The sequence below is a fragment of the Dolichospermum sp. FACHB-1091 genome, assembly GCF_014697585.1.
Classification (GTDB): domain Bacteria; phylum Cyanobacteriota; class Cyanobacteriia; order Cyanobacteriales; family Nostocaceae; genus Dolichospermum.
Genome location: NZ_JACJSB010000019.1, coordinates 1 through 94233, shown reverse-complemented (window position 1 = coordinate 94233; position 94233 = coordinate 1). Strand labels below are relative to the sequence as shown.

The window sequence follows — 94233 nt, the reverse complement described above, 5'->3', positions numbered from 1 at the left end:
AGATAAATCAAGGATAAAAAATAAAGAAGTAGCCGGAAAGTTCTCCTTATTAGTAACACTAATTTTGAATGTTTACAGAAGTTGTGGTTTTATATCAATAAAAGATGGACAGTTATGGTTAGGAAAAAAATGGGAAAAAATGTTGTTAGTTGACGGTTTTGATGGTAATTAGAAAACATTTATTGCCAAAAATATCGAAGACAAAAAAATAAAAAAGACCTGAACTTATTGTATATCAAGCAATGAGAGTTTTTTTGCTGTCAAAATAACTAGGGAATACCTAATGATAAAATAAAATAATTGCTCAATAGATTATGAACGGAAAAAAGAGCGAATAATAGTAAAAGTTTCGCTCTTTCTTCTGCTAGAATTTAGAAAATGAAAACCCCCTGCTCCTAAAGCACCACGAGTCACACCTAATTGATTTTGTAATTTTAATTTCTGCCACAGTTGTGAACCCGTCATTTCCCCTTGAAGTAATTTTTGATAACTTTGTATCGTTTTTTGTACTTGTTCCGGTGTTTCGTTGACAAATTCAATGCGGAAGTGCTGTAAACCCAATTCTATCAAACGTTGTACATATTCCGCGCCGGTCTGTGCCATGCTATTATATACTGTATTTCTACATCCTGCGTCTGCTTTGAGAATGTGTTCACTACCCACCCTATCTCTGATTGTAACTGCTTGTGTTTCGCAAGGTCTACCGCAATTGGTGTAATCTGTTCCTGTAGATAGAAAGGCACAAAATACACAATGTTCCATGTGAAACATGGGAATATGTTGATGTATTGTGACTTCAAAGTTTGACGCTGGATAATTGGTAATTAAATGTTCAAGTTGGTTAATATTTAGGTCGTAAGATGCTGTTAATCTTTCTAAATTAAAGCGGTTTTTAAAGTAATCTGCGGTTAAGGGATTAGCAATATTTAGAGAGAAATCACCAATACATCTTTCTGTGGTAAAATATTCTAATTGATCATAATTTCTGATTAAATAACCATCAGCTTGACAAGCGTGAACTTGTTTTAAAATCCAGGTTTCTCCGGGTTTGGTTATGCGAGGTGGTGTAACGAAAATGCTGATTTCTGCTTGAGATTCTCGCACCATTTTTACCGCTGCTTTATAGTTGCGTGGATCTTCAAATTCACAATATATGGTTTTGATATTTGCTGTTAATACTGCTTTTAATTGTGCGATGTTTCTGACTAAAACAATCAAGGAAGGAGACGCGGAAACATCTGTAGATTTAGAAATAGTAGACTTAGGAATAATTAGATCTTGCCATTTTGCGTGATGATTTAATTCCCACAGTTTGGGTTTACTTCTCAATTCTTCTAATTTCCTGACTATTTCCCGACGCATTCGGTTTAATTCACTCACCGGTAACATGATTTTACCGTTGAGATGATCTATGAAATTATCTAAATGAAAAGGTGTATTTCCTAAGCGGCCAAATTGTTCTTTTAATCTTTCTTTAGAGAGAGGTTTGGTATGTGCTTCGACTATAAATATTTCTGATTCTACCTGAACAATATTACCCAATTCATCACCACATACAGCTATTAATTTTTCTCCAATTTCTCCATATACTTCTATATTAATCGGTCTGGTAAATTGGGGATTTTCTCCGGTATAACTTTGACGAATTTGTTTATCTAATTCTGGGTCGTTGGTTTTCCAAACTTTATCACCTATATGGATACTATGGAAATTTAAATCATTTCTCCCAAAGGTTAATATTGTATCTTGACCATTGGGGATAACTGCATATATTCTTCCCCCTTCTTCTTTCCTTTCTGGGTGTCCACAATCAAAAACAATCCCATCTCCCGGTTTAACGGGTGCTGCTAATTTGACTGTTATTTCTGCATTTCTAATCCGAGTCACTTCTCCTAAATAAACACCCCGTTTTTTACCAAATCTTCCATGTACTAACTCCTGATTATTGATTCCCTCAAACCAACCTGTATATAGTCCGCGAGAAAATGCCATTTCTAAATTATATTGGTCTTTTTCTCTGTGAGAAAATGTCTCTATGTTAGTTGTGATAATTTGATTTAAGGCTTGACGATAAACGCGAGTTACATTAGCAACATATTCTGGTGCTTTTAAACGTCCTTCAATTTTTAAAGAAGTAATTCCAGATTTGACTAATTCTGGTAAAACTTCCAAACCTGCTAAATCTTGAGGACTTAATAAATATTTGCGATTACCTAAATTCACAACTTCCCCATTAGTAATTAAATCATAAGGCATTCTGCAAGCTTGAGCGCATTCTCCTCGATTTGCGGAACGTCCTCCTAATGCTTCGCTGGTTAAACATTGTCCAGAATATGCGACGCACAAAGCACCGTGAACGAAAACCTCTAAGGGTAAAGCAGTATTTTTTGATAATATTTGTGCTTGAATTTTATTAATTTCTAAAATTGAACATTCCCGCGCTAAAACTACTAGTTGACAACCCAAAGATTTAGCGAATTGTACCCCCGCAGCGCTGGTTATAGTCATTTGCGTTGAAGCGTGAATGGGAAAGTCCGGGGAAAGATGACGAATTAGACGACAAATACCCACGTCCTGAACGATGACAGCATCCACACCAGCAGAAATGATAGTTTTGAGGTATTGCTGTGCTTCCGTTAGTTCCTGGGGAAAAATCAGGGTATTCAGAGTGATATAGCCTTTGACTCCCCGCAGGTGCAGAAATTCCATTAATTCCGGTAAATCTGCTGCTGTGAAATTTTCAGCCCGCATTCTGGCGTTAAATTTTTCTAAACCAAAATAAATCGCATCTGCACCATTTTCTACGGCTGCTTTCGCGCACTCCCAGTTACCCGCAGGTGCTAGGAGTTCGGGGAGTTTGAGGGTAGGGGTGGTGGTACTTGTCATTTTGGTTAAGTCAGGATTGTGTTTAGTTTGTCAATTGTATCTAAATTTTTCTGCTATGGAAACCCTGACGGGATCTTTTTCACACAGCGATCGCTAAAAAATAGACATATCCGGTAAAGATTGTAGAGCCGAGAATCCCTACCCAGGTCACGTCTCTACAAGGATTTTGATATCACGCATATTTAAATTCAGTCGTTGTCTCTTACTATTGCTAATTTTGCTAAACTAGAATAAACCTCACACTATTAGGAGGACATAATAACTTTTACTATCCATCCTAAACCTAAACCGATATTGGAAGTGCCAGTCAAAATCAGAAAAGCATGAAACTTACTAAAGGATTTTTCTAATTTATCCCCAACGATAGCCTTAACCGCAAGAGCAGGAACAGCCACACTCATAGCTATACCCCCAACCACAACCGCAAGAGTAAACACAGCCACACCCGCAGTTGCAGCTACAGCCATAGCTACAGCCCCAACTACAGTCGCAGTCACAGCCCCAACCACAGCCCAAGTCATATCCTGGTCCACAGCCGCAGCCGTAGTCATAGCCACAGCCACAGCCCAAGCCATAGCCACAGCACTAACGGCGGTTAGGCTATAGCCAATTATACAATAAGTCAATAATAATATAGTCAACGAAACCCAAGGAATTGTTCTAGCTGGTTTACGGTCAGGATAAACAACTTTTGACTTGTCAGTATTTCTAATTAACACTGCATTAACAATGTTTGTTCCTGCATTAACAATTTTTATTGTTACATTAACAATGTTTTTGTCTCTATTAATAAATTTTATTATTACATTAACAATGTTTTTTCCAAGACTAACAATATTTAATATTACATTACTAACTTTTTTCTTTTTATTAGGAATTTGATAATTATAATTTAGCATTTCTAGCCATAACTGCATTAATTTTGGTCGGTCTTTTGCTTCTAACGCCATTCCTTTAAGAATTGCTTGATTTAATTCCTTGCTGATACCAGAAATAATTTTTTGCGGTGGAATTAATCGCCCTGTACCAACTTTACGAGCTAAAGAATTTGTCGGGTATTGACCAGTTACTCCATAATAAAGACTAGCAGCTAAACAGTAAATATCTACTCGTGGATCTCTACTTCCTTTAGATATCTGTTCATAAGGTGCAAATTCCCTATTAGCATCTCTATCTGTCAATGTTCTACTTAAAAAAATTATTTCTTTAGCAATGCCAAAATCAATTAAAACTGCTTTACTATTATTTCGTATCATGATATTTCTAGGGTGAGCATCTCTATGCACTAAACCTGCTTCATGTACTTTTATCAAAGCTTCTCCAATTTGGAGAATATAATTTACAATCTCTGCTTCTGGTAATGCTCCCCTACGCTTAATTACCTGAGACAAATTTTCCCCTGGTATAAACTCCATAACTAGACAATGGGTATTACCTTCCTGAAATAGTTCAATTACCCCAACAATATGAGGATGAGGATCTTTAGATAACTCTGCTAATATTTGTCCTTCTGCAATAAATTTTTCTATATATTTTTCATAATCTGGATCATGTTGCAGATATTCATTAGGTGTTTTAATAACAACTGACCGATTTAAATTAACTTGTAATGCTCGGTAAGTAATTCCAAATCCTCCTTGTCCGAGAACTTGCTGAATTATATATTTACCATTTTGTAATTTTTGTCCTGTTACCCAAGTCATAAACACCTCTGATTTACAAATTAATACTAATTTTGAGTAGCAAATTACAGCAATTCTTATTTAAGTAAAATACAAAAAAGAATTAAACGCAGATAAACGCAGATAAACACAGATAACTTTGTATTTCATTAAATTAAAAAAGCTATTTATTGAAAACTGTTTATTTTTTGGTAGAAGTAGGATTGGGAGGTGGTGTTGTTTGACTGTTCCAACTAGCTATACCTTGAAGTAAAGCCCCAAAAGCTGCAATTGCAGTTATAACTAATGTTAAAATCTGCATTCTTTTATCCCAATTTACAGAAGGTTTGTTTTTCGTTCCGTTATTATTGTGACTTCCTGCATTAGTATTTTGACCTTTTGCATTGACATTTTGACCGTTTGCATTGGCATTTTGACCTTCTGCATTAGCATTGTAAGAATTGCTATTTAATAGTTTTAGCCATAATTCTATTAATTCTGGTCTGTTTTTGGCTTCTAATTCCATTCCTTTAAGAATTGCTAGATTTAATTCATTGCTGATACCAGAAATAAGCTCTTGCGGTGGTATTAAACGCTTATTGTCAATTTTACGTTTTAAAGCAGTTTCAGGAAATTGACCAGTTATAGCATAATAAAAAGTTGCAGCTAAGGAATAAATATCACTGGCTGCGGTTGGTTTAGTATTTCTAGTGCAAAGTTCAAGAGATGCAAAACTTTCGTCACTTTCTTTAACTCGTCGCGTCGTTAATTCATGATCAAAATCTAAAACTAAATCAAAATCAATTAATACAGCTTCAGATTTTCCCGCACGTAAAATAATATTTTCTGGCTGTACATCTCCATGAATTAGATTATGTTGATGTACAATTGTTAAAGCCGCGCCAATTTGTTGAATATAAATTAATGCTTGTTCTGGAGAAATTTTTCCTAGTTGATCTAAAGTTTTTCCTGGAATATATTCCATTACCAAACATGAATAACCTGCTTCTTTAAAAGGTTCGTAAAATTTGACAATATGTTCATGTTGACAAAGGGTAAGTTTTACCGCTTCTTTCATAAACATAGTTTCTAAGCGTTCCTTATCTGATTCACTAAGAGATGTAAGTGAATTAACATCTAAAGTTTTCAGCAGCAGAAGATCATCCTGTCTATTTTTAGCAATATAATTAACGCCAAAACGTCCTGTTTTTAGCTCTTTCTCAATGGTATATCTTCCATTTTGTAATTGATCACCTCGGACCCAAGCCATTTTTTCTAACTCCTAAAATACTTGGATCAATTTTCACATAAAAAACTTTTATAGTCACTACCTAATATCTGGACGGTTAGAAACCGCCTCTACACAAGCGAAACCCACCTGCGTGAATCTTGTTTGTGTAGTAGCGATTTATAATCGCCATAAGCTTCTCAAACACCCTCTAAGAGAAGAGGGAAGCAGAAAAACTTTTTTAGCTGGAATGGGGGTTTACTTATATATCAGGACTTACGCAAAATATCTCTCAAATCCTCATTTCTCCGTGACCTCTGTGCCTCTGTGGTTCGTTATTCCATGAATCTTGCGTAAGTCCTATATATTAACAACTTTTCAAAAAACCTCCTAGCCTGAAATAGACATTCCCTGCTAAACTAAAAAACAAATCCATAAATTTCTTCATAGAAAAATGTCTGAACAACAAACAATTAGCCCCTGGAAATATAAACCTTGGTGGTGTCAACCTTGGTCAATTATCATGACTACTATTACATTAATTAGTGGTAGTTGGTTAGTATTTAAAATTATTTGGTTAACAATTTTAGTTGCTATTCCGCTATTAATTTGGATGGGGTTTTTTCTATTAATTTGGCCGCAGATGATGGTTAAAAGTGGGCTTTTGAATAATATAGATAATGATGATAATCATGAAAGAAATTATTAATCAGAATACTCACCAAAAGCAAATTTCTATTATTATTCCCACTCTCAATGAAGCGGATAATATTCAAAGTACAATTAATAGCACAAAATCTAGCACAAATATAGAAATAATAATTGTTGACGGTGGTTCAAAAGATGAAACATTATTGATAGCTAAATCCTTGGGTGCTAAGATAATTGTCTCTCCCCCTGGACGCGCAAATCAAATGAATATGGGTGCTATGGTTGCTAGTGGGGAAATTTTGCTGTTTCTTCATGGTGATACCCGTTTACCAACTAATTTTGAGCAGATGATTCGGAAAACATTAGCAAAACCAGGAATTGTGGCTGGTGCATTTGCTTTACAAATAAATTCACCTCATTGGGGGTTGCGTTTTGTCGAGTTTGGTGTAAAATGGAGATGTAATCTTTTACAAATGCCCTATGGTGATCAAGCCATTTTTATGACTAAAAATGTATTTCAAAAAGTTGGTAATTTCCCAGAAATACCGATTATGGAAGACTTTGAAATGATCAGAAAATTAAAACATCTCGGCAAAATTCATCTCTTATCAACACCTGTAATTACTTCACCGCGCAGATGGTTAAAAAAAGGAATTTTGCAAACTACTATTCTGAATCAAATTATTATCATTGCTTATTTATTGGGGATTTCCCCACATCAAATTCGTAATTGGTACTCTTCTTCAAAATTGTAAATAATTTTCATGGTTATGACATTTTTATCAGAAATAGATTTGGCTTTAGTACAGGAATCTATCAAAGCATCTTCTCCCAGTTTCCTGGCATTTTTACAAAATACTTTACAATGGGTAAATGGCCTTGGTGCTTTAGGTGGAGTAGTATTTATTGCTATCTACATTATTGCTACTTTAGCTTTTTTACCAGCCGCAATTCTGACTTTAGGTGCTGGAGTAATTTTTGGTGTAATTTGGGGTTCTTTATATGTGTTTATCGGTGCTACTTTGGGTGCTGTAGCTGCATTTTTGGTAGGACGTTATTTAGCTAGAGGTTGGGTAAAACAAAAAATTTCTAGTTACAAAAAATTTGCCAATATTGATCAAGCTGTTAGCAAAGAAGGATTAAAAATTGTCTTTTTAATTCGACTTTCTCCTTTATTTCCTTTCAATTTATTAAACTACGCTTTGGGAGTTACTAGTGTTTCTTTAAAAGACTATTTTTTGGCTTCATTCGGGATGATTCCAGGGACAATTATGTATGTTTATCTGGGACATTTAGCAGGAGATTTAGCTTTAATTGGTAATAAGAGCCAACCTGATAATATGATTCTCCATTGGGTAATTCAAATTATTGGTCTAATAGCCACAATTGCGGTTACGGTTTATGTAACTAAGATAGCTAAAAAAGCTTTAAAAGAGGAGATATTAGAATGATTTTCCTAAGTGCTTAGTCAACTTAAGTATTAGTGCTTTGCTGCTAATGATTAATCTCTCAAACTCCGAAATATTCTAGATTTGTTAAATACAAAACTGACAAATTTTTGATCATGATATATCTTTTAAATAAAGATTAGATAATCAAAAAATACTTTATCCTTTATCCTTGATAATTTAGAGGTAAAATAAATGTCAATTCCCGAATCTCCAAGAGTAACAATTCGTCCCATGGATGAGTATAATCAAAAACTACTCAAAAATGTTCATCCCGATAATTGGGTTAATCCTCAACCTGCTGATTTTTATGATTTGGTAGTAATTGGTGGGGGAACTGCGGGTTTAGTTGTGGCTGCGGGTGCTGCGGGTTTAGATATAGGTCTAAAAGTCGCATTAATTGAAAAAAATCTCATGGGAGGAGATTGTTTAAATTTTGGTTGTATACCTTCTAAATGTTTAATTCGTTCTTCCCGTGTGGTTGGGGAAATGCGGAAAGCTAAGGATTTAGGTGTTAATATTTCCCAACAATTTGATATTGATTTTTCCACAGTTATGGAAAGAATGCGACGGATTCGGGCTAGTATTAGTCATCATGATTCCGTGGAAAGATTTAAAAGTTTAGGAATTGATGTTTTTTTAGGTGATGGTAAATTTACAAATAATAATACTATAGAAGTTGCCCATAAAATATTAAAATTTAAAAAAGCTGTAATTGCTACTGGTGCTAGGGCTATTAAACCGAAAATTCGCGGAATTGAAGCAGCTGGTTATTTAACTAATGAAACTGTTTTTTCTCTAACTCAAAAACCAGAAAAATTAGCAATAATTGGTGGTGGTCCTATTGGTTGTGAATTAGCCCAAACATTTCGCAGGTTGGGTTGTGAGGTAATATTATTTGATCGTGGTTCACAGATTTTAAACAAGGAAGATAGGGAAGCAGCGGAAATTTTACAAAAAGTTTTAATTGATGAAGGTATTCGTTTAGTATTAAATTGTCAATTAGAAGAAGTGGTGACAGTAACGGAGGGAAAAAGACTCTATTTTTCTGTGAATAGTGAACGAGACTCGGTGACAGTTGATGAAATATTAGTTGGTGCGGGACGGTGTCCCAATGTAGAAAATTTGAATTTGGCGGCAGTAGGTGTAGAATATGATCAGAATTTGGGTGTCAAAGTGAATGATTATTTGCAAACTACAAATCCCAAAATTTACGCCGCTGGTGATGTCTGCATGAATTGGAAATTTACTCACGCAGCTGATGCGGCGGCGCGAATTGTGATTAAAAATACTCTATTTTCCCCCTTTGGTTGGGGACGATCTAAACTCAGTAGTTTAATCATGCCCTGGGTGACATATACTAGCCCGGAAATTGCTCATGTGGGAATGTATGAAAATGACGCTCAAAAATTGGGGATAGAAATAGAAACTATCAAGATTCCCTTTAGAAGTATAGATCGAGCGATCGCAGATCAGGAAGAATCTGGTTTTTTAAAGATTTATCACCAGAAAGGATCAGATCAAATTCTCGGTGCAACCATTGTTGCTAATCATGCTGGTGAGATGATTTCGGAAATTACCACAGCTATTGTCAATAAAATTGGTTTAAGTAAACTTAGTAGTGTAATTCATCCCTACCCAACCCAAGCAGAAGCAATTAAAAAAGCCGCAGACGCTTATCGTCGCAGCTTACTAACACCAAAAACCAAGCAGTTATTGAGATTCTTAAAAAAGTTTTCTTAATGATCAAGAAAATCAGCAATTACAGAAAATCGCTGTAAAATAAATTAGCTAAATTGTTCAACTCGGAGTTATTTTTGCTGTGCTGAGTTCACCTTTACCCACTATTAATGCTCTCAAACAACCTACTAATGATGCTTGGGTAGAGCAAGCGATCGCTAATATTGATATTATTCTATTAGATCACTCCCACTGTGAACGCAAAGCCGCAGGAGTAGCATTAAATATGATGTTTCGTTATCCTTCTCATCATAAAATGATTAGGGAATTAACAGCGATCGCTTGTGAAGAATTAGAACACTTTGAACTGGTCAACCAATGGCTAGAACGCCGTCAGATTAAACTTGCAGCCCTATCCGCACCCCCCTACGGTGCCGGCTTAAAATCCCAAGTTCGCGGCCAAGAACCCCACAGATTTTTAGATTCTTTACTCGTCACCGGTTTGATAGAAGCCCGTAGTCATGAACGTTTAGGACTTCTAGCTGCTAATTGTCCAGAACCAGAATTAGCCCAATTTTACCGCAGTTTAATGGCCTCAGAAGCCCGACATTTTGGCACATATTGGGTTTTAGCTGATACCTATTTTGAGCGAAAAATTGTCATGGACAGATTAGATGAATTAGCAGAGGTGGAAAGTCAATTATTATCAACTTTACACCCAGAACCGAGAATACATAGTTAGTCAATTTTTACCGGAGTATGTATTAATAACCAAGATTGTAAATCGGCTAAACTATTAAAATCTAAAAGTGCTTCGCTCAATTCTTCCAAAACAGATAATGGTAAACCAGAAATAGATTTTATCTTTCTTTGAGATATTTTACCAAACCGCTTTGTTAATAGTCGAATCACCAAACCCATTGTCGCTTGTTGTATGCCTTGTTCTATGCCTTGTTCCAGACCTTGTTCTATTCCTTCTTCTATTCCCTCTTCCCTTCCTTCCTCTTTAATTTCTCGATAAACTCTAGTTTCTTTGAGCGTAATATCTAACATTGATTCTACCTCCCGACGACTCAGTTTTTCAAACTTGTACACCATGATGGTCGTGATCATTTCTATAATAACTTGACTGGATGGTGTTACAATCTCCTCATGGGTTCTGTTTAATAAATACCTAGCTATGGCTGGAGCTTGACTTTCTTCCAGGGTAGTTAGTAACATTATACCTAACCCTAATGGTAATTTCTGAATATCTCCCAATTCATCTAAATATACTCGATGTACTTGGGGACTATTAAGAAATCCACGATGGGGATAAATATCATTTTGTTCTGTCTTGCGAGATGGATAAATAACTACTACTTGCCAATCACAGAATCTTTGACGATGACGATAAAAATATAGTGAGGTTTCGGCACATATTCTTTCATACAATTCTTCATCTTTCTGAAATTGTACCTCACAGAAATATACTATTCCTTGTCCATCAATTTCAGGTGGTAAAAATACACCATCAATTGTAAATGTCGGTTCTTTAACAGCTACAGAATCAAAACGATAAGATTCAGCATTAATCGGCGGATCTGTCAATAGTTCAAACAACAAAGATGGGTTTTGTTGAAAGAGTTTATAAAAGATTGAGTCTCTTCGCATAAATCATAATTATGATATTTACTTGTTGAACTTGCTCAGACTTTGCATCTTTGCTCCTTTGTGCCTTGGTGCAAAACATATTTATTGTAAAATAGAGAAAAAGCCCGGAGGTAAAATTACGGTTTACGCACGTCCCCTAGCTCGATTAATTGAACAACTGCAACGGCTACCCGGAGTTGGTCCCAAAAGCGCCCAACGATTAGCTTTGCACATCTTAAAAAGACCAGAAGCAGAAGTAGAAGCTTTAGCTCAAGCACTTATTGACGCAAAAAAACAAGTGGGTTTGTGTCAAGTTTGTTTTCACCTGTCCGCAGACCCAGTATGTGAAATTTGTCGTCATCCTCAGCGAGATAATAGCACTATTTGTGTAGTCGCAGATTCTCGTGATTTGATTGCTTTAGAAAAAACCCGTGAATATAAAGGTAAATATCATGTTTTAGGTGGCGTAATTTCTCCCATGGACGGTATTGGTCCAGAACAGTTAACTATTCAAGCTTTAGTCAGACGGGTAAGCGAACAAAAACCTCAAGAGGTGATTTTAGCCATTAGTCCCAGTATCGAAGGGGAAACGACAACATTATACATAGCTCAATTACTCAAACCCTTTACTAAAGTAACTCGTATTGCCTTTGGTTTACCCGTAGGTGGTGATTTAGAATACGCTGATGAATTAACCCTGGCCAGAGCATTAGAAGGACGGAGAGAGTTAGATTAAAAGCTGCTATATTGCCTTTTTCTCTCTACACTTTTTCTCTCTACAATTTAGAGAATGTAGAGACGTTTTCTATAACATCTCTACAGAGTTTCTGCATAAGGTATAGTTAAATTTGGTCGAGGTCTAATCTTTAATTATGTTTAATTATTAGCAATTCTCCGTTTAATTTCCTCTACCAAATCTGCCAAATTTACTTCTATTTGTTCACCACTTTGTAGATCTTTTAATGATGATTTTTGCGCTGCTGCTTCCTCCCCACCAATAATTACACAAAATCTAATTCCTTGTTTATCTGCGGCTTGAAATTGTTTACCTAAAGGGCGTTTTTCAAAGTTAGTTACAACATTAATCCCCCCTTGACGTAATTGTTGTGATATTTGTAAATAAATAGGCATTAAATCCTCTTGCATATTCACTACCACTACCTGAGTTGGTGTCGCGGATAAAGTATTAAGAATACCCGCTTTTAACAAGCGACTAATTAACCGAGTTAAACCGATAGAAATACCCACACCAGGCATTTTTTCACCGATAAAAATTCCTACCAATTCTTCATATCTCCCACCAGAACAAATACTACCCAAAGCTTCATGGCCTAATAGAGTAGTTTCATAAACTGTGCCAGTATAGTAATTTAAACCACGGGCAATAGACAAGTCAATACAAAAACGTTTATCAGCAACTCCTAAATTTCTCACCCCATTAATTACAGTTGCTAATTCCGTTACCCCTAAATTAAATTGTGCTGCTTCGGGAATATTTTCGGCTAAATGTTTGAGTTTATCTAAAATATCATCAATACTGCCATCAATTTTAATAAACTCAATAATTTTCTCCGTTTGTTCTGAAGAAATACCTTCTTTTTCTAACTCTTGTTTAACTTTAACCTCGCCAATTTTTTCCAAATTATCAATAATACTAATACAGGTTTTAATTTGCTGTTCTGCAATTCCTACAGACTCAAAAAAACCTGTGAGGATTTTGCGGTTATTAATGCGAATAACAAAATCACCAATATTAATTTTTTCAAAGATTTCTGTAATAATTGCCGGCATTTGGGCATCATAAAGTAAACTGAGTTTACCACGGGCAACCACATCAATATCACATTGTCTAAACTGCCGAAAACGTCCATCTTTTGCCCGTTCTCCCCGGAATACCATATCCATTTGATAACGAGCAAAGGGAAAAGTCAATTCATTCAAATGACGCGCAATATAAGCAGCAAAAGGAACAGTTTGATCAAATTTTAAAGCTCTAGCTTCTGAACCAGTTTCTCCCGATTTATCCTTTTCTGCTTGGCGATTTGGTGGTAAAATTGGTTCGATACCATAAATAATATTATCACCTTGATTACCTTTAGCTTGCAACACTTCTAACCGTTCCACTGCTGGGGTTTCAATGGGTGTAAAACCATAACTTTCAAAAACCTTGCGAATAATATCTAGTAAATGTACTTCTAGTCGCTTTTCGCTGGGTAGAAATTCAGGAAAACCACTGGGAGTAGAGAAGTTGATTTTGTCATTTTTAGTCATGTTCTTACCTTACTAAATGGGAAATTAACCACAGTAAATATTAAGTAGGGTGTGTTACAGCTTGAGAATATTTGTTACCTTTAAAGATTAATGATTAGCCGTAACGCATTTTATATGTCGGTGCGTTATGCTGACGCTAACAAACCCTACTATTTAAGTTTACTTTATCTTTGTTTTACTACATTTTTGCTAAACAGGCTCATATCCTATATGGTTAATTTCCATCATTAAACCACCAAGGATCTTTATTAGAGTTAGTTTTCCTCAAAAATGCTTTTTTTCGTAAGAAGCGATTTAAACCCATTGTACCAATCCGTGAACCTCCCAAACCAGAAAATTTAAAAGCATTTCTATCTCCTTCATTAATTAATGAACTTAAACCAGCATCATTAATACTAATAGTACCAGCTTCTATTTGATTGGCAACTTCTATTGCTAATTCGTCTGATTCTGCAAATACAGCAGCACTAAGTCCATAAATAGAATCATTGGCTAAATTTATCGCTTCTTCAATATTAGCAAAAGACATCACAGGCATAATTGGTCCAAATGTTTCTTCAGTCATTATTTGCATGGAATGGTTAACTTGAGTGATAACTGTGGGACGACACCACCAACCCCCACCTAATTCTTCTACTTTACCACCACAGTGAATTACAGCCCCTTTTAAGATAGCATCTTGTAAATGATCATTAATAATGGCTGCTTGTTTTTCAGAAATAATTGGACCAATTTCACCACTGTCAATAGTTGGGTAGGCTAGTTTTAATTGATGGGCTTTAGTCACTAATTGATGATAAAATTCTTCAAATATAGATTCAGCAACATAAATTCTTTCAATGGCTGAACATGACTGTCCGGTATTAGTTACAGAAGCCCATAAAATTGCTGAGGTTGCTAAATCTAAATCCGCTGATTCTAAAATAATAGCTGGGTCTTTTCCTCCCAATTCTAAAAAAGCTGGAATAAAATTAATTGCGGCATTTTCAGCTACTAAACGCCCAGTTTCCACACTACCTGTAAAACAAATTAAATCTACATCTTCAATTAAAGCTGCTCCTGTTTGTGATCCTCCTTCCACAAAATTTAAAACCTCTCTTAATTGGGGTATATTGTTTACAGTAGTCATTAAAGGAGCGACAAAACGAGGAGTTATTTCACTAGGTTTAACTATAACAGCACAACCAGCTAATAAGGCAGGAATTGTATCAATGGTAGACAAAGATAGGGGAAAGTTCCAAGGACTAATTACGCCAACAAGAGGATAAGGAACAGCAGTTTGTTGTAAGGAAATAAAAGGAATAGATGTATTTTTCGCTGTACTTTGTAGTAACTGTGGAGCTAAATTACACCATTTATCAATATTAGCAATAAATGAATCTATTTCCATGATTGATGTTGATAATCTACCCGTATCACTAACTAAAGCTTCTGTTAATTGAGTCCGTTCTGATAATATAGCTTGTTTCCATTGTTTTAAAGCTGTAATTCTTTCCTCAACTGCTAATTTTTGCCAGATAATTTGTCCTCTTCGCAGTCTGTGACATTGCTGGGAAAGTAATTTTGGTGGTGGAGGAACAATGACATAATCAAATTTACCTGTGCGGGGGTTGCGAACTTCTATGGGTTTACTCATTTGTGATTAATTTAAATGTGAATTTAAAAATATTTAATTTGATTTCGCGCCAAGAGGCAAAGGAGCAAAGACGCAAAAAAGAAATACAATCAATATTGTAGATTTCCTAAAACGTTTTTACAGTATTTATTGTATTCTGAAAATAGTCCATTTATGGTTACTTGTATGTTGGCTGCTCAAAAACTGCGGGAATTACTCGCACGTCCTGAAATTATCGTTATTCCCGGTGTTTATGACTGTTTGAGTGCAAAATTGGTAGAAAAAGCGGGTTTTGATGTCGCTGCTACTAGCGGTTTCGGTATTGCTGCTTCTACCTTGGGTTTACCTGACTATGGTTTTCTCACTGCTACGGAAAATTTTTACAGTATCGGCCGGATAGGTAGGTCAATTAATATACCTTTAATTGCTGATTGTGATACGGGTTATGGTAATGCTTTAAATGTCATGCGAACCGTTAAAGATGCGGTTCAATTGGGTTTAGCAGGAATAATTTTAGAAGACCAAGAATGGCCGAAGAAATGCGGTCATTTTACAGGTAAACGAGTGATTTCTGCGACTGAACACGCGGGAAAAATCCGGGCTGCGGTAGAAGCGCGAGGTGATAGTAGTTTGGTGATTATAGCCCGAACTGATGCCCGCGGTCCTTTGGGTTTAGCAGAAGCTATTGATCGTGGTCAATTATATATTAATGCTGGTGCTGATGTGTTGTTTGTGGAAGCTCCCCAATCTGTGCTAGAGTTGCAAACTATAGCCGCTGCTTTTCCTGATGTACCATTAGTTGCAAATATTGTTGAAGGTGGTAAAACTCCGCCAATTTCTCCTCAAGAATTGCAAAATTTGGGGTTTAAAATTGTCTTTTTTCCCCTGACTGCACTTATGGCTGTCACTGAAGTCATGAATGTGTGTTTCCGTCATTTGAAAGCACAGGGAAATACTGATAATTTACCCGGTTTGATGAATTTCCAAGATTTTCAAGAACTCATGAATGTTCCTGAATATTTAGCAATAGAACAGGAATATCAGCCATGATTTAATATTAGTAACCTTGACTACTTTTAGTATTTTGTCAAGTGTTCTTAATAAACGGCAAAACATATTATAATATTGTTACATATTTGTTAAGAAAGGTTACACGACTCTTAACAAAAGGAAATATTGTTTATGGTTATTCCACGCGAGAATAATGCACCACATGAGGTTGTTATCATTGGTGGTGGGTTTGGTGGATTGTATGCGGCAAAGGCTCTGTCCAACACCAATGTAAATGTGACTCTGATTGATAAACGCAATTTTCACTTATTTCAGCCGCTTTTATATCAAGTTGCCACAGGTACATTATCACCTGCTGATATTTCTGCACCATTACGATCTGTATTCAGCAAAAGCAAGAATACAAAAGTGTTTTTGGGAGAAGTAAGTGATATTGACCCCAAAAAACAACAAGTTATTTTAGGCGATGAAATCATACCTTATGATACATTAATTGTAGCCACAGGTGCTAACCATTCTTATTTTGGTAAAGATCACTGGAAAGAATTTGCTCCTGGTTTGAAAACTGTGGAAGATGCGATAGAAATGCGGCGGCGGATATTTTCAGCATTTGAAGCAGCAGAAAAAGAAACTGATCCCAAACAACGCCAGGCTTTCTTGACTTTTGTGATTGTAGGCGGAGGTCCAACTGGTGTAGAATTAGCAGGTGCGATCTCCGAATTGGCATACAAAACTCTGAAAGAAGATTTCCGCAACATTGACACATCAGAAACAAGAATATTACTATTACAAGGAGGCGATCGCATTCTCCCACATATTGCCCCAGTATTATCCAAAGTAGCAGCAGAATCTTTGCAAAAGTTGGGCGTAATTATTCACACTAACACCAGAGTAACAAATATTGAAAATAATATTGTTACCTTTAAACAAGGCGATGAAATCACGGAAATTCCCTCAAAAACTATATTATGGGCTGCGGGTGTTCAAGGTTCAGCTATGGGGAAAGTTCTAGCACAAAAAACAGGTGTAGAGTGCGATTTCTCTGGCAGAGTAATTGTAGAACCAAACTTAACCATTAAGGATTATAAAAACATTTTCGTCATTGGAGATCTAGCGAATTTCTCCCATCAAACGGGTAAACCTTTACCAGGTGTTGCACCCGTAGCCAAACAACAAGGAGAGTATGTAGGTGGACTAATTCAACTACGGCTTCAAGGTCATACTTTGCCCGAATTTCATTACACTGACGTGGGTAGTTTGGCAATGATTGGGCAAAATTTAGCCGTGGTAGATTTAGGTTTTATTAAACTTACAGGTTTCCTAGCCTGGGTATTTTGGTTAATAATTCATATCTACTTCTTAATCGAGTTTGACACTAAAATAGTAGTCGTAATTCAATGGGCTTGGAATTATATTACTCGTAATCGTCGCTCTCGATTAATTACAGGTAAAGAAGCATTTTTGGAATCACAACCTGTTAACAATAACAGTCCTTACCAAGCTACAGAAAATAAGCAACCAGTCAAACTCTAGGATTTTTTAGTTATACCATTTCTTTGTGAGGATAGTCCGAATTTTTAATATTTTCTATCTCTGTGTCCTCTGCACCTGGAGCGGTTTGTTTATCTTACAGCAGTTTTCATCTATTTAAACCAGATTTTGATTACCTTCTTCCTTTGCGCCTTCCTTACTTTGCGCCTACCCTTCGGGATCTCTAAGAGAGATTGCGCGAAACAAAAACCGTGGTTTATTTACCTGAAATTTGCTGTAATCCAGTCCATCTTCATCTAGAATTGGTATTAGTAGCAAGACATTGAACCATATACAAAAACCCGCCATTCCTCTGAACAATCAATCTAATTACTGTGAGGGGGCGGGTTTAGGTAGGGTATAATTATAAAAATTGTGAAAATGCCATATTGACGATGGAATAAAGTTAGTTTGATGAATTTAACCTTTAATTTTGGATATGCTGATTCAGGTGTAAACATGGAAGTGGTGGATTATTCCCAAGTAGCTACATTTCGCAGCAAATTAGGAATTTCACCCTGTGATAAAGGAAACTCTAAAATTGTTTCTCGATAACCCAAATATCCTGATTCAGTAAAAGATAAAAGCATTCTTTCTAGTGCTACCCAAACTTCTGATTCGTATTCCCAATCATGATAACGTTTAGCACGACCAGCAATGGAACGTAAAGCCCAAAAGTAGGAATTTCTAACTACCGAACCGCCTTTTTTAAATTCTGGTACATCTTCCTTGTGAATAAATAAAATGTTATTTTCAATTCTGCATCTCATACATAAAATAGAATATAGATAAAGCCACGCCGTGATATTATCATAAACTAAAATGCACCTAATTTACATATTTGGGCGGGCAGGGATGCCCACCCCACAAGAATGTTATTTTTTATTCTGCTGTTTTTTCAGATAATTTTTAGCCCAAGCATAACGGTATCTCATAGATAAAATAGAATATAGATAAAGCCACGCCGTGATGTTATCATAAACTAAAATCCACTTAATTTACATATTTGGGCGGGCAGGGATGCCCACCCCACAAGAATGTTATTTTTTATCCTGCTGTTTTTTCAGATAATTTTTAGCCCAAGCATAACGGTTTGGGTCTTTTTTCAAAAGATAATTAACTAACTCCTGACGCTGTTTTTCATCTTTTGTCTTGTTTAAAATAGATTTAATTTCTGAATCCATATCTAAAGGTTTAGCACCACGTTTAATTGCTTCATTAAACCACTTATCACCTTCAAAATATTTACCTTGTTGATAACAAATAGCTCCCATTAATGTATAGGGATGATGACTATCTGCTTGATATTTCATTGCTTGAAGAGCGCAAATTTCTGCATCATCTAATTTATCACAATCTCTAAACGCTCCACCTCTAGTAGTTAATAAAGCAGACTTGAGTTTATTATCTTTAATGCTGTTGAGTGGTAAATTATCTGTTAACTCTAATGCTGATTTTGATCTATCAGCTTTACGTAAATGGCTACTAGCATTTACTAAATTCCATCTATTACCAGTGCGTTTAAATTCCTGTTGATAAAAATTAGCTTCAATAATATGGTATTTAGTCCAGATTTTACCATAAAAAAGATCATTTTCTTGTAACCAACCAACATCTTTAGGCTCTATTCTCTCATCTTTTTCTAACTTTTGTAAAATGAGATATAAAGGACTATTTGGTGATTGATCTTGATAATTTGAAACAGCATATTTTGACTTTAAAATAGAAAATAGTCGTTTTTGAACTAAACTGATAATATCTTCCCGTCCATTATTTTTTAACCATTCAATTTCCGAATCAGTTAATAATCCATTCTCTTCAATTTTAGATTTTAAATGATTAATGTATTTATCATTAGCTAATTTGATGGTTTCCAGCAATTTACGCTTTTTCAGGAAATTAACATCTTGTCCTCCTAAAGAATTACCTGAATCAATATTTTTTAGAACTTTATAAAGATGAGATTTTGGAGATATATCTTCATATTCTGTGGCTTGATACTTAATCTTCAAAGCTGCAAATTCTTTTGTTTTTTCCTTTTCTTCAGCAATAGTAATAGTTTCAATAAGTTCCTGTTCTTTTAACCAAGTAAGTTCGGTATCAATTAAATTTTCTTCTGCTTCTAATTTTTGCAGAATTGGATATAATGGACTTGATAAAGATCCACTTTTATATTTAGTCGCTTGATATTTTTCTTTTAATTGAATAAACTCATTTCGTCTTGTTGCTTCTTGTTGTTTAACAAATTCTAAGGTTTCTGAAAGTTCCTGTTCTATTAACCATTTATATTCTGACTCAGTTAAAAGTTCTGAGATATCTATTTTTTTGAGAATAGAATAAAGTGGACTATCAGAATGAAAATCTTGATATTTATTAGCATTATACTTAGATTTTAAACTAATAAATTTTTGATTTTCAATAGCAATTGAATTTACTTTTTTAAACCCATTTGAGATTAACCAATTAAATTCTTTTTCAGTGAGAAAATTACCTGAATCTACTTTACAAAGTATAAGATATAAAGGACTTACAGCCCAGGAAGTATGATCATTATTAACTTGATATTTTGACTTGAGTTTTGTAAATTCAACACCTAAATCTACCCTATGTTTAGATCTTTGCTGCTGTTGATTTCTAATTACTTGAACCGTTGCTAAAAGGTTTTCTTTTTGCAGCCAAATATCTTCCAAATCCAGAATTTCAATTCCTAAATCTGCTTTTCTGAGAATGAAATAAAGTGGACTATTAGGAGATAAATTTTGATAGCTATTCGCTTGATACTTATCTTTTAAAGCAGTAAAGTGTTTAACGCGATTTTGGTAGTCTTGGTCTGTATTAATGGTAGTCATAGGAAATATTGATGTAGTTAGACCTGATTAGTATGACTATACTAAGCAAAAGGGGTATTCCAAATCAACACCCCATCAGAATTTATTTACAATACTCTACATTGTCCATAATGACGTAAGAGATGATCACATAAAACTAAGGCCACCATAGCATCAACCATAGGTACAGCGCGAGGTAAAACACAAGGATCATGTCTACCTTTTCCTGCTAAAACTGTTTCTTCACCTTCTTTTGTGACGGTTTTTTGTTCTTTTCTAATAGTGGCTGTTGGTTTAAAAGCCACTCTGATAATGATATTTTCGCCATTAGAAATTCCCCCTTGAATCCCTCCAGAACGATTAGTTACTGTTCTAATTTCCCCATTTTCATCAATATAAAATTCGTCGTTATGTTCAAAACCTGTTAACAAAGTTCCGTCAAAACCTGAACCGATTTCAAAACCTTTACTAGCAGGAAGTGACATGACTGCTTTTGCTAAATCTGCTTCTAATTTATCAAAAACTGGTTCTCCTAAACCCTTGGGAACATTTCGCACCACACATTCAACCACACCACCAATAGAATTACCATCTCGACCGGTTTCTTCTATTAATGAAATCATGGTATTAGCAATTTCTCTATCTGGACAACGGACAATATTGCTTTCTACGTCTGCTAAAGTAACTGTACTCGTATCTATTACGCCTTGTAAATCTTTAATGCGCTTGACATAGGCGATAACTTCTACATTTGCAACTTGATGTAAAATCTTTTTAGCGATCGCACCAGCAGCCACTCTACCTATTGTCTCACGGGCTGACGACCTTCCGCCACCTTGCCAATTTCTCAAGCCATATTTAGCATCATAGGTAGCATCTGCATGGGAAGGGCGGTATTTTTGCGCCATTTCATCGTAGTCTTGGGAACGGGTATCTTTATTTCTGACTAAGATAGCTATGGGTGTTCCCAGCGTTTTCCCCTCAAACACCCCAGATAATATCTCACAGGTGTCTGCTTCTTTGCGGGGGGTGGTGATTTTACTTTGTCCTGGCCGTCTTCTATCGAGTTCAAATTGAATTTCCTCTGGGGAAATTTCCAGTTGTGGGGGACAACCATCAATTATAACGCCCACACCGCCGCCGTGAGATTCGCCAAAAGTCGTAATTCGGAAAAGATGACCAAAAGTGTTACCCATGATGTTGAGGAAATACAGACCGGAATCTGTATTTTACACGGAGTTGCACCAGAATATCTTTGTTAGTACATCACAATAATTCAATAAATTCATCTACACTTAAACCCGCTTGTCGAATAATTCCACGTAAAGTACCTCTATCTAGTTCTTTGTGATCTGGTACGGATATAGTGGTTCTTGGTTCTTCACGAACCAGTATAATGTGACTTCCTCTTTGTCTATCCACAACAAAGCCGATTTTTTCTAGTGCTTTCACACACTCTAAACCTGAGATAATAGGTAGTTTACTCACACCAGCACTACCTCAACCGTATCGTCTGGAATAGGTTCACCCCTATCTTGCAAAACTTCAATGTAGAGAGATATTGCTTCTTCTATATTAGCTAAAGCTTCCTCACGGGTTTTCCCCTGACTGATACAACCGGGTAAACTTGGTACTTCGACAACAAAATACCCATCTTCACCATGAGATAACAGCACTTTCCGTTGAGATTTCATTTTTACCATAGTTCAAGCTGTTTCTCCATGAAATAACAAACCTAGTAGAACCTAATATCTTTGGATTATCAACATGAAATCATAGTTAATATTTCTTTTTGCTGAAGTGCTTGTTTCTCAAACTCTGATAATGTTTCTATATATAATTCAACCGCTTCCTTGATATTTGCTTGAACTGCTGCTAATGAATCCCCTTCAGATTGACACCCAGGAAGTTCAGGACAATAAGCATAATACTCATGTTCATCTTTTTCAATGACAATACTAACTTTATAGGACATAAGTAACTTTTACTTGCTGATTAATGATTGACTGTTATATCATAGTTCATTATTTTGCATATCTAAAATCCTTTGTTCAGAACCATAATTTTGTTTATCTAGCTAATATCTAACTTGCTAAAAGCATCAAAGACTTTAAATAAAGATTGATTTCCACAGATAGAAAGTCACTAAACTGATCATGACTTTTGATAAAATAAAGCTCTTCTTGTCCTTCACAATATGAATAAGTTGGCGGGTTATCACCTTCTGAAAGTCTGAAAAAGCTGAACTGATATCCCTGGTGCATGAAAAATACAAAAGCATCCTCTGGTAAAGTCTGAGGAAAATCATTTTCTACTAAAAGTTGTTTAGCCCATTCTTGAATTTGTGACAAATGCTGATAAAAGCAATCTGAACCACGTAAAAACTTACCTGCCCCATGTCCCATTATCTTGAGAAAGTCTTTGTAAGTGCTGGGTAGATTAATACCTTGTTGTCGTTCAAGTTGAATTATTTCCAAATCTGAACATGACAAAGGATGATTCTCGTTAAAAATAAGCTTAAATTGTTCGGGTAAATTGCAAATTGACATTTCTACCGACTCCTTTATGCAATGTTTCCGTGATGTACATTTAGCTGAATGTTCGGGAAAGTTTGCCTAAATTGGTTCATGACATACTCACACGAATTACATGGCTCTCTTTCTGTAAATAATTCAATTTTACCCTTTACTTCTCTATTATTTGTATATTTTTCGGCTATCGCTTCTAATATTTTGTACTCCGAGTCTAAGTCTCTTCGGTGTCCACCAACATCAAAGGCTTGAAACATCGGTTGATTAGGTAAACCAACTGCTCCTTCTCGCAACAGCTTACCACTAAAAGCAAATAGCTCAGAAAACGTCTCATCTACCCATACTCTAGCAATAGCAACATTTCGGGCTGGTGCTGGCACGTTACAAATTTTGCGAATTTCTGCGACGCGCTCTAACCAATCCATCTTTTTTCAATTCTATACTATCGTGTATTAAAAAGGGGCATTCCAGATAAATACCCCATGAATAATTGTCTAAAATTCCAACTTTCTACAACACCTTACACAGTTTCTGCTGTTATTTCTGCTTCTGGTTCTATGTCTGGTAAACCATAGATAGAACGATAGAGTTTATCATACTCTTTAGCAGATTGATACCAACTGAAGTTTTGACTCATTCCCCGTTTTTGTAATTCCTTCCATTGGGGTTTGAAACGGAAGCCTTCCCAAGCGCGTATCATACAAGTAAATAGATCTAGAGGTTCATACCTGTCAAAGCAATAACCTGTACCTGCTTCATTGACTGGATCATAGTGGTTGACGGTATCAACTAATCCCCCTGTACGACGAACAATAGGAACACAACCGTAACGCAAAGCCATCATTTGACTGATACCGCAGGGTTCAAAGCGGCTAGGCATTAAGAAGGCATCAGTACCAGCGTAAATGCGACGAGAAAGGGCATCGTTATATAGTAGGTAAGTGGACATACGTCCGGGATAGCGAGATGCAAGTTGCCACATTTGGGTTTCATAATAGCGATCGCCTGTTCCCAATAAGACAAATTGAGCATCCGTATAAGCCATAAATCGGTCAAGGATTTGTAATACTAGATCCATGCCTTTTTGTTCTACCAACCTTGTCACCATACCGATTAAAAAGGCATTAGAATTAACTTCTAAACCCATTTCTTCTTGCAGGGCTATTTTATTAGCTTTACGTTGATCAAGGGTATCTATGGTAAAGTTTTGAGGAATGTATTTATCATTAGCGGGATCATAAATATCGGTATCTATACCGTTGATTATCCCTGATAATTTACCACTAATAAAAGATAATAACCCTTCTATTTCTTCACCATAGGCAGGGGTTTTTATCTGTTCAGCATAGGTAGGAGAAACTGTATTTACCTTATCAGCAAACTGGACTGCTGCGGCCATGGTATTATGTCCTTGCATATACCAGGGACACCAAGTAATTTTCTCTAAATACCACCGCCATGGTCCTTGATAAGCCAGGTTATGAATGGTGAAAACACTGGTTATATCTGGAGATTGATTTAACCATACGGGTAACATTCCTGTGTGCCAATCATGACAGTGGACAATTTCTGGTTTCCAGTAATTCCAGCAAAATTCCGCCGCACCATTGGCAAAGAAGGTAAATCTCCAATCTTCATCTTCCCCACCATAAATCCGCCGAGGTAGAAAAGCTGAATGTCCGAATAAATACAAAGGAATATCAGTTCCAGGGAGTACACTTTCGTAAACTGAAAAATCCTGAAACATGGCAGAGCCTTTCCAAACGGGTTCTTCAGGAACGACCATTTTATCAGGAACAAAGCCATAATAAGGCAAGAATACCCGTACATCATGACCCATTTGTCTCAAGAATTTAGGTAATGCACCTACAACATCCCCCATGCCACCAACTTTGGCAATGGGAGCAGCCTCTGCTGCTACAAATAAAATTCGCATATTTTTGTTAGTTATCAATTGTCCATTGTCAATTATCTTATGAGCCTCGTTGAATCTCGGTAAAGATTTGTTCCAAGATTTCTGTAGCCCCCTGTTGTCGCAAAATATCGGCTAATTCTGCTCCTAATTTTTCAGCATCAGCCGCCGCACCAGTGACTATATTCTGAACAATTTTTTGACCATCAACGCTGGCGACAAGTCCTTTTAATGTTAATTTATCACCAATTACTTCAGTATTTACACCAATAGGAACTTGACAGCCGCCTTCTAAAACTCGTAAAAATGATCTTTCTGCTAAACAGCGATCGCGTGTTTGCGGGTGTTCAATAGCTTTAAGTAAGGTAATTACTTCCGTATCATCGGCACGGCATTCTATCCCCAAAGCACCTTGTCCGACGGCATGGAGGGAGATTTCTGGGGAGAGAATTTGATGAATGCGATCGCTCATTTCCAGTCTTTCTAAACCGGCTACTGCTAAAATTAGAGCATCATATTCACCAGCATCCAGTTTCGCCATGCGTGTAATCAAATTACCCCGCACATCCTTAAATGTAAAATGGGGGAATTTATGGCGCAATTGTGCCAACCGTCGCAGGGAAGAAGTGCCAATTACCGCACCTGCGGGTAAAGTCTCAAGTTTTTCACCTTTATGCTTTTCGTGGAGTACCACCGCGTCTGCGGGGTTTTCCCGTTCTGTAATTGCGGCCAATGTCAAACCTGGTGGTAAATTGGTGGGGAGATCCTTGAGAGAATGGACAGCAAAATCAATCTCTTTATTGATCATGCCCAATTCCAGTTCTTTGGTAAATAGTCCTTTATCGCCAATTTTAGCCAATGCTACGTCGAGGATTTTGTCTCCTTGGGTAGACATGGTATGAACTTCAAAAGTAATGTCGGGAAAGCTTTTCTGGAGTTGGGCTTGTACCCAGTATGTTTGAACTAGAGCTAATTGGCTTTTACGTGAACCAATGCGAATAGTGCGCGGAGGACTAGAAACTGAGGTCATAAAACTATTTTGTCAAACCAGGCGATAAATTAACATTTATCTAGACTACCGCAGGGAGTGACTTACCGGATTAGATCACGCTAATTCTCAGGAAGATTTTATTTGCTAGTAGCTTTACATTTATTTACAATTTTTGAATATAGATCTCCGACTTCTCAAAGAAGTCGGGAATCTAGAAATTAGAATATCATCAAGTTAGCAATAATTCGGTTTTAGGAAATTCTATGCTTTTACTTCCAGAATTATCTGAACTATTACAAGCCGAAGATCCAGAAGAACGGCAAACTATCACTGGTGTTAATTGGAACAATAGTGAATTATTACCCAACTTAGATTTATCAAATTTGGCGGAATATGTAATAGCAGAAGATCCTTTAGATGCAGCCATAGCCTTTCGGGTAAAAATCAAAGAAATGGTAAATTAAATCATTCCTGGACCTCTACCTCTTTTATCAAAATCCTCTGTTAATAGACCTGTTTTATCCTCATTAACTTCTCGTAATTCCCGTATTCTTTCAGCTTTTTCTTGTTCGGCTATTTCCCTCGCGTCACCAGGAACTTGATAATACATTTCCGGTTCAACTGGATAATTATTCAACAAACCTTCTTGATCTATAGTATAACCATCCGTTGTCCGAATACTGTTAATATCAGTTTGATGATCAGTGTCCGCACTTGCAAGATCCTCCTCCGTCGGTATGTGTTTATAATTTTTTCCTTCTCTTTTGATTCGTGCGGCTGTTTCGGCGGGAATTATGCCTCTATCATAGGTATCTGCGGTAATGTTCTCATTCATAAAATTAGTCCTGTTTACTTTTCGAGTATTGCCAGAACTAGATTAGAATTTTCTAGCAGATAAATAGACTATCTGCGGGAATAATTACCAAAAATATTTTTATTAAAACTCTCTATCTAAAGAGACAAGAGACAAGAGATAAAATGTAGGTTAGTTATAGCCTATCCTACATCTTAGGAACTCAAGAAATCAAAAAAAATAAAATATTCATCCAAAAGATCGTTGTTTAAAAGCATTAAATTTCTGAGATAATTCTTGTCTGGTGTCAAATTTGAGGAGATAACGGAAAGCAAACCAGACAGAATAAAATAGCCCAATTAACTCAAAAATTGGTTGTAGCAATGGTATATCATTCACCGCGTCTAATAATGCAATTACTACCTTAACTGTCACGAAAGCTGATAAGATTAAAAGTAAATTAATTAACCCCCGTTTATTGTTATTAAAAATACTGCCTATGTAATCTGGCAGTTTTTCTAAAAATTCCATAATTTGTTTAAGAATTTCCTGCCATTGAGACAGAGATTTATCAGCAGCAGGTAGTTTTGGTACATTGTGATTTTCTCCACCTGACAAAGACAAAACATCTTGTGGGGAAGGAGAATTTACTGGTTGGGGTTGCTGTGATTGATTTTCCATCATATTTGTTATTTAGAAATTACAACATTTGTGAAAAGTGAATGAACATCATTAAAGTACCATATTTTAGATGCTAAATCATCAATTCTGAAAAAATAACATAAAAATAAGATCAGGACTTACGCAACTGGCACAAAATAACAGCGTGACTGGGTGAAGCCACGTAGTCATTGAAATCAAATCAAAGACATATGAACATCTGGACGTTTTAATTGCTGAATTAGATAATTAGACAGTAAATTATGCTTGATTTTATAAATAGTTTGACCTGTTTGATAGGCTAAATTTTTCAATCTCAGCCAAACCAATATAGCACAAGCAATATGATTTCTTTGAAGACGTGCTTTACGACATTGACATGATTCAATGCCAGTCAGAGGAGGGTAAATAAACTCGACGAAAAATTTCTAAATCAAGATCATCTAAACTAGCTGATGTTAAAGCACGTAAATCAAAAGGTAAGATGTTGCCATCATCTCGCATACCTGAAAGTGTCAGCAGAAGTTTATCATCTATGGTCAGGTTCGCACAAGTTCCATTATCATGAACTTCAATAAATAAAACTCCTGGTTTTTGATGGTTGGGTAAATCATTAGCAAATGCACAAATGGCTTCACAAAGTTTACCTCTATCGGATATTGAAGCCTTACGTTCCACTCGGTCTGATTCCATATCGTTGAGGAGAATTTCTAACTCCTGGTCATTCATTCATTTTCTCCTCATTCACAAATTGTCACTTTTTTATACTGCATTAATATGATAACCTCCTTTCTTCGCGCCTCTGGGTGAGAAAAAAATTACTCCATTGCTGGATATTGAGCCAACACCTGCCGTAAATATTCCCCAGTATAAGAACGGGAATTTTGCGCCACATCTTCGGGCGTTCCCGCAGCAATTATTTCTCCTCCTTTATCCCCTCCTTCTGGACCTAAATCTATTACCCAATCTGAACAACGAATCACATCTAAATTATGTTCAATGACTAAAATTGAATTTCCTTTATCTACTAGTCTTTGTAAAACGTCTAACAATTTGTGAACATCATAAAAGGATAATCCTGTGGTTGGTTCATCTATTAAATATAAGGTTTTTCCGGTCGCGCGTCGAGATAATTCTGTCGCTAATTTCACCCGCTGCGCTTCTCCACCAGATAAGGTTGTGGCTGGTTGTCCTAATTGGACATAACCTAAACCAACATCTACTAATGTTTGTAATCTCGTTACGGCTTTGGGAATGTTTTGACAAAAATCTAATGCTTCTTCAACGGTCATGTTCAAAACATCAGAAATTGATTTGTCTTTATATTTAACTTGCAGGGTTTCTCGGTTATATCTCGCACCTTTGCAAATTTCACATTGCACATAAACGTCAGGTAAAAAGTTCATTTCAATGACATTTACACCCTGTCCACTACAAGCTTCACAACGTCCACCTTTGACATTAAAGGAAAATTGTCCAGCTTTATAACCTCTGGTTTTCGCTTCTACAGTTTGGGAAAAAACATCACGAATAATATCGAAGACTCCGGTATAGGTTGCGGGGTTAGAACGGGGAGTTCTCCCTATGGGTGATTGGTCAATGACAATGGCTTTATCAACACAGTTTAAACCTTTGATTTCATCTATATCTTTCGGTGCGGGGGATTTTTTGAGTAAATGATGTTGTAATGCTGGATAAAGTAATTCATTAATTAATGTAGATTTTCCTGAACCAGAAACACCGGTAACAGAAACAAGTTTTCCCAAGGGAATTTCCACATCTACATTTTGTAAGTTATTGCGACGCGCATTTTTAATAGTTAAGGCTCGGCCATTTCCTTCTCTTCTTTTGGCGGGAGTATTTATGACTCTTTTTCCTGATAAATAAGCCCCGGTTAAGGATTTTTCTGCATTGAGTAAATTCTCTAAATTTCCTTGAGAAATAATATGTCCTCCATGAATTCCCGCCCCAGGACCAATATCAACTATATAATCAGCCGCGCGGATAGTTTCTTCGTCATGTTCGACAACTATTAAGGTATTTCCTAAGTCCCGTAATTTGGTTAAGGTTTTTAGTAATCTGGCGTTATCTCTTTGATGTAAACCGATACTTGGTTCGTCTAAAACGTATAAAACTCCTGTTAGTCCTGAACCAATTTGTGTCGCTAACCGAATCCGTTGAGCTTCTCCACCTGATAATGTCATGGCGGGACGATCTAAGGTGAGGTAATCTAAGCCAACATCTAATAAAAATTGTAATCTGGCTTTGATTTCTCTCAGAACTAAATCAGCTATTTGACTTTGACGATCGCTCAATTTTAATTTTTCTATTCTTTCTCGACATTCCCGAATGGAAACGGTAGTAAAATCTAAAATTCCATATTGTCCCAATTTCACAGCTAAGGCTTCGGGTTTTAATCTTTTCCCTCCACAAACTTCACAAGGTTGATCAATTAAATATTCTTCTAATTTCTGTTTAACTAACTCTGTCCCTCCCTCATATTGTCTTTGTAAAATGGGAATTACACCTTTAAAAATTTGCTTTTTCTCCGTTGGATTTTTCGGTTCTTCTTCTCCATACAAGACAATTTTTTGCTGTTGCGCTGTCAATTTCCCCCATTGGGTTTGTAACTCAAACCCATAATTTAACCCCACAGCATACAATAACTCTAAATAATAGGAATTTTCCTTTTCTGACCAAGGAGCGATCGCTGCATACATAGGCGAATTTTCATTAGGTACAACCAACTCCGGGGAAAATCTTCTTAAAGTTCCGATCCCATGACAATGGGGACAAGCGCCATAAGGTGAATTAAAAGAAAACAACCGTGGGGATAACTCTTCCATTACCGCACCATGTTCGGGACAAGCAAAGTTTTCTGAAAATACCATTTCCTTGGGTAATTCTTCTTCAGAAATACCTTGATTTTTTCCCTCAGTTGATATATACTTACTATCAGGTCGCTCCAGCGCTATCTTATCCGATGTATCTTTTAATACCTCTATTATAGCAATCCCGTGAGATTGCTTAAGGCAAGTGGCTAGAGAATCTACTAAACGCTCTTGAATACCGTCTTTTTTAACTAATCTGTCAATAACCAGTTCTATAGTATGTGTGCTATTTTTATCTAACTCTATCAAATCAGATAGCTCTCGCACCTCCCCATTTACCCGCAAACGAGCGAAACCTTGGGAAGCTAAACCAGAAATTAATTTGCGGTGAGTTCCTTTTTTTCCACGGACTACAGGGGCTAAAACTTGGAAGCGGGTGCGGTCGGGAAGTTCCATAATGCGATCGCACATCTGGTCTATGGTTTGAGGCGCAATAGAGTGATCACAAAGGGGACAATGAGGTTCACCCGCTCGACCATATAACAATCGCAAATAATCATAAATTTCCGTTACTGTTCCCACTGTGGAACGGGGATTATGGGAAGTTGATTTTTGGTCAATGGAAATTGCGGGACTTAAACCCTCAATTGCTTCTACATCAGGTTTATCCAATTGTCCCAAAAATTGGCGAGCATAGGCGCTTAGGGATTCCACATAACGACGTTGACCCTCCGCAAAGATGGTATCAAAGGCCAAGGAGGATTTACCCGAACCAGAAACCCCAGTAAAAACAATCAAACGATCACGGGGTAATTCCAAATCAATATTTTTCAGATTATGCTGCCTAGCACCCCGAATGCGGATAGTATTTTGGCTGTGATGAGGGACTGGAAGCAGATCATTTAAAAAAGCGGCTGGATTTTCTGACATATTGACAGGCTAGGGAAAGTTACACATTGAAACAATCCTTAATAATACTATCTTTACCTGGTTTATGGTAAAATCTGATTTTGATTTACCTCACAGACATTTAAATAGGACTTACCGAGGAAACTGACTATAGTTTCCCCGTCCTTTGAAGAATAACCATCACCTTCACAAATACAAAGGGAATTTGATGAAAATTAAAAACCTCGGTTTTGGATTATCAACACTATGAAGGTTAGCGCGAAAGAAGCAGGATACAGTAACACAAAAGTAACCGCCATGAACAAACCAACCTTAATTACCTGAACATAATATATATTACCCATGACTCCAGTATTAGATTTTATTAGGGTTTCTCCACCAACAAATCAAACACCAAAAGCCTTAATCGTCACTTTACATGGTTGGGGCGCAAATGCCCAAGATGTGGCATCTTTGATTCCTTATGTCAATTTACCAGATTACGAATTTTTACTACCAAATGCTCCCTATCCCTATCCTTATGCTGACACAGGTAGGGCGTGGTATGACTTGCGGACAGAAAATATGTATGATGGATTAGCAGAAAGCAAACAACTACTCATAGATTGGTTGCAATCTTTAGAGACTAATACAGGCATACCTTTATCACGCACAATTTTAGGTGGATTCTCTCAAGGTGGGGCGATGACTTTAGATGTAGGATTAAGCTTACCATTGGCTGGCTTAGTTGTGATGAGTGGATATCTACATCCTACCGTGGCAACGCTTAATCCAGGCAATTTTCCACCTACGTTAATTATGCACGGAACAAAGGATGAAGTAGTTCCCCTACAAGCGGCCATTAAGTCCAGAGACATGGCAAAATCTCTAGGGGTAGCAGTAGAGTACCATGAATTTGAAATGGGACATGAAATTAATTTACCAATGTTAGAAGCACTAAGAACCTTTGTTGTCAAGACAATTGGTTAACTCTAGTTACGAAAATTTTGCAAATTCTGAAAAAATCAGAAAAATTTTTACAAATTTAATGCTCGTTAATGAGTAAGATAGATCAGGTGGAAGCAACTCCACCCTAAGCTGAATGTAAGTGCTGCAAAAGGGAGGGGCAAGCATTATGAAAACTCTAAGCATTTCCAAAACAGAAATTTCTGCTATGACAGCGACAGAGGTACAAGATTTAGCTACACGTTTGGAATTAGATAATTATAGTAATGCTTTTGAGGGTTTAAATGATTGGCATCTACTGCGAGCAATTGCTTTCCAGCGTCCAGAATTGGTTGAAGCCTATATTCACCTCTTAGATTTAGAACCCTACGACGAAGGCTAAAAATTTGAGATTTTGGATTTGAGATTTTGGATTTGAGATTTTGGATTTGAGATTTTGGATTTTGGATTTTGGATTTTGGATTTTGGATTTTAGATTGGTAGAACGTTTTAAAATCTCCAGTAATTGAGATCTTATCCTAAAATGCCATTATTTTCAAGTCCTAAATCCAAACGAGTCCTCATTGCTGTAGGCGGTGGTATCGCCGCCTATAAAGTTTGTGAGTTGGTTTCTACTCTATTCAAATCTGGCGTAGAATTGCGTGTTATCCTGACCAAATCTGCCCAAGAATTTATCACTCCTTTAACTTTAGCTACTTTATCTCGCCATCAAGCTTATACAGATGATGATTTTTGGCAACCAATTTATACTCGTCCATTACATATCGAATTGGGTGAATGGGCTGATTTAATTGTTATCGCGCCTTTAACTGCTAATACTTTGGCTAAGTTAGCTTATGGAATGGCGGATAATTTATTAACAAATACTGTTCTCGCTTCTACTTGTCCTGTATTGTTAGCACCAGCGATGAATACAGATATGTGGGAACAGGTAGCAGTACAAAGAAATTGGCGGCAGCTATTGACAAATAACCGTTTTTATGGTATGGAAACTGGTTCTGGTTTATTGGCGTGCGATCGCATTGGTGCTGGTAGAATGGCAGAACCCGCAGAAATATTTATTTATATTCAATCTTTATTATACACCCAAGGCAAGAGAGATTTAGTGGGGAAAGAGGTTTTAATCAGTGCTGGGGGAACGCGAGAATATTTAGACCCGGTGCGATTTATTGGCAATCCCTCAACTGGTAAAATGGGTTTAGCATTGGCACAGGCTGCACTACACAGAGGTGCAAAAGTAATATTGGTACATTGTCCAGCAAGTTGGGAAGTGCCTTTAGGAGTAGAAGCAATTCCCGTAATTACCTCAGAAGAGATGCAGGGAGTTATGTTAAAGCATTTATCGAGTGCGGATATAATTATTATGTCAGCGGCGGTGGCGGATGTCAAGCCCAGAGATTATAGTAGCGAAAAATTGCCCAAGCGATCGCTCCCCGAAAATTTACCATTGATACCAGTACCAGATATTGTCGCGGAAATTGGCAACCGTAAACAACCCCATCAATACTTAATTGGTTTTGCAGCACAAACCGGGTATATTGTCAAGCCAGCGCGGGAAAAATTGCAAAAAAAGAAATTAGATGCAATTGTAGCGAACCCTATTGATCAAGTTGATAGTGGTTTTGGGAGTGATAATAATCAAGCGGTGTTTTTAGATAAAGAAGGGAGAGCGTTAGAAATTCCGGCTTGTTCTAAGTTGGAAATGGCGCATTATTTGTTTGATTTTGTTGTTTAATGGAATGAAATCACATTTTTATTTTTACTAGGACTTTTGAAAATGACAGTGCATTTACCTAATATTGGCTTCACTATCTGCATGAGAGCAATATCATTACTTAAAGAGTATCCTCAAAATATTGTTGGTAGTTTTTGGCTCATGTGTGGTTATGGATTTGATCATAAAAAAATTCCTGATTGGTGGATTGATAATGTTAGAGAAGATAATCAAGCACAAGGTATTATTGATGCTTTTAAAAAAGGTTATTTTAAGGGAGGAAATAATAACCCTTTATACTTAGGATTTTGTATTATTGTTATTGCAGATTCTTCCAATCCTGCTCATTTATCTTATATGATTCAACACCTTGGAATGTGGGAAGCTGAGGGAATTTATTTATTAGAAATAATGGCACGTCATAATATACCTGCTCATACAGAAGTTAGTTATCCTGAGCAGTTTTTATATGAGCGTTATGGAAAAGAAAATCCTACTTACAACTATCTTAGAGAAACTCTAGATCATTGGTCAGTTCAAGTTTGGGAAGACTATTGTGGTTATCTCATGTCTGAACATGGTCAAAGGATGTTTTCTGACTATTGTGAAAAAATAAATGCCGTTAAAGATGAAGTCAAAGCTACTGTAGAAAAAGGTGATAAACCCCTAGTTTTAACAGAAGGAGAAACTGACCCAATTTATATTAAAACGGCTTTAGAATTACTAGGAGAAAAGGAAATTTTAGCACAAGTTGATATTGAATGGGTAGGAATTTCTATAGGTAAAGGAAAAAGTATAAATACTGGTGATGGTGGTTTAAAAAATACCAGAGATGTTCTGATTTCCAACCCTAAATTCTTAACTAGAAAAGTATTACTACTTTATGATTGTGATACTGATAAATCTAATGAAGATCATGAATTATTGAAAATCAGAAAAATCCCTCAACAAAAAAATAGAAAAGTTACAAAGGGTATTGAAAATCTATTTCCTGATCATTTATTTACAGAAGAATTTTATGTACAAAAAACCAAATATGGAGATTATGGAGAAGAAAACCAAATTCAAGAATTTCAAAAAATGAAATTTTGTAAATATATTTGTGAACAAAGAAAACAGGCTGATGATTTTGTTGATTTTAAGATCATTATTGATTTTATCAAAGATTGTTTAGGAACAGTTAGTTATTGAAACTGTAATTACTCCCTTCCCGGTGAAAGATTACCTATGTTCTTTTCTTCTTCCTTCGTGTTCTTCGTGTCTTCGTGGTTCATTCAATCGGTCTTCATTGTCCATTATACTAGAGTAAATTTAACAACCCAAAAATAGGATAACCGATGAAAAAAATAGTTCTAAAATGGCAACGTCAAACTAGAAAATTAGGATTTTTAGCAGCTATGATGGCCGTGAGTATGGTCGCATTCCTCATGCTATCATTCCCCTTAAATGCTCAAATTCCTAAATCCACAGAATTACGGGGAGTATGGTTAACAAATATTGATAGTGATGTTTTATTTGAAAAAGAACGTCTAAAACAAAGTTTACGAACATTACACCAACTCAACTTTAACACCGTTTATCCCGCCGTCTGGAATTGGGGATATACACTATATCCTAGCAAAGTCGCAGCCAAAGTCATTGGTAAAGCAGTAGACCCTACCCCCGGACTCCAACAGCGGGATATGCTCAAAGAAATCATCACCCAGGGACATAAACAAAATTTAACAGTAATTCCCTGGTTTGAATTTGGCTTTATGGCGCCTGCTGATTCCCTTTTAGCTAAAAATCGTCCCGGTTGGTTGACAAATCGCAAAGATGGGACAAAAATAGTCAAAGAAGGAATACATAACCGAGTTTGGTTAAATCCCTTTCGTCCCGAAGTGCAAAAATTTATCCAAGATTTGATTGTAGAAATAGTCAAAAACTATGATATTGATGGGATTCAATTTGATGATCATTTCGGCTTACCATCAGAACTAGGATATGATAGCTACACCACAGCATTATACAAGAAAGAACATCAAGGTAAACTTCCTCCAGCAGACTTCAAAGATCCAGAATGGGTAAATTGGAGAGCGAACAAAATTACCGATTTTATGAAACGGGTATTTACAGCAATTAAAGCTAATAAAAAAGATTGTATAGTTTCCGTTGCACCAAATCCCCAGCGTTTTTCCTACGAATACTTCCTTGCAGATTGGCAAAAATGGGAAAGAATGGGAATAATTGAAGACCTAGTTTTACAAATTTATCGGAATGATTTAAACGTCTTTATCAGCGAATTAGAATATCCAGAAGTAAAACTAGCGCAAAGTCATATTCCCGTGAGTATTGGGATTTTAAGTGGGTTAAAAAATCGTTCAGTTTCCATGGAACAAATTAAAACTCAAATAGAGAAAGTGCGTGAGAGAAAATTTGCTGGTGTTTCCTTCTTCTTCTACGAAACTTTATGGAATATCAGCCAAGAAAACCCCCAACAACGTCAACAAACATGGCAAAAAATATTCCCCACACCTGCAAATTATCCCAACCTATTAGCAAATTGGAAACCTTAGAAAATTGGTCAAAAAAATTCGACATTGCTGAATTGAAATATGAAATTACTAAACTCAACCTTTACACCTTTAAAAGACGCATATTTCAATACAGTTCTCTGTGTTCTCTGTGCCTCTGTGGTTCGTTAAAAAAATTGAATTTATACCCATATATTTTCAATCAGCAACGGCAAAATTCCTAACTACCGATACCCAAACGTCCAGCCAAAGCGGGGGTCAAAGGTAAAAGAGTAGCAATCATTAGAAACAGAGCCAAAAGACATAAAGCGGCTCTAGCATCATCTGGTTCAGTAATTTCATTGAGACTGGGACGTTCTAAATCGCGTTGTAAAAACAAAATCAGAATTGCCCAATACATAGCCAGAGGATTACCCAGAGATACAATAGCGAGTAAAACTATGGTCGCAAAAGTGGTTCTACCTGCGGTTTTGCGACCATAAATGGCTTGTACAATCCTCCCCCCGTCCAATTGTCCAGCGGGCATTAAATTTAACGCAGTAATGACTAATCCTAGCCAACCAATAATCACTAAAGGATGAATATTGACTACAGGGGAATGTAAAGCCGAACCCAGGACAACCCGCGCTAAACTACCGACTAAAATTGAACCTTGGAAAAACTGATTTGGTAATTGGAATAAACTTCCGGGGTGGGAAAGTAGCAACCCTGCCACCAATAATAACAGAGAAGTAATGCCACCGAAAGCAGGTCCGGCCAAAGCAATATCAAATAAAGCATTCCGGTTAGGGACAAGGGACTCAAACCTAGTAATTGCCCCAAAAGAGCCAACTTGCACCGCTGGTAAAAAGAACGGCCAACTTAACCGTACTTGGTGACGACGTGCTAACAACCAATGTCCGACTTCATGAGATATTAAAATGACAAATAAGCCCAGAGCAATAGGTAAAGCTTCTGCAAAACGTTCGGGGTTACTGAGTAAATCAAAATTCTGTAATATACCTCCCACTTCTAGACTTGTAGCCATAGTTGCTATCAACAAAATCACCGCAAAGACTTTTTGTCCTAATTGAGTCCGTTGGGGGTCAGTGCGGCTAGGGAGAACAATCATTACTGGTTTACCGTCAGTATTTTCTACCAAAAACAGTCGATATTTATCATTTAACCGCTCTTGCAAACTCTTTGTTAAGCGGTTGTGAACAGCCTCTGGTTCTCCGCGCAAATTACCTTTAAAAACCACTCCTTCTTGGTAGGGAATAGTTTCCGTAGCGAAAAATGTATCAATGCCGAAAATACCGCGAATTAGGCTTAAATCAGCTTCAGGTATGGGAGTCGGTTCTGACTGTAATTCTACCACGGCTGGGCTATTTTTATCGGCTGCTGATGAACTTTGAGCAGCGAGACGCTCTGTGGCTCGTTGCTTGAGAATAGCATCTTGACCTGCTTGGCGTAACTTTCTGCCCAGGAAAATATACAATCCAGCGGAAACTATCACTGAGAACAAGATCCCGACAATGTTAACATAAATCCCAGCGGCAAATAATCCAAAGAACAAAAGCCAGGGAGTCATTAAAACGACAGATTGTAACCAGGCCAAGATTCCTAGTTTACCAAAGGGTCTGGCACGATAAAAGCCCCAGCCTAAAATGCCGGACGCTATCAGCACAATGGCTGCAATTATAGGAGTTTCCGATGAAGTCAACATCTCTAAACCTTTGCTATTGAGACCGAAGCTAGTACCGCAGTGCGGAATTAAAAATTAAAAATTAAAACTTAAATAAAGCAGATTACACAAGCTTTTGTCAAATTTTTAATGTTTGGTTGACGGCAGCCGTTGTGTACTAGAACAAGTCCGTTTTTCTATATATTCTACCATTTTTGAGGATAAAATCAATAAATAAGTTTATTTTTTTTCCAAGTCAACAGCGCTATTTTATGGTAAGACCACACGCGGTATAAAGTTTTAAATTATATTCTTTTGCCAAAACATTGACAAAATGCAATTTTTATCTTACAATATACAGCGTAGGCGAAAATTATTAAAATTCTGATGGTGTCTGAGGGGCAATAATTTCTCCAGAACCCAATTTTAAGATTATATCCTGATCGGTAATCAGTTCTTTGAGTTCTTTAACTTGTAAATTCATTTTTTCACAAGCTTGGCGTAATTCTTGAGCAAATGTATTAATATTATCCCCGTAACCGCACTGGTAAGCAGCGGTTTCTATACCCTGGTTGGCATTTGCTCTGGCACAATTTACTAGTTCTATGTCATGTAATGGCTGTGAAGATACCATAAATTATTATTCTTCTATTCCCTTTTTGGTATTATATTAGTCATTAAACATTTATTTATCTCTCTCTGGTCTGAAGTTTTTGGTAATAAATATAGCAATCCTTTACATCGTATGCTGTATTTTTTTTAACTAACCACAGAGGCGCAAAGATCGCAGAGATGGAGAAAGAAGGTAGTCCTTAGTTGACAATTTATTGAGGATTTATATTTAATTAAGTAACAACAAGATATATTAACAAGTTTAGTGATATTCTTTCTGAGAGTCTATATTAGATAAAAATAGGTGATAATATCGGCACAGGAATATGATAACAGTAAATATTGATAAATTTCGCAATTTACAATTAACATTACGCGATCGCTGGAAAACTAGCGAGTTATTTGATAATAGCGAAGCGGATATTTTAATTATTCCCTCTTTGAGTATAGATCAACGGGAATTACTCAAGATAGAAGGTTGTGAGCATTATGAGGAAAGATTACTTTTCTCATTAATACGGTTACGAAATCCCCGGACTAGGTTAATTTATGTGACATCAATGCCACTTCATCCCAGTATTATTGATTATTATCTCCAATTACTTCCTGGTATTCCTTTTTCTCACGCTCGTCATCGTTTATTACTACTTTCTACTTATGATGCTTCTTTGAAACCCCTAAGTCAAAAAATATTAGAACGTCCCCGATTATTAGAAAAAATTCACAATGCTTTGCGGTTAGATAAAGCTTTTATGGTATGTTATAATTCTACTTATTGGGAATCAGAATTATCTCTAAAATTGGGTGTACCTTTATATGCTGCTGCACCAGATTTGCAACTTTGGGGAACAAAAAGTGGGAGTAGACAAATTTTTAGAGAAAGTGGTGTTCCCCTTCCAGATGGTAGCGAACTAGTGAAAACTTGCCAAGATTTAGCCAATGCTGCTGCTGATTTGTGGGAACGTCAACCAAGATTACAAAGAATAGTAATTAAGTTGAATGAAGGGTTTTCAGGAGAAGGAAATGCACTTTTAGATTTAAGACCAATAATGAATTTTGCACCGGGAAAAGCTGATCATATTGAAAGAGTAGCAGCAATTAGCGATCGCTTCCTACATTTACGTTTTCAATCTTCACAAGAAACCTGGGCAAATTTTTCTCACCGCATTCCTGAATTAGGTGCAATAGCTGAAGCTTTTATAGAAGGAGAAATAAAACATTCTCCCAGTGTTCAAGGAAGAATTACACCTACTGGAGAAGTAGAAATTCTTTCTACCCATGACCAAATTTTAGGAGGACTAGACGGACAAATTTATATAGGTTGTCGCTTTCCTGCGGATGAAAATTATCGCTGCGAATTACAAGAATTAGGCTTAAAAGTTGGCAGAAAATTAGCAGAAAAAGGGGCTTTAGAAAGATTTGCAGTGGATTTTGTTGCTGTTGACAAAGGTAATGGTAAATGGGATATTCAAGCCATTGAAATTAACCTTCGTAAAGGGGGAACTACTCACCCGTTTATGACCTTAAAATTATTAACTAATGGTCGTTATGATTTATCCAATGGTTTATTTTATAGTCAGCAAGGAAGACCTAAGTATTATATTGCTACAGACAACTTGCAAAAAGATAATTATCGGGGATTATTACCGAATGACTTAATGGATATTATCGCCCATTATAGACTACATTTTGATAGTGGGACAGAAACGGGTACAGTATTTCATCTCATGGGTTGTCTTTCCCAATTTGGTAAATTAGGATTAACAAGTATTGGTGACTCACCCGAGGAAGCGGAAGATATTTATAATAAAGTTGTCGAAGCTCTTGATCAAGAAACTAAGCAGCCTCATAAAGAATAATTCTTGCCATTATCTGCTAATATCTGTCTATAAACAACCATTTTGGAAATTGATTGGACCCTAAACACCATCCTTGAGGGATTTATACTGGGAATGCAATTCCTTAAGAATATTTAAAAGCGCTGGTGGTAATATTCCTGAATTTGATCGACGCAACATGGTGCTAATAACTTTACACAAAATTGATCACTAGTATCATCACAGAGGAAACGGTAAGTGCGTATCTTTTTAAACCTAAATGATTGATATATACGCGCTTATTACCATTTTTCATTGTCTCATCAATTATTTATATTGGTACAAGAATAAATACTTACTAGAGAAAAACCACTTTTACTACCCAACAAATATTGTATCTATTATTGCCAATAAATTAAAGAATTACCAGTATTTATCCATCAATAATGTAGGTAATAAATCAAGTATTTAGCGAAGTCACCAAAGTATTTTTTAAACTTAAGCCTTGTATGGATTTGGTTTGTGAAGATGACATCTTCCGGTCATGAAACTATTCACCGATTAAATTACATTTAAACATAAATCAAGCTGATGTTTTTTTAAATACTCTAAGAATCGTAAATTCTGAGAAAGAATATTAGATAGTCACTCTTAAAGACAACTATTGATCAATATTAACTTTCCGTAAGAAAATATAGAGATATTTTAAAAAACGTTACATAGCTAAAATCCTGAATTGAAAACGGTTTCACAGCCCAAACCTCAGCTTAAATTTTGTCAGTCCGTTAAGATTTACGCTAAAACCCTGATCCCCAACCTTAAACATTCATGTTAGTCTATTCGAGTTACAAAATGCAAAGTGGAAGCGGAACGGGTTCGAGTTTGCAGGGCGTGTCACCATTACAAGTGAAAAACCCAACTAAAAAAACTTAAGTTCTCAAGTCGCTTTAAAAATCGGACGCATGAATCAAAGACATTTGTGGAATACTGTCGTAGCCCAAACAATATTGACCCTAGCCGTTTTGGGTCTACCCCTAGTTGGTCGGACTCAAGCCAGTGAGAGAAATTCTCCAACTATTGCCAAATCATCTGCCAGTGATGCGGTTAAAGTTGGAGAATACCAATTACCGACAGAACAACCCCTTTCAGATACTGTGATTGCCAAAATTCAGCCTCACAGTATTTTCGGTTTACAAGCAGCAACTCTTTATGTTCGGGATACTCCCGTTCTCACCTTTCTCGGTTCTATCCGAGTTACTAACAAGAAAACAAAAATCGGAGTCATTGGCAATGATCAGAGTTTAAATTCTGATCCTGGAGTTGCTGCTGACTCAGGTAAATTGGCCAGTTTTAACAATACTGGCAATACAATCAATATCAATAAACAAGTTAGCTCCATTGACAATGACCCGGTTCAGAAAGCTAGTGTCATAGCAGCTAGAATTAATGAGCTAGTTGAAAACAATGTAGACGCAAGCAAGATTACCGTCGGTTGGAAAATAGCGGATAATCCCGCAAGTAATAACAAAGCTTACAAGAATGGCCGCTCTGTTCGTAGACCGTCTGGGGATTCCTATGGATCGCTCCGTGATCGCTACACCATCACAATTGACGGTCAAGAACTGGTAGAAGTCAATAAAACTACGCGACTATCAGCCAATACTAATGGCAACAAAAAAACCCCAGGCACTAATCTGGCTCAAGATGCTTTAGAGGCAACTAATAGACTGCGGAGACTGATTGGCAATGCAGATCCGATCAAGGAAATCGCCAATCTACCCGCTGGTAAATCAGTTTCTACACTAAAGTTACCACAAAAAATTGCTTTTGGCGGGGTAAATATTAATTTTCGCGGCATAGCTTCTTGGTATGGTTATGACGGCTCTGGCAATAAAACAGCCAGTGGGGAAAGATATAATCCCGAAGGTTTAACTGCTGCTCATCGCAGTTTACCTATGGGGACAAAAATCCGTGTTACTAATACCAGAAATGGGCGTTCTGTCGTCGTGCGAATCAATGACAGAGGTCCTTACATCCGTGGTCGAATTATTGATCTTTCTGCCGGTGCTGCCCGTATATTAGGTATGATCGGCAGTGGTCTTGCTCCAGTCAGTCTGGAAATTTTGGGAAGATAATCCCCTTTCTCGTTCCTTATCTCTTTTCGCTCTTCACTATTAAATTCCCCTGGTTCATCTATCTTATTTATCCCCCAATTATCAATTGTGCCACGCGGCGCTATCAGATATACACTAACGGGGGAAAGGATTGAAAGGAACTGGGGGTTTTTTGTGCGGTTGCTGACAACAGTTACAGCTTTAAGGTGTTATTTGAATGGCCGTCGGAGGTGTTACCATTTCGGGACGACCCAGGATAAGAAAGTTGATGATCAAGCTGTTTGGTATCCGACTGCGGTGGGTTTAGTGCCAACTATGGGTAGTTTACATCAAGGGCATCTCAGCTTGATTCATCGAGCTAGGAGGGAAAATTTGACGGTAATTGTCAGTATTTTTGTTAATCCGCTGCAATTTGGACCAAATGAGGACTATCAACGCTATCCCCGGACTTTAGCACAGGACCAAGAATTTTGTGAACAAGCTGGTGTAGATGCGATTTTTGCCCCAAATCCTGAAGAAATTGGTGTCTCTGCTGAAAATATCACAGCAACTCAGGTGACACAAGTTATCCCCCCATCTGCTATGATGTCTAGTTTGTGTGGTAATTTTCGGCCGGGTCATTTTGCGGGTGTAGCCACAATTGTGACTAAACTCTTCAACTTGGTACAACCTGACCGAGCTTACTTTGGACAAAAGGATGGTCAACAACTGGCAATTATTAAGCGGTTAGTAACTGATTTGAATTTGCCCGTTGAGATTGTTACTTGTCCCACGGTGCGGGAATTGTCCGGCTTGGCTTTAAGTTCTCGGAATCAATATTTGACTACCACGGAAAAAGAGCAAGCAACAGTGTTATTTAAAGCTTTAGAACAAGCTAAAGCGGCGTTTCAAGCTGGCGTTAGTCACAGTAGTGAGTTAATAGCATTGGTACGGCAAGAAATCGCAAAAGTTAGGGCTATCAGCTTGGAATATATTGAATTAGTTGAACCAAATACGTTGATGTTTTTAGAAAAAGTTGAGAATGAAGGAATGTTGGCGATCGCGGCTCGTCTTGGTTCTACCAGGTTAATTGACAACACGATTCTACGGGATGTCAAGGACCAAATCCGCCAACCGATTATCGCTATTGATGGTCCTGCGGGCGCTGGTAAATCTACAGTCGCTCGTCAGGTGGCACAGGAATTAGGTTTGGTTTATTTAGATACGGGTGCTATGTACCGATCAATCACTTGGCTAGTGCTGGAACAAGCTATTGATATTGATGATGATTGTGCTGTGGCTGAATTGGCGATGCGGTGTAAAATTGAACTTACTCCTGGTCAAAGTCTGCAATCTCCCGTAAAAGTCCAGATTAACGATATAGATGTCACTGAAAAAATTCGTACAACTGAGGTGACATCCAAAGTATCGGCGATCGCTGCCCAAAGTGCTGTTAGACAAGCATTAGTCCAACAACAACAGATTTGGGGACAACGGGGGGGGTTAGTAGCGGAAGGTAGAGACATTGGGACTCATGTGTTTCCAGATGCAGAAGTTAAAATCTTTTTAACTGCTTCCGTGGGTGAACGGGCCCGTCGTCGTTATCAAGACTTTGAAAAACAAAATCAACCCCAAGTTAGTTTAGAACAGTTAGAACGGGACATTGCTGAAAGGGACTTAAAAGACAGCACTCGTCAGGTTTCCCCCTTACAAAAAGCACCCGATGCTATTGAAGTCCAAACCGACGGTTTAACTGCTTCTGAAGTAGCGGCGCAAATCATTAGTCATTATAAGCGGATCTCTTATTAATTACAATCATGGTGGGTAACTTACTCACCATTGCAAATTTAATAAAACCCCAGGATGGATATTAATTGAATTACTAACATTCTGTGTCTTTCCCCGTTCGTATTCCACCAATCAGACTGTCAATGATAACACAGCGTTGTGGACTAGTAGCTGCATCACTTGTAGTTGCGTGGTAAGCAACCATGATTTCCAAGTATGTATCAGCGGTACTATTATCAGATTTATTCGCTAAAGTACCCAGATAATCAAAAGTAATTGTACCTGTACCTGTTGCGGTTGTAATTAGGCTGTTAGTTTTTGTATTATAGTCTGTCAGAGACTTAAGATTCGTATACAAAAAAACTGATTCTAATCCTAAACCATCACCTAAATGTGTCCAACCTGAACTAGGTAAAGTAGTACCCTGATAAATTATATATTCAGGAAATCTGTTATTAGGATTATCATTGTTAACGCGAAAACTCGCACTATACCTACTGTTTTTGCTTTTCGCTTGTACCTGCGTTTATCTGAGGATAGATACAATTGCATCATTAGCCCTATTCAATCGTTCTCTACCGTAAAAACTTAACCAGCTTGGTAGGGCGATCGCTGCTAACATACCAATAATAGATACCACTATAATCATTTCTATCAAGGTAAAACCAGCATTCTGATCATCTGGTAATGACTGGACAACTAACTTTTTAAGTTTATGATTAATAGCCACTTTTTGCTCCTTGAACTATCGCACTAGCTGTGGGAAAATAACTTTTTTTATCATTTTCATATTCTGGATTGCTTTCTCTACGAGCTAGGGCATTACCCCGAATAAATACCTTTGCTGTTGTATTGGCTTTATCTACACAAGCATAAAACCCTGTCATATCATTACTTGGCGTTATTTTTGACCATGTAATTGGAGGTGTTATGGTATTATCTGGACAGGTGGCCGCTGGTGGAGAATCTGTGGTTTGATCTACATAGTCAATTAACACATCAGCCGTATTACCACTACTATAATTTCCAGATTTCTCCCAATTGTTCATGGCCTCTTCTACAGTGTTGTATTTAACTATATTAAAGGGAGCAAAACCTGGATCATTTTTTTTAATTTGCCATTTACTAATCCGAGCAGCCTTAGACCAAATAGTGCTGCTAGAATTGTCTAGATAATAGACAACCAATGAAGAATTATCTTCTCCCGCACTATTATTATCTGAAATTTCTCGCTTCCAAAAAACTAATATAGGAGTTTTAGTATCATCATCTGGGTAACGCAGTTGAGGTTTTATTGCGTTAATACCATCAGCATCATAAATATAAATAGCTTGTTGTAAATCACGAGAAATATAATCCAGTGCTATTTGGATTTCTTGCTCAGAAGTTATCTTAATTTCCTCATCACTATCTGTGGTTATCATAGTAATCATAAACTGTAGTAATAGTGTGATGATTATAGATGACATCGCTAAAGCTATTAACAATTCAACGAGAGTAAACCCAGCAGATTTATCAAGAGATTTTGAGGCTTTGAATTGATTTTTGAATATAAATTTAAGTATCTTGATCATCATTGTATTGTCCTTTTTTAAATGCACTCAAGGCAGATTTTCATATCTTTCTGATTTAGATTAAATTGTTGCACAGTGGGGATTTTACCCCTTTTTTTATGTGAAAATTAATGGTGAATTTGACTGAATTAACCCAAGCTATAAACCAATTTATTGACAAGGTTGATTATTGAACGCAACCCAAGCGGGAACATAAACTGCCAAAAGTTGTACTACCGCTAATCTCAACTGTTTTTATCAAAATTGGCTCTTGTTTATTAACTACAATACCACCTGTACTAGACGGTAGAATAGTTTGATCAAAATCCAAGTCTTCTCTATATATTCTAATCGCTAGACGATAGCCATCACTTGTTTTAGTACCTGCGGGCTTTATTTGAGCCGCTTGAATGTAAAATTCATCAAATGGGGTATCTTTATCTGGTTGACAAGTTGAAATTGGATTACAAGCCGTGATGGTGCTATCTTTCTTAAAGAAATACAAATCTGTATCTGTTTTTTTAGGAACCGGCATTTCTGTTTCTAGATTTATAGGAGCATTTTGAATTACTGTAATTACTTTAGTGGGCGCTGAAATTGAATTATTGCTGACACTATTAATAAATGTCTCAGCAGCTTGAACGGCTTTTTCCATACCTTTCGACTGCACCCGAACAGCCTTAGACATGACCAGGACCGGTGATATAGCAGCCAAGAGAATAGCAATGAAAACTACCCCTACTAGTACCTCAATAATTGTGAAACCAGAATCACTAGCAGATAAAATTTTTGGCTGTAGTTTGGTTTTTATCATTATTTTATCACCTCTTTGTAAGTTTTATGTAGGTTTTATTATTGACAGATATCAGGTCGTTGTTTTTGATCTCTTATGGCAAAGTTATTAGGATTAGAAGTCTCATTAGCACATAACAAAGTTTGTACCCATGTATCACCTCTGCTAACTTCCCGTAAATATTCATCCGGTGGTTCAGGTGGTGTGACTGCGAGTTTACTGGCAAATAAGTCGGGTGACTGAAATAACAATCCTACATCGTAACTCCACTGTCTTGTCGGGGGATTATTAAGTGTCTGAGGTGGATTTGTCTCTGTAGCATAGGCACTCTTTTTTACCTGCATAAAAGCCCCATTTAGCTTGATTTTCCTACTAGTCCAATTCTCTATAACGCGAACCAAGTTATTTAGACCACCATTATCTACTGTAGGTTTAGCAGGATTGTCACCAGCAGCAATAATCAGATTAAAAGTAGTATCATTATTAGCTGTTTGTTGGCTACCTATTGTATAACCCAATTCCTTGAAGTTGAAGTCTCCAGAAAGCAAAGTAACAGCATCAGCTAAAATATTCCCAGGTCGCCATTCGTCACCTGTGGTACACTTAGGAAATCTGGAGTCATCAGAACGACAGGCAAAGTTATTATTAAAAGTGCTGCGAGTATAGAAGTTACTCCAATCATCTGCAAGTGTTTGTGTAAATTCCTCTTGAGTGTGTAGATTAAAATCACCTTTAATATACGCTGGTAAGTTGGTAGCTAAAGTTAACCCCTTTTCCTCTTCCTTGTAAGTATTTGTTCGCCACAGTTTCCCGCCATTAATGAGTATAATTGCACTGGGACGGCGTGTCGTGTCATCTACATAATCTACAGGACTTTCAAGTTTTCCAGCGTCGGTATTACCCGCACTGATATCTGGTAAAGCATCATCACGAGTCGCGTAAATAATACCGCTATTGGGTAATAAATATTCTGAACCACCAATGGTTTTTGTCCGTAGTAGATTCAAGTCTAAAACTGTAGCGCGAACTTTTTTATTTTCTCTCTGGTCAGAAAAGAAGGTTTCAAAAATTGCACCATGGGGAATAACGGGATTATTACTGACAGGACTAAGACTACCATCTAGAATTTGTAGAGCGCAAATCTGAGCATCAATAGCAGACTGCTCTGATATAGTTCTATTTGCTGCTGCTTTGTTTAATGCTCTAGCTAGTAATCCATCATCTATCAAAGGTCTATTATTATACTTTAACTGAGATAGATATGTCAAAGCTGTTGCATAATCACTAACTGTTTTAGTGGGTGCAGGATAAACTATACCATTGTTAGATTTACCTTGAGAACCTTTTTCAATATTAGGGGAAGCATCTGGTAGACTGTTCATATTTCTGTAGCTCTTATTATCAGTAGGATCATAATAACTACTCACACAGGCTATGGGTTTGGGCGTTTGGGCATTATAGCCAGTAGACTTGTAGTGATAAACTGCTGTAGCCCGCATTTTTAGATAAGGTGTTGTTGTATCCGTAGGACTTATTGTTTCTGCATTATCAGGCCATATTGTTTTTACCTTACTATCAATATTACTGGGAGTAATACTACTAGGAGTATCATCTTTACTCAAATAAACTCCTGCCCCCGTAACAACTCGTAAACCACCCACGGGTCCTGTGGTACTTGTTGGTACTTTGGCTGCTGCTAATTCCCAGTCTCCATCTCTTTGTGTAGAACCAATATCTGCTAAATTCCGTACTAAAGAGGGTCGTGTGCGAGTTTGCGTAGTATCACTTGGTAAATCCCATTTAATGCCACTAATATCTTGGGTATCCTCAATATATGAACCAATAAACTGATTTTTACTTGTATCCCACCTCAGTTCGGGTAAATTGTTACTAACTAGAACTCTATCACCCAATAGTCCTTCTTTTCCGCTATTTTTCTTCAATTCTTTTGGGTCGCTGGCCTTGGGTTCTAAGGATGTTCCGCTAATGTTGAGTGATAGATTAGTATAATTAACACCTGTTTTACCGTCTGTTGGGTCTGTAGGATAAACCCAGCTATCAATGGGACGCAGGGTATCAGCATAACCTTGTAATGATGAGTTAGGATATGTTTCTGTAGCACCGAAAGCAACTTCTGTATAAGGTACACGACGAGTCCGTCTTTTAAAGTAAATTTCTAATTGTTGACGACGGTATTTAGTGGTCTCTGTATCATTAAAGGTTATTCCTAATGCTGTTTGTTTGAGTGCAAGTCCGTTTTTAACTTCTGTTGGATCATTAGCACCTGTAGAATCAGCAGCAATTTGAGCATCAATTAATTTATTAATCCGCCGTACATAAGCTAGGTTATTATAGGCTGTATCTCTGGGACTATCTGTAACTGATTTTGTTAAAGTATCAGTAGTAACATCATTTATTTTACCGTTGTATAAATCAACAGTCGCTCCCCCCGTATCACTTTCGTCAGTAAACTTACCCAGTGCTAAATTACCACCAACAATAATTTTGGCATTTTTAAGTTTATAGAAACAAGACGCTTGACTACTAACTTGATATAATTTAATGTCACTAACACTTCCAGCAGCCAGTAAATTACTATTTGTAAAAACCCCACCATTCAATTTTGTAGAAGAATTTAATTCTAGATCATCGTCATAAACAACAGCATTGTTATTTGTTGGTGTTTGTACTCTGTCCTGTTGATACTCTACAGCCCCACCCAGACTACCAGCAATCTTACCATTATATACTTCATAGTTAGTAGTGTTGGGAGGATTAGTAATTCTGGCTATAGCGGTATAAACAAAAAAGGCTTTCTTGATTTCATTATCTTGTCTCACCCAACCAGTATTACCTACTAAACTGGTATCGGTACTTCCACAATTAGCATTTAATGTTCCTTTAACTACTGGTACATTTCTGGCTTCTAAAGCATTTCTGGCTCTGCTATACTGATCATTTACTACGGGTGGAGTTTTAAAATAAATACCGTAGAGGGTATAGCTATCAAATTTCCCGTTGCTGTCAGTATCTACAGGAAACCTCCAAGCTGTTTGTATTTGTAGTGATGGTTGTCCCTGTAAAGATAGTGTTAGTTTAGTTTCATCACCAAATGTATATTTATCTATGTTATTGTTATTAACAAGAGCATTATACAGATCATCGTCTGTTGGTGTAGTTTTTGGCAGAGTTTTATCCTGCAATAATTTACTAATTTTTGCTTTACCTCTATCAATTGCTGGAGTAGCAGCAGTCATAACCGACTCATTGACACGGACGTTATTAGCATTTTCCCGTCGGTTAAAAGAACGTAACATAATAGATGTAGTCAATAGTACTACTACTAATGATACCATGACGACTGTTGGTAAGACGAAACCCGCGTTAGTAATCTTCTGTTTTTTCTGAGTGCGGAGAATACTTCTTAATAACCAGTTTAAGCCTCGTTTTATTTGTTTTTTTGCCAAAAACCCTCGCATAGATATTCTGGAAATGCCAGTAATTTTTTTGAATGGCTGATGTTTTTGAGACATAGATGCTTCCCCATTAAATAATTTTGTGGTATTTTTTATGATGATTTAAGACAAGTATGGAGATATAAATTATGGATATATAAATATGGATATATAAGTATGGATATATTTTATATTATGTTTATTTAGCTAGTCAACTTACGCGGATGCACGTAGTAACTTTTTTTACTTTTGGTCGAGAATTTTAATTCATCTCGCCAGCAAGACAGCATTTTTACACTAGCATTTTCTCGACAAAAAATATCATTTCTTAACAGAAAGTCGCAAAATCCGTAATTTGAAGAAATATTACTCTATAATCCAATACATCTCAATTAATAATCTTTTATGCTCTCTTTTCTGTGTCCTCTGCGTATCCAAGGGTTCGTTGTAAAAAAGAGTGTCAAGCTTAACTGAACCATTTCTGTGATTGAGTCAAGATCAATTTTGAGGTACACTGATGAAAACCCGTCACCAGAGTAGAGTACATTTTTCCCTTTACAGCGGATTCAATACAAGATTAATAATGTTACAACAGGAAGAAATTCGTATTCCTATTGCTATTAGTTTAGGGGCAATAGCTGGGGCTTTAAGTCGCTATTATTTAACTTTATGGTTTACAAACCGCTTTGGTTTCGCCTTTCCCTATGGAACTTTTTTCATTAATGTTAGTGGTTGTTTAGGAATGGGTTTTTTCGCAACTTTAGCAATGGAAAAAACAGCGCTTATTTCCCCAGAAATTAAGTTGATTGTTGCTACGGGATTTTTAGGTGCATATACTACTTTTTCTACTTTCGGTTTAGATACAGTTGGCTTATTACAACGTGGTAATTGGTTGTCCGCTACCAGTTATTTGTTGGGTAGTATAATGTTGGGAATTATCAGTGTTCAATTAGGGATGATTATTGCCAGAATTTTTAATTAAAATTTCCAATTTTGAAATTTGAAAATTAATAAACCCACCTTGTCACCCCTCTGTTACCTGGGCGCTAATTACTAAATAAGCCTCCTTCGCAGCGGCTTGTTCAGCGGCTTTAATAGAACGTCCTTTACCTTGTCCTAACATTTTTTCATGTAGCCAAACTTCAGCAAAGAAGCGCTCGTGAGTGCGGTGGGGTTGACTGATTTCTAAAACTCGATATTCTGGAAGAACTTTAAATTGTGCTTGAGTCCATTCTTGTAAAGCTGCTTTATAATTAAGTCTAGCAGGATCAAGACGGATTTCTGTGGTTAGCTGTTGGAAATGGGAATCTAACCAAGGACGAATCAGGTTAAGATTTTGAGTGCTAAGGTAAAGCGCTCCTAGAACTGCTTCAAAAGAATCTGCTAATCGTGATTCTTGGCCGATATGATCAGCAGTAGCACTACCAGCCACCAATAAATATAATTCTAAACCATATTCTCTTGCTAATTGGGCGAGAACGCGATCGCTCACCAAAACCGAACGAATAGCGGCAAAATCACCAACGGAGCAATCAGGGTAATGTTCCCATAATACCACAGCTGCCACGAGACGTACCACCGCATCGCCCACAAATTCTAGTTGTTCATAATTGGCGGTATCGGAGACGGTAGGATGAGTTAGTGCCAAGTCCAATAATTGCCACTTTACTGGTGCATTTAGTGACAAACCAAACTTTTGAACTAAACTTTCAAGCTGCCGTTGTCGTCGGGGATAAACGCTGGACATTAGGTAAGTGTGGAAAAAAGGGCTAATAACTCTTAACTTAGCATTAAATCTATCTACAATTGATATATTCTGCTTCCCATGTCACACTTGTCAATACACCCGACCTGAATCCTTACGAAGCAGCTACTTATCCTTGCATTTTTAATGCTTCAAAATAGCAGCAAAATACTAATTTCGTTTCTGCTATGGATTTGCTGCATATATAAAAAGTATTTCTAATCAAATTTGACTGACAATAATAAAATGATTGAATTAATTAACCGAAAGCAAGAAAGTGCGATCGCTTACTTCCGGACAATAAAGTAATTAACAGCACTTTGGTACTGAAGGGGTGGCAATTTACTATTGTGGCTGTAACTTGAATTGTTTTATTCGGATTAGTTTCACAGATGGTAATAGCAATGAAGCAGATCGCTTATGTCCTGAATTATAATCGGATGTGCAACATTGGTTAAATCGAGAATTACCCAGTAATAGCATGATCATGGAACTTACACGATGAACACCAAAACCAAAATTGACTGTCCTGTTTGCGGGTATCAAGGAGTTGAGGGTCATACCTGTCCTAATTGTGATACGGATATTTCTCTAATTCGCTCCTTGGAAGAATTACCCCCGCGTCCAAAATCTTGGATAAAGGAAATAGCCATCTTAATGCTCGTCATAGGCGTTACTATTGGTGCAGGAGGCAGTTTTTTTGCACTGCAAACAGCTTTTTACACTGCGACTATCCCTAATCCTACTCCTAAAGTTGCTAGTAGTCCCAACCCTAGTCCACAAATTACTCCTGTTCTCAAGAAGCCCCCAATATTAACCACTTATACGGTGAAATCAGGTGATACTCTCAGTAGTATTGCTGGAAAGTTTTGTCGTAAATCTACCGATTGGCAATTAATAGTTGCAGTTAACCCGGAATTACAAAAGCGGGAAAATCAGTTAGATATAGGTCAGGTCTTGAAAATTCCTAGTAGCTGCAAAGGGAAAAAACACCATGAGCATAATTGACAGATTAAGCCAAGTTATTCAGAAGACTAAAAACTTCGTCCAGAACCAGCAATGTGGGATTAATCTTTTGCTATATAAATTATTTTTTGTTTCTGAAAATATGGTAATCATGTCTAACTTGTGAAAATCTGCCATGGTTCAGATACCAGAATGGCTAAATAATTCTGGTATCTAGTTTTTTGACAGCCCATTTTTTAGTTTCTAATACCCGTTAGATAATTCGTTGTTTATCAGCTTCATTAATTACAGGACTTACGCAAAAGATCTCTCAAACCCTCTCTTCTTCGTTCTCTTCGTTCCTTCGTGGTTCATTATTCCGTGACTTGTGCGTAAGTCCTAAATTAGACTCATATTTTCTCGAATATAACTTAAAGTTTCAGATCCTTGACTACTTTAAGAATTTAGGGAGCTTTTCATTCTCGTCCCCCAACTAAGATAGTGTATCATTGTCTTTTTGCTGATAATGTACCATGGCTACAATTAACGACAACTACCTAAAACTCAAAGCTGGTTATCTGTTTCCTGAAATTGCGCGACGGGTCAATGCCTTTGCACAGGCTAACCCAGATGCTAAAATCATTCGGTTAGGGATTGGTGATGTCACTGAACCCCTACCAGAAGCCTGTCGCACAGCCATGATTAAAGCTGTAGAAGATATGGGCGATCGCTCATCTTTTAAAGGATATGGACCAGAACAAGGTTATAATTGGCTCAGGGAGAAAATCGCCACCCACGACTTTCAAGCCAGAGGGGCAGCCATAGAAGCGGATGAAATCTTTATTTCCGACGGTTCTAAATGCGATTCTGGCAACATTTTAGATATTTTTGGCAAAAATAACGTTATCGCCGTTACTGACCCAGTATACCCCGTTTACGTAGATACTAACGTCATGGCAGGTAATACGGGAGATGCGAACGAAAAAGGCGAATATGGTGGTTTAGTTTATTTACCCGTTACTGCTGAAAATAATTTTACGGCGGAAATTCCTAGCCAAAAAGTTGATTTAATTTATCTTTGCTTTCCTAATAATCCCACAGGTGCAACTGCTACGAAAGAACATTTGCAAGCATGGGTAAATTATGCCAAAGCTAACGGTTCAATTATCTTTTTTGATGCTGCTTATGAAGCATTTATTAAAGATCCTAGTTTACCTCATTCTATTTTTGAAATAGAAGGCGCTAGAGATTGTGCAATTGAATTTCGTTCTTTCTCTAAAAATGCCGGGTTTACTGGGACTCGTTGCGCTTTAACTGTTGTTCCCAAAACCCTCACCGCTAAAGCTGCTGATGGTTCTAATGTTGAACTTTGGAAACTTTGGAATCGTCGTCAGTCTACTAAATTTAATGGCGTTTCTTATATTATTCAAAGAGGTGCAGAAGCGGTTTATTCAGAAGCAGGACAAGCACAAATTAAAGCTTTAGTAAACTTCTATTTAGACAATGCTAAAATCATTCGTCAAGAACTCACAAACGCAGGTTTAAGTGTTTATGGTGGAGTCAATGCACCTTATGTATGGGTGAAAACTCCCCATGGTTTATCTAGTTGGGAATTTTTTGATAAGTTATTAGAAACTGTGAATGTGGTGGGAACTCCCGGTTCTGGTTTCGGCGCTGCGGGTGAGGGTTATTTCCGTATTTCGGCCTTTAATAGTCGGGAAAATGTCGAAGAAGCTATGAAGCGAATTACCGCTAAGTTTACGGTGTAATTCAAGTTTAATTATTTGTGGTGGGTAATTCCCACCCTAATTTTGTTAAACTTAATCAATCAATAATAATAATAAATGCTATGAGTGTAGCTATTCCTGTTTTCAAAGCCGTAAGTCAGATACAATTAACACCTGGTAGTACAGTTAATATTCCAGATGTTAGCTGGGAAGAATTTGAAGCGATTTTACAAGAACTGGGAGAAAAAAGAGCTTCACGAATTGCCTATAATCAAGGTAATTTAGAAATTATGATCCCTTTACCTGAGCATGAAATTTCCAAAGATCTAATTTCTGATATTGTTAAAATATTGTTGAAAGCTAAAGGGATTAAATATCAACCTTTTGGTTCAACAACTTTCAAAAAACAAGGTACAGCAGGAATTGAACCAGATGCTTGTTTTTATATTCAAAATTATCAACTGATTGGTTTGCGGAGGTTACAACCTGATCATCTACCACCAGATTTAGCTATAGAAATTGATGTGACATCAAAAACAACTCTTGATGCTTATGAAGCGATTGGAGTTCCAGAATTATGGATATATGATAGTGGTAAATTGGCTATTTATTTGTTGAAAAATGGTAAATATATCAAATCTGATCAAAGTCCCTATTTTGAAGATATAGCTATTACTCAGATTATCCCTAATGTGATCAAAAGGAGTTGGGAAGTAGGCAGTTTTCAGGCTTTAGAAGAATTTGCAGTAAAAATATAATCCATATCAATGTTATGCATTGGTATTGTAATGACTCTATTCTCAATAGACAATGGATTTTACCTGGGTAAAACGCAAAGATTGTAAAGTTTTATTGCAGGATTCAACACTTGTGGTATAATTCCAATATGTAATATTTCTCAAGGAAGAAAATTCACATGAAGTTACTACAAGTTCAAGTACCAGATTTCCGCGTTTTGAAAGATGTTGATATTAAGTTTGATAGAAGGTTTGTCCCTAATATCTTTCCTTTAGGAAGTCTCAATGGAGGTGGTAAAAGTACACTTTTACAATTAGTTTTTGTGTTATTACATTGCTGCACAAATCCAGAAAGAAAAATTTTTATAAAGAATTTACTACATGGCTTTACACTTAATGATGACTCTATTGATAGAGTATTAGCTATCATCAAGATTTGGGATGGTGAAAAAGAAGTTGAAATTAAATTTCTAGTTTGTCATAATACTTATATTGAAAATATCTTAAAACAAGATCATGAATACAAAAACAATGAAGACTGGAAATTATCTAATTTTGAAAAACTAGAAAATATCACTAAGAATATTTATAAAACAGAACAAGATATTGAACAACTAGAAAAAGCAATTAATAAATTAGAAATTCATGAAAAGCTAGAAAATGATGATATTAAGCACAGACGATTCCAACAAGTAATGCGTGAATTATTCTATAATAATATAATATCCTCTAGAATAAGAAGATTGCCAGTTGCAGATTTTAAAGAAGAAGTTGAAGAAATGCTTGATTCATATCAACTAAATCTTGATGAACTTTCGCAGGAAAAAGAAAAAATAGATATTGTATTGCAAAAAATATCCACATACTTGCATGAAAAAAACATTATATATATATGTAATTATTCTTCAGGAATTAATACTGAAGAAAATGAATTTGTATTATGCCAAATTGGTGATAATTTAGATATCAATAAAGCAGAAGCCTGGTTAGATGAAATATCAAATAAAGTATTCTTAGCTGCTCCTATTAGTCAAGTTTTTCTATTTACTCATCACGAATACAGAAGACGATTCTTTGAACAAACTGGTGATAAAAATTATGATTCAGAATTAAAAATGTCTAAATTGAAACTACCAGGATTTTTTACTTATGATTTTGCTCAACCGATGATTACAGTATTCACAAATGCTATAAATGAAGATTACAGAGATGCTATAAAAACTGAAGGTGAGTATGGTAAGCGATATAAAGCATTATTAGATGATTTGAATTCATTCTTGGTTTATAAAAAAGTAAATATTTCTACAGATTTATCCACAATCATCTTCCAGTTAGACACAAATGATGAAAATATTAAACTTTATCCTGAAGATTTAAGTCATGGTGAATTAAAAAGATTGAGCATTTACTTATGGCTAAAATATAATAAAATAGAAGATGCTATTGTTCTCATGGATGAAATTGAAATAGGATTTCATCCAGATTGGCAATATGAAATAATTAGAGATTTAGAAGAATGGTCTCCTAATAATCAATATATTCTAGCAACTCACTCTTATCAATTATGTGAAGCAGTTACACCTGCTCATATTAGGGAATTAGAACCAAAACTCATGAAATCAGATAATAATATTACATTATGAATACTTATCAAGAACTACTCATAAAACATTGTAAAGCAATTCTGACAAGTCCAAAAATTAACAAAAGTAAAATCGTGGTACTGTGTGAAGGTCAAGGCAGTATCTTAGATAATCCTATCTTTGATAGGAAAACAGTAGCGAATTATGGAAAAATGGAACAGTGGCACGATGCCTATTTTTATAAAAGGTGTTTTCCCAGGGTAAGAACTGGATATATACCAGAATTTTTTAATTGTAAAGGTAGATCAGATGTTATACAAACTTATTTTAAACTTTTAGAATTACATGAAGAAGACAGTCAAAAATCAGAAGATACTAGAGAGTCACGTTTAAATCCTAATAAGCTTTTTGCTATTCTTGATATAGATATACAGTCCCAAGATATTAAAAAATACGATTCATCTAATACCTATGATTTCTCAAACACCGAAGAAATTTTCTCAAATCTTTATCACCAAGGTCAAGTTAATGAAGAAAATGCTAGAAATCATCGTATTTGGGTAACAGGATTAATTCACAAAGAAGCATATTTTATCATACCTGAACTGCAAGAAGTTTTTGATAATTACATCAATGTTCCCATCTATAATGGTCAACAAGTTATTCTTGAAGATATTTATATGACTATGACAAATGCTATTATTAATAGTAATGATTTAAAAGATAATTTTTCAACCGTTTCCAATCGCATTAATCATTGTTCAGGATTAGATTGTACAGATTTAGAAAAGTTACGCGATTCCTGGAAAGAACAGTTTGAAAATTCTCCAGATGAAACACACAAAAATGAGTTAATTTATGCCTTATTAATGCTTAAAAAAGTTAAGGATAACAAAACTCAAGAGCATTATTGGGAAGATATTAAACCACCAAGTGATTGGACTAATACAGAGGAGGTATTTAGGGATGAATTATTGAGGCAAATAGCTAAATTTTACTCAGAACAGAGTAATTATACTAAATATCATATTCCTGCTTTCATGCAAGTTTTAAAACATTTTTCTACTTTGAATTGATTTTTTCCTATTCTCTCCTTTCCCCCGCAGTTCTAATCAATTCCCCTATCAAAGCCACAATAGCAGTCGTAGAAATTAACATCACACTTAAAGCATTAATATCCGGTTTAACTCCCGTTCTAATGCGGCTAAAAATTTCCATTGGTAAGGTATTAGTCCCACTTCCCGCAGTAAAACTAGCGATTAAAAAATCATCTAAACTCAACACAAAAGCCAATAAACACCCAGAAATAATTGCCGGCATTAATTGCGGTAATAAAACTAAAATAAAGGCTTGTATTGGTGTCGCACCTAAATCTAATGCTGCTTCTTCTAAATGAGGGTTGATATTATTCATGCGCGAAGAAACCACCAAACCCACATAAGATAGACAAAATACAATATGGGCAGCGATAATAGTCCAGATACTCAAAGGAATAGCAAAGGCTGATAAACATACTAACGTAGAAACAGCGATCGCAATATCAGGAATTAATAAAGGTAAATAAGCAATTCCCTGATATAATCTCTTGCCAGGAAAGTCATAACGTGCTAACCCCACAGCCATTAATGTTCCCAAAATTGCGGAAACTCCCACAGCACAAAAACCCACCAATAAACTATTATATAAACCCGATAAAATCCGTTCGTCACTAAATAATTTACCGTACCATTCTAAGGTAAATCCTTGCCATTTAGCGCTGTAAGGTGACTGATTAAAGCTATAAAAAGCCAGTACCAGAAGAGGTAAGTACATAAACACAAATACCACCAGCGCAAACACTACTAGCCATGAAACACGGGGTTTTTTAATTTGTTTGTATATATTCATGTCACCTAATATACCCAATATTTGCCTATCATATTATATGACAATATGGTTCTCTGAGAAAAAAATAGAAAATTAAGACAATTAATCATCTTTTTTCCTGGTCTTAAATTAGTCTAGCCAATGTATGGCATTATACTATTTTTCCCTTCTATTGCCAGCGCCAAATCCCAAAAACAACTATTGTACCATGTGTATTATGTCTAATTTATTCCTCAAGTATCAGACATTTACATTACCTCAGATAGACAAAAAATATCAAATATAAAACATAAGATCTAATAGTAATTATAAATAAGGATGGTTTGGTATTTTTGGCTATTTCTCTGTTAGTTATTTCATCTATTCATCAACTAACTAGAAGTAGAAAACTAATATTTTAGGAGATTGATCATGAAAATTGCTCAGGTTTCTCCATTGTGGGAAAGAGTACCACCACCAGCTTATGGTGGTATAGAGTTGGTAGTAAGTTTATTAACTGATGAATTAGTTCGTCGGGGACATGAAGTGACTTTATTTGCATCAGGAGATTCTTTAAGTTTAGCTAAGTTAGTATCAGTTCATCCCCGCGCTTTAAGGTTAGATCCTACTATTAAAGAGCCTGGTATTTATGAAATGTTACTGTTAGGTTTAGTTTATGAACAAGCAGAAAATTTTGATATCATTCACTCTCATGTAGGACTAGGATCACTAGTTTACGCCAATTTAGTCAAAACTCCTACAGTTCACACTTTACATGGAATTTTTACTCCAGATAACGAGAAAATTTTTAAATATAGCAAAAAACAGCCTTATGTTAGTATTTCTAATTCTCAGCAAGAACCCAGATTAGGCTTAAACTATGTAGACACTGTTTATAATGGTATTGATGTTAGTAGTTATGAATTTTATCCTCAACCAACAGAACCACCTTATTTAGCTTTTTTGGGAAGAATGTCTCCCGAAAAAGGACCCCATTTAGCAATTGAAATTGCTCAAAAAACTGGTTGGAAGTTAAAAATAGCAGGTAAGGTAGATGTGGTAGATTTGGAATATTTTACGCAAAAAATTAAACCACATATTGATGGTAAGCAAATTGAATATTTAGGTGAAGCTAATCATATCCAAAAAAATGCCCTCATGGGTGGTGCTTATGCGACTTTGTTTCCTATTACTTGGCGAGAACCTTTTGGTTTAGTTATGGTAGAATCAATGGCATCAGGAACACCTGTAATTGCTATGCGACTGGGTTCAACACGGGAAGTTATTGTGAACGGGAAAACCGGTTTCCTTTGTAAGAATGTGCAAGAATGTATTAATTCTCTTGACAGGGTAGCTGATTTAAATCGTTACGCTTGTCGTCAATATGTGGAAGAAAATTTTAGTGTTCAAAAAATGACTGATGGTTATGAAGTGGTTTATCAAAAACTAATTGCAGAAAAATTAGCGCAACAAAATGGTTATTTACGTAATAGTAATACTCTAGTTAAGTAGGTTGGGGTGAAAAATTGTCGTTATGACAAGGGAACAGGGGACAGGGAACAGGGAACAGGGAAACTTTACTTTTCGTTACTTACGTCGGTTTTTTTTCCGTTCACCTACTTAGTTAATAATCAATTAGATACAGCAGTTACCGGTATTATGAAGTACAGATATTAATAATAAAACTCTTGTGGTGCGGGCATCTTGCCTGCACAAAGTGTACTTCACTCAAGCTAAACTTGCTGTATTAATGATAACAATCTTGTTTTGCGGGTATACTATGGCTAACGCCACGCTACGCGAACGACCAAGCTCAGTACAAGTCTTGCCCGCTAAAAGTGTACTTCACCCTGATGGTAATATGCTGTATTTGTTTTTCATCATCCTTGTAGAGACGTTCCATGAAACGCCTCTGCTTCTTCATTTAAACACCTTTTTGATGTTTAACTTCAACCACTGTATGTACATTTCCACGGGGGGTAAAATCGGTTTTTACAGTCACTTCCACAGGATCACAAGCTGCAACAAAATCATCTAAAATTTGATTGGCTGTTTCTTCATGGGAGATATAGCGATCGCGGTAACTGTTAATATAAAGTTTGAGTGCTTTCAACTCTACCACCCGTTGATCTGGAATGTAACTAATATAAATGGTCGCAAAGTCAGGATAACCGGAAAACGGACATTTACAAGTAAATTCTGGTAAGGTAATATTAATATCATAGCGCCGTCCGATGCGGGGATTCGGAAAGGTAATTAGTTTCCCTTCCGCAATTTCCCGTTCACCATATTTCATTTCTTGAATGACTGGGGGTAGGGTTTCAGGTGCAAAGTTACTCATTGTGTTAGTAAAAAGAAATGTAGAGATTCACAATTATTAACTTAACAGTTTTTAACATTTCTCCCCAGATTGATAGCTTAATTACTCAATTTGCTTTTCCCAGTCTGGACAATTCTGATCATCCCAACCATGGGGGTGCATAGCACAAACTAACAAGTTACCACCATAAACCTGTCCGTGATAATGGCTACAACCAATACAAGCCGCATTTTTTTCTATTGTAGCTTCTACTGCATAAGGAAAGCCGGGATCTACATCTTCACTGATGTCTTCTAGTTCCCAGTAAATTTCCAGAATTGGTTCGGCTAAGTCTTGTAAAAATTGTTCGCGCAACCTAACGAAGTTATCAACATCTGCTACATAAGTGCTTTCTACTTCTTCAGTAATTTCCTCTGCGAACTCAAAAAAAGCATCTACCATGTCATTCATTCCTAGGAAGAACTTCTCTACTTCATCAGCCACGGTTTCGATCATGTCTATTAAGTCTTTTTGCCACTGTTCCATAAACTTAAAGCCCTTACTGGCTAAAAACATGAAGCTTAACGCCATCAGGCTGGAATTGCTAGAGTACACGGTAAGTAATTACACTTAAAACCACTTCGGATATTCTGTGATTTTTTAGAATTGACTGTGGAGGTAAAAAATCGTTTTTTACGGTTCTCTTTGCAGCCTTTTTAACTCTTCCTGTAGTTCTCGCACTTGATCCCGCAGCTGATTTACATTATCGCCATGATCTTTATTTTCTTTTTTCGCCTCTTTCCCAGTTGCTTCTTCGTCATCCTCTAGGATATCTATGCGACGCGGTTCGGAAGGAGGTGTCTTTTGATACGCTTCTCCAGGTACTGAGTCATGTTGAGCTTGCTTCATCATATCCTCGACGAAGCGGCGAGCTTCTTCTGTGTTCATCTCGCCTTTAGCCACCATTTCATCTGCTAATTTTTGGACTTGCGATCGCAGTTCGGCTAATTTCCCCCCAGCCTTTTCACTGGCGTAGGAGGCTAACCCAACACCAAGATAAAAAGCTTTTTGTACAATATCTCCAAAACCAGGCATTGCTACTGAAAGCTCCTACAAGTAAGGCGACCCGGAGACTACGCCTACCACAAGCATCCCTTATTGCTGCTACCTTCCGGTCCTGACAAGGTTTGGGCGTTGAAGTTGCATAGATCCAGGTCTTTGACCATCATAACACGAAAATTCAGAATTTGTATATTATTCCAAAACAATTTCCCATTGAAATAGTTGATAATTGACACAATCGTTCTGTATCAAGGGGTCAGCGGTTACTATTGCCTGTGCTTCATCCATTGACTCAGCCTCAAATAACATCATACCACCACCTTTTTGCGCCCAATAACCTGTTTTGGCTTTGTGTCCCTTAGCAATTAATTGTTGTACGTAGGCTTTGTGGGCGGGTACATATTTGTCAAAGGTCGCCTTATCAACCTTACCAGTTTCAATTTTGACAAACCAAGGCATATATTTGGATCGGATTTTCAATTAGTAATTTTTCGTTGATCACAAAGTATCATTATTTATGATCATATTCCCGCCAATTTATATACTTTTATAATTTTGATAATTTATGTATTTTTTTGTAAAAATCGTTGTCATATCACATAGTCATACTGTACAATCAACTAAGTAAGGTCTCATTTTCAGTTAATCTCTGCTTTCAACTACGAAACTGATCAAACTAAAGTTACCAGGATACCGTTATGCCTAGTAAATTAAATCTCAACACTGGTGAAATCCTCAAACAAGGTGCAAATGGCGCAAAAGTTCAACAACTACAGGAAATCTTAAAAGCACTCAATTTCGATCCGGGGACAATAGATGGTGATTTTGGCAACAATACTGTCAAGGCTGTCAAACAGTTTCAGAGTCGAAATGGGCTTGAAGCAGATGGAATAGTCGGAAAAAATACCCAAAATCTTTTAAATAACGCTTTTGACCAATTAACAACAAATCCAGTACCATCCCCAACTCCTCAAACAAACGGTTTTGGTGGTGTCACCGGAAAACTACCACTTTCAGCAATTCCGCTGATCAAAAAATTTGAAGGTTGTTATTTAAAGGCTTATCCAGATCCCCGAACTGGTAATTTACCTATCACCATTGGTTGGGGTTCTACAAAAAAAAGAGATGGTAGTAACTGGAAATTAGGTGAAAGCATCACTCAACAAGAAGCAGATGATTTATTGATGCTTCAGCTAGAGAATAGCTATCTCCCACCTCTACAAAAAATTCCTGTTTGGAATGAGTTAAATGCTAACCAACAGGGTGCTTTATTAAGCTTTGGTTATAACTTGGGTGCTAATTTTTATGGTAATTCCCGTTTCCAAAGTATGACTAGAGTTTTGAGAGATAAAAAATGGGATGAAATTGAAGAAACTTTTCTAAAATACAGAAATCCTGGTAGCAATGTGGAAGTAGGATTAAGACGGAGAAGACAAGCAGAAGCTGACCTATTTTTAACTCCAGTTTAAGCCTACATTGCTATATTAAATTCAAGCCCTGTAGAGACGTTCCACGGAATGTCTCTACATTCAAAAAAATACCAATTACTTACTATGAGGACGTTGAATAATTGTTTCTACTACTCGTCGTTTTGCTTGTGGATCAATTCCTACTAAACGCACATATTCACCGCTATATTCAGATAAGCAAGATTCTAAATTAGAAATAGCGTCGGAATGTGCATCAATATTAAAAAAAGAACCGCAACTTTGCCAAGAACCTGTACGGAAACGTCTTTCATCAATGTGTTCAATGCCAATTTTATAACCTTGAGCTAAAATTTGTCGAACTTGTTCTTGAGTTTCTAAACTTAAATGATTGGCTTGATTATTGATAGGTTTACTAACTGGAACTTCGACAACGGGAGCAGCAACTTGATAACCTTTACCTCGATTTAAACGATTATATTCATCAACTAAATGGGAGTTTTCCACTCTTTTTTGTTCACTAACCATGAATTTACCCGACTCAATTAAATGAGAGAGAGTAAAATCTGGCTTTTTAAATGCTGGTGGTCCCTCCAAACTATTGACAACTCGCAAAGAGACATTTTCAAAACCGATTTGATGGATAAAATTACGAATTTGCTCATCATAAATTCGGGAACGCAAAGCACTAAAAAAGTCAATAGATTGTTGGGGAAAAGTATCAACTAATTGTGCAATTTCTTCTTGTGAAAGTCCATCTTCGGTAAAAATTCCCCCCACAATTCCTATTCTATCATCTCGGTTAGGTTCCCAATAAAATTTATCCATTCTCCCATCACGAATTAATGGTGCGTAGAGGGTAGAAAAATCATTTCCTGTGACAATAATCGGGACACGACATAAAGGATTTGAGTCATAACTTCCCGGTAATTGTACATCTGTGGGATTATCAGCAATATTCATCAATGTAGCATTTACTAATTGAGTATTTACTGTATACTGAGTTCCTTCGTCAAAACGTCCAGCACCCGCATCTAAATCATTAATCATCAGTACGCACATTTTCCCCCGGACTTTGATTAATTCTGCTGTTTCTCGATATCGTAACCGAATTAACCGCGCAGGATCTCCAGCGTCTGGACTTTCTAATTCTCCTCCAGATATTAAAGTTACCCCGATACCCATTTTTTCAAAAACTAACTCACATTGAAAGGATTTTCCTTCTCCTTTGCGGCCATGAATACCTAAAATTAGAGGAACTCGAATACCAGGAAGGTTTAAGAAGTTTTTGGTGATATGAACTGCAAGTTTATCAAGAAAACTAGGAGCAATATAGTAACTCATGGGACTTAGCGAGTGACGATTTATTAATTTATCATATATTTTTTTGGTAACGATAGTCAATTTTTAAATATGTTCCTCCGAGTCCTTCTACAATTATTCTTGTATTAGCAGCCATCATTTTTTGATAGGTTTCTCCGTCACTTCCCGGTTCACCTAGTCCATGAATATAAAGTGGTCTTTGAAAAACCTTGACTTTGGCTGCTATGGCTATAGATTTAAGTAAATTAGAGTTAATTGTTGTATCTGCGAAAATTGTTGGTACATTAGCTTTTTGAATATCCATAGCGAAATTTTCGACTTCTGTATATGTCAGCTTTTCGATATTTTTGATCTTAGCTAAATTTACTGAATATGGAATATTATAAGCCTTGACGTAATAAATCATTGCTGCATTGGAAGTGATTAACTTGCGATTTTTAGCAGGAATAGTATCTAGTCTTTTTTTAATCCAATTATCAATTTGATTCATTTCTTGGATGACTTTTTTAGTATTTTTACTATAGATATTTTTATTAGTTGGTGATAATTTAACTAAATTATTATTAATAATCTCTACCATTTTTATGGTATTATTAGGATTATGCCAAATATGGGGTTCTATAATTTGTTTAATTTTGATTGGATTTTTGACAGCACTTTCAGCAACAGCAATTTTTGTATAAGAGTTTGTATTTGTAGTAGATTTAATGATTTTCATTAAACCTGGTTCAAAATTATAACCATGATATAAAACTAAATCAGCACTTTCAATAACTCGACTATCTTCCGGTATGGGTTTATAGGTTAAGGGGTTCATACCGGGAGGAATTAAACATATCAGGTTAATTGTATTTCCCGCAACTTGTTTTGTTAAATCACAAATTACGCTATTAGTTGCTACTACTATGGGTAAGTTACTGTTAATAATAGTCGAATTTCTTTGATTATATATTGTACTAATATTTCTATTTCCACAGCCAAATAATCCTAAGATTAAACCGAAAATGGTGGTTTTTAATAAATGGGTAAATATTTTTTTTCCTAACATGATTTATTGTCGCTTATAAATATCTGCAAAGTTCCAGAATTTAAACTTACTTTTTCAGAGTTTGATTATCATATCAATTAATAAAGACACAGCAAATCTGTATCTTTATTAATTAGTCTAACTTAATTAAGCCCCAATCATAGGCAATTTACCTTGTAACTTATCTAAATTAGTCTGAACGCAATTAGCGCAACTACAACCAGTTTTTTCTATCACAGAATGTGTAATCTTATTTATTTGCGGTATTTTTAAATCAAGATTCGCTTGAGTAGATAATAACGCAATTGTATTTGCAGCGGGTGTAGCTTTCAAGGAAGCCTGTGCTGGGTTGACTAGTAATAGCAGAGATGCTAAAAATGCGGGAAAAGCAAGTAAAATCAGTTTGACTATTTTCATAATTGCTCGTGAAGTACAAAGTTTTTTAGTTTTAGGGAACAGGGAGGTTACAGGTTACAGGGAACAGGTTACAGGTTACAGGGAACAGGGAGGTTACAGGTTACAGGTTACAGGGAATAAATTGGTATGTAGTTCATTAGACTGGGAAACGATATAAACTTGTCAATTATTAACGTAAGTTGATAGTTAGGGAAAATGTCATAATCAGGATATCCAAGATTAAAGGATGAAAACAGAAAATTACCAATTACCAATTACCAATTACCCATTACCCATTACCCATTACCCATTACCCATTACCAATTACCTATTACCTATTACCTATTACCTATTACCAGCCTCAACTAGATAACTAGTAACTTGAGTTATCAGCGGATTTTCTTACCAGTTAATATTTCTCTTACTTCTAACATGGCCGAATAGGTGGGGAGAATGTGTAAAGTTTCATTTGCTGGTGTATGCTCCAGAGCAGTAGCGATCGCTTTGTGCAAATCTGACTCTACAATCAGGTTAATATTACTCTCCACAGATTCTTGACTATAAAGCAAACGTAAGGCCATATCATACACACGATCGCCACTCACAATCAAGGTTCCTCCTCTTGCTACCAACTTTTCCGTATCCACATCCCAAATCCATGATACATCAGTACCATCGGGGGTTCTGTCATTCAAGACCAATAAAGTAGTTTTATCGGTACTTTGAGTAACGACGCGAATAGTTTCGTTTGTACCTACGGGATTTTTAGATAATAGAATCCGTACTCGTTTACCGTCAATAAATAAATCTTCAGCGCGACCAAAAGCGGCTTGAAAATCGTTAATTGTATCTCTGATAATAACATCATCAATTCCTAATTCTTTTGCTGCTGTAACTGCGGCCAAAGTATTATATTTATTGTACAAACCGATAAGAATTTGTGGCCATTTGCGACTTACTAATGCGGGTTGACCTTTAGTAAAACCACAACTAGGACAAGTAAAATCTCCCAAGTGGGATAAATAAACCCCTTGATAGTCTAAAGCATGGCCGCATCTAGGACAATAGATAGAATCAACAGCGTGAGGAATAGCTTCTAAATAATTTTCTGGTTCATTTAAACCAAAAAATAAGATTCTTTGTGGTAACTGTTGACCCAAATATGATAAAGTTGGATCATCAGCATTGGGAATAACTACGGTTGTTTCTGGTAAGGTCGAAATTACCTTTGTCCACCGCTTACTAATACTATCTACTTCTCCATATCTATCTAATTGGTCGCGGAACAGATTTAAACAGAGAATAATTCGAGGTTGTAGCGGTTTCAAAACCTTGGGAACTATATTTTCATCAACTTCTAAAATTGCATAATCTATATTTAACTTTCCCAACAGATTAGCATTGTCTATTAAAGCAGTTGCTAAACCGTTTTCCAGATTCGCGCCTGTAGAATTATGGGCGATACGAAATCCCTTTCGTTGTAAAATGGTGCATAATAGTAAAGCCGTAGTAGTTTTTCCATTTGTTCCCGCAATAATAATTACTCCGTGTTTAACTTGCTGACTCAATAACTGCAAAATTCGGGGTTCTATACGTCGCGCAATAGCGCCTGGTAAAACACTAGCAGCACCAAGACGCAGTGACCTGACCAAAAATGTCACGCTTTTGGCTATTGATACCGCAAAACCCAAGGTAAGTCTACTGATAAATTTTATTTTTTTACCCACAGTCATGATTTATGAATAAGGTGATCATTGTCAAAAGCATTTGAAACTGTAAATTTAACTAACTATAACGATTTTGAATGAGTATGTGTATCCGTAGACATAACATCTTTATTTTCTCTTCCTCCATGATTTCTGGGTCTGGTGTGGTTCATTAAAAAAAATCAAATAGGATTATTATAGAGAAGATAACATCAAAAGGAGACAAGGAGACGGGAAACAGGGAAGCAAGAAAAGATGATTTTTTCAATGACAACTGACAACTGACCACTGACAACTGACAACTAACCAATGACAAATACAAGGTTTCTGTGAATGAATATCATAAAGTGGCTTTTTTTACAAACTCAAATAATTACTAACTGGAGACGGTTAGTATCTAAATGCTTATTACTACTTCCTTTGCTATTCATAATTAGTATACAGCCCGCAATGGCAGGTATTAAAGATGATCGTTATGATGGTAATATTTTTGTAATTTATGCTGGTAATGGTTCTTTAGTTCCTGCCAAAGAAACACTAGCACAGACGTTAGCAGAACACAAACCAGCCATAGTCACATTTTACATTGATGATAGTAGCGACTGCAAGAAATACGCCCAAGTTGTTTCCGAGGTACAAGCATTCTATGGACGCGCAGCGGAGATTATTCCTATCAGCGTTGATACCATTTTAGCTGACAAGACCTATCAACCGACAGAACCAGGATATTATTATTCAGGGGGTGTTCCTCAAGTTGTAGTTTTTGACCAGTCGGGTAAAGTAGTCTTGAACAAAAAAGGTCAAGTACCTTTTGAAGAAATAGACGACAAATTTAGAGAAATATTTGATTTATTACCCCGCACTGAGTCAGTCGAGTTAAAACCACGTTCTGCTAAACAGTTTAGTAGTCAGTTAGAAGATCAATAATAGTTCTTAATGTATCGCCATTCTCGACTAGAATTACCGTAACCTGGTATTAAGATCATTTGTAAGGCGATTAAGGCAGGTTAGGACATTATGGCTTATTCTTGGTTTAAAGCATTTCATATTATTGGCTTTGTGGTTTGGTTCGCGGGGTTATTTTACCTAGTACGGTTATTTATCTACCACGTTGAAGCCAACCAAGAACCAGAACCAGCAAGAACGATACTGAAAAACCAGTATCAAATCATGGAAAAGCGTCTTTATGATATTATAACTACCCCTGGGATGTTAGTAACAGTAGCGATGGCTATTGGTATCTTATCTACAAACATGGATATTTTACAAGAACCCTGGCTACATTTCAAATTAGCGTTTGTAGCTGTTTTAATTGGCTATCATCATTATTGTGGTAGACTCATGAAGCAGTTAGCAGCGAATGAATGTAAATGGAGTGGTCAAAGTTTACGCGCTTTGAATGAAGCACCAACGCTTTTACTAGTTGTAATTGTCATGTTGGCTATATTCAAGAACAACTTACCCACCGACATGACAGCCTGGTTAATTTTCGGTTTAGTGGTGTTCATGGCGGTGAGTATTCAACTTTACGCAAAAATCCGCAGACGCAATAAAGAGAAGCTGACAGCAGAATTAAATCAAATTCCCCAAGGGTAATACTATATTGATTTGCGCCTGGGTGGGAAACAAAAAACGATTTACCTGGAAATAGCTGTAACTACTTACTGTAATCGAACAGTTCCAGCTTGACAATCCCGTAACCATAGTTTAACACCTTGAGCGATCGCACCATAACTACTATTTCTGGGTGGTGCGATAGGAGGTTTAACTGGATACTCACTGGTTTGAGAAAACATCATCACCACACTCCAACCAGTGTTAGTTTTTGTCAAAAATAGCCTGTGAAATTCTTGTAATTCTACAGGTTTTTTATTGAGATATTTTCTCTCTAAGGTTGTAAAGAAAACCTGTTCTACTCCTTCTGTGTTATAGTTATTCCCATGATCAATACCAGGATTTAATGGTAAAGATTCAAACTCTGGTTTCCCCGCAGCCAATATATAGGAAAAAGTATCAACACTCCTTTTCAGACGACGCGCACGTTGGGTAACACGGTTAGCATAGCCAGGTAGATCTAACATTAATTGAGTTGTTAAAGTTTCTAAACTTTTTTGAGAACAGGAGTTAGTAACTTGGGGACTTACAGATTTAGGAGTGATACTTTTCGCAATTAGAGGATAATAAAATCCAGGAGCAATAAATAACCATAAATTACAGGCTATTAAATATAAGCACCAAAAACCAGGAGAGAAATTTACTTCATTCTTCCTTGTTCTTTTTTCCTCTTCAATTTCTAAACTCCAGTCAAGGTTTAGCATTGCTCGTTTTTGTCATCATATAAATTGTAAATAATAGCATTTCCCATCCTCACAGGTACAGGAATTAGGAAGGAAACGCAGATAAACACAGATAAACGCAGATGATTTTGTACCTCCACAACTTATTGAATAATTCCCACTCCCAAGAAAAGCCCAAAAAATACTATCAAAGGGGTTGACAATTGATTTTAAATTTGTTATCATGACCTTGATAAGGAAGAACTATCTTAATAATCGCGGGTTTCTTTATAGGTACAGGAATTAGGAAGGAAACGCAGATAAACGCAGATAAACGCAGATGATTTTGTACCTCCACAATTTAGCGAATAATTCCCACTCCCAATAAAAGCCCAAAAAATACTATCAAAGGGGTTGACAATTGATTTTGAATTTGTTATCATGACCTTGATAAGGAAGAACTATCTTAATAATCGCGGGTTTCTTTATAGCTACAGGAATTAGGAAGGAAACGCAGATAAACACAGATAAACGCAGATGATTTTGTACCTCCACAACTTAGCGAATAATTCCCACTCCCAAGAAAAGCCCAAAAAATACTATCAAAGGGGTTGACAATTGATTTTAAATTTGTTATCATGATTTTGATAAGGAAGAACTATCTTAATAACCAAAGTTTTTTTAGTCAAGAGGTCTTTGGTTTTTGGTGGGAAAAGTATTTAACTCCTCAACAACCAGATTCCAGGCTAACTCAGGTTCAGCAGCCGCAGTAATAGGACGACCGATAACGAGATAATCTGCACCCGCTGTGATAGCTTGGGAAGGAGTGAGCGATCGCTTTTGATCGCCTTTATCAGACCAAGTAGGCCGCACCCCTGGACAAACGAGCAAAAAGTCATTTTTACAAGTTTCTCTTAATTGTTGCACCTCCTGGGGAGAACAAACCGCCCCATTCAACCCTGACTTTTCAGCTAAAAGTGCCATTTCCAGAGCAAATTCTGGTAATTCCAGGGGAATTTTCAAATCAAACGCCAATTGTCGTGGGGAAATACTGGTTAACAACGTAATAGCGATTAATTGCGGAGGTTTTGTTCCGGCTTTTTCCGCTCCAATTTCCACAGCTTCCGCAGCCGCTTTGAGAGCATCACTACCACAAGTTGCGTGAATTGTCAATAAATCCACCCCATAACCAGCAGCAGCGCGACAAGCACCAGCGACAGTGTTGGGGATATCGTGAAATTTCAAGTCGAGGAAAATACGTTTTTCTTGAGATTTGAGGATATCGAGAATTTTCGGACCTGTGCTGGTAAACAACTCCAAACCAACTTTCCAGAAAGTGACTTGAGGAAGTTTATTAATGAGAGCGATCGCGCTTTCTAAATCTGGTACATCTAAAGGTACAATAATTTTTTCAGCATTCATAATTCTGGTTATTACTTGAATACCTTGTCCATTTTCTGTAGGTTGGGTTAAGCGACAGCGCAACCCAACGCTCATGTTGGGTTATGGCTTCGCCACACTTCGTGAACATGCTTCAACCCAACCTACAAATCAAGGCTTTTTCAATATAGACAAGGTATTGTTACTTATTACATAATATCTAATTCGTTATACTCCGATATTGATGTTTATGATCGCTACTTTTCACTAGGTTAGAAAAATAGTTGTGTATTCATATGATTAAATTTACTCAAGCAAATATTAGCGACAGCGCAACCCAACGCTCATGTTGGGTTATGGCTTCGCCACACTTCGTGAACATGCTTCAACCCAACCTACAAATCAAGGCTTTTTTCAATATAGACAAGGTATTGTTACTTATTACATAATATCTAATTCATTATACTCCGATATTGATGTTTATGATCGCTACTTTTCACTAGGTTAGAAAAATGGTTGTGTATTCATACGATTAAATTTACTCAAGCAAATATTAGCGACAGCGCAACCCAACGCTCATGTTGGGTTATGGCTTCGCCACACTTCGTGAACATGCTTCAACCCAACCTACAAATCAAGGCTTTTTTCAATATAGACAAGGTATTGTTACTTATTACATAATATCCAATTCATTATACTCCGATATTGATGTTTATGATCGCTACTTTTCACTAGGTTAGAAAAATGGTTGTGTATTCATACGATTAAATTTACTCAAGCGAAGATTGAAGTCTTTAATCAAATATGAATACTATAGCAATCCTAAATTAGTTATCAAAGAAGTCGGTGATCTGCTATATATAATTCAATACAGCATAAATTTAACTTTGAACCTCGGTTTTTTCTTAATTTATAAGTTAAAGTTATTGACATTACAAAAATAGTTTAAATATTAATATCATCGAAAAATTAACAGAACTTCATATTTATATTTTCTTAATATTTTATTGAGAATAATTTCTATTTATCAACGATCTTGCAATAGTTTCAGCGATTTGGTAAAATTTCAAAATCTAGGCGTAGTATGTCAATTTTTTAAAATTGCAGGAAGTAGAATCTGGAAATCCTTTATTTACAGGTATTTGAGAAATAGGGAAAGTGAGGACGGGGAAAATATTCAGGAGTGATAAAGAATTTTTGGGACAAATTTAGAAATAGCTTGATGTAGTTTTGTAAAGCAAAGTCAAAGGGGGGTTGACAAAATAGACAGTTTATGATATGGCGATTAGCAAAAATATTTGCTAATATATCGTATCTATTTGAGGTCAAACAATGAAAGCTTTTGAAGTCATGGGAAAATTTGATGAAAAAGGTCAATTATTATTAGATAAACCTTTAGAAATTCATGCACTTAAACAAGTCAGAGTCATTATCCTTGTACCAGATGAAACTGAATCTGATTCTGATGATACCTCTGTTATGGAAATTAAAGCAAGTTTAAAAACAGCATTACAAGAAGCGAAAGCAGGAAAAAGAATACCTTTAGAAAAAATGTGGGAAGGAATTGATGCAGAATGATTCTTTTTTAATTAATATTGATTTAACTCCTGAATATCAATTGTGGTATATTTTAAATAAAATAAATGAAGTATTTAACACTAAAACAAAAGCAAGATTTAGTAGAAATAGCTGACAGTTATCCTAATTTACAATGTGTTCAATGTGCTTTAGCTATAAAAAACTATTTACAACTGGCAAGAATCCCAGGTAAACTAATTAAAATTAATACACAAGCAGATTTAGATTATCGTAATTGTTTTCTTTATGATGATAGTATTGGAGGTGATGCTATTTCAGAAACAGGATACCATGAAGGAATTATAGTTATAATAGATGGGATGGAAATTGTTTTTGACAATCATCATCCTCAAGGAATAGCAAAAGTAGAATGGTTAGGTAATTTTCAATTTTTTGGTAAAATTCATTTAGGACAAGAATTAATAGTTACTGAAGAAAACTTTTAAGAAATATTCAGGAGAATTGAGGAGAAGATTATGCTAGATGTAACTACCACTAATGGTAATAAAAATAGTCAAGAATATCTCTATGACTTATTAACCAGAATTAAACAACGCCCAGGAATGTATTTAGGAAAAGTATCTATAACTCGGTTAAAAATGTTATTAATGGGGTATAGTATGTCCAGAGGTGAGTTAGGTTTACAACTAACACAACAGGAAAAACAATTTGCTCAATTTCAGAAATGGATACAAGGGAAATATCAAATTAATTCTGCTGAAGGTTGGGAAAGTATTATTTTGTCTCAAGTAGAGGATGAAAAATTAGCTTTTGATTTATTTTTTCAGTTATGGGAACAGTTTAAGAATCAAGTTACAAGTATTGATCATGTTGTCAAAATTTGATATCAATGTTGGGTTTCGTTTCCTCAACCCAACCTACTTGTTAACAATTAAAGATTTTGTTCATCTTCTTCAGTTAAATCATCATTAGCATCTTGAGATGGTGTCACTCCTTTAAGAGTAAAAGTAAAAGTATTACCTTGTGCAATTACTTTATTTACCTCTTCATAGAAAGGATAATCACCAATACCGCTAATATCAACCCAGCCACGAGAGCGAGTTAAAGCGACAAATAATTGATTTCGTAATTTTGTATCGCTTTCGTTTTTAGCAATGTTATCTAACCCCACTAGATAAACCATATCTGCTTCATTTCCCTTAGTTCGATCAATTCGGGAAATAGTTACACCACCATCATACCAGAATAAATCAGGATTATTATTAGGCCATTTAGGATTAGTATCATTTAATTCTAATGAGCTAGGAATATAAATATCAATTCCATGCTCCATTAAGAAATTAGCAACTTGTCTTTCTAAGTTATTACCATCATAAGAAGGGGGAGTGGTATAACCTAATACAATCACTAAAATGTTTTTATGAGGCTTTAATTTATCATTGTATAAATTAGATTCAATTTTTTCTAATAATGCCAGAAGTTCATCTTTTCGAGAATTGTATGTTTCAAACTTAATAACTGGATGATTAGAAAGACTAGGAACAGGATTAGGTGAATTTTCTGGAGGTCTGGTAATGGTTATTGGAGTATTTAGTTTTCTGAAATCCCCTTCTAACACTTCAAAACCAATAGATTGTAAGTTCTTTTTTGTCATCAATTCAATTTTCGATCTGGGAATTCCTTCTTTTGATAAGAAACCAGTACCAAGAGCAAAAGCAGCAGTTAAAATAGCTCCGGGAGTACGGTAGCAACGTTCCATATCATGAGCTTTACGAATACCCCCTGGATAAATACCACCTCCACTACCACCTAAAATGCTACTAAGCTTCTTACCAAATACTTCTTCTGCTCCTGGTGCAACTGCTCCTGTAGAATGTATAGTTTGCGCTTCATCATAAGCCCAAATCAAACGTTTTTGCTCAGGTTTATCCTCACTAACAGATTTTAATGATTGATATGCTAACCAATAAATTGACTGTTTTTTGTCACCATCCTCTGCTGTAAATTTAAGATCATCTTCAGTCATTAAATCCTGACCTTCATCAAGAACTAAAGCATCAAAAATAGGTTTAAATTTTGGCTTTTGCTGCAAAAAGTTTCGACAACCATAGGCTAATGCATCATTAGGAACTTTTTCTCCTGTATCACCTGGATTTAACCTTGTTACCCTTTCGATTCTACAAATTTCACCATATAAACCATCTCTATCTCTTGCACCCCAAGCATGAAGAACTCTTAAATTGGAATTAGGTAAATTCTGATATTTAATTTCTCCATTGGTAAAATGACTTATCCATAACTTAAATAACGCTTCAATTTGGTCATATAAACTACGAGTAAAGAAAACAAAAGCTACTTTCCATTCAGGATGTTTCAGGTGCATAATTACTGCTTTTTGAGTAAAAAGAACAGTTTTTCCTGAGCCGGCAATTCCTCTTACTCGTTGGGGACCGGGCGGAACAGATTTACCGATCCATTCCTGTTTAATATCCCATTCATACATAAGTTTTTGAGCATCTGCTAATATATTGTAACAACTTTGATTATCAGCAGATTCGATCTTCTCTAAAAACTTACGCAGAATAGATGTTCCACTTATGACACTTAGAAGAGATTTGTATTGACTATCATTTAATGATTCGCCTGTAATCGCCGCCTGAGCTTTTTCTATACGGTTTCTCAAGCCAACTTCACCCAGTTGATTATTAAATATAAATGGTGTACCCTCTTCTGTTCCCGTCCATCCTTTTTCTTCCCATTGTTTTGTACTAATATTGGGAAAAGCAATTAAAGTACGTCCAATTATTTTTTGTTGAATATCTGATTCTGGACTTTTAATAGGTTCTTGATCACAATATTTACGCAATACTTGAACATATTGAGAAATATTTGCCAGAGAATAATTTTGTTGTAGAGTATTATCTAGAAACTGGATATAGTTATCATTAACTGATGTGATTTGTTCAATATTTACAGGACAAACTTCTATGACAATAATGCCCCACTGTTGATCAACAATAAGTATATCTGGTTCTTTGCGGCGATCGCCAACTTGCAGAAAAAGAGGATAACGCCAATACCCTATACTGGACTGACGACTAGGAGAAAATGCTGCTCTGACTGCATCCCAAACTTTTTGATAACCAGCATCATTATTTGGTGCAATAGCTTCTGTAGTAATGAAACGCGGTAAATTTCCTCTAGCTTTTGTAGTCATTGTATTTGTTGTTTATGTGTAGATTAATTATTTATACTATATTTTTAAGTCTTGTAGATACGGATTTATACGGTTGTTTTATTACAAAATATTAAGAAAAAAACCGGAAAAGATCGGAAAAAATTGAATAATATTCATCTATAATGGTTACAACCTTTACAATGTATAGCTTGTATGAATGTAAACGAAGTTGTAACATTTGTTGATAAGATAGTCTTTGAAAAAACTGGCAAGCATTTAGACGACGTTCAAGCTGCTGTAGTTCAGGGAACATGGGAAAGACGAACCTATGATGATATTGCACAAGAATGTAATGTTACTAAAAATCATGTCGGAGATATAGGTGCTGAATTATGGCAACTTTTATCTCAAGCATTAAATGAAGATATTAAAAAAACTAATTTCCGTTCTACATTAGAAAGGGGATATATTAAATCATTTGAAAATTCTAATATTTATAATATAAATGGTAATAACAATTATTTTTATTATCCACAAACCTTAAATCATTCTCATCAAAAAACTCAAGAAACTAATATAAATACTCAATCTAAATTATCTCATCACGATTTAACTCTAGCACCCCAAATCATCAAGTTTCATAACAGAGAAAAAGAACTACAAACCCTTACCCATTGGATATTAAACCAAACTACTAATTTAATCTCCATCTTAGGATTATCCGGTATTGGTAAAACCACCCTCGTTAAAAGATTTATAGACTTACATCAACAAAAGTTTGAAGTTATTATTTGGAGAAGTTTAAAATTTCCCAAATCCCTAAATTTACTAATTAACGACTTATTAAATACTTGTCAACAAGAACCCAAAGCAACTATAAATGATAAATTAAAACAATTATTTGATATTCTCACAAATAAAAAATGCTTAATTATTCTTGATGATGTACAAAATATCTTTACTCCTCATCAATTTGCGGGAAAATATCAACCAGAATATCAAGACTATCAAACCTTATTCAAAATGATTACAGAAACCCAACATCAAAGTCATGTAATCTTAATCAGTCAAGAACAATGTCCAGAAATGGAATCTTTAGATGAAGAATTATATCCTATCAAATCTTTAGAACTATCAGGACTAGAAAATATAGATATTCTCAAAAATACCGGATTAAAAGATGAAGATACTTGGTTAAATTTAATGATATTATATACAGGTCATCCATTGTTTCTAAAAACTATTACCATCTCAATTAAAAAGATTTTTAATGGTAAAGTTAGTGAATTTTTAGCAGAAAATGAATTAGTAATTACTCAAGAAATGCAATCTTTATTTAGCCAAATATTTAACAAAATATCACCCATTGAACAACAGATTATTTTAGCATTGAGTAAATGTAATCAACCTGTATCTAGAGAATATCTAAAAATTACCTTAGAATTATCTTCTACTAATTTTATTAATGGGTTAGAATCTCTACAAAAAAGGTATTTAATTCAGAAAATTACAGGGGATAACATATTGTTTGATTTATCTCCTATTTTCAGGGAATATGTCAGAAATTTTTGTCAAGATTACAGGACTTAAGCAAAATATTCCTCAAACCCTCATTTCTCTGTGTTCTCTGTGCCTCTGTGGTTCGTTATTCAGTGAATCGTGGGTAAGTCCTAGATTAGTCAAAATTAATTTATAGCTGTTTAGATAATGTTTGGGGAATAAATCTGCAAATATCTTGATTGAAAAATTGTAATTTAAACCTACATCATACCAGCTTTTAAAATCTGATTTGCAGTTAAATTTAATTCAGGAAAAGTTTGAGAAATAACCTGTTCATCATCTCTAAATTTACTGATTTGATATTCTCCATCTACCAAATTACAAACAGAAATAGTAGGTTGTTTAGGATTACCAATAAAATTACGTCCTCCTAAAGCTGCATAATCTATAATCCAATATTCAGCAATACCCATTTCCTCATAATCAGCATACTTTAAATGGTAATCATCACGCCAATTAGTGGAAACAATTTCGATGATTAAAGCTATGGAAGCACCATGACTAATAACTGATTGTTTTTTCCATAATTGTTCATTAGCTAAATTGGCACGATTTAAAACCAACAAATCGGGAAAATAACCAGAATCTTTACCTTCTGGTCTAACTATAACTTGATTAGGTATCACATAAGATAATCCCATTCGTTTAATTTCAAAGGGAATTTCCACACCTAAAAACCCTTTAACTTCTTCATGATCTCCCACTGGTTGCGCCATTTTAACAATTTTTCCATGATGTAATTCATAACGTATATCGGAATTGTCAGGAAGCGAGTTAACAAATTCCTCAAAGGTAACAATTTTAGTTAAGGTTTGAATCATGACTTTGAACAATTATTAATGATGAAAACATTATAACAGCCGTCAGCAGTCAGTTTTTTTATTTTAAGCTGATAGCTGATAGCTGATAGCTACTTTACTAACCGTATAAAATTCTTCTTACCCACCTGTAACACCTTATTATATAAATCATCAGGCTGAGAAAAACTTACATCCGCATCAGTAATCTTATCACCATCTATTCTCACTCCACCTTCCTGAATTTTCCGTTTACCTTCGGCGGTACTTTTACATAAACCAGTAGCACCCAAAATAAAGGCTAATTTCGCAGGGAATTGAGGAATAACAGCCACAGAATACTCCGGTAATGTTCCCTCCCTTCCACCACTTTTAGCAGCCTCTCTAGCCTCATTAGCTGCCGCTTCACCGTGATATTGACGCACCACTTCCCAGGCTAAATACTCCTGGCGATCGCGTGGGTTTTGTGGCAAACTATCTAAAGGTAGATCTGTCAGCAATTCAAAATACTGTGAGAGTAAATTATCTGGTACACCTTGGAGTTTTTGATACTTTTGTGAAGGATGTTCACCCAAACCAACATAATTACCTAAAGACTTCGACATTTTTTGTACACCATCAGTCCCAATCAAAATTGGTAATAACAGTCCAAACTGCGGTTTTAAACCAAAATGACGTTGTAGATCTCGACCGACAGCGATGTTAAATTTTTGATCAGTTCCCCCTAATTCTACATCAGCTTCCACAGCCACAGAATCATAACCTTGCATCAGTGGATACAGGAACTCATGGAGAAAAATAGGATTCTCTTGTTTATAACGTTCTGCAAAACCTTCCTTAGCTAACATTTGTCCTACAGTCATGGTAGAAAGTAGCTCTAAAGTTTTTCCTAAATCCATCTGGGAAAGCCATTGAGAGTTATAACGTACCTCCAACCGACCAGGGGTATCAAAATCTAAAATAGGACGTACCTGGTCAAGGTAAGTTTGAGCATTTCGTGTCACATCAGCCTCCGTTAGCTGACGACGCACCTCAGATTTACCAGTAGGATCACCAATTCGCGCCGTAAAATCCCCAATAATCAGTACCGCCGTATGACCAGCATCTTGAAAAGCCCGCAATTTCCGCACAGGTATACTATGACCAAGATGAATATCTGCCCCCGTAGGGTCAATACCTAGTTTAATTCTTAAAGGACGGTCAGAATTAAGTAACCGTTTTTCCAGACTTTCCGTGTCATGATCATCGTTATGGGGTTGAGGAAAAATTTCTGCCACACCACGATGCAACCAAGAGAAATTTTGCGTCATACTAAGAAATTCGCCATTAAATATACTTTCGACTGTAAAAGTTAGGGTTGTCATCCCTGCTCTGTTTTGCCAGATTACTATAATTACAAAAAATTAACCGTCTTTTGCCATTTAATGAATTACATTTAAATTTACCAGTGAGGAAGTGAGATAGCCGTGTCATCCAGGACTTTTGATAACAAACAACCACAACAGCAGGATTCATCTGAATTTGAGTTTTTTAAAGGAGTCGGTCAGATAACTGGGGGTACTCTCCTATTTATAACACTCCTGTCAAGCTCCATTATAGCGGGGACACTAGTTGGTTTAGCCATTAGTTTCCGTAATTTACCAGATGTTAGACAAATTAAAAACTTTTTTCCTTCAGAAACAACTTACATATACGATATAAAAGGTAAACTTTTAACCAGTATCCACGGAGAAGCTAACCGAGAAGTAGTACCATTGGATAGAATTTCCCCCAACCTCAAACGCGCAGTTTTGGCCAGTGAAGATGGTCACTTTTACGATCATCATGGGATTAATCCTAGTGGAGTTGGCCGTGCTGTGGTAGTCAACATGGTAGCAGGTGGTGTCAAAGAAGGTGGTTCTACCATCACCATGCAATTGGTGAAAAACCTGTTTTTGTCGCAAAAACGGGCTTTTACGCGGAAATTAGCCGAGGCTGTACTAGCAATTCGTTTAGAGCAAATTCTCAGTAAAGACGAGATTCTGGAAATGTACCTCAATCAAGTTTATTGGGGTCATAACAACTACGGTGTGCAAACAGCAGCCCGCAGTTATTTTAACAAATCAGCAGAATATTTAACTTTAGGTGAATCAGCCATGATGGCTGGTTTAATCCAAGCACCAGAAGAGTTTAGCCCTTTTGCCAGCATGAAAATGGCCAAACAGAAACAAAAAGAAGTTTTGGGGCGGATGATAGAGTTAAATTGGATTACCCAAAAAGAAAAGGATGATGCCTTAAAAGAAGAAATTAAACTTGGTAAAATCAGGTCTTTTCAAGGTAGCGCCCTACCTTATATTACCGATACAGTAGCCCAAGAGTTGCGGAAAAAATTTGGCCGGGAAGCCCTGCTCAAAGGAGGAATGCGCGTACAAACTACTGTTGATGCTAAATTCCAAGCCATGGCCGAAGAAACCATTAAAGAATGGCACCAAAAGCTTCAGTCCCAAGGGTTATCTAAGAATCAAATGGCCTTGGTGGCAATTGATCCTCGGACGCATTTTGTTAAAGCTCTAGTTGGTGGTGTAGATTATAAAACCAGTGAATTTAATCGAGCTACCCAAGCGCAACGTCAACCAGGTTCTTCATTTAAGCCTTTTGTTTACTATGCTGCCTTTGCTACTGGTAAATATGCACCGGATACCACAGTCATAGATGCTCCAGTCAGCTACCAAGATGGTAACGGTCGGTACTATCCAAAAAACTATGATGGTAGTTTTGCCGGAGCAATGTCAATTCGCGCAGCCTTAGCTACTTCTCGGAACATCCCAGTGATTAAACTTGGTAAAGCGGTGGGAATGAATAAAGTCATTGAAACCTGCCGGACTTTGGGTATTATGAGTCCAATGGAACCCGTTACCTCTCTGCCTTTAGGTGCTATTGGTGTCACTCCTCTAGAAATTGCTAGTGCTTATGCTACCTTTGCTAATTATGGCTGGCAATCACCACCTACCGTAATTGTCCGCATTACAGATAGTGCTGGTAATGTCATTCTCGATAATACACCTAAACCTAAACAAGTTCTCGATTCTTGGGCATCAGCGGCAACTATTGATATTATGACTTCGGTAATTACTGAAGGTACGGGTAAAAATGCCGCCATAAATAGACCAGCGGCGGGGAAAACCGGAACTACATCCTCAGAAAAGGATATTTGGTTTGTGGGTACTGTGCCACAACTAACTACTGCGGTTTGGGTAGGTAGGGACGACAACAGACAACTAGCACGTGGGGCAACTGGTGGGGTAATGGTAGCCCCTATTTGGCGCGATTTTATGGTAAAAGCACTTAAAGATGTGCCTGTAGAGAAGTTTAAGTCTCCCTCTCAGTTCCCACGTCCTAAGTCAAATTAATAGGTTAGTTATCAGGTGACAGTTGACAGTTGACAGTTGACAGGTGACAGTGGTGATGGGAAATTATTGTTACCTATTACCTATTACCCATTACCTATTACCTATTACCTATTACCCATTACCCATTACCTATTACCCATTACCCATTACCTATTACCCATTACCTAAATGGTCATTTTGTTTTTTCCAAATCCGCTTTCATCCTTTCTAATGTGACATTCATTTGCTCAAACATTTGTTGTGGAGTTACACCAAACTGACCTAATTGAGTTTTTAGTTGCTGTATAGTCATTTGGGCCATGAAATCCTCTGATAGCTCGAAACGCTTCATAAAGACGCGATATCTGTCCATCATAGATTCCATTTGCTCAATAAACAATTTCTTACCCTCGCGGTCAAATTTACCGTAGCTGTTGCCAAGTTGAATTAGTGCTTGATAGTCTTCAAACAACTGCTTGGCCTCTTGCTGCACTATTTCCGAGTCGAAGAATCCCATTTTCCTTTAATTTATATGATTACTCTTAGTCCAGTAGCTTGAAATTTTGCCTCTACATCTCATTTTAGTGTAGAAAACTGATATATAAAAACTACGTCGGTTAAAGTAGGGTTTTTTACCCAAATTTCACTACTTGTTTTCTGAGCTTTTTAGACAACTTGACAAATTATCCCACAAATTATGTTAGGATGGAACAATGTTAAACACGGGAAAAAACCGCATTATTGCTGCTACTTTAGCTTTTTCTGGTACAATTACGATTCCAGGTTTACATAAATTCTACTTGGGACAGCCAATTTGGGGAATAGTGTATGTTATATTATCTTGGACACCTATTCCCAGAGTAGCCAGTGCTATTGAGTTTATTTGGTATTTAACTCAAGATCAGTCCACTTTTGATCGTTATTTTAATGTCGGTATAAGCCGAGCCAAGGTATCACCACTGGGGAATAATCAAGTAGAATCAGTAGCTAATGCTTTGAGGGAATTAGACGCGCTTCGTCAAGAAGGATTAATTTCTGAGTATGAGTTTGAGCAGAAACGCCGTCGGATGTTAGATCACATTTAGGTAGTAGCGTATCCTTTAGGGAAGCCGTAAGCTCTATAAGCCCTAATTAGGGCTTGCTAAATAAAGCTAAAACCGTTTATTGACTGTTGATTGTTCCCTACCCTCACAGACAAATTTTCCAGCAAACCCTAATTGATAATTGACAATTATCAATTATATTTTCTAACGGTAATTTGTAAATTGTAAGGCAACGGGGAAATCTTCTTGTTTAAGACGTTGAATAACAAGTTGTAAATCATCTTTTGATTTGGCTGTCACACGCACAGCGTCACCTTGAATTGATGCTTGAACTTTCTTAATTTCCTCTCGAATCAACTTGGAAATTTGTTTGGCAATTTCTTGGTTGATACCTTTTTTCAGAGTAATTTCTTGCCTAACACGGTTGCCGCTGGCAGATTCGATTTTACCAAATTCAAAGATTTTTTGGGAAAGATTACGCTTGGCGGCTTTTTCCCGCAGAATGGTATGGACAGATTCTAAAGTAAAGTCACTGTCAGTACCAATAGTAATTTTTTCTTCGCTTAATTCGACTGTGGTTTGAGTGTCTTTAAGATCATAACGGCTTTTAACATCTCTGATGACTTGATCAATAGTATTAACTAATTCTTGTCTATCAAAGTCACTGACAATATCAAAGGAAAAAGTAGAAGCCATAAATAAAATTGGTAATTGGTAATGGGGAAGAGGGAACAGGGAACTCTTAACAGGGAACAGGGAACTCTTAACAGGGAACTCTTAACAGGGAACAGGGAAGATTAAAAATAAATATTTTCCTTATTCCCTTTTACCTAATTATTTAATTTGCATGAGACTGAGGTAAAACAGAGTTCCAGAACTAAAAGAAGCAACACCAAACATGAGTGATCTCAACAAAGGTATATTGGCAATATAGAAAATAGAGTATAGCAAACGAGCAATGATAAACATTATCGCTGCATTCCCCCCTTGGGGAGAATTCACTCCAGTAACATAAGCCATTAAAGCTGCCGCTGCAAAAACCATAAATCCTTCAAAAGAGTTTTCATGGGCCCATGTTGCCCGTTGGGCATAGGGAGGTAGCTTGTCAAACATGGCGCGTGGAGCAGAAAGATCATATCCTATCTGCACTCTAGCAAAAGCTACTAATAAATAGGGTACATAAATGAGAATAGCCGCGACGACAATAGAGGATAAAAAAATAGCAGGTACTGGTAATAGAGATAGAGACATTAAATTAATTTACAGGGTAATTGGTTTGACATTGATCATTTATTGTCAATGGATAAAGGGTAATTTAGTCAACTCATTACCCTTTATCCAATGATAATTTCCCATCCCTATCATTAGCTTTGCGGAGATTGGGGTTCACGCTAGTCAAAGTAGAAAAGCGTTACCACTTTTCGCTGTTCTTCTGCATCGCTACAAGTTTGTAGGAGGGTGCGACTATCGTGAAATGCAAAGCAGATTAGTTGTTGACAACGAGAGACGATTTCCTTGTTACACAAGTAACTCGCCTCAGCTAGAGACAGGTTATCATTGCTGGGGTTTTCTACCAGGTGCATTACTTCTTCTAATTGCTGGCGTGATTCTTGGGGTTGGCGCTCCAAGCTTTGGGGTAGAATTACCGTGAGTAAGTTGGGATCAGCCCGTGTTGCGCCCCGTATGGCCGCAGAGTTTGTGCCTGTAGCACCAGAAGTAATGATCCGGTTCCCCGATAGAATTAGGGCATAAGTCATCATTTCAATGAGGTGCTGATGGGTAATTGGCACATGACGAGAACCTAACAAAGCAATCCGCTTAGAACCTGTTTGCTGGATGGTTGCTAGTTCTTGGGCTAATGTATCGAGGTTGATAGTTTCTATTGACTGACTCAAAGATGAAAATCATGAGATTAAACAACCCAGATATTCTACCAAACAGCGTGTAGATGGCAAACTAACTAGAGTTACATATTGCTACAATTTATTTTTTAGACTCATTTGCTCCGTCCGGAACTACTTTTGGAAACACCCATACCTCTTAATCCTCTCCAGCCGATGACGATGTAACCAATTGACAACAATAAACTATTAATACCAGTTCGTAATTCTTTCCAGGCATCTGCCTGGGTTTTTTGCAACTGTTGTTCTTTTTGACTGTTAATTTGGTCTATTCTCTGGTTTGCTAGTTGTTGAGGGTCTGTTTGCTGGGCAATAAAATTATCCAGAGCTTGGGGATTTGCTTTATACTTTTTGAGTAAATCCTTCTGCGCCGTGGGTAATTGGTTATTATTAATTGCCTGAGTATACTTCTGCTCATCTTTAACCAGTTCATTTAGCTGGGTCTTGAGTTGCTCTTTTAATGCAGCACGTTGTTTCTCTACAGACGCTTTTACCTGATCATTACTAAGTTGATTTTGTATTTGTGCTAATTGACCTTTAACTTGGTTTTCTAACTGTTCTGCTTCTTGGTTAATTCGTGTTAACCCCTGTTCCTTGATTTGATTGACGTTAACCAGGTACAAGGGAAAAATCAACAAAAACATCAGTCCCAACAAACTAGAAAGTATAAAAATTGGCAACTTTAGACTAAGAGACGAGAAGTCACCACTTTCACGAGTTCTATCAACATAGAATGCAGTTAGAATTGCTCCCAGACCAAGCAATGGTAAAAAACCCTGCTCTACAAGACTCCTACACAGGTTAATTTGCCAGAGTTTATCTGTAATTTCCAAAGGAAATAATAAAAATAGAAACCCTGTAACAAAAGACAATATACAGATTACACCTATTAACTTCAGAGAGAAAGACGTATGAGAGGATATACTAGCGGACATATTGGTTGATAGTGTAAATACATTAAATTATTTAGCATATTTTCTATGTCACTTTTACTATGTTGTTCGAGAGAATCCGCAAAAGTTGCATTTTTTTTTGACGTTGCTGAATTGGGGCAGGTTACTGAGCTTGTGGAAGTTTAAATCTTCTCTGCCATTGTTGTACCTTTTGTAGTAAACCTGCATCCAACGAATGATCAAACTGGGGATACACTGGTAAGCGCGGTACTAATTCCCAGCCGCCAGGCTCTAAAATATTCCTAAGTTCCTGTTCTTGTAAATGAGGATAATCAGGATTAACTTCATCCTTGGGACTTATTCCCCCTAAATCCCTGGCCCCTGCGGCTAGACAAGCAAGTAACCAATTTTCATCTTTAACTAAATTAGGGGGAATCTGAATTGTAATGTCTGCTGGTAAAATTTCCCGCGCTTTGGCGATGACTTCTGGTAATTTATGGGGGTTAAATGGTGGTGCGTCCAAAGTTTGGACTGTTCCGGGGCTGTGGGGTTGAAGAATCACCTCTTGAATGTGATGGTAAAGTTTATGAGACTCAGAAATAGCCGCTAAGGTTTCCCACCAGTCTGACTCAGTTTCTCCTATTCCTAAAAGTAAACCGGTTGTAAAGGGGATTTTTAGCTCTCCTGCCCATTGTAACTGTTGCGATCGCACTTCTGGCAATTTACTCGGTGCATGACGATGAACTGTATTTAATAGTTTTGGTGTCAACTGTTCCAGCATTAACCCCATGGAGACATTAACACTTTTGAGTTTTTGCATTTCAGTCCAACTCAATGGACCGACATTGGTATGGGGTAAAAATCCCATTTCTAGTGCTAATAAACACAAATCATAAATACGCTCAAACCAAGGTTCACGCCTTGCTGAATCAGGATGTACCTCGCCACTGAGGATGAGTATTTCACAGACGTTTTCATTTTTTAGTTGTGACAAAATTTCTTGAGCTACCTCTAGAGTCAACCAAGGACTTTTAGCCGGTTCGCTGCGGAAATTACAGTATGTACAACGGTTAAAACATTCATAAGTGGGAACAATAGTATAAGCAGGGCTGTAAGTAACAATATTCTGACTAGATAGAGACATATTAGGAGTTGCGGCTAAAACACAGCTAATTTACAGACTTTGGCGGGCAAGATGCCCACCCCACAAGATTTAGACCCCTGATTAGCAAAAAGATTAATCCCTGAAAGGCTGACTATATATAGTTTATAGCCCTAAAGATCACTTGGCTGAAAAAAATTTTAACAAATATTACGAAAACCCCTTTACAAAAAGTCATCTGTGATAGGATAGGTAAAAATTATTTTTTTTAACATACATCCTTCCCCTTTTTCTTCCTGGAAGTGATTTTATCGCTTTATGGACACATAGCGAGCGATAGCTTTATTTTTCGTAGGTATTGCTTTTCACCATAACTAGCAACTTGGGTTAGTAGGTTTCTTTCCTTCTGGGTCTTTACCCCATCTTTATTAATTAGAAATTAAGGCTACTTTCTTGTTCTATTTGCTTCCTCTATCTACTGACTTATTTTTTTATCTCCCCCCTCTTTTTCCGAGTACACTTTATCAAGTTAGATGAAGAATTGCTTTCCAGGCTGAGAAAGTTGTCAGAATTAGAAAAAACCAGCCTGTATATAATTTTCCTGGCTGCATTTTTTATCCTATTTTACCGCTTATCAGGACAAGAAGACATCCTAGTAGGTTGTCCAGTTGCAGGTCGGTCAGGTAAAAAGGAACTTTAAAGTATTGTTGGCTACTTTACATACCCGATAGTATTACGTGCAAATCTAGGGGAAAATCCCACCTTCAGAGATTTTATTGCTCAAATACGTCGCACAGTTTCTGAGGGTAAGAAGCATGAAGATTATCCCTTTCCCCTATTAGTAAAACAGCTTATTCATGAAAGAGATTCTAGTCGTCCTCCTCTGTTTCAAGTTTCTTTAACTTGGCAAGAGCATCGCTGGTATGATAATAGCCAAAAGTCATCTTTAGTGATGTCGCCCTTCTTAATAGAAGGACATCAACGAGGAGCAGCATTTGATAGAGATTTGGCGATTATTAAAACTGGTAGTGAGTTTAATTTTTGCTGGCAATACAACACTGATCTGTTTAATATTTCCACTGTAGAACGAATAGCAGGAAATTATCAAACCTTGCTAGAAAGTATTTTAATTAATCCACAGCAACCTATTTCCCAATTACCATTGTTAACAGAAATTGAGCAATATCAATTATTATTTGATTGGAATAATACTAAAAAAGAATATCCATTAGATAAATGTATCCATCAATTATTTGAAGAACAGGTAATCAAAACACCCGACGCTATAGCGGTAGAGTTGGAAGGGGAAAAATTAACTTATCAGGAATTAAATCAACGGGCAAATCAACTAGCAAATTATCTGCAAAAACTGGGTGTAAATCCAGAGGTTTTAGTAGGAATTTGTGTAGAGCGATCGCTGTTAATGGTAGTAGGATTATTAGGGATTCTCAAAGCTGGTGGTGCGTATGTTGCTTTAGATCCAGCTTATCCAGCCGAGCGTTTAGCTTATATCTTAGATGATTCTCAGGCAAAAGTGGTACTAACTCAACAGCAGTTAGTGAACTTGAACTCCATACCGAATACTGACTTACAAGTAATTTGTTTAGATACAGATTGGGAATTAATCAGCACTCAAAGCGATAAAAACCCACAAACTCAAGTTAAAGCCAATAATTTAGCCTATGTAATTTATACCTCTGGCTCCACAGGAAAGCCGAAAGGAGTAATGATTGAACATCGGTCTTTAGTGAACTTTACCCAAACCGTAAGAGATAAATATGGGATGAACAATAGAGACAGAGTTCTTCAAGCAGCATCTATTAGTTTTGACGCAGCCGCAGAAGAAATGTATCCCTGTCTAGTCTCTGGTGCAACCTTAGTGCTACGAACTGCCGAAATGTTGGATTCTATAGCCACATTTATCCAGAAGTGCTGGGAATGGAAATTAACAGTATTAATGGTGGGAACAAATGCTGCAAATTCTGTCAGATCAAAAAAACAACAGAATTATTTTTTGCTACGTTTAATTTTGTAAATTTCCATAATACCAAAACTCTGGACAAGCATACTAGCTTAAAGGTACAAAGAAAAATGATTTATGACAAGTTTAACTTTCCTTTAAATTATGCTATTTCCATGGAATCATTATCAGGAAATGTCAGCATTTATGTAGAATACGATCAGACATATTTTAGTTACAAAGATATTCAATTAATGCTGCAAAATCATGTTGAAATCTTAAAAGATAGAGTTTATGGATAAAAATTGCTGGAAACCTATCAAACTTTTGTATGTAGTTGGGCTTTAGCCCTTTTGACGAGTTAATTAAGAGGATTTAAACATGAAAACCCTGATTATTGACAACTACGATTCTTATACTTTTAACCTTTACCAATTGATTGCAGAAGTCAATGGAGAGTATCCCACTGTGATTTGTAACGATCAAGTTATATGGGATGAACTCAAACAGTGGGAATTTGATAACATCGTGATTTCACCAGGTCCTGGTCGTCCAGAGAAATCAAAAGATTTTGGGATCTGTCGTCAAATGATTCAAAACGCCCAAGTACCACTTCTAGGGGTCTGCTTGGGACATCAGGGGATAGGGTTTGGCTATGGAGGAAAAGTTATTCACGCCCCTGAAGTTCGACATGGTCGGCTCAGTGAGGTTTATCATACTGCTACTGATTTGTTTGGGGGAATACCTTCTCCTTTTTCTGTGGTGCGCTATCATTCTTTGCTGGTTGCAGATGACCTACCGGACTGTTTAGAAAAAATAGCGTGGACAGAGGACAACCTGATCATGGGAATGCGCCATCGCTCTTTACCAATGTGGGGTGTACAGTTTCATCCAGAGTCAATTTGTACTGAGTATGGACATACTTTGTTTGAGAATTTTAAAGAGATTACCCAAAAACTTGCCCAAGAACGAGATAAAAGCCCGAAAAAACATTATTGGACAGGAAATAACGGGAATGGAACTTTACCCACAAATTCTACTAAGAAAAAACAGCAACAGGAATTTGAACTTTGTACGCGCAAATTGAATTTGTGTCCCGATACAGAACAGATGTTTGTACATTTGTTTAGTAAATCAGCCAGTGCATTTTGGTTAGATAGCAGTCGGGTTGAACCTGGTCTTTCTCGCTTTTCCTTCATGGGAGATAACAGTGGTGAAAACAGTCTCCTAATTCATTATCGGACGCAAGGGCAGGAACTGACAATTACACATTCCGATACTGTCAGTTTCAAAACAGAGGGGATTTTTGATTATCTTCAGCGGGAAATTGAACGGCGACATTGCCCATCTGATGATTTACCTTTTAATTTCAATTGTGGGTTTGTCGGTTATTTTGGATATGAATTAAAGGCAGAATGTGGAGGGAAATTGAATCACTCTTCTACCTTACCTGATGCCATATTTTTGTTAGCAGATCGGATGATTGCAATTGATCACCAAGAGCAAACTATCTATCTACTTTGTCTAATTCAGCCGGGACAAACAGCCTCCGCAGAAAACTGGTTTGCAGCGATAAAACACCAAATTAATCATCTTCCCCCGCTGTCGTCTGTTGTTCCTAAGAAGAAAGAAACACCTATTATTTTTCGATTAAGCAGATCCGAAAATACTTATCTTGATGATATTAAAAAATGTTTGCAAGAAATTCATGAAGGAGAAACTTATCAAGTTTGTTTAACAAACCAGATTCACACAGACACAACCGCAGATCCTCTGGAATTCTATCGTTCATTACGTCGGATCAATCCTGCTCCTTATGCGGCATTTTTGCGCTTTGGTGATGTGGGAATTGCCTGTTCGTCTCCAGAGCGATTTCTGCAAATTGATCGCCAAGGTTGGGTGGAAACAAAACCCATCAAGGGAACTCTACCACGAGGAAAAACACCTGAAGAAGATTTTATTCTACGCGATCGCTTGCAAAATAGCGAAAAAGATCGAGCGGAGAATCTGATGATTGTGGATTTACTTAGAAATGATCTGGGACGGGTTTGTGCTGTGGGTACTGTTCATGTTCCCAAATTAATGGCTGTGGAAACCTACGCTACAGTACATCAATTGGTGACAACAATTCGTGGTCAATTACGCGCTAATATGAGTGCCGTAGACTGCATTCGTAACGCCTTTCCTGGGGGTTCTATGACGGGCGCACCTAAGATTAGAACCCTGGAAATTATTGATAAATTAGAGCAAGAAGCGCGGGGAGTTTACTCTGGGTCTATTGGCTTTTTAGGATTAAATGGTTCAGCCGATTTGAATATTGTTATTCGTACTGCTGTGATCACGGCCGAACAAACTTCCATTGGTGTTGGTGGTGGTATTGTAGCACTTTCTGATCCCCAGATGGAGTTTGAAGAAATCATGCTGAAATCTAAAGCATTGATTCATGCAATGATGATTACAAATCGTGGAGTTGTTGATCCCGATCAATACTCTATCCAGGGAATAAAAACAACAACTTCTGATGGCTATGAAAAAGTAGGTGTATAAGTAATGAATAAACAACTAATTTTTGCAACTCTTGGACCTGTTGGAACTTGCCATGAACTAGCGACTCAATATAAGATTGAGTTTCAAGAAGTGGCTAATGCCAAAATAGAGTTGATGAAAAAAAAGCAATTTTACAGCCATTTCAGGAGGTCTATATCGCAGGTTCTAATGTTCCTCATGGTTCTACAATTCTTTCTCAAGAAACCGTGATAGGAGTGGAAATAAAGTACCGAATAGGATCATCTCAAATAGATAAAAATACAGGTTTTCCTTGTAATTTCGGCATTTGTTAATGGTTTAAAATAGCCGTTTTAGAAATTCCCGCACACGAAAAATTACCCACTTATGCAAGTACCAAAAACGAAATTGGTATTATTATTAATGAGCAAATCATGATGAAAGTAGGTGAAGAAGAAAAACTTTTAGAATATGGTAGCATTTACCATGCTCCCCCAGGTATTTCCCATAGTGGGTATAACACTTCAGAGCAAAGGATTTCTTTAGTTAAGGTTTCACTATAGATACCCAACTTCTAAGAAAATTGATGCTGATAAATGAGAAGATTGGTAAGAAAATTTGGGAATCTGAAAATGAGTGGATTGGAAGGTTTTAGAGCAGAAAAAGTATTGATGGAGTCACAAGGCGTTTGGTGATTGATTTTGCCAATCAACTGAGTATTCCTGTAAAAGAAGTACCTCTACCTTTGGGAGAATTAATGGTGGCAGATGAAGTATTTGTTAGCGGAACTTATCACGAAATCTGTCCTGTTTCTGCGGTAGGTGGACAGGTTCTGGGTAGCCAATTTCCCAGACCTGTTACCCAAATGCGGCAAGAGCGTTCTGTGGAAACCTATTCTCATCAACAGGGAATTTCTACCATAGAAGTTTGTTTACCAACCCATGACTTTCCTAGCTTTTCTAACACCCACCATTTTTATCAAAAGAGTGGCTTTCTAGATTTTGGACTGCAAATGCTCAAGAGAATTTAAACTTTGCCATAATTTATCTTCTCAATAAAATATCAACGCAGTTGTAGGGTGCGTTAGGGAACGCACCAAAATGGTAGCAGTGAATATCAATTAAATTAGTAAGGAGAAGTATGAGTAATTTGTCCCTGGAGGTGATCTTACAAAGAGAAATGCCAGGAGCATCTCCTATCATTTCTTGATTTTTTAGCTCATTGGAATGGAGCATTGGTAGGAGAAGATTTACTATTTGATTATCCTTTTGTTGACCAAGGAATTACAGCAGATACTCCTCTATTTGCCGGAGTCTACGACTTGTCTCGTGAAGGGACTAGAACTGCGATCGCCGCCGCACAGAAAATCGTTAATGGTGCTTCTTTATCCTATGCTTTGTGTAGACCTCCTAACCAACCAGGACCAGCATGGTTGGTTAGGAGGATATTGCTTTTAAAATAATGCAGTTGCGGCTGTAGTTACACTTCTAGAATCTGGGATAAGTCCGGTAGGATTGATTGACATTGACTTTCATTTTGGTAATGGTTCTGCAGCTTTATTAGCATCACGACCAGATGTTTGGTTCGGTTCTATTCACAGTTCCACAATCCTTAGTTATCCTTACAAAGAAGTTCAACCAGCTAATGATAGTCAAACTTTCATTCCTTTTGAATGTGATGGTAAAGTTTATGTGACTCAGAAATAGCTACTAAGGTTTCCCGCCAGTCTGACTCAGTTTCTCCTATTCCTAATAGCAAACCCGTTGTAAAGGGGATTTTTAGCTCTCCTGCCCATTTTAACTGTTGCGATCGCACTTCCGGCAATTTACTGGGCGCCTGACGATTAACTGTATTTAATAGTGGCGTTGCTGAATTGGGGTATGATATTTATTTATTAGGGTTCACGCCTTGCTGAATCAGGATGTACCCCGCCACTGAGGATGAGTATTTCACAGACGTTTTCATTTTTTAGTTGTGACAAAATTTCTTGAGCTGCCTCTAGAGTCAACCAAGGACTTTTAGCCGGTTCGCTGCGGAAATTACAGTATGTACAAAGGTTAAAGCATTCATAAGTGGGAACAAACAATAGTATAAGCAGGGCTGTAAGTAAAAATATTCTGACTAGATAGAGACATATATAGTAGGAGTTGCAGCTAAAACACAGCTAATTTATAGACTTTGGCGGGCAAGATGCCCACCCCACAAGGTTTAGACCCCTATTATGCAGTTTAGGTGGTCAGGAAAAAGTAAAAAGTTCAAACCCCTGATTAGCAAAAAGATTAATCCCCGAAAGGCTGACTATATATAGTTTATAGCTCTAAAGATCACTTGGCTGAAAAAAATATTAAAAAATATTACGAAAACCCCTTTACAAATCGAAACATAAAGGTTAATATAAATTCATAAGGTAGAAACACCTACCAAAACATACATAACTCAAACGCCATTATAAACACATGACCACAACACTACAGCAGCGCCAAAGCGCTAACGTATGGGATCGCTTTTGCGAGTGGATTACCAGCACAGATAACCGCCTATACATCGGTTGGTTCGGAGTATTAATGATCCCTACTCTCTTGAGTGCGATCGCTTGCTTTACTATCGCTTTCATTGCAGCACCTCCCGTTGACATTGACGGTATCCGTGAGCCAGTTGCAGGTTCTTTACTATACGGAAATAACATTATTTCCGGTGCAGTAGTTCCTTCCTCTAACGCTATCGGTTTACACTTCTACCCAATTTGGGAAGCAGCTTCTTTAGATGAGTGGTTGTATAACGGTGGTCCTTACCAGTTAGTAGTATTCCACTTCTTGATCGGCGTATTCTGCTACCTCGGTCGTGAATGGGAACTTTCTTACCGCTTGGGAATGCGTCCTTGGATTTGCCTAGCTTT

At 36.6% G+C, this 94233-nt stretch carries 90 protein-coding genes, 1 other RNA gene and 3 pseudogenes; 44 read left to right on the top strand and 50 right to left on the bottom strand.

The window, feature by feature from the left end; genetic code table 11:
• Positions 1–312 precede the first annotated feature (312 nt).
• The 3 genes from H6G25_RS13695 to H6G25_RS13685 form a co-directional block, all read right to left on the bottom strand.
• Entirely contained in the window at positions 313–2886 is a 2574-nt protein-coding gene (locus H6G25_RS13695) for a U32 family peptidase (protein ID WP_242034962.1), read from the bottom strand.
• A gap of 245 nt (positions 2887–3131) precedes the next feature.
• Positions 3132–4589 carry a serine/threonine-protein kinase gene (locus H6G25_RS13690; RefSeq protein ID WP_190392943.1) on the bottom strand — a complete coding sequence of 486 codons (1458 nt, stop codon included), beginning with the start codon at positions 4587–4589 and terminating at the stop codon, positions 3132–3134.
• A gap of 160 nt (positions 4590–4749) precedes the next feature.
• On the bottom strand, positions 4750–5817 hold the full coding sequence (locus H6G25_RS13685; protein WP_190392942.1) for a serine/threonine-protein kinase: 1068 nt from the start codon (positions 5815–5817) through the stop codon (positions 4750–4752).
• Positions 5818–6229: 412 nt separating this feature from the next.
• Here H6G25_RS13685 and H6G25_RS13680 point away from each other — a divergent pair, with 412 nt between their 5' ends.
• The 5 genes from H6G25_RS13680 to miaE all read left to right on the top strand — a co-directional run bounded on the left by H6G25_RS13680 (position 6230) and on the right by miaE (position 10296).
• Positions 6230–6484 carry a DUF6737 family protein gene (locus H6G25_RS13680; RefSeq protein WP_190392941.1) on the top strand — a complete coding sequence of 85 codons (255 nt, stop codon included), beginning with the start codon at positions 6230–6232 and terminating at the stop codon, positions 6482–6484.
• Positions 6468–7181: a TIGR04283 family arsenosugar biosynthesis glycosyltransferase gene (locus tag H6G25_RS13675; RefSeq protein ID WP_190392940.1), complete on the top strand. Its 714-nt coding sequence runs from the start codon at positions 6468–6470 to the stop codon at positions 7179–7181. The genes H6G25_RS13680 and H6G25_RS13675 overlap by 17 nt, the downstream gene beginning before the upstream one ends.
• Positions 7182–7190: 9 nt before the next feature.
• Entirely contained in the window at positions 7191–7877 is a 687-nt protein-coding gene (locus H6G25_RS13670; protein WP_190392939.1) for a TVP38/TMEM64 family protein, read from the top strand.
• A 192-nt stretch (positions 7878–8069) separates the two neighbouring features.
• Positions 8070–9617, top strand: coding sequence for a mercuric reductase (locus tag H6G25_RS13665; RefSeq protein WP_190392938.1), 1548 nt, complete (start codon positions 8070–8072; stop codon positions 9615–9617).
• A 79-nt stretch (positions 9618–9696) separates the two neighbouring features.
• The gene (gene miaE / locus H6G25_RS13660; RefSeq protein WP_190392937.1) at positions 9697–10296 is read left to right on the top strand and encodes a tRNA isopentenyl-2-thiomethyl-A-37 hydroxylase MiaE; all 600 of its coding nucleotides are present in this window, start codon (positions 9697–9699) and stop codon (positions 10294–10296) included.
• Here the strand turns inward: miaE and H6G25_RS13655 are convergent.
• Positions 10293–11207, bottom strand: coding sequence for an Rpn family recombination-promoting nuclease/putative transposase (locus tag H6G25_RS13655; RefSeq protein WP_190392936.1), 915 nt, complete (start codon positions 11205–11207; stop codon positions 10293–10295). The two genes, miaE and H6G25_RS13655, sit on opposite strands and share 4 nt — an antisense overlap.
• 115 nt (positions 11208–11322) lie before the next feature.
• Between H6G25_RS13655 and recR the strand changes: the two genes are divergently transcribed.
• Positions 11323–11922: a recombination mediator RecR gene (gene recR / locus H6G25_RS13650; protein ID WP_190392953.1), complete on the top strand. Its 600-nt coding sequence runs from the start codon at positions 11323–11325 to the stop codon at positions 11920–11922.
• 140 nt (positions 11923–12062) lie between these two features.
• On the opposite strand, the gene hisS is transcribed toward recR, so the two are convergent.
• Both hisS and H6G25_RS13640 read right to left on the bottom strand, forming a co-directional pair.
• Positions 12063–13457: a histidine--tRNA ligase gene (gene hisS, locus H6G25_RS13645; protein ID WP_190392935.1), complete on the bottom strand. Its 1395-nt coding sequence runs from the start codon at positions 13455–13457 to the stop codon at positions 12063–12065.
• Positions 13458–13671: 214 nt separating this feature from the next.
• Positions 13672–15093, bottom strand: a complete 1422-nt coding sequence (locus tag H6G25_RS13640; RefSeq protein WP_190392934.1) for an aldehyde dehydrogenase family protein — start codon at positions 15091–15093, stop codon at positions 13672–13674.
• 165 nt (positions 15094–15258) lie between these two features.
• Between H6G25_RS13640 and H6G25_RS13635 the strand changes: the two genes are divergently transcribed.
• Complete coding sequence (locus tag H6G25_RS13635; protein ID WP_190392952.1) at positions 15259–16122, top strand: oxaloacetate decarboxylase; 864 nt, start codon at positions 15259–15261, stop codon at positions 16120–16122.
• A 132-nt stretch (positions 16123–16254) separates the two neighbouring features.
• Positions 16255–17616 (top strand): NAD(P)/FAD-dependent oxidoreductase, encoded by a 1362-nt coding sequence (locus tag H6G25_RS13630; RefSeq protein ID WP_190392933.1) that lies wholly within the window; start codon positions 16255–16257, stop codon positions 17614–17616.
• 470 nt (positions 17617–18086) lie between these two features.
• On the opposite strand, the gene H6G25_RS13625 is transcribed toward H6G25_RS13630, so the two are convergent.
• From H6G25_RS13625 to hemC, 10 genes are all read right to left on the bottom strand, one after another.
• Entirely contained in the window at positions 18087–18383 is a 297-nt protein-coding gene (locus H6G25_RS13625) for a hypothetical protein (RefSeq protein ID WP_190392932.1), read from the bottom strand.
• A gap of 270 nt (positions 18384–18653) precedes the next feature.
• The gene (locus H6G25_RS13620) at positions 18654–20462 is read right to left on the bottom strand and encodes a hypothetical protein (RefSeq protein ID WP_190392931.1); all 1809 of its coding nucleotides are present in this window, start codon (positions 20460–20462) and stop codon (positions 18654–18656) included.
• Between the two features lie 86 nt (positions 20463–20548).
• Positions 20549–21637, bottom strand: coding sequence for a chorismate synthase (gene aroC, locus H6G25_RS13615; protein WP_190392930.1), 1089 nt, complete (start codon positions 21635–21637; stop codon positions 20549–20551).
• Positions 21638–21707: 70 nt separating this feature from the next.
• Positions 21708–21929: a type II toxin-antitoxin system HicA family toxin gene (locus H6G25_RS13610; protein WP_137908591.1), complete on the bottom strand. Its 222-nt coding sequence runs from the start codon at positions 21927–21929 to the stop codon at positions 21708–21710.
• Entirely contained in the window at positions 21926–22135 is a 210-nt protein-coding gene (locus H6G25_RS13605) for a type II toxin-antitoxin system HicB family antitoxin (protein WP_242034961.1), read from the bottom strand. Before H6G25_RS13605 ends, H6G25_RS13610 begins: the two co-directional genes overlap by 4 nt.
• Before the next feature lie 68 nt (positions 22136–22203).
• The gene (locus H6G25_RS13600) at positions 22204–22416 is read right to left on the bottom strand and encodes a type II toxin-antitoxin system HicB family antitoxin (protein ID WP_028084610.1); all 213 of its coding nucleotides are present in this window, start codon (positions 22414–22416) and stop codon (positions 22204–22206) included.
• 109 nt (positions 22417–22525) lie between these two features.
• Positions 22526–22990, bottom strand: coding sequence for an SMI1/KNR4 family protein (locus H6G25_RS13595; RefSeq protein WP_242034960.1), 465 nt, complete (start codon positions 22988–22990; stop codon positions 22526–22528).
• A gap of 14 nt (positions 22991–23004) precedes the next feature.
• Complete coding sequence (locus tag H6G25_RS13590) at positions 23005–23397, bottom strand: deaminase domain-containing protein (protein ID WP_190392928.1); 393 nt, start codon at positions 23395–23397, stop codon at positions 23005–23007.
• Between the two features lie 95 nt (positions 23398–23492).
• A complete protein-coding gene (gene glgA, locus H6G25_RS13585) occupies positions 23493–24908 on the bottom strand; it encodes a glycogen synthase GlgA (RefSeq protein ID WP_190392927.1) in 1416 nt (471 codons plus the stop codon).
• A 37-nt stretch (positions 24909–24945) separates the two neighbouring features.
• Complete coding sequence (gene hemC, locus H6G25_RS13580) at positions 24946–25914, bottom strand: hydroxymethylbilane synthase (RefSeq protein WP_190392926.1); 969 nt, start codon at positions 25912–25914, stop codon at positions 24946–24948.
• A 224-nt stretch (positions 25915–26138) separates the two neighbouring features.
• Here hemC and H6G25_RS13575 point away from each other — a divergent pair, with 224 nt between their 5' ends.
• Positions 26139–26339, top strand: coding sequence for a hypothetical protein (locus tag H6G25_RS13575; RefSeq protein WP_190392925.1), 201 nt, complete (start codon positions 26139–26141; stop codon positions 26337–26339).
• Here the strand turns inward: H6G25_RS13575 and H6G25_RS13570 are convergent.
• The 4 genes from H6G25_RS13570 to uvrA all read right to left on the bottom strand — a co-directional run bounded on the left by H6G25_RS13570 (position 26336) and on the right by uvrA (position 31089).
• Positions 26336–26710: a hypothetical protein gene (locus H6G25_RS13570; RefSeq protein ID WP_190392924.1), complete on the bottom strand. Its 375-nt coding sequence runs from the start codon at positions 26708–26710 to the stop codon at positions 26336–26338. The genes H6G25_RS13575 and H6G25_RS13570 overlap by 4 nt on opposite strands.
• A 207-nt stretch (positions 26711–26917) precedes the next feature.
• On the bottom strand, positions 26918–27352 hold the full coding sequence (locus tag H6G25_RS13565) for a CAAD domain-containing protein (RefSeq protein ID WP_347239187.1): 435 nt from the start codon (positions 27350–27352) through the stop codon (positions 26918–26920).
• A 360-nt stretch (positions 27353–27712) separates the two neighbouring features.
• Entirely contained in the window at positions 27713–28057 is a 345-nt protein-coding gene (locus tag H6G25_RS13560; protein ID WP_190392923.1) for an RNA-binding domain-containing protein, read from the bottom strand.
• Positions 28058–28146: 89 nt separating this feature from the next.
• A complete protein-coding gene (gene uvrA, locus H6G25_RS13555) occupies positions 28147–31089 on the bottom strand; it encodes an excinuclease ABC subunit UvrA (protein ID WP_190392922.1) in 2943 nt (980 codons plus the stop codon).
• Between the two features lie 321 nt (positions 31090–31410).
• Between uvrA and H6G25_RS13550 the strand changes: the two genes are divergently transcribed.
• The 5 genes from H6G25_RS13550 (at position 31411) to H6G25_RS13530 (ending at position 36282) form a co-directional block, all read left to right on the top strand.
• Positions 31411–32037 carry an alpha/beta hydrolase gene (locus H6G25_RS13550; RefSeq protein WP_190392921.1) on the top strand — a complete coding sequence of 209 codons (627 nt, stop codon included), beginning with the start codon at positions 31411–31413 and terminating at the stop codon, positions 32035–32037.
• Between the two features lie 145 nt (positions 32038–32182).
• Entirely contained in the window at positions 32183–32395 is a 213-nt protein-coding gene (locus H6G25_RS13545; RefSeq protein ID WP_028084549.1) for a DUF2555 domain-containing protein, read from the top strand.
• 141 nt (positions 32396–32536) lie between these two features.
• Positions 32537–33748 (top strand): bifunctional phosphopantothenoylcysteine decarboxylase/phosphopantothenate--cysteine ligase CoaBC, encoded by a 1212-nt coding sequence (gene coaBC / locus H6G25_RS13540; protein WP_190392920.1) that lies wholly within the window; start codon positions 32537–32539, stop codon positions 33746–33748.
• 42 nt (positions 33749–33790) lie between these two features.
• Positions 33791–34918, top strand: a complete 1128-nt coding sequence (locus H6G25_RS13535; protein ID WP_190392919.1) for a hypothetical protein — start codon at positions 33791–33793, stop codon at positions 34916–34918.
• Between the two features lie 146 nt (positions 34919–35064).
• Positions 35065–36282: a glycoside hydrolase family 10 protein gene (locus H6G25_RS13530; RefSeq protein ID WP_190392918.1), complete on the top strand. Its 1218-nt coding sequence runs from the start codon at positions 35065–35067 to the stop codon at positions 36280–36282.
• Between the two features lie 178 nt (positions 36283–36460).
• On the opposite strand, the gene H6G25_RS13525 is transcribed toward H6G25_RS13530, so the two are convergent.
• Entirely contained in the window at positions 36461–37945 is a 1485-nt protein-coding gene (locus H6G25_RS13525) for a site-2 protease family protein (protein WP_190392917.1), read from the bottom strand.
• 334 nt (positions 37946–38279) lie between these two features.
• Positions 38280–38537, bottom strand: coding sequence for a hypothetical protein (locus H6G25_RS13520; RefSeq protein ID WP_190392916.1), 258 nt, complete (start codon positions 38535–38537; stop codon positions 38280–38282).
• 304 nt (positions 38538–38841) lie between these two features.
• Between H6G25_RS13520 and H6G25_RS13515 the strand changes: the two genes are divergently transcribed.
• From H6G25_RS13515 to H6G25_RS13505, 3 genes are all read left to right on the top strand, one after another.
• A complete protein-coding gene (locus H6G25_RS13515) occupies positions 38842–40374 on the top strand; it encodes a peptide ligase PGM1-related protein (protein WP_190392915.1) in 1533 nt (510 codons plus the stop codon).
• Between the two features lie 920 nt (positions 40375–41294).
• Positions 41295–42467, top strand: a complete 1173-nt coding sequence (locus tag H6G25_RS13510; RefSeq protein ID WP_190392914.1) for a septal ring lytic transglycosylase RlpA family protein — start codon at positions 41295–41297, stop codon at positions 42465–42467.
• A 153-nt stretch (positions 42468–42620) separates the two neighbouring features.
• A complete protein-coding gene (locus tag H6G25_RS13505; RefSeq protein ID WP_190392913.1) occupies positions 42621–44234 on the top strand; it encodes a bifunctional pantoate--beta-alanine ligase/(d)CMP kinase in 1614 nt (537 codons plus the stop codon).
• A 73-nt stretch (positions 44235–44307) separates the two neighbouring features.
• Here the strand turns inward: H6G25_RS13505 and H6G25_RS13500 are convergent, their stop codons facing one another.
• The 5 genes from H6G25_RS13500 to hpsA form a co-directional block, all read right to left on the bottom strand.
• Positions 44308–44571: a hypothetical protein gene (locus H6G25_RS13500; RefSeq protein WP_190392912.1), complete on the bottom strand. Its 264-nt coding sequence runs from the start codon at positions 44569–44571 to the stop codon at positions 44308–44310.
• 168 nt (positions 44572–44739) lie between these two features.
• Positions 44740–44943, bottom strand: a complete 204-nt coding sequence (locus tag H6G25_RS21565) for a prepilin-type N-terminal cleavage/methylation domain-containing protein (RefSeq protein ID WP_347239184.1) — start codon at positions 44941–44943, stop codon at positions 44740–44742.
• Positions 44933–45790, bottom strand: a complete 858-nt coding sequence (hpsC, locus tag H6G25_RS13490; protein WP_242034959.1) for a hormogonium polysaccharide secretion pseudopilin HpsC — start codon at positions 45788–45790, stop codon at positions 44933–44935. The genes H6G25_RS21565 and hpsC overlap by 11 nt, the downstream gene beginning before the upstream one ends.
• A gap of 163 nt (positions 45791–45953) precedes the next feature.
• Entirely contained in the window at positions 45954–46580 is a 627-nt protein-coding gene (locus H6G25_RS13485; RefSeq protein ID WP_190392911.1) for a prepilin-type N-terminal cleavage/methylation domain-containing protein, read from the bottom strand.
• A 38-nt stretch (positions 46581–46618) separates the two neighbouring features.
• On the bottom strand, positions 46619–50092 hold the full coding sequence (hpsA, locus tag H6G25_RS13480; RefSeq protein WP_190392910.1) for a hormogonium polysaccharide biosynthesis protein HpsA: 3474 nt from the start codon (positions 50090–50092) through the stop codon (positions 46619–46621).
• A 505-nt stretch (positions 50093–50597) separates the two neighbouring features.
• Between hpsA and crcB the strand changes: the two genes are divergently transcribed.
• Positions 50598–50996, top strand: coding sequence for a fluoride efflux transporter CrcB (gene crcB / locus H6G25_RS13475; protein WP_190392909.1), 399 nt, complete (start codon positions 50598–50600; stop codon positions 50994–50996).
• Positions 50997–51038: 42 nt separating this feature from the next.
• On the opposite strand, the gene rnc is transcribed toward crcB, so the two are convergent.
• The gene (rnc, locus tag H6G25_RS13470; protein ID WP_190392908.1) at positions 51039–51761 is read right to left on the bottom strand and encodes a ribonuclease III; all 723 of its coding nucleotides are present in this window, start codon (positions 51759–51761) and stop codon (positions 51039–51041) included.
• Between the two features lie 498 nt (positions 51762–52259).
• Here rnc and H6G25_RS13465 point away from each other — a divergent pair, with 498 nt between their 5' ends.
• The 5 genes from H6G25_RS13465 to H6G25_RS13445 all read left to right on the top strand — a co-directional run bounded on the left by H6G25_RS13465 (position 52260) and on the right by H6G25_RS13445 (position 57826).
• Entirely contained in the window at positions 52260–52766 is a 507-nt protein-coding gene (locus H6G25_RS13465; protein ID WP_190392907.1) for a LysM domain-containing protein, read from the top strand.
• 470 nt (positions 52767–53236) lie between these two features.
• The gene (locus H6G25_RS13460; RefSeq protein ID WP_028089237.1) at positions 53237–54472 is read left to right on the top strand and encodes an LL-diaminopimelate aminotransferase; all 1236 of its coding nucleotides are present in this window, start codon (positions 53237–53239) and stop codon (positions 54470–54472) included.
• A gap of 80 nt (positions 54473–54552) precedes the next feature.
• A complete protein-coding gene (locus H6G25_RS13455; protein ID WP_190392906.1) occupies positions 54553–55188 on the top strand; it encodes a Uma2 family endonuclease in 636 nt (211 codons plus the stop codon).
• 158 nt (positions 55189–55346) lie between these two features.
• The gene (locus H6G25_RS13450; RefSeq protein ID WP_190392905.1) at positions 55347–56810 is read left to right on the top strand and encodes an AAA family ATPase; all 1464 of its coding nucleotides are present in this window, start codon (positions 55347–55349) and stop codon (positions 56808–56810) included.
• Entirely contained in the window at positions 56807–57826 is a 1020-nt protein-coding gene (locus H6G25_RS13445) for a hypothetical protein (RefSeq protein WP_190392904.1), read from the top strand. The genes H6G25_RS13450 and H6G25_RS13445 overlap by 4 nt, the downstream gene beginning before the upstream one ends.
• A 7-nt stretch (positions 57827–57833) precedes the next feature.
• Here H6G25_RS13445 and H6G25_RS13440 read toward each other — a convergent pair whose 3' ends face one another.
• Positions 57834–58637: an ABC transporter permease subunit gene (locus H6G25_RS13440; protein ID WP_190392903.1), complete on the bottom strand. Its 804-nt coding sequence runs from the start codon at positions 58635–58637 to the stop codon at positions 57834–57836.
• Positions 58638–59027: 390 nt separating this feature from the next.
• On the opposite strand from H6G25_RS13440, the gene H6G25_RS13435 reads away from it, so the two are divergent.
• The gene (locus H6G25_RS13435; protein WP_190392902.1) at positions 59028–60107 is read left to right on the top strand and encodes a glycosyltransferase family 4 protein; all 1080 of its coding nucleotides are present in this window, start codon (positions 59028–59030) and stop codon (positions 60105–60107) included.
• A 412-nt stretch (positions 60108–60519) separates the two neighbouring features.
• Here H6G25_RS13435 and queF read toward each other — a convergent pair whose 3' ends face one another.
• The 5 genes from queF to H6G25_RS13410 all read right to left on the bottom strand — a co-directional run bounded on the left by queF (position 60520) and on the right by H6G25_RS13410 (position 62415).
• Entirely contained in the window at positions 60520–60936 is a 417-nt protein-coding gene (queF, locus tag H6G25_RS13430; RefSeq protein ID WP_190392901.1) for a preQ(1) synthase, read from the bottom strand.
• A gap of 81 nt (positions 60937–61017) precedes the next feature.
• Positions 61018–61440 carry a hypothetical protein gene (locus tag H6G25_RS13425; RefSeq protein WP_190392900.1) on the bottom strand — a complete coding sequence of 141 codons (423 nt, stop codon included), beginning with the start codon at positions 61438–61440 and terminating at the stop codon, positions 61018–61020.
• 147 nt (positions 61441–61587) lie between these two features.
• Positions 61588–61989, bottom strand: a complete 402-nt coding sequence (locus H6G25_RS13420; protein ID WP_190392899.1) for a phasin family protein — start codon at positions 61987–61989, stop codon at positions 61588–61590.
• A gap of 25 nt (positions 61990–62014) precedes the next feature.
• Positions 62015–62111: signal recognition particle sRNA small type (gene ffs, locus H6G25_RS13415), an RNA gene on the bottom strand.
• 37 nt (positions 62112–62148) lie between these two features.
• Complete coding sequence (locus H6G25_RS13410) at positions 62149–62415, bottom strand: YciI family protein (protein WP_190392898.1); 267 nt, start codon at positions 62413–62415, stop codon at positions 62149–62151.
• A gap of 239 nt (positions 62416–62654) precedes the next feature.
• Between H6G25_RS13410 and H6G25_RS13405 the strand changes: the two genes are divergently transcribed.
• The gene (locus H6G25_RS13405) at positions 62655–63425 is read left to right on the top strand and encodes a peptidoglycan-binding protein (protein ID WP_190392897.1); all 771 of its coding nucleotides are present in this window, start codon (positions 62655–62657) and stop codon (positions 63423–63425) included.
• 75 nt (positions 63426–63500) lie between these two features.
• Here H6G25_RS13405 and H6G25_RS13400 read toward each other — a convergent pair whose 3' ends face one another.
• The 3 genes from H6G25_RS13400 to H6G25_RS13390 form a co-directional block, all read right to left on the bottom strand.
• A complete protein-coding gene (locus H6G25_RS13400) occupies positions 63501–64727 on the bottom strand; it encodes a ribulose bisphosphate carboxylase small subunit (RefSeq protein WP_190392947.1) in 1227 nt (408 codons plus the stop codon).
• Positions 64728–64758: 31 nt separating this feature from the next.
• Entirely contained in the window at positions 64759–65754 is a 996-nt protein-coding gene (locus H6G25_RS13395; RefSeq protein ID WP_190392896.1) for a zinc ABC transporter substrate-binding protein, read from the bottom strand.
• A 126-nt stretch (positions 65755–65880) separates the two neighbouring features.
• Entirely contained in the window at positions 65881–66150 is a 270-nt protein-coding gene (locus H6G25_RS13390; RefSeq protein WP_190392895.1) for a hypothetical protein, read from the bottom strand.
• A gap of 226 nt (positions 66151–66376) precedes the next feature.
• Between H6G25_RS13390 and H6G25_RS21560 the strand changes: the two genes are divergently transcribed.
• Entirely contained in the window at positions 66377–66502 is a 126-nt protein-coding gene (locus tag H6G25_RS21560) for a hypothetical protein (RefSeq protein WP_277881754.1), read from the top strand.
• 16 nt (positions 66503–66518) lie between these two features.
• On the opposite strand, the gene H6G25_RS13385 is transcribed toward H6G25_RS21560, so the two are convergent.
• Complete coding sequence (locus H6G25_RS13385) at positions 66519–67862, bottom strand: Mur ligase family protein (RefSeq protein ID WP_190392894.1); 1344 nt, start codon at positions 67860–67862, stop codon at positions 66519–66521.
• A 306-nt stretch (positions 67863–68168) separates the two neighbouring features.
• Between H6G25_RS13385 and H6G25_RS13380 the strand changes: the two genes are divergently transcribed.
• The gene (locus tag H6G25_RS13380; RefSeq protein WP_190392893.1) at positions 68169–68762 is read left to right on the top strand and encodes a thylakoid membrane photosystem I accumulation factor; all 594 of its coding nucleotides are present in this window, start codon (positions 68169–68171) and stop codon (positions 68760–68762) included.
• Positions 68763–68852: 90 nt separating this feature from the next.
• Positions 68853–69431, top strand: a complete 579-nt coding sequence (gene hemJ, locus H6G25_RS13375) for a protoporphyrinogen oxidase HemJ (RefSeq protein ID WP_190392892.1) — start codon at positions 68853–68855, stop codon at positions 69429–69431.
• A gap of 65 nt (positions 69432–69496) precedes the next feature.
• Here hemJ and H6G25_RS13370 read toward each other — a convergent pair whose 3' ends face one another.
• Positions 69497–70153, bottom strand: a complete 657-nt coding sequence (locus H6G25_RS13370) for a hypothetical protein (protein WP_190392891.1) — start codon at positions 70151–70153, stop codon at positions 69497–69499.
• Between the two features lie 639 nt (positions 70154–70792).
• A complete protein-coding gene (gene pyrF, locus H6G25_RS13365; RefSeq protein WP_190392946.1) occupies positions 70793–71533 on the bottom strand; it encodes an orotidine-5'-phosphate decarboxylase in 741 nt (246 codons plus the stop codon).
• Positions 71534–72823: 1290 nt separating this feature from the next.
• Between pyrF and H6G25_RS13360 the strand changes: the two genes are divergently transcribed.
• The 3 genes from H6G25_RS13360 to H6G25_RS13350 all read left to right on the top strand — a co-directional run bounded on the left by H6G25_RS13360 (position 72824) and on the right by H6G25_RS13350 (position 73914).
• Positions 72824–73069: a hypothetical protein gene (locus H6G25_RS13360; protein WP_028088777.1), complete on the top strand. Its 246-nt coding sequence runs from the start codon at positions 72824–72826 to the stop codon at positions 73067–73069.
• A 65-nt stretch (positions 73070–73134) separates the two neighbouring features.
• Positions 73135–73515: a papain fold toxin domain-containing protein gene (locus H6G25_RS13355; protein ID WP_168358109.1), complete on the top strand. Its 381-nt coding sequence runs from the start codon at positions 73135–73137 to the stop codon at positions 73513–73515.
• Between the two features lie 30 nt (positions 73516–73545).
• Complete coding sequence (locus H6G25_RS13350; RefSeq protein WP_190392890.1) at positions 73546–73914, top strand: hypothetical protein; 369 nt, start codon at positions 73546–73548, stop codon at positions 73912–73914.
• Between the two features lie 47 nt (positions 73915–73961).
• Here the strand turns inward: H6G25_RS13350 and H6G25_RS13345 are convergent, their stop codons facing one another.
• Complete coding sequence (locus H6G25_RS13345) at positions 73962–76247, bottom strand: ATP-binding domain-containing protein (protein WP_190392889.1); 2286 nt, start codon at positions 76245–76247, stop codon at positions 73962–73964.
• Positions 76248–76421: 174 nt separating this feature from the next.
• On the opposite strand from H6G25_RS13345, the gene H6G25_RS13340 reads away from it, so the two are divergent.
• Positions 76422–77798: an ATP-binding protein gene (locus H6G25_RS13340; RefSeq protein WP_190392888.1), complete on the top strand. Its 1377-nt coding sequence runs from the start codon at positions 76422–76424 to the stop codon at positions 77796–77798.
• Between the two features lie 170 nt (positions 77799–77968).
• On the opposite strand, the gene H6G25_RS13335 is transcribed toward H6G25_RS13340, so the two are convergent.
• A complete protein-coding gene (locus tag H6G25_RS13335; RefSeq protein WP_190392887.1) occupies positions 77969–78589 on the bottom strand; it encodes a Uma2 family endonuclease in 621 nt (206 codons plus the stop codon).
• An 89-nt stretch (positions 78590–78678) separates the two neighbouring features.
• Positions 78679–79875, bottom strand: coding sequence for a tyrosine--tRNA ligase (tyrS, locus tag H6G25_RS13330; RefSeq protein WP_190392945.1), 1197 nt, complete (start codon positions 79873–79875; stop codon positions 78679–78681).
• Positions 79876–80031: 156 nt separating this feature from the next.
• Here tyrS and H6G25_RS13325 point away from each other — a divergent pair, with 156 nt between their 5' ends.
• Both H6G25_RS13325 and H6G25_RS21555 read left to right on the top strand, forming a co-directional pair.
• Positions 80032–81954 (top strand): PBP1A family penicillin-binding protein, encoded by a 1923-nt coding sequence (locus H6G25_RS13325; RefSeq protein WP_190392886.1) that lies wholly within the window; start codon positions 80032–80034, stop codon positions 81952–81954.
• 36 nt (positions 81955–81990) lie between these two features.
• Positions 81991–82122, top strand: coding sequence for a hypothetical protein (locus tag H6G25_RS21555; protein ID WP_277881753.1), 132 nt, complete (start codon positions 81991–81993; stop codon positions 82120–82122).
• A gap of 4 nt (positions 82123–82126) precedes the next feature.
• Here the strand turns inward: H6G25_RS21555 and H6G25_RS13320 are convergent, their stop codons facing one another.
• Positions 82127–82450 carry a DUF1825 family protein gene (locus H6G25_RS13320; protein WP_137907684.1) on the bottom strand — a complete coding sequence of 108 codons (324 nt, stop codon included), beginning with the start codon at positions 82448–82450 and terminating at the stop codon, positions 82127–82129.
• A 196-nt stretch (positions 82451–82646) separates the two neighbouring features.
• Between H6G25_RS13320 and H6G25_RS13315 the strand changes: the two genes are divergently transcribed.
• A complete protein-coding gene (locus H6G25_RS13315; RefSeq protein WP_190392885.1) occupies positions 82647–83018 on the top strand; it encodes an NINE protein in 372 nt (123 codons plus the stop codon).
• A gap of 162 nt (positions 83019–83180) precedes the next feature.
• Here H6G25_RS13315 and H6G25_RS13310 read toward each other — a convergent pair whose 3' ends face one another.
• From H6G25_RS13310 to cofG, 5 genes are all read right to left on the bottom strand, one after another.
• The gene (locus H6G25_RS13310) at positions 83181–83672 is read right to left on the bottom strand and encodes a YajQ family cyclic di-GMP-binding protein (protein WP_190392884.1); all 492 of its coding nucleotides are present in this window, start codon (positions 83670–83672) and stop codon (positions 83181–83183) included.
• Between the two features lie 138 nt (positions 83673–83810).
• The gene (locus H6G25_RS13305) at positions 83811–84227 is read right to left on the bottom strand and encodes an MAPEG family protein (RefSeq protein ID WP_190392883.1); all 417 of its coding nucleotides are present in this window, start codon (positions 84225–84227) and stop codon (positions 83811–83813) included.
• A 140-nt stretch (positions 84228–84367) separates the two neighbouring features.
• Positions 84368–84871 (bottom strand): DNA recombination-mediator protein A, encoded by a 504-nt coding sequence (locus H6G25_RS13300; protein WP_190392882.1) that lies wholly within the window; start codon positions 84869–84871, stop codon positions 84368–84370.
• 101 nt (positions 84872–84972) lie between these two features.
• Complete coding sequence (locus H6G25_RS13295) at positions 84973–85812, bottom strand: HpsJ family protein (RefSeq protein WP_190392881.1); 840 nt, start codon at positions 85810–85812, stop codon at positions 84973–84975.
• A gap of 121 nt (positions 85813–85933) precedes the next feature.
• The gene (gene cofG / locus H6G25_RS13290; RefSeq protein ID WP_190392880.1) at positions 85934–86914 is read right to left on the bottom strand and encodes a 7,8-didemethyl-8-hydroxy-5-deazariboflavin synthase subunit CofG; all 981 of its coding nucleotides are present in this window, start codon (positions 86912–86914) and stop codon (positions 85934–85936) included.
• Positions 86915–87332: 418 nt separating this feature from the next.
• Here cofG and H6G25_RS21220 point away from each other — a divergent pair.
• From H6G25_RS21220 to H6G25_RS13255, 8 genes and pseudogenes are all read left to right on the top strand, one after another.
• Positions 87333–88055: pseudogene (locus H6G25_RS21220) on the top strand (condensation domain-containing protein); the annotation flags it as partial.
• Positions 88035–88907, top strand: a complete 873-nt coding sequence (locus H6G25_RS13280; RefSeq protein ID WP_277881755.1) for an AMP-binding protein — start codon at positions 88035–88037, stop codon at positions 88905–88907. The pseudogene H6G25_RS21220 and the gene H6G25_RS13280, both read left to right, overlap by 21 nt.
• A 56-nt stretch (positions 88908–88963) precedes the next feature.
• Positions 88964–89134 (top strand): hypothetical protein, encoded by a 171-nt coding sequence (locus H6G25_RS13275; RefSeq protein ID WP_190392877.1) that lies wholly within the window; start codon positions 88964–88966, stop codon positions 89132–89134.
• A 79-nt stretch (positions 89135–89213) separates the two neighbouring features.
• On the top strand, positions 89214–91379 hold the full coding sequence (pabB, locus tag H6G25_RS13270) for an aminodeoxychorismate synthase component I (RefSeq protein WP_190392876.1): 2166 nt from the start codon (positions 89214–89216) through the stop codon (positions 91377–91379).
• Between the two features lie 392 nt (positions 91380–91771).
• Positions 91772–91900: a hypothetical protein gene (locus tag H6G25_RS21550; protein ID WP_277881752.1), complete on the top strand. Its 129-nt coding sequence runs from the start codon at positions 91772–91774 to the stop codon at positions 91898–91900.
• 104 nt (positions 91901–92004) lie between these two features.
• Entirely contained in the window at positions 92005–92367 is a 363-nt protein-coding gene (locus tag H6G25_RS13265; RefSeq protein ID WP_347239188.1) for an aminotransferase class IV, read from the top strand.
• A 204-nt stretch (positions 92368–92571) separates the two neighbouring features.
• Positions 92572–92799 carry a hypothetical protein gene (locus H6G25_RS13260; RefSeq protein WP_190392874.1) on the top strand — a complete coding sequence of 76 codons (228 nt, stop codon included), beginning with the start codon at positions 92572–92574 and terminating at the stop codon, positions 92797–92799.
• Positions 92800–92851: 52 nt separating this feature from the next.
• Positions 92852–93043, top strand: a complete 192-nt coding sequence (locus H6G25_RS13255; RefSeq protein WP_242034957.1) for a hypothetical protein — start codon at positions 92852–92854, stop codon at positions 93041–93043.
• Here the strand turns inward: H6G25_RS13255 and H6G25_RS21215 are convergent.
• Positions 93003–93472: pseudogene (locus H6G25_RS21215) on the bottom strand (7,8-didemethyl-8-hydroxy-5-deazariboflavin synthase subunit CofG); the annotation flags it as partial. The gene H6G25_RS13255 and the pseudogene H6G25_RS21215 overlap by 41 nt on opposite strands.
• Before the next feature lie 321 nt (positions 93473–93793).
• On the opposite strand from H6G25_RS21215, the pseudogene H6G25_RS13250 reads away from it, so the two are divergent.
• Positions 93794–94233, top strand: a pseudogene (locus tag H6G25_RS13250) (photosystem II q(b) protein); the annotation flags it as partial.

Excerpts from the sequence above, each read along its gene's own strand:
- H6G25_RS13695 (WP_242034962.1), bottom strand. The coding sequence starts at position 2,886 with ATGACAAGTACCACCACCCCTACCCTCAAACTCCCCGAACTCCTAGCA.
- H6G25_RS13690 (WP_190392943.1), bottom strand. The coding sequence starts at position 4,589 with ATGACTTGGGTAACAGGACAAAAATTACAAAATGGTAAATATATAATT.
- H6G25_RS13685 (WP_190392942.1), bottom strand. The coding sequence starts at position 5,817 with ATGGCTTGGGTCCGAGGTGATCAATTACAAAATGGAAGATATACCATT.
- H6G25_RS13680 (WP_190392941.1), top strand. The coding sequence starts at position 6,230 with ATGTCTGAACAACAAACAATTAGCCCCTGGAAATATAAACCTTGGTGG.
- H6G25_RS13675 (WP_190392940.1), top strand. The coding sequence starts at position 6,468 with ATGAAAGAAATTATTAATCAGAATACTCACCAAAAGCAAATTTCTATT.
- H6G25_RS13670 (WP_190392939.1), top strand. The coding sequence starts at position 7,191 with ATGGTTATGACATTTTTATCAGAAATAGATTTGGCTTTAGTACAGGAA.
- H6G25_RS13665 (WP_190392938.1), top strand. The coding sequence starts at position 8,070 with ATGTCAATTCCCGAATCTCCAAGAGTAACAATTCGTCCCATGGATGAG.
- H6G25_RS13655 (WP_190392936.1), bottom strand. The coding sequence starts at position 11,207 with ATGCGAAGAGACTCAATCTTTTATAAACTCTTTCAACAAAACCCATCT.
- hisS (WP_190392935.1), bottom strand. The coding sequence starts at position 13,457 with ATGACTAAAAATGACAAAATCAACTTCTCTACTCCCAGTGGTTTTCCT.
- H6G25_RS13640 (WP_190392934.1), bottom strand. The coding sequence starts at position 15,093 with ATGAGTAAACCCATAGAAGTTCGCAACCCCCGCACAGGTAAATTTGAT.
- H6G25_RS13635 (WP_190392952.1), top strand. The coding sequence starts at position 15,259 with ATGTTGGCTGCTCAAAAACTGCGGGAATTACTCGCACGTCCTGAAATT.
- H6G25_RS13630 (WP_190392933.1), top strand. The coding sequence starts at position 16,255 with ATGGTTATTCCACGCGAGAATAATGCACCACATGAGGTTGTTATCATT.
- H6G25_RS13625 (WP_190392932.1), bottom strand. The coding sequence starts at position 18,383 with ATGAGATGCAGAATTGAAAATAACATTTTATTTATTCACAAGGAAGAT.
- H6G25_RS13620 (WP_190392931.1), bottom strand. The coding sequence starts at position 20,462 with ATGACTACCATTAATACAGACCAAGACTACCAAAATCGCGTTAAACAC.
- aroC (WP_190392930.1), bottom strand. The coding sequence starts at position 21,637 with ATGGGTAACACTTTTGGTCATCTTTTCCGAATTACGACTTTTGGCGAA.
- H6G25_RS13605 (WP_242034961.1), bottom strand. The coding sequence starts at position 22,135 with ATGAAATCTCAACGGAAAGTGCTGTTATCTCATGGTGAAGATGGGTAT.
- H6G25_RS13600 (WP_028084610.1), bottom strand. The coding sequence starts at position 22,416 with ATGTCCTATAAAGTTAGTATTGTCATTGAAAAAGATGAACATGAGTAT.
- H6G25_RS13595 (WP_242034960.1), bottom strand. The coding sequence starts at position 22,990 with ATGTCAATTTGCAATTTACCCGAACAATTTAAGCTTATTTTTAACGAG.
- H6G25_RS13590 (WP_190392928.1), bottom strand. The coding sequence starts at position 23,397 with ATGGATTGGTTAGAGCGCGTCGCAGAAATTCGCAAAATTTGTAACGTG.
- glgA (WP_190392927.1), bottom strand. The coding sequence starts at position 24,908 with ATGCGAATTTTATTTGTAGCAGCAGAGGCTGCTCCCATTGCCAAAGTT.
- hemC (WP_190392926.1), bottom strand. The coding sequence starts at position 25,914 with ATGACCTCAGTTTCTAGTCCTCCGCGCACTATTCGCATTGGTTCACGT.
- H6G25_RS13575 (WP_190392925.1), top strand. The coding sequence starts at position 26,139 with ATGCTTTTACTTCCAGAATTATCTGAACTATTACAAGCCGAAGATCCA.
- H6G25_RS13570 (WP_190392924.1), bottom strand. The coding sequence starts at position 26,710 with ATGAATGAGAACATTACCGCAGATACCTATGATAGAGGCATAATTCCC.
- H6G25_RS13565 (WP_347239187.1), bottom strand. The coding sequence starts at position 27,352 with ATGATGGAAAATCAATCACAGCAACCCCAACCAGTAAATTCTCCTTCC.
- H6G25_RS13560 (WP_190392923.1), bottom strand. The coding sequence starts at position 28,057 with ATGAATGACCAGGAGTTAGAAATTCTCCTCAACGATATGGAATCAGAC.
- uvrA (WP_190392922.1), bottom strand. The coding sequence starts at position 31,089 with ATGTCAGAAAATCCAGCCGCTTTTTTAAATGATCTGCTTCCAGTCCCT.
- H6G25_RS13550 (WP_190392921.1), top strand. The coding sequence starts at position 31,411 with ATGACTCCAGTATTAGATTTTATTAGGGTTTCTCCACCAACAAATCAA.
- H6G25_RS13545 (WP_028084549.1), top strand. The coding sequence starts at position 32,183 with ATGAAAACTCTAAGCATTTCCAAAACAGAAATTTCTGCTATGACAGCG.
- coaBC (WP_190392920.1), top strand. The coding sequence starts at position 32,537 with ATGCCATTATTTTCAAGTCCTAAATCCAAACGAGTCCTCATTGCTGTA.
- H6G25_RS13535 (WP_190392919.1), top strand. The coding sequence starts at position 33,791 with ATGACAGTGCATTTACCTAATATTGGCTTCACTATCTGCATGAGAGCA.
- H6G25_RS13530 (WP_190392918.1), top strand. The coding sequence starts at position 35,065 with ATGAAAAAAATAGTTCTAAAATGGCAACGTCAAACTAGAAAATTAGGA.
- H6G25_RS13525 (WP_190392917.1), bottom strand. The coding sequence starts at position 37,945 with ATGTTGACTTCATCGGAAACTCCTATAATTGCAGCCATTGTGCTGATA.
- H6G25_RS13520 (WP_190392916.1), bottom strand. The coding sequence starts at position 38,537 with ATGGTATCTTCACAGCCATTACATGACATAGAACTAGTAAATTGTGCC.
- H6G25_RS13515 (WP_190392915.1), top strand. The coding sequence starts at position 38,842 with ATGATAACAGTAAATATTGATAAATTTCGCAATTTACAATTAACATTA.
- H6G25_RS13510 (WP_190392914.1), top strand. The coding sequence starts at position 41,295 with ATGAATCAAAGACATTTGTGGAATACTGTCGTAGCCCAAACAATATTG.
- hpsC (WP_242034959.1), bottom strand. The coding sequence starts at position 45,790 with ATGATGATCAAGATACTTAAATTTATATTCAAAAATCAATTCAAAGCC.
- H6G25_RS13485 (WP_190392911.1), bottom strand. The coding sequence starts at position 46,580 with ATGATAAAAACCAAACTACAGCCAAAAATTTTATCTGCTAGTGATTCT.
- hpsA (WP_190392910.1), bottom strand. The coding sequence starts at position 50,092 with ATGTCTCAAAAACATCAGCCATTCAAAAAAATTACTGGCATTTCCAGA.
- crcB (WP_190392909.1), top strand. The coding sequence starts at position 50,598 with ATGTTACAACAGGAAGAAATTCGTATTCCTATTGCTATTAGTTTAGGG.
- rnc (WP_190392908.1), bottom strand. The coding sequence starts at position 51,761 with ATGTCCAGCGTTTATCCCCGACGACAACGGCAGCTTGAAAGTTTAGTT.
- H6G25_RS13465 (WP_190392907.1), top strand. The coding sequence starts at position 52,260 with ATGAACACCAAAACCAAAATTGACTGTCCTGTTTGCGGGTATCAAGGA.
- H6G25_RS13460 (WP_028089237.1), top strand. The coding sequence starts at position 53,237 with ATGGCTACAATTAACGACAACTACCTAAAACTCAAAGCTGGTTATCTG.
- H6G25_RS13455 (WP_190392906.1), top strand. The coding sequence starts at position 54,553 with ATGAGTGTAGCTATTCCTGTTTTCAAAGCCGTAAGTCAGATACAATTA.
- H6G25_RS13450 (WP_190392905.1), top strand. The coding sequence starts at position 55,347 with ATGAAGTTACTACAAGTTCAAGTACCAGATTTCCGCGTTTTGAAAGAT.
- H6G25_RS13445 (WP_190392904.1), top strand. The coding sequence starts at position 56,807 with ATGAATACTTATCAAGAACTACTCATAAAACATTGTAAAGCAATTCTG.
- H6G25_RS13440 (WP_190392903.1), bottom strand. The coding sequence starts at position 58,637 with ATGAATATATACAAACAAATTAAAAAACCCCGTGTTTCATGGCTAGTA.
- H6G25_RS13435 (WP_190392902.1), top strand. The coding sequence starts at position 59,028 with ATGAAAATTGCTCAGGTTTCTCCATTGTGGGAAAGAGTACCACCACCA.
- queF (WP_190392901.1), bottom strand. The coding sequence starts at position 60,936 with ATGAGTAACTTTGCACCTGAAACCCTACCCCCAGTCATTCAAGAAATG.
- H6G25_RS13425 (WP_190392900.1), bottom strand. The coding sequence starts at position 61,440 with ATGGAACAGTGGCAAAAAGACTTAATAGACATGATCGAAACCGTGGCT.
- H6G25_RS13420 (WP_190392899.1), bottom strand. The coding sequence starts at position 61,989 with ATGCCTGGTTTTGGAGATATTGTACAAAAAGCTTTTTATCTTGGTGTT.
- H6G25_RS13410 (WP_190392898.1), bottom strand. The coding sequence starts at position 62,415 with ATGCCTTGGTTTGTCAAAATTGAAACTGGTAAGGTTGATAAGGCGACC.
- H6G25_RS13405 (WP_190392897.1), top strand. The coding sequence starts at position 62,655 with ATGCCTAGTAAATTAAATCTCAACACTGGTGAAATCCTCAAACAAGGT.
- H6G25_RS13400 (WP_190392947.1), bottom strand. The coding sequence starts at position 64,727 with ATGAGTTACTATATTGCTCCTAGTTTTCTTGATAAACTTGCAGTTCAT.
- H6G25_RS13395 (WP_190392896.1), bottom strand. The coding sequence starts at position 65,754 with ATGTTAGGAAAAAAAATATTTACCCATTTATTAAAAACCACCATTTTC.
- H6G25_RS13390 (WP_190392895.1), bottom strand. The coding sequence starts at position 66,150 with ATGAAAATAGTCAAACTGATTTTACTTGCTTTTCCCGCATTTTTAGCA.
- H6G25_RS21560 (WP_277881754.1), top strand. The coding sequence starts at position 66,377 with ATGAAAACAGAAAATTACCAATTACCAATTACCAATTACCCATTACCC.
- H6G25_RS13385 (WP_190392894.1), bottom strand. The coding sequence starts at position 67,862 with ATGACTGTGGGTAAAAAAATAAAATTTATCAGTAGACTTACCTTGGGT.
- H6G25_RS13380 (WP_190392893.1), top strand. The coding sequence starts at position 68,169 with ATGAATATCATAAAGTGGCTTTTTTTACAAACTCAAATAATTACTAAC.
- hemJ (WP_190392892.1), top strand. The coding sequence starts at position 68,853 with ATGGCTTATTCTTGGTTTAAAGCATTTCATATTATTGGCTTTGTGGTT.
- H6G25_RS13370 (WP_190392891.1), bottom strand. The coding sequence starts at position 70,153 with ATGCTAAACCTTGACTGGAGTTTAGAAATTGAAGAGGAAAAAAGAACA.
- pyrF (WP_190392946.1), bottom strand. The coding sequence starts at position 71,533 with ATGAATGCTGAAAAAATTATTGTACCTTTAGATGTACCAGATTTAGAA.
- H6G25_RS13360 (WP_028088777.1), top strand. The coding sequence starts at position 72,824 with ATGAAAGCTTTTGAAGTCATGGGAAAATTTGATGAAAAAGGTCAATTA.
- H6G25_RS13355 (WP_168358109.1), top strand. The coding sequence starts at position 73,135 with ATGAAGTATTTAACACTAAAACAAAAGCAAGATTTAGTAGAAATAGCT.
- H6G25_RS13350 (WP_190392890.1), top strand. The coding sequence starts at position 73,546 with ATGCTAGATGTAACTACCACTAATGGTAATAAAAATAGTCAAGAATAT.
- H6G25_RS13345 (WP_190392889.1), bottom strand. The coding sequence starts at position 76,247 with ATGACTACAAAAGCTAGAGGAAATTTACCGCGTTTCATTACTACAGAA.
- H6G25_RS13340 (WP_190392888.1), top strand. The coding sequence starts at position 76,422 with ATGAATGTAAACGAAGTTGTAACATTTGTTGATAAGATAGTCTTTGAA.
- H6G25_RS13335 (WP_190392887.1), bottom strand. The coding sequence starts at position 78,589 with ATGATTCAAACCTTAACTAAAATTGTTACCTTTGAGGAATTTGTTAAC.
- tyrS (WP_190392945.1), bottom strand. The coding sequence starts at position 79,875 with ATGACGCAAAATTTCTCTTGGTTGCATCGTGGTGTGGCAGAAATTTTT.
- H6G25_RS13320 (WP_137907684.1), bottom strand. The coding sequence starts at position 82,450 with ATGGGATTCTTCGACTCGGAAATAGTGCAGCAAGAGGCCAAGCAGTTG.
- H6G25_RS13315 (WP_190392885.1), top strand. The coding sequence starts at position 82,647 with ATGTTAAACACGGGAAAAAACCGCATTATTGCTGCTACTTTAGCTTTT.
- H6G25_RS13310 (WP_190392884.1), bottom strand. The coding sequence starts at position 83,672 with ATGGCTTCTACTTTTTCCTTTGATATTGTCAGTGACTTTGATAGACAA.
- H6G25_RS13305 (WP_190392883.1), bottom strand. The coding sequence starts at position 84,227 with ATGTCTCTATCTCTATTACCAGTACCTGCTATTTTTTTATCCTCTATT.
- H6G25_RS13295 (WP_190392881.1), bottom strand. The coding sequence starts at position 85,812 with ATGTCCGCTAGTATATCCTCTCATACGTCTTTCTCTCTGAAGTTAATA.
- cofG (WP_190392880.1), bottom strand. The coding sequence starts at position 86,914 with ATGTCTCTATCTAGTCAGAATATTGTTACTTACAGCCCTGCTTATACT.
- H6G25_RS13275 (WP_190392877.1), top strand. The coding sequence starts at position 88,964 with ATGATTTATGACAAGTTTAACTTTCCTTTAAATTATGCTATTTCCATG.
- pabB (WP_190392876.1), top strand. The coding sequence starts at position 89,214 with ATGAAAACCCTGATTATTGACAACTACGATTCTTATACTTTTAACCTT.
- H6G25_RS21550 (WP_277881752.1), top strand. The coding sequence starts at position 91,772 with ATGATGAAAGTAGGTGAAGAAGAAAAACTTTTAGAATATGGTAGCATT.